106 protein-coding genes and 2 pseudogenes (2 of these 108 only partly in view) are annotated in these 112,506 nt (G+C 73.0%); 40 read left to right on the top strand and 68 right to left on the bottom strand.

The genetic code is table 11. The annotated features are described in order from the left end of the window. The 14 genes from efeO to AC0OLQ_RS06075 form a co-directional block, all read right to left on the bottom strand. Positions 1-718, bottom strand: the 5' portion of a protein-coding gene (efeO, locus tag AC0OLQ_RS06140; protein ID WP_484530536.1) for an iron uptake system protein EfeO. 413 nt of this gene lie to the left of the window's left edge; only the first 718 of its 1,131 coding nucleotides appear in the window; the start codon lies at positions 716-718; its stop codon lies off the left edge, out of view. Between the two features lie 30 nt (positions 719-748). Then, positions 749-1,675, bottom strand: a complete 927-nt coding sequence (gene efeU, locus AC0OLQ_RS06135; protein ID WP_484530535.1) for an iron uptake transporter permease EfeU — start codon at positions 1,673-1,675, stop codon at positions 749-751. A gap of 210 nt (positions 1,676-1,885) precedes the next feature. Then, the gene (gene ahcY, locus AC0OLQ_RS06130; RefSeq protein ID WP_484530534.1) at positions 1,886-3,385 is read right to left on the bottom strand and encodes an adenosylhomocysteinase; all 1,500 of its coding nucleotides are present in this window, start codon (positions 3,383-3,385) and stop codon (positions 1,886-1,888) included. A gap of 324 nt (positions 3,386-3,709) precedes the next feature. Beyond that, positions 3,710-4,861: a mannose-6-phosphate isomerase, class I gene (gene manA / locus AC0OLQ_RS06125; protein ID WP_484530533.1), complete on the bottom strand. Its 1,152-nt coding sequence runs from the start codon at positions 4,859-4,861 to the stop codon at positions 3,710-3,712. 2 nt (positions 4,862-4,863) lie between these two features. Beyond that, the gene (locus AC0OLQ_RS06120; protein ID WP_484530532.1) at positions 4,864-5,877 is read right to left on the bottom strand and encodes a cation diffusion facilitator family transporter; all 1,014 of its coding nucleotides are present in this window, start codon (positions 5,875-5,877) and stop codon (positions 4,864-4,866) included. A 108-nt stretch (positions 5,878-5,985) separates the two neighbouring features. Next, on the bottom strand, positions 5,986-7,182 hold the full coding sequence (locus AC0OLQ_RS06115) for an SIS domain-containing protein (protein WP_484530531.1): 1,197 nt from the start codon (positions 7,180-7,182) through the stop codon (positions 5,986-5,988). Continuing rightward, the gene (locus AC0OLQ_RS06110) at positions 7,179-7,391 is read right to left on the bottom strand and encodes a Trm112 family protein (RefSeq protein WP_151465048.1); all 213 of its coding nucleotides are present in this window, start codon (positions 7,389-7,391) and stop codon (positions 7,179-7,181) included. The genes AC0OLQ_RS06115 and AC0OLQ_RS06110 overlap by 4 nt, the downstream gene beginning before the upstream one ends. A gap of 183 nt (positions 7,392-7,574) precedes the next feature. Further along, on the bottom strand, positions 7,575-8,555 hold the full coding sequence (locus tag AC0OLQ_RS06105; RefSeq protein WP_484530530.1) for a hypothetical protein: 981 nt from the start codon (positions 8,553-8,555) through the stop codon (positions 7,575-7,577). Positions 8,556-8,878: 323 nt separating this feature from the next. Next, a complete protein-coding gene (nfi, locus tag AC0OLQ_RS06100; RefSeq protein ID WP_484530529.1) occupies positions 8,879-9,565 on the bottom strand; it encodes a deoxyribonuclease V in 687 nt (228 codons plus the stop codon). A 141-nt stretch (positions 9,566-9,706) separates the two neighbouring features. Next, positions 9,707-10,291 carry a DinB family protein gene (locus tag AC0OLQ_RS06095; protein ID WP_484530528.1) on the bottom strand — a complete coding sequence of 195 codons (585 nt, stop codon included), beginning with the start codon at positions 10,289-10,291 and terminating at the stop codon, positions 9,707-9,709. Between the two features lie 53 nt (positions 10,292-10,344). Continuing rightward, positions 10,345-10,791: a hypothetical protein gene (locus AC0OLQ_RS06090; protein WP_484530527.1), complete on the bottom strand. Its 447-nt coding sequence runs from the start codon at positions 10,789-10,791 to the stop codon at positions 10,345-10,347. After that, on the bottom strand, positions 10,788-15,095 hold the full coding sequence (locus AC0OLQ_RS06085) for a toxin glutamine deamidase domain-containing protein (protein WP_484530526.1): 4,308 nt from the start codon (positions 15,093-15,095) through the stop codon (positions 10,788-10,790). The genes AC0OLQ_RS06090 and AC0OLQ_RS06085 overlap by 4 nt, the downstream gene beginning before the upstream one ends. Positions 15,096-15,119: 24 nt before the next feature. Next, positions 15,120-15,479: a hypothetical protein gene (locus AC0OLQ_RS06080; RefSeq protein ID WP_484530525.1), complete on the bottom strand. Its 360-nt coding sequence runs from the start codon at positions 15,477-15,479 to the stop codon at positions 15,120-15,122. A gap of 2 nt (positions 15,480-15,481) precedes the next feature. Further along, positions 15,482-15,895: a YbaB/EbfC family nucleoid-associated protein gene (locus tag AC0OLQ_RS06075; protein WP_484530524.1), complete on the bottom strand. Its 414-nt coding sequence runs from the start codon at positions 15,893-15,895 to the stop codon at positions 15,482-15,484. Positions 15,896-15,976: 81 nt separating this feature from the next. Between AC0OLQ_RS06075 and AC0OLQ_RS06070 the strand changes: the two genes are divergently transcribed. Beyond that, complete coding sequence (locus AC0OLQ_RS06070; RefSeq protein ID WP_484530523.1) at positions 15,977-17,209, top strand: SUKH-3 domain-containing protein; 1,233 nt, start codon at positions 15,977-15,979, stop codon at positions 17,207-17,209. A 6-nt stretch (positions 17,210-17,215) separates the two neighbouring features. Here the strand turns inward: AC0OLQ_RS06070 and AC0OLQ_RS06065 are convergent, their stop codons facing one another. Further along, positions 17,216-18,655 carry an aldehyde dehydrogenase family protein gene (locus AC0OLQ_RS06065; protein ID WP_484530522.1) on the bottom strand — a complete coding sequence of 480 codons (1,440 nt, stop codon included), beginning with the start codon at positions 18,653-18,655 and terminating at the stop codon, positions 17,216-17,218. A gap of 142 nt (positions 18,656-18,797) precedes the next feature. Here AC0OLQ_RS06065 and AC0OLQ_RS06060 point away from each other — a divergent pair, with 142 nt between their 5' ends. From AC0OLQ_RS06060 to AC0OLQ_RS06040, 5 genes are all read left to right on the top strand, one after another. Then, positions 18,798-20,234 carry a gamma-aminobutyraldehyde dehydrogenase gene (locus tag AC0OLQ_RS06060; RefSeq protein WP_357337310.1) on the top strand — a complete coding sequence of 479 codons (1,437 nt, stop codon included), beginning with the start codon at positions 18,798-18,800 and terminating at the stop codon, positions 20,232-20,234. Between the two features lie 3 nt (positions 20,235-20,237). Further along, positions 20,238-21,506 carry a 4-aminobutyrate--2-oxoglutarate transaminase gene (gene gabT / locus AC0OLQ_RS06055; RefSeq protein ID WP_484530521.1) on the top strand — a complete coding sequence of 423 codons (1,269 nt, stop codon included), beginning with the start codon at positions 20,238-20,240 and terminating at the stop codon, positions 21,504-21,506. Between the two features lie 267 nt (positions 21,507-21,773). Further along, positions 21,774-22,178, top strand: coding sequence for a GntR family transcriptional regulator (locus AC0OLQ_RS06050; RefSeq protein ID WP_484530520.1), 405 nt, complete (start codon positions 21,774-21,776; stop codon positions 22,176-22,178). Between the two features lie 11 nt (positions 22,179-22,189). Beyond that, entirely contained in the window at positions 22,190-23,080 is an 891-nt protein-coding gene (locus tag AC0OLQ_RS06045; protein ID WP_484530519.1) for an ABC transporter ATP-binding protein, read from the top strand. Continuing rightward, positions 23,077-24,066, top strand: a complete 990-nt coding sequence (locus AC0OLQ_RS06040) for an ABC transporter permease (RefSeq protein WP_484530518.1) — start codon at positions 23,077-23,079, stop codon at positions 24,064-24,066. The genes AC0OLQ_RS06045 and AC0OLQ_RS06040 overlap by 4 nt, the downstream gene beginning before the upstream one ends. A 64-nt stretch (positions 24,067-24,130) precedes the next feature. Here AC0OLQ_RS06040 and AC0OLQ_RS06035 read toward each other — a convergent pair whose 3' ends face one another. The 6 genes from AC0OLQ_RS06035 to AC0OLQ_RS06010 all read right to left on the bottom strand — a co-directional run bounded on the left by AC0OLQ_RS06035 (position 24,131) and on the right by AC0OLQ_RS06010 (position 30,589). Next, positions 24,131-24,817: an RlpA-like double-psi beta-barrel domain-containing protein gene (locus AC0OLQ_RS06035; RefSeq protein WP_484530517.1), complete on the bottom strand. Its 687-nt coding sequence runs from the start codon at positions 24,815-24,817 to the stop codon at positions 24,131-24,133. Between the two features lie 81 nt (positions 24,818-24,898). Further along, complete coding sequence (locus tag AC0OLQ_RS06030) at positions 24,899-25,534, bottom strand: M15 family metallopeptidase (protein WP_484530516.1); 636 nt, start codon at positions 25,532-25,534, stop codon at positions 24,899-24,901. Further along, complete coding sequence (locus AC0OLQ_RS06025) at positions 25,531-26,652, bottom strand: D-alanine--D-alanine ligase family protein (RefSeq protein WP_484530515.1); 1,122 nt, start codon at positions 26,650-26,652, stop codon at positions 25,531-25,533. The genes AC0OLQ_RS06030 and AC0OLQ_RS06025 overlap by 4 nt, the downstream gene beginning before the upstream one ends. Next, the gene (locus tag AC0OLQ_RS06020; protein WP_484530514.1) at positions 26,649-28,772 is read right to left on the bottom strand and encodes a pyridoxal-phosphate dependent enzyme; all 2,124 of its coding nucleotides are present in this window, start codon (positions 28,770-28,772) and stop codon (positions 26,649-26,651) included. The genes AC0OLQ_RS06025 and AC0OLQ_RS06020 overlap by 4 nt, the downstream gene beginning before the upstream one ends. Positions 28,773-28,871: 99 nt before the next feature. Then, on the bottom strand, positions 28,872-29,927 hold the full coding sequence (locus AC0OLQ_RS06015) for a sensor histidine kinase (protein WP_484530513.1): 1,056 nt from the start codon (positions 29,925-29,927) through the stop codon (positions 28,872-28,874). Further along, positions 29,924-30,589, bottom strand: coding sequence for a response regulator transcription factor (locus AC0OLQ_RS06010; RefSeq protein ID WP_484530512.1), 666 nt, complete (start codon positions 30,587-30,589; stop codon positions 29,924-29,926). The genes AC0OLQ_RS06015 and AC0OLQ_RS06010 overlap by 4 nt, the downstream gene beginning before the upstream one ends. 172 nt (positions 30,590-30,761) lie before the next feature. Between AC0OLQ_RS06010 and AC0OLQ_RS06005 the strand changes: the two genes are divergently transcribed. From AC0OLQ_RS06005 to AC0OLQ_RS05985, 5 genes and pseudogenes are all read left to right on the top strand, one after another. Then, positions 30,762-30,920: a hypothetical protein gene (locus AC0OLQ_RS06005; RefSeq protein ID WP_484530511.1), complete on the top strand. Its 159-nt coding sequence runs from the start codon at positions 30,762-30,764 to the stop codon at positions 30,918-30,920. Further along, positions 30,913-32,195, top strand: a pseudogene (locus tag AC0OLQ_RS06000) (GAF domain-containing protein). Before AC0OLQ_RS06005 ends, AC0OLQ_RS06000 begins: the two are co-directional and overlap by 8 nt. Before the next feature lie 41 nt (positions 32,196-32,236). Next, positions 32,237-33,742 (top strand): aldehyde dehydrogenase, encoded by a 1,506-nt coding sequence (gene adh, locus AC0OLQ_RS05995; protein ID WP_484530510.1) that lies wholly within the window; start codon positions 32,237-32,239, stop codon positions 33,740-33,742. Beyond that, positions 33,742-34,089, top strand: a complete 348-nt coding sequence (locus AC0OLQ_RS05990; protein WP_357337223.1) for a DUF779 domain-containing protein — start codon at positions 33,742-33,744, stop codon at positions 34,087-34,089. Before adh ends, AC0OLQ_RS05990 begins: the two co-directional genes overlap by 1 nt. Positions 34,090-34,189: 100 nt before the next feature. Further along, a complete protein-coding gene (locus AC0OLQ_RS05985) occupies positions 34,190-34,633 on the top strand; it encodes a hypothetical protein (RefSeq protein ID WP_484530509.1) in 444 nt (147 codons plus the stop codon). Between the two features lie 69 nt (positions 34,634-34,702). On the opposite strand, the gene AC0OLQ_RS05980 is transcribed toward AC0OLQ_RS05985, so the two are convergent. The 9 genes from AC0OLQ_RS05980 to AC0OLQ_RS05940 all read right to left on the bottom strand — a co-directional run bounded on the left by AC0OLQ_RS05980 (position 34,703) and on the right by AC0OLQ_RS05940 (position 43,159). After that, positions 34,703-35,014, bottom strand: coding sequence for a helix-turn-helix domain-containing protein (locus AC0OLQ_RS05980; RefSeq protein WP_357337218.1), 312 nt, complete (start codon positions 35,012-35,014; stop codon positions 34,703-34,705). Next, positions 35,011-35,292 carry a type II toxin-antitoxin system RelE/ParE family toxin gene (locus tag AC0OLQ_RS05975; RefSeq protein ID WP_484530508.1) on the bottom strand — a complete coding sequence of 94 codons (282 nt, stop codon included), beginning with the start codon at positions 35,290-35,292 and terminating at the stop codon, positions 35,011-35,013. Before AC0OLQ_RS05975 ends, AC0OLQ_RS05980 begins: the two co-directional genes overlap by 4 nt. Before the next feature lie 148 nt (positions 35,293-35,440). After that, on the bottom strand, positions 35,441-36,454 hold the full coding sequence (gene speB / locus AC0OLQ_RS05970) for an agmatinase (protein ID WP_484530507.1): 1,014 nt from the start codon (positions 36,452-36,454) through the stop codon (positions 35,441-35,443). Continuing rightward, entirely contained in the window at positions 36,451-37,653 is a 1,203-nt protein-coding gene (locus AC0OLQ_RS05965) for a saccharopine dehydrogenase family protein (RefSeq protein WP_484530506.1), read from the bottom strand. The genes speB and AC0OLQ_RS05965 overlap by 4 nt, the downstream gene beginning before the upstream one ends. After that, positions 37,653-39,074 (bottom strand): NAD(P)/FAD-dependent oxidoreductase, encoded by a 1,422-nt coding sequence (locus AC0OLQ_RS05960; protein ID WP_484530505.1) that lies wholly within the window; start codon positions 39,072-39,074, stop codon positions 37,653-37,655. The genes AC0OLQ_RS05965 and AC0OLQ_RS05960 overlap by 1 nt, the downstream gene beginning before the upstream one ends. Next, on the bottom strand, positions 39,071-39,907 hold the full coding sequence (locus AC0OLQ_RS05955) for an ABC transporter permease (protein ID WP_357337183.1): 837 nt from the start codon (positions 39,905-39,907) through the stop codon (positions 39,071-39,073). Before AC0OLQ_RS05955 ends, AC0OLQ_RS05960 begins: the two co-directional genes overlap by 4 nt. Beyond that, entirely contained in the window at positions 39,907-40,818 is a 912-nt protein-coding gene (locus AC0OLQ_RS05950) for an ABC transporter permease (protein ID WP_484530504.1), read from the bottom strand. Before AC0OLQ_RS05950 ends, AC0OLQ_RS05955 begins: the two co-directional genes overlap by 1 nt. Then, positions 40,815-41,969: an ABC transporter ATP-binding protein gene (locus AC0OLQ_RS05945; RefSeq protein ID WP_484530503.1), complete on the bottom strand. Its 1,155-nt coding sequence runs from the start codon at positions 41,967-41,969 to the stop codon at positions 40,815-40,817. Before AC0OLQ_RS05945 ends, AC0OLQ_RS05950 begins: the two co-directional genes overlap by 4 nt. A gap of 5 nt (positions 41,970-41,974) precedes the next feature. Continuing rightward, positions 41,975-43,159 (bottom strand): polyamine ABC transporter substrate-binding protein, encoded by a 1,185-nt coding sequence (locus tag AC0OLQ_RS05940; RefSeq protein ID WP_262286613.1) that lies wholly within the window; start codon positions 43,157-43,159, stop codon positions 41,975-41,977. Between the two features lie 207 nt (positions 43,160-43,366). On the opposite strand from AC0OLQ_RS05940, the gene AC0OLQ_RS05935 reads away from it, so the two are divergent. The 4 genes from AC0OLQ_RS05935 (at position 43,367) to AC0OLQ_RS05920 (ending at position 47,444) form a co-directional block, all read left to right on the top strand. Next, positions 43,367-43,879, top strand: a complete 513-nt coding sequence (locus tag AC0OLQ_RS05935; protein ID WP_151464013.1) for an Lrp/AsnC family transcriptional regulator — start codon at positions 43,367-43,369, stop codon at positions 43,877-43,879. Between the two features lie 147 nt (positions 43,880-44,026). After that, positions 44,027-45,373 carry an aspartate aminotransferase family protein gene (locus tag AC0OLQ_RS05930; RefSeq protein ID WP_484530502.1) on the top strand — a complete coding sequence of 449 codons (1,347 nt, stop codon included), beginning with the start codon at positions 44,027-44,029 and terminating at the stop codon, positions 45,371-45,373. Beyond that, a complete protein-coding gene (locus AC0OLQ_RS05925; RefSeq protein WP_484530501.1) occupies positions 45,358-46,068 on the top strand; it encodes a pyridoxamine 5'-phosphate oxidase family protein in 711 nt (236 codons plus the stop codon). Before AC0OLQ_RS05930 ends, AC0OLQ_RS05925 begins: the two co-directional genes overlap by 16 nt. Continuing rightward, positions 46,068-47,444, top strand: coding sequence for an NAD(P)/FAD-dependent oxidoreductase (locus AC0OLQ_RS05920; protein WP_484530500.1), 1,377 nt, complete (start codon positions 46,068-46,070; stop codon positions 47,442-47,444). The genes AC0OLQ_RS05925 and AC0OLQ_RS05920 overlap by 1 nt, the downstream gene beginning before the upstream one ends. Before the next feature lie 377 nt (positions 47,445-47,821). Here AC0OLQ_RS05920 and AC0OLQ_RS05915 read toward each other — a convergent pair whose 3' ends face one another. Continuing rightward, positions 47,822-48,193, bottom strand: a complete 372-nt coding sequence (locus tag AC0OLQ_RS05915; protein WP_484530499.1) for a DUF3499 domain-containing protein — start codon at positions 48,191-48,193, stop codon at positions 47,822-47,824. 153 nt (positions 48,194-48,346) lie between these two features. On the opposite strand from AC0OLQ_RS05915, the gene AC0OLQ_RS05910 reads away from it, so the two are divergent. Then, complete coding sequence (locus AC0OLQ_RS05910) at positions 48,347-48,796, top strand: metallopeptidase family protein (RefSeq protein ID WP_091260118.1); 450 nt, start codon at positions 48,347-48,349, stop codon at positions 48,794-48,796. Between the two features lie 102 nt (positions 48,797-48,898). On the opposite strand, the gene AC0OLQ_RS05905 is transcribed toward AC0OLQ_RS05910, so the two are convergent. The 4 genes from AC0OLQ_RS05905 to AC0OLQ_RS05890 form a co-directional block, all read right to left on the bottom strand. After that, positions 48,899-49,159 (bottom strand): WhiB family transcriptional regulator, encoded by a 261-nt coding sequence (locus AC0OLQ_RS05905; protein WP_013284161.1) that lies wholly within the window; start codon positions 49,157-49,159, stop codon positions 48,899-48,901. 493 nt (positions 49,160-49,652) lie between these two features. Next, positions 49,653-49,988: a phospholipase gene (locus AC0OLQ_RS05900; protein ID WP_484530498.1), complete on the bottom strand. Its 336-nt coding sequence runs from the start codon at positions 49,986-49,988 to the stop codon at positions 49,653-49,655. Positions 49,989-50,001: 13 nt separating this feature from the next. Continuing rightward, positions 50,002-51,399: a DUF4331 domain-containing protein gene (locus AC0OLQ_RS05895; RefSeq protein WP_484530497.1), complete on the bottom strand. Its 1,398-nt coding sequence runs from the start codon at positions 51,397-51,399 to the stop codon at positions 50,002-50,004. A 93-nt stretch (positions 51,400-51,492) separates the two neighbouring features. Next, positions 51,493-51,774 (bottom strand): hypothetical protein, encoded by a 282-nt coding sequence (locus AC0OLQ_RS05890; protein ID WP_357337098.1) that lies wholly within the window; start codon positions 51,772-51,774, stop codon positions 51,493-51,495. Positions 51,775-51,994: 220 nt separating this feature from the next. On the opposite strand from AC0OLQ_RS05890, the gene AC0OLQ_RS05885 reads away from it, so the two are divergent. Next, positions 51,995-52,888, top strand: coding sequence for an IS982 family transposase (locus AC0OLQ_RS05885; RefSeq protein WP_484530496.1), 894 nt, complete (start codon positions 51,995-51,997; stop codon positions 52,886-52,888). Positions 52,889-52,909: 21 nt separating this feature from the next. Here AC0OLQ_RS05885 and AC0OLQ_RS05880 read toward each other — a convergent pair whose 3' ends face one another. Next, positions 52,910-55,417 (bottom strand): bifunctional FO biosynthesis protein CofGH, encoded by a 2,508-nt coding sequence (locus AC0OLQ_RS05880; RefSeq protein WP_484530495.1) that lies wholly within the window; start codon positions 55,415-55,417, stop codon positions 52,910-52,912. 72 nt (positions 55,418-55,489) lie between these two features. Further along, on the bottom strand, positions 55,490-56,410 hold the full coding sequence (locus tag AC0OLQ_RS05875; protein ID WP_484530494.1) for a hypothetical protein: 921 nt from the start codon (positions 56,408-56,410) through the stop codon (positions 55,490-55,492). Positions 56,411-56,509: 99 nt separating this feature from the next. On the opposite strand from AC0OLQ_RS05875, the gene cofD reads away from it, so the two are divergent. After that, a complete protein-coding gene (gene cofD, locus AC0OLQ_RS05870) occupies positions 56,510-57,511 on the top strand; it encodes a 2-phospho-L-lactate transferase (protein WP_484530493.1) in 1,002 nt (333 codons plus the stop codon). Continuing rightward, the gene (locus tag AC0OLQ_RS05865) at positions 57,508-58,593 is read left to right on the top strand and encodes a coenzyme F420-0:L-glutamate ligase (RefSeq protein WP_484530492.1); all 1,086 of its coding nucleotides are present in this window, start codon (positions 57,508-57,510) and stop codon (positions 58,591-58,593) included. Before cofD ends, AC0OLQ_RS05865 begins: the two co-directional genes overlap by 4 nt. Before the next feature lie 25 nt (positions 58,594-58,618). On the opposite strand, the gene AC0OLQ_RS05860 is transcribed toward AC0OLQ_RS05865, so the two are convergent. Beyond that, positions 58,619-59,623, bottom strand: a complete 1,005-nt coding sequence (locus tag AC0OLQ_RS05860) for an ArsR/SmtB family transcription factor (RefSeq protein ID WP_484530491.1) — start codon at positions 59,621-59,623, stop codon at positions 58,619-58,621. A gap of 253 nt (positions 59,624-59,876) precedes the next feature. Beyond that, positions 59,877-60,914 (bottom strand): hypothetical protein, encoded by a 1,038-nt coding sequence (locus AC0OLQ_RS05855; protein ID WP_484530490.1) that lies wholly within the window; start codon positions 60,912-60,914, stop codon positions 59,877-59,879. Positions 60,915-60,953: 39 nt separating this feature from the next. On the opposite strand from AC0OLQ_RS05855, the gene AC0OLQ_RS05850 reads away from it, so the two are divergent. Continuing rightward, positions 60,954-61,517: an NUDIX hydrolase gene (locus AC0OLQ_RS05850; RefSeq protein ID WP_484530489.1), complete on the top strand. Its 564-nt coding sequence runs from the start codon at positions 60,954-60,956 to the stop codon at positions 61,515-61,517. Between the two features lie 12 nt (positions 61,518-61,529). On the opposite strand, the gene AC0OLQ_RS05845 is transcribed toward AC0OLQ_RS05850, so the two are convergent. Further along, the gene (locus AC0OLQ_RS05845; RefSeq protein ID WP_484530488.1) at positions 61,530-62,621 is read right to left on the bottom strand and encodes a mannose-1-phosphate guanylyltransferase; all 1,092 of its coding nucleotides are present in this window, start codon (positions 62,619-62,621) and stop codon (positions 61,530-61,532) included. 63 nt (positions 62,622-62,684) lie between these two features. Beyond that, the gene (locus tag AC0OLQ_RS05840) at positions 62,685-63,830 is read right to left on the bottom strand and encodes a glycosyltransferase family 4 protein (RefSeq protein ID WP_484530487.1); all 1,146 of its coding nucleotides are present in this window, start codon (positions 63,828-63,830) and stop codon (positions 62,685-62,687) included. A gap of 151 nt (positions 63,831-63,981) precedes the next feature. On the opposite strand from AC0OLQ_RS05840, the gene AC0OLQ_RS05835 reads away from it, so the two are divergent. Next, positions 63,982-64,671: a TIGR03089 family protein gene (locus AC0OLQ_RS05835; protein WP_484530486.1), complete on the top strand. Its 690-nt coding sequence runs from the start codon at positions 63,982-63,984 to the stop codon at positions 64,669-64,671. A 120-nt stretch (positions 64,672-64,791) separates the two neighbouring features. Here the strand turns inward: AC0OLQ_RS05835 and AC0OLQ_RS05830 are convergent, their stop codons facing one another. Together AC0OLQ_RS05830 and AC0OLQ_RS05825 are read right to left on the bottom strand one after the other, a co-directional pair. After that, positions 64,792-66,780, bottom strand: coding sequence for an acetoacetate--CoA ligase (locus AC0OLQ_RS05830; RefSeq protein WP_484530485.1), 1,989 nt, complete (start codon positions 66,778-66,780; stop codon positions 64,792-64,794). A 154-nt stretch (positions 66,781-66,934) separates the two neighbouring features. After that, a complete protein-coding gene (locus tag AC0OLQ_RS05825; RefSeq protein ID WP_484530484.1) occupies positions 66,935-67,450 on the bottom strand; it encodes an acyl-CoA thioesterase in 516 nt (171 codons plus the stop codon). Positions 67,451-67,473: 23 nt separating this feature from the next. Here AC0OLQ_RS05825 and AC0OLQ_RS05820 point away from each other — a divergent pair, with 23 nt between their 5' ends. After that, positions 67,474-68,133: a hypothetical protein gene (locus AC0OLQ_RS05820; protein ID WP_357337018.1), complete on the top strand. Its 660-nt coding sequence runs from the start codon at positions 67,474-67,476 to the stop codon at positions 68,131-68,133. Positions 68,134-68,188: 55 nt separating this feature from the next. Here AC0OLQ_RS05820 and AC0OLQ_RS05815 read toward each other — a convergent pair whose 3' ends face one another. Further along, positions 68,189-69,352 carry an acyl-CoA dehydrogenase family protein gene (locus tag AC0OLQ_RS05815; protein ID WP_357335361.1) on the bottom strand — a complete coding sequence of 388 codons (1,164 nt, stop codon included), beginning with the start codon at positions 69,350-69,352 and terminating at the stop codon, positions 68,189-68,191. 243 nt (positions 69,353-69,595) lie between these two features. On the opposite strand from AC0OLQ_RS05815, the gene AC0OLQ_RS05810 reads away from it, so the two are divergent. Both AC0OLQ_RS05810 and AC0OLQ_RS05805 read left to right on the top strand, forming a co-directional pair. Then, the gene (locus AC0OLQ_RS05810; protein ID WP_484530483.1) at positions 69,596-71,023 is read left to right on the top strand and encodes a UDP-glucose dehydrogenase family protein; all 1,428 of its coding nucleotides are present in this window, start codon (positions 69,596-69,598) and stop codon (positions 71,021-71,023) included. 161 nt (positions 71,024-71,184) lie between these two features. Continuing rightward, positions 71,185-76,095: an SCO7613 C-terminal domain-containing membrane protein gene (locus AC0OLQ_RS05805; protein WP_484530482.1), complete on the top strand. Its 4,911-nt coding sequence runs from the start codon at positions 71,185-71,187 to the stop codon at positions 76,093-76,095. 7 nt (positions 76,096-76,102) lie between these two features. Here AC0OLQ_RS05805 and purE read toward each other — a convergent pair whose 3' ends face one another. Together purE and AC0OLQ_RS05795 are read right to left on the bottom strand one after the other, a co-directional pair. Next, positions 76,103-76,594: a 5-(carboxyamino)imidazole ribonucleotide mutase gene (purE, locus tag AC0OLQ_RS05800; RefSeq protein WP_484530481.1), complete on the bottom strand. Its 492-nt coding sequence runs from the start codon at positions 76,592-76,594 to the stop codon at positions 76,103-76,105. Positions 76,595-76,634: 40 nt separating this feature from the next. Then, positions 76,635-77,807: a 5-(carboxyamino)imidazole ribonucleotide synthase gene (locus AC0OLQ_RS05795; RefSeq protein WP_484530480.1), complete on the bottom strand. Its 1,173-nt coding sequence runs from the start codon at positions 77,805-77,807 to the stop codon at positions 76,635-76,637. A gap of 105 nt (positions 77,808-77,912) precedes the next feature. Here AC0OLQ_RS05795 and AC0OLQ_RS05790 point away from each other — a divergent pair, with 105 nt between their 5' ends. After that, positions 77,913-78,563, top strand: coding sequence for a pyridoxine/pyridoxamine 5'-phosphate oxidase (locus AC0OLQ_RS05790; protein ID WP_484530479.1), 651 nt, complete (start codon positions 77,913-77,915; stop codon positions 78,561-78,563). 127 nt (positions 78,564-78,690) lie between these two features. On the opposite strand, the gene AC0OLQ_RS05785 is transcribed toward AC0OLQ_RS05790, so the two are convergent. After that, positions 78,691-79,167 carry a hypothetical protein gene (locus tag AC0OLQ_RS05785; protein ID WP_357335347.1) on the bottom strand — a complete coding sequence of 159 codons (477 nt, stop codon included), beginning with the start codon at positions 79,165-79,167 and terminating at the stop codon, positions 78,691-78,693. Between the two features lie 101 nt (positions 79,168-79,268). Here AC0OLQ_RS05785 and AC0OLQ_RS05780 point away from each other — a divergent pair, with 101 nt between their 5' ends. Continuing rightward, positions 79,269-79,829 carry a PadR family transcriptional regulator gene (locus AC0OLQ_RS05780; RefSeq protein ID WP_484530478.1) on the top strand — a complete coding sequence of 187 codons (561 nt, stop codon included), beginning with the start codon at positions 79,269-79,271 and terminating at the stop codon, positions 79,827-79,829. On the opposite strand, the gene AC0OLQ_RS05775 is transcribed toward AC0OLQ_RS05780, so the two are convergent. Both AC0OLQ_RS05775 and AC0OLQ_RS05770 read right to left on the bottom strand, forming a co-directional pair. Continuing rightward, positions 79,822-81,858 (bottom strand): thioredoxin domain-containing protein, encoded by a 2,037-nt coding sequence (locus AC0OLQ_RS05775; RefSeq protein ID WP_484530477.1) that lies wholly within the window; start codon positions 81,856-81,858, stop codon positions 79,822-79,824. The two genes, AC0OLQ_RS05780 and AC0OLQ_RS05775, sit on opposite strands and share 8 nt — an antisense overlap. Further along, positions 81,855-82,142, bottom strand: a complete 288-nt coding sequence (locus AC0OLQ_RS05770; protein ID WP_484530476.1) for a hypothetical protein — start codon at positions 82,140-82,142, stop codon at positions 81,855-81,857. Before AC0OLQ_RS05770 ends, AC0OLQ_RS05775 begins: the two co-directional genes overlap by 4 nt. Positions 82,143-82,224: 82 nt before the next feature. Here AC0OLQ_RS05770 and AC0OLQ_RS05765 point away from each other — a divergent pair, with 82 nt between their 5' ends. Then, positions 82,225-83,247: a phosphatidylinositol-specific phospholipase C domain-containing protein gene (locus tag AC0OLQ_RS05765; protein ID WP_484530475.1), complete on the top strand. Its 1,023-nt coding sequence runs from the start codon at positions 82,225-82,227 to the stop codon at positions 83,245-83,247. 56 nt (positions 83,248-83,303) lie between these two features. Here the strand turns inward: AC0OLQ_RS05765 and AC0OLQ_RS05760 are convergent, their stop codons facing one another. The 3 genes from AC0OLQ_RS05760 to mca form a co-directional block, all read right to left on the bottom strand. After that, positions 83,304-85,802: a putative bifunctional diguanylate cyclase/phosphodiesterase gene (locus tag AC0OLQ_RS05760; protein WP_484532281.1), complete on the bottom strand. Its 2,499-nt coding sequence runs from the start codon at positions 85,800-85,802 to the stop codon at positions 83,304-83,306. A gap of 216 nt (positions 85,803-86,018) precedes the next feature. Beyond that, positions 86,019-86,312 (bottom strand): hypothetical protein, encoded by a 294-nt coding sequence (locus tag AC0OLQ_RS05755; RefSeq protein ID WP_484530474.1) that lies wholly within the window; start codon positions 86,310-86,312, stop codon positions 86,019-86,021. Positions 86,313-86,360: 48 nt separating this feature from the next. After that, entirely contained in the window at positions 86,361-87,242 is an 882-nt protein-coding gene (mca, locus tag AC0OLQ_RS05750) for a mycothiol conjugate amidase Mca (protein ID WP_357335335.1), read from the bottom strand. Positions 87,243-87,455: 213 nt separating this feature from the next. Between mca and AC0OLQ_RS05745 the strand changes: the two genes are divergently transcribed. Both AC0OLQ_RS05745 and greA read left to right on the top strand, forming a co-directional pair. Further along, the gene (locus tag AC0OLQ_RS05745; protein ID WP_484530473.1) at positions 87,456-87,890 is read left to right on the top strand and encodes a DUF4307 domain-containing protein; all 435 of its coding nucleotides are present in this window, start codon (positions 87,456-87,458) and stop codon (positions 87,888-87,890) included. A gap of 145 nt (positions 87,891-88,035) precedes the next feature. After that, positions 88,036-88,536: a transcription elongation factor GreA gene (gene greA, locus AC0OLQ_RS05740; RefSeq protein WP_484530472.1), complete on the top strand. Its 501-nt coding sequence runs from the start codon at positions 88,036-88,038 to the stop codon at positions 88,534-88,536. Between the two features lie 127 nt (positions 88,537-88,663). Here greA and ilvA read toward each other — a convergent pair whose 3' ends face one another. Genes ilvA through AC0OLQ_RS05720 form a run of 4 tightly spaced genes read right to left on the bottom strand, consistent with a single transcriptional unit; the run spans position 88,664 to position 93,414 of the window. Further along, positions 88,664-89,884, bottom strand: coding sequence for a threonine ammonia-lyase (ilvA, locus tag AC0OLQ_RS05735; protein ID WP_357335330.1), 1,221 nt, complete (start codon positions 89,882-89,884; stop codon positions 88,664-88,666). Then, positions 89,881-90,801: a DUF4328 domain-containing protein gene (locus AC0OLQ_RS05730; protein ID WP_484530471.1), complete on the bottom strand. Its 921-nt coding sequence runs from the start codon at positions 90,799-90,801 to the stop codon at positions 89,881-89,883. Before AC0OLQ_RS05730 ends, ilvA begins: the two co-directional genes overlap by 4 nt. 42 nt (positions 90,802-90,843) lie before the next feature. After that, positions 90,844-92,256, bottom strand: a complete 1,413-nt coding sequence (locus AC0OLQ_RS05725) for an amidase (protein WP_484530470.1) — start codon at positions 92,254-92,256, stop codon at positions 90,844-90,846. A gap of 15 nt (positions 92,257-92,271) precedes the next feature. After that, positions 92,272-93,414: a cystathionine gamma-synthase gene (locus AC0OLQ_RS05720; RefSeq protein ID WP_484530469.1), complete on the bottom strand. Its 1,143-nt coding sequence runs from the start codon at positions 93,412-93,414 to the stop codon at positions 92,272-92,274. A 217-nt stretch (positions 93,415-93,631) separates the two neighbouring features. Here AC0OLQ_RS05720 and AC0OLQ_RS05715 point away from each other — a divergent pair, with 217 nt between their 5' ends. The 3 genes from AC0OLQ_RS05715 (at position 93,632) to AC0OLQ_RS05705 (ending at position 95,850) form a co-directional block, all read left to right on the top strand. Beyond that, positions 93,632-94,045: an HIT family protein gene (locus tag AC0OLQ_RS05715; RefSeq protein ID WP_484530468.1), complete on the top strand. Its 414-nt coding sequence runs from the start codon at positions 93,632-93,634 to the stop codon at positions 94,043-94,045. A gap of 76 nt (positions 94,046-94,121) precedes the next feature. After that, positions 94,122-94,784: a peptide-methionine (S)-S-oxide reductase MsrA gene (msrA, locus tag AC0OLQ_RS05710; RefSeq protein WP_484530467.1), complete on the top strand. Its 663-nt coding sequence runs from the start codon at positions 94,122-94,124 to the stop codon at positions 94,782-94,784. Between the two features lie 403 nt (positions 94,785-95,187). After that, positions 95,188-95,850: an HIRAN domain-containing protein gene (locus AC0OLQ_RS05705; RefSeq protein WP_484530466.1), complete on the top strand. Its 663-nt coding sequence runs from the start codon at positions 95,188-95,190 to the stop codon at positions 95,848-95,850. A gap of 106 nt (positions 95,851-95,956) precedes the next feature. Here the strand turns inward: AC0OLQ_RS05705 and AC0OLQ_RS05700 are convergent, their stop codons facing one another. The 3 genes from AC0OLQ_RS05700 to AC0OLQ_RS05690 all read right to left on the bottom strand — a co-directional run bounded on the left by AC0OLQ_RS05700 (position 95,957) and on the right by AC0OLQ_RS05690 (position 97,685). Next, positions 95,957-96,829 (bottom strand): abortive infection family protein, encoded by an 873-nt coding sequence (locus AC0OLQ_RS05700; RefSeq protein ID WP_484530465.1) that lies wholly within the window; start codon positions 96,827-96,829, stop codon positions 95,957-95,959. 41 nt (positions 96,830-96,870) lie between these two features. Beyond that, positions 96,871-97,242: a hypothetical protein gene (locus tag AC0OLQ_RS05695; RefSeq protein ID WP_484530464.1), complete on the bottom strand. Its 372-nt coding sequence runs from the start codon at positions 97,240-97,242 to the stop codon at positions 96,871-96,873. Positions 97,243-97,343: 101 nt separating this feature from the next. Next, positions 97,344-97,685 carry a hypothetical protein gene (locus AC0OLQ_RS05690; RefSeq protein WP_484530463.1) on the bottom strand — a complete coding sequence of 114 codons (342 nt, stop codon included), beginning with the start codon at positions 97,683-97,685 and terminating at the stop codon, positions 97,344-97,346. Between the two features lie 112 nt (positions 97,686-97,797). Here AC0OLQ_RS05690 and AC0OLQ_RS05685 point away from each other — a divergent pair, with 112 nt between their 5' ends. After that, the gene (locus AC0OLQ_RS05685) at positions 97,798-98,421 is read left to right on the top strand and encodes a hypothetical protein (protein WP_484530462.1); all 624 of its coding nucleotides are present in this window, start codon (positions 97,798-97,800) and stop codon (positions 98,419-98,421) included. Positions 98,422-99,183: 762 nt separating this feature from the next. Here the strand turns inward: AC0OLQ_RS05685 and AC0OLQ_RS05680 are convergent. The 9 genes from AC0OLQ_RS05680 to AC0OLQ_RS05640 form a co-directional block, all read right to left on the bottom strand. After that, complete coding sequence (locus tag AC0OLQ_RS05680) at positions 99,184-99,381, bottom strand: hypothetical protein (protein ID WP_484530461.1); 198 nt, start codon at positions 99,379-99,381, stop codon at positions 99,184-99,186. A gap of 5 nt (positions 99,382-99,386) precedes the next feature. Further along, positions 99,387-99,770 (bottom strand): hypothetical protein, encoded by a 384-nt coding sequence (locus AC0OLQ_RS05675; protein ID WP_484530460.1) that lies wholly within the window; start codon positions 99,768-99,770, stop codon positions 99,387-99,389. Beyond that, positions 99,770-100,015 carry a hypothetical protein gene (locus tag AC0OLQ_RS05670; RefSeq protein ID WP_484530459.1) on the bottom strand — a complete coding sequence of 82 codons (246 nt, stop codon included), beginning with the start codon at positions 100,013-100,015 and terminating at the stop codon, positions 99,770-99,772. Before AC0OLQ_RS05670 ends, AC0OLQ_RS05675 begins: the two co-directional genes overlap by 1 nt. Continuing rightward, entirely contained in the window at positions 100,012-100,212 is a 201-nt protein-coding gene (locus AC0OLQ_RS05665; protein ID WP_484530458.1) for a hypothetical protein, read from the bottom strand. Before AC0OLQ_RS05665 ends, AC0OLQ_RS05670 begins: the two co-directional genes overlap by 4 nt. Positions 100,213-100,227: 15 nt before the next feature. Further along, positions 100,228-100,590 carry a hypothetical protein gene (locus tag AC0OLQ_RS05660; protein WP_484530457.1) on the bottom strand — a complete coding sequence of 121 codons (363 nt, stop codon included), beginning with the start codon at positions 100,588-100,590 and terminating at the stop codon, positions 100,228-100,230. Between the two features lie 197 nt (positions 100,591-100,787). Then, positions 100,788-100,985 carry a hypothetical protein gene (locus AC0OLQ_RS05655; protein WP_484530456.1) on the bottom strand — a complete coding sequence of 66 codons (198 nt, stop codon included), beginning with the start codon at positions 100,983-100,985 and terminating at the stop codon, positions 100,788-100,790. Positions 100,986-101,120: 135 nt separating this feature from the next. Beyond that, the gene (locus AC0OLQ_RS05650) at positions 101,121-101,654 is read right to left on the bottom strand and encodes a hypothetical protein (protein ID WP_484530455.1); all 534 of its coding nucleotides are present in this window, start codon (positions 101,652-101,654) and stop codon (positions 101,121-101,123) included. A gap of 553 nt (positions 101,655-102,207) precedes the next feature. After that, positions 102,208-102,435, bottom strand: a complete 228-nt coding sequence (locus AC0OLQ_RS05645; protein ID WP_484530454.1) for a hypothetical protein — start codon at positions 102,433-102,435, stop codon at positions 102,208-102,210. Between the two features lie 1,141 nt (positions 102,436-103,576). Continuing rightward, positions 103,577-105,217 carry a recombinase family protein gene (locus AC0OLQ_RS05640; protein ID WP_484530453.1) on the bottom strand — a complete coding sequence of 547 codons (1,641 nt, stop codon included), beginning with the start codon at positions 105,215-105,217 and terminating at the stop codon, positions 103,577-103,579. A 30-nt stretch (positions 105,218-105,247) separates the two neighbouring features. Here AC0OLQ_RS05640 and AC0OLQ_RS05635 point away from each other — a divergent pair. From AC0OLQ_RS05635 to AC0OLQ_RS05605, 7 genes and pseudogenes are all read left to right on the top strand, one after another. Further along, positions 105,248-105,325: pseudogene (locus tag AC0OLQ_RS05635) on the top strand (peptide-methionine (S)-S-oxide reductase MsrA); the annotation flags it as partial. A gap of 203 nt (positions 105,326-105,528) precedes the next feature. Further along, entirely contained in the window at positions 105,529-107,313 is a 1,785-nt protein-coding gene (locus AC0OLQ_RS05630; protein ID WP_484530452.1) for an N-acetylglutaminylglutamine amidotransferase, read from the top strand. Positions 107,314-107,315: 2 nt separating this feature from the next. Further along, the gene (gene ngg / locus AC0OLQ_RS05625; RefSeq protein WP_484530451.1) at positions 107,316-109,142 is read left to right on the top strand and encodes an N-acetylglutaminylglutamine synthetase; all 1,827 of its coding nucleotides are present in this window, start codon (positions 107,316-107,318) and stop codon (positions 109,140-109,142) included. Beyond that, on the top strand, positions 109,139-110,314 hold the full coding sequence (locus AC0OLQ_RS05620) for an osmoprotectant NAGGN system M42 family peptidase (RefSeq protein ID WP_484530450.1): 1,176 nt from the start codon (positions 109,139-109,141) through the stop codon (positions 110,312-110,314). Before ngg ends, AC0OLQ_RS05620 begins: the two co-directional genes overlap by 4 nt. A 359-nt stretch (positions 110,315-110,673) precedes the next feature. Beyond that, positions 110,674-111,603 carry a ribonuclease Z gene (locus AC0OLQ_RS05615; protein WP_484530449.1) on the top strand — a complete coding sequence of 310 codons (930 nt, stop codon included), beginning with the start codon at positions 110,674-110,676 and terminating at the stop codon, positions 111,601-111,603. Continuing rightward, positions 111,600-112,109, top strand: coding sequence for a GNAT family N-acetyltransferase (locus AC0OLQ_RS05610; protein WP_484530448.1), 510 nt, complete (start codon positions 111,600-111,602; stop codon positions 112,107-112,109). Before AC0OLQ_RS05615 ends, AC0OLQ_RS05610 begins: the two co-directional genes overlap by 4 nt. 44 nt (positions 112,110-112,153) lie before the next feature. Further along, positions 112,154-112,506, top strand: the 5' end (the start) of a protein-coding gene (locus AC0OLQ_RS05605; RefSeq protein WP_484530447.1) for a S1C family serine protease. 598 nt of this gene lie beyond the right edge of the window; only the first 353 of its 951 coding nucleotides appear in the window; its start codon is at positions 112,154-112,156; its stop codon lies off the right edge, out of view.

Here is a 112,506-nt window from a genome sequence, read left to right as displayed (position 1 = left end):
GGTCGGCGATGGCGCCGTCCTTGCTGACGTCGCCGGTGGTCCACAGGTCCTTCTCGATCCGGTGGAAGCCGGTGAACGGCATGCCCTCCTCGACGACCTCCTCGCGGCCGTCGATCTTCGGGTCGAGGTCGCCGAAGCTCTCCGCGACCGGCTCGATCCGCTCCCAGTAGGTGCGCGCCACCGGGTACAGCTCCTTGGCCTTGGCCACGTCGTTGGCCTTGACCGCGGCCACGAACTCCTCGGTCTTGGTGAGCAGCGCGTCGGTCTGGCTCTGCACGTAGCGCTGGTAGCTGGCGGTGGCCTGGCTGAGCGCGGCGTCGGGCGCGACGGTCGCGACGGTGCCGCTGACCTTCAGCGCGCCCCGGATGCCGCGGCCGCTCATGCCGGGCTTGCAGGCGGTCTCGTAGGTGCCGGCGGGCAGTTCGACGCGGAGTTCCCGGCTCAGCCCGGGGGCGATGTTCTCCACCTCGCCCATCACCCGGTCACCGGCGGCGTAGACGTAGAACTCGTTGACCTTGGACCCGGAGTTGGTCACCTTGAAGGTCACCTGCCCGGCCTCGATCTCGGTGCTGCCGACCTCGCAGGCGCTGTCGGTGGCCTTGACCGCGATCGGCCCGTCGGCCTTGGCGTCCTTGTCGTCGCCGCCCCCGCAGCCGGCCAGTCCGGCCACGGCGAGCATCCCGGCGGCGGCGGGCACGACGAATCGAGTGGTACGCATCGGTGGTGTGTCTCCTCGGGAACGGGCGGGTCAGGCGCGCTGGGGCGCGCTGCTGGTGGACGCGTCGGTGGCGGCCGGCTCGGCCGGCGTGGTCGCGGCGTCGGTGGCCGCGGCCGCCGGCGCGGCGGGTGCGGCGGGCTTGGCCGGGGCGGCCGGCTTGCGCAGGAAGAGGACGAGCACCGGGACCGCGTAGGCCACCCAGGCGATCGTCTCCAGCACCGTCGGGGCGGCGGTGATGTTGAACATGCCGGCGAGCAGCGCGCCGTACCAGGCGTTCGGGTCGAGCGTCGAGGAGATGTCGAAGGCCTGGTTGTTCAGGCCGGGCAGCACGCCGGCCTCCTGGAAGTCGTGCACGCCGTACTTGAGGATGCCGGCGGCGACCAGGATCAGCAGCGCGCCGGTCCAGGTGAAGAACTTGCTCAGGTTGATCTTCAGGGCGCTGCGGTAGAGCAGGAAACCGATCACCACGGCGGTGGCCACGCCGCCGGCCAGCGAGAGCAGCGCGCCCGCGCCGGTGCCGCCGGCCGCGCTCTGCGCGGCGGAGTAGAAGATCAGCGCGGTCTCCAGGCCCTCCCGGATCACCGCGAGGAAGGCCATGCCGGCGACCGCGAGGGAGCCGACGGCGAGCGCCTCGGTGAGCTTGCCGCGCAGTTCGCCGGCGATCGTCCGGGCGGCCGTGCGCATCCAGAAGATCATCCAGGTCACGAAGACCACGGCGGCCACCGAGGTGACGGCCTCGAACAGCTCGCGGTCCTCGGAGCGGGCCAGCAGCGAGGTCGAGGTGTACTCGATCAGCCAGCCGAAGACGACCGAGAGCACGACGGCCAGGCCGACGCCGGCCCAGACCTGCGGCAGGCGGTCACGCCGCTGCGACTTCACCAGGAAGGCGACCAGGATGCTGACCACCAGGGTCGCTTCCAGGCCCTCCCGCAGGCCGATCAGGTACGTGGCGAACATCGTTGCTCCGTGGTCGGTAAGGCACGCCTCAGTTAACTTAGGGCAGCCATACCTTCCTCCTGATCGGGCCGGTCGTCAAGTCGTTCATGGGCACGTCACCCGAACCGTCGGCAGCCCGACATGCGCAGATCACCGCGGCTTTCCCCCGCGTACGCGAAGGGGACCGGGACGGCCGCGCGGCGGCCGGCCCCGGTCCCCTCCGGGTGGAACTCAGTAGCGGTAGTGCTCCGGCTTGAACGGCCCCTCCTGGGACACGCCCAGGTAGGCGGCCTGCTCCTTGGTGAGGGTGGACAGCTTGGCGCCGAGCGCGTCCAGGTGCAGCCGGGCGACCTTCTCGTCCAGGTGCTTGGGGAGCACGTAGACGCCGACCGGGTATTCGTCGGTCTTCGTGTAGAGCTCGATCTGGGCGATGGTCTGGTTGCTGAACGAGTTCGACATCACGAAGCTCGGGTGGCCGGTGGCGTTGCCCAGGTTCAGCAGGCGGCCCTCGGAGAGCACGATGATGGCGTGGCCGTCCTCGAAGCGCCACACGTCGACCTGCGGCTTGATGTTCTCCCGGGTCACGTCGGAGCGCTTCGCCAGGCCGGCCATGTCGATCTCGTTGTCGAAGTGGCCGATGTTGCCGACGATGGCCTGGTGCTTCATCCGGGCCATGTGCTCGTGGGTGATGACGTTGAAGCAGCCGGTCGCCGTGATGAAGATGTCGGCCTGCTCGACCACGTCGTCCAGGGTGGCCACCTGGTAGCCGTCCATCGCCGCCTGGAGGGCGCAGATCGGGTCGACCTCGGTCACCACGACCCGGGCGCCCTGGCCGCGCAGCGACTCAGCGCAGCCCTTGCCCACGTCGCCGTAGCCCATGACGACGGCCATCTTGCCGCCGATCAGCACGTCGGTGGCGCGGTTGATGCCGTCGATCAGCGAGTGGCGGCAGCCGTACTTGTTGTCGAACTTGCTCTTGGTCACCGAGTCGTTGACGTTGATGGCCGGGAAGAGCAGGGTGCCGGCGCGGTGCATCTCGTAGAGCCGGTGCACGCCGGTGGTGGTCTCCTCGGTCACGCCCTTGATGCCGGCGGCGATCCGGGTCCAGCGCTGGCCGTCCTCGGCGAGCGAGCGGTGCAGGAGCTGGAGGATGACCGCGTACTCCTCGGAGTCGGCGGACTCGACCGGCGGCACGACGCCGGCCTTCTCGAACTCGGCGCCCTTGTGCACGAGCAGGGTGGCGTCGCCGCCGTCGTCGAGGATCATGTTCGGGCCCTGCCCGTCGGGCCAGGTGAGCACCTGCTCGGTGCACCACCAGTACTCCTCCAGGCTCTCGCCCTTCCAGGCGTAGACCGGGACGCCGGCCGGGGCCTCGGGAGTGCCCTCCGGGCCGACGACGATCGCGGCCGCGGCGTGGTCCTGGGTGGAGAAGATGTTGCAGGACGCCCAGCGGACCTGCGCGCCGAGCGCGACCAGGGTCTCGATCAGGACGGCGGTCTGGATGGTCATGTGCAGCGAGCCGGTGATGCGGGCGCCGGCGAGCGGCTGGGCCTCGGCGAACTCGCGCCGGATCGACATCAGGCCGGGCATCTCGTGCTCGGCGAGCCGGATCTCCTTACGCCCGAACGCGGCGAGCGACAGATCCGCCACCTTGTAGTCGCCCTCGGCGAGGGTGCTCGGCCGGGCTCCGGACGACGCGCCACTGGGGGCCGCCGGGAGGGTGCTGGTCATGGAAGCTCCTGTCGAACGAAGACTGCGCAGCCTTCCACCTTACGCGCGTGGATTTCTCCTCCCCTGCCCGGTTGGCCGACAGGAGGGTGGCCCGGTCGGCGGACAGCGCACGGGGCGGTCGGTCGTGAACGGACTTTCCGCTCACGGCCCGGCCGCCCCGTGCATCCCCCCGGTTTGGTTCCCCGCGCGTTACCGGACCTTCGTCGCGACAACGCTGCGTACCCATAGCGTCACACTAGGCCTACAGCCCGTCAAGCTATTTCGGGAAAGTCGGACTTGCGCATGTCGCAACGGCGGGCGCTGATCCGCCGCACAGCGCTTCGGTCAGCGCAGGCCGGAGGTGGCGACGAACGCCACGCCGTCCCCGCCGATCACCAGCGGGCCCCCGGCGGCCGTGCCGATCGCCGCCTGGCCGGCCGCCAGGGTGACCGTCCCCACCCCGTCCTCCACGGTGAGCGTGCCGGCGCGGCAGAGCACCACCCGCGGGCCGGGCAGCGCCAGCCGCGCCGGCGGACCCGCGGAGGTCACCTCGACCCGGTGCAGAGCGAAGTCGTCCACCGGCACCAGCCAGGTCACCACCCCGGGCGCCACCGGCTCCGGCCGGACCACCGGCTCGTCGAGCACCTCGAAGCGCAGCACTCGCAGCAACTCGTCGACGTCCACCCGCTTCGGAGTGAGCCCGCCGCGCAGCACGTTGTCGCTGGCCGCCATGATCTCGACGCCGGTGCCCCGCAGGTAGGCGTGCAGGTTGCCGGCCGGCATCCAGATCGCCTCGCCCGGCGCCAGCCGGACGTGGTGCAGCAGCAGCGCCACCACCACGCCCGGGTCGGCCGGGTAGTCGACCGCCAGGGCCCGCGCCAGCTCGGCGTCCGGCCCGGCCACCTGCGCGGCCAGCACGTCCGCCACCAGCCCGGCGCGCTCCGCCACCGGCCAGCTCAACAGCAGGCGTACGGCCTCCCGCAGCCCCGCCGGCCCGGTGCGCAGCGCCGCCACCACCGGCTCCAGCGCGGGTACGCCGAACGCCGCGATCGCCGTCGCCGACTCGGCCGGGTCCCGGAACCCGCAGAGCGCCTCGAACTCCGAGAGCGCGACCAGCAACTCCGGCTTGTGGTACGGGTCGACGTAGTTGACCCGGTCGGTGTCGGCGGCGTACCCGGCCCGGGCCTGCTCGGCGTCCGGGTGGGCCTGCAGGCTCAGCGGGGCGACCGCCGCCAGCACCTTCAACAGGAACGGCAGCCGGGTGCCGAACCGGCCGACCAGGCGCTCGCCCAGCCAGTGGGCCGGCTCGGCGACCAGCAGCTCGGTGAGGCTGACCGGGTTGCCGTCCCGGTCCACCGTGGCCGGGGCGCCCGGGTGGGCGCCCAGCCACAGCTCGGCCTCCGGCCCGGCGCTCGGCACCGGTCGCCCCTGCAACTCGGCGATCGCGGTGCGGGAGCCCCAGGCGTAGTCCCGGATCCGGCCCTGCAACAGCTCCACGGTCAGCTCCCGGGCCGTCCGGCGACCTCGTCGCTGCCGGCGTCGACGTCCGGCTGCGGCACGGCGGTGTGCGCCGCCTGCCCGGTGCCCGCCCGGTCCGCCGCCGCGCTGTAGATGTCGGGCTCCAGGTAGATGACCCGGGCGATCGGCACCGCGGCGCGGATCCGCGCCTCGACGGCGTTGATGCCCCGAGCCAGCTCCTCGGCGGTCTCGCAGGCCGCCACCCCGATCTTCGCGGCCACCATCAGCTCCTCCGGGCCCAGGTAGAGCGTCTTCATGTGGATGATCCGCTCGACCTCGGGCCCCTCGGTCACGGCCCGCTCGATCTTCGCCAGGTCGTGGCGCTCCGCGCCCTCACCGAGCAGCAGGCTCTTGGTTTCGATGGCCAGGGTGATCGCGATGATCACCAGCAGCACGCCGATCATCGCGGTGCCGGCCGCGTCCCACATGCCGTTTCCGGTGATCAGCGTCATCCCGACGCCGAACAGCGCGAAGACCAGACCGATCAGCGCGCCGAAGTCCTCCAGCAGCACCACCGGCAGCTCCGGCGCCTTGGCCCGGCGGATGAACCGCACCCAGGACTGGTTGCCGCGGATGTGGTTGGACTCCTGGATGGCGGTCCGGAACGAGAAGCTCTCCATGCCGATCGCGATCACCAGGACGGTCACCGGAACCCACTGCCACTCGGTGATCGGCTCCGGATGCTGCGCCTTGTGGTACGCCTCGTAGAGCGCGAAGAGGCCGCCGACGCTGAACAGCACGATCGCCACGATGAACGCGTAAATGTAGCGCTCCCGGCCGTAGCCGAACGGATGCTCGGGGGTGGCCTCGCGCTTGGCCCGTCGGCCGCCGAGCAGCAGCAGGCCCTGGTTGCCGGAGTCGGCCACCGAGTGGATCGACTCGGCCAGCATCGACGAGGAGCCGGTCAGCAGGAACGCGATGAACTTGGTGACGGCGATGCCGACGTTGGCCGCCAGGGCGGCCACGATCGCCCTCGTCCCGCCGTTGGCGCTCACGCCGCCGCCTCGCTTCGCTCCGCGGCGGCGCGAGGCGCCGCGCTGCTGAGCTCGATGGTTCGCTCGCTCCGCTCGCTCACGTTTCTCCCCGCCCGATGCCGCACGTGCTCACTGGTTCGCCAGCTCCTTCATCTCGGTGATGGCCGGCACGGCCATCGGGTCCAGTCCGTGTGCCAGGGCGAGGTAGACCGAGGCGAAGTCGGGGACCGCCATCAGCGAGGCGAGCCGCTCCAGCGCGGACCCGCCCTCGGCGGTGACCACGTCGCAGCGCACCCCGCGCCGCTCGGCGAGGGTCTGCACCGCGTCCGCGCGGCGCTCCTCCACCGCCAGCGGCTCGTCGGTGTCGTCCTCGGCGTTGAGGCCGCCGTCGCGCAGCAGCACCAGCCGCAGCCGGGTGGCGTCGCTGCCGGTCTCGTTCGGATCGGCGAAGATGTCCCGCTCCCCCTCGACCAGGCCGCCGAAGACGCCGTCGAGCAGGCCGACCCGGCCCCGGCCCGCCTCGCCCAGCGCCCCGGTGACCACCGGGTAGCGGGCGTTGGCGGAGAGCGTGTCACCGAACCGGCGGGCCGCCACGGTGGCGAGCGGCGACGAGCCCCAGACGATCGGGATCGACCCGGACAGTCCCAGAGCCAGCGACTTCGCCGGGTTGACGAAGGACTCGGCGGTGGGCCGGCAGCGGTCGGCGTCGGCGTCCAGCCGGGCCGCGGTCTCGGCCAGGTCCGCCTCGTTGACCTTCACCAGCCCGAGCGTACGGGCGGCGAGCAGGACCGGCACGGTGAGCGCCCAGAGGCTGGCCCGGGCCGGGGCGCGCCGGGGCACCGGGATGAACGGCGCGCGGGCCCGCTCGGCCACCGACTGGAGCTGCGAGTCCGGGGCGCCGACGGCGACCAGGCGGGCGCCCCGTCGGTGCGCGGCCTCGGCGGCGCCCAGCGCCTCGGGGCTGCGGCCGGAGGCGCTCACCGCGATGACCACGTCCGCCGCACCCACCCAGCCCGGCACGCCGGCGCTGCGGTGCGGGATCACCGGCACCGGGCAGCGCGGCCCGGCCACCGTGGCCAGCAGGTCCCCGGTCCGCCCGGCGGTGCCGATGCCCGCGATGACGACCGCGCGCGGGCGGCCATCGTCGGCGAGCACGGTCAGGTTCGCCTCGGCGGCCAGCGCCGCCGACTCCCGGACCTGGGCGCCGGCGGAGGCGGTGAACCGGAGCATGCCGCCCGGGTCCTGCTCGGCCAGTCGGTCCGGATTGTCCAGCAATGACTCGTCGGCGTGCCGGTGGCCGCTGACCCCGGCCGTACCCTCCATCATCGCGGCGACGCGGAGCCGCCGCGCGCGTCGTCCGCCGCGGGGCCGCCCCGCGCCTCGTCGAGCAGCAGCACCGGGACGTCGTCGCGGACCTCGAAGATCCGGCCGCACTCGGTGCAGGTCAGCGTCTGGGCCTGCGGGTCGTAGTCGAGCGGTGCGTGGTGCGTGTCCGGACAGGCGAGGATCTCGAGCAACTGCGGGTCCAGGGCCACGGCGCGGCTCCTTCCACGTATGCGGTCTCACCGGTCGGCGGTGCCGTCCGGCGCACGCGATCTTATCGGCGAACCGGTGCGGGCACCCTGCCACATCTCGCACCCGACGGCCGTGCGCGGCGACCCGGTCAGGTCGCCGTCACCCACCGTCACCGTAACCCCGGCGACCGGCCGGGGCTGGACTCAGCGGGGCACGCGGGGCAGCACGGTGGTGGCGTCGCCACCCGCGGGGGCCGGCGGCTCGCCGTCCGGCCCGTCCGCCGTGGCCGCGGAGGCGCCGTAGACGCTCCCGCTCGGGCGGGGCGTCGGGGCGGCGGCCTGCTGCCCGTACACCTGGCCGGCCGGCGCGCCCGAGCGGTAGGTCGTGCTGCTGCGCGGCAGCGGGAGCGGCGGCTGACCGACGCCCGGCTGACCGTCCGTCTTCTCCGCGCGGCTGCGGCGGACCAGCAGCACGATCAGCGCGACGCCGACGAGCACCAGTGCGATGCCGAACCACATGATCGGGGAACCTCCGGAGGACGAGTCGTCGGCCGCGGTGCCGGCGGCCGGGTCGAGCGCGGCGGCCACCGCGGTGGTGTCGGCCTCGGCCGGCGTGGTCGCGACGGCGCTCGGGGTGGGGGTCGGCGAGGGCTTGCGGGACGGCGTCGGGCTGGGGCTCGCGGTCCGCTGGGCACCCACCACCCGGGCCGCGGTGGCGGACCGGCCGAGCACCCGGCCGTTCGCGGCGCTCGCCTCGCCGGCCACGGCCAGCCGCCCGCCGGTCGTGCCGGCCAGGAAGGCCACCCGGTAGCGGACCGTGATCCCCTTGCCCTTGCACAGGGCGGCGTTGGCGGGCGAGGTCTGCGCCGTGGCGACCGCGCCGCCACCGCCGGACACCGGCACCGACACCCACCGGCCGCCGGTGGCCACCTGCACCCGAACCTGGTCCGCCCGCAGGCCGTCGAGGCGCAGCCCCAGCGCGGTGCGGAGCAGCACGCAGCCGTCGGTGCGCTTGCGCACCTCGACCGCCACCGTGCCCGCCGAGCCACCGGCCGTGAAGCTGCTCGCCGAGCGAACCTCCACCCGGTCGTCGGCGGCCAGCGCCGGGGACGCCGCGCCGGCCACCAGGCCGCCCAGCATCGCGCCGACCGTGGCCCACCGCGCCGCGTGCCGCCTCACCGACATCTCCACCTCACCGTTTCCGCCCCGGACGGGATCCGCCGGTCAGGGTACTACCGGGCCGGAGGGGCACCCGCCCATCGAGCACTCCACATGTGTGCCGCGACACCCCCGCGGCACCCGCTCCATCCTCGATGCGGCCGGGTCCGCTCGCATGATCATTTCCGACTCTTCGTGGCCCGGTCGCCGCGGGCGGCGCAACCTGGGCCGCGCGCCGGGCGGTCAGACGGAGGCGGCTGGTCAGGCGGGCTCGGCCGGCCGGTGGGGGTGGCCGGTCAGGCGGGCTCGGCCGGCCGGGTGGAGGCGGCCGGTCAGGTGGAGGCGGCCGGTCAGGTGGGGGCGGCCGCCAGGGCCCGGCGGGAGAGCCGGTCGGCCGTCCGGGTGGTCTCCGGCAGCCGGTACCGGGGCGTCAACGCCAGCACCCGGTCCACCGCGTTGTCCAGGCTCATCCGGTGCCCGACGCTGACGAAGACCGGTTTCACCCCGTCCCGGGTCCGTAGCACCCGGCCCACCACCTCACCGCCGTCGCGCAGCGGCGTCCAGGCGCCCCGCTGCGGCGCCGGCTCGTCCCAGACGCCGACCAGCGGCGTCTTCCCCACCCCGATCGCGGGCCGTCCGGTCACCAGCCCGAGATGGCAGGCCAGCCCGAACCGGCGGGGGTGCGCCAGCCCGTGCCCGTCGCAGACCAGCAGGTCGGGCCGGACGGTCAACCGCTCCAGGGCCGCCAGCAGCGCCGGCAGCTCACGGAAGGCGAACAGCCCCGGCACGTAGTCGAACGCCGACCCGCCCACGCTCACCGCCTCGTCCACCACGGCGAGGGTGGCCGCGTCCAGCACCGTGACGGCCGCCGCCAGCCGGTCACCGCTCTCCGCGTAGGCGACGTCCAGCCCGGCCACCGTCGCGGGCGCGGTCGGTCCCGGCCCGACCAGGTCGACCCGGGACCGCAACTCCTCCTGTACGCGCAGCGCCTCCGCCACGTCGGCCGGCGGCCGGTACGGCACTCCCTCGCCCGTCACTGGCGGCCAACGCCCCGGTGGTCGGCCGACCCCGCGTCCTGGCCGGGGCTCAGGCAGCCGGCCAGGGACCCCGCGGCCCGGGAGGCGGCCTGCCGTCGCGGGGAACCCGTCATCGCGTCACCGTAGCCGGGCCGGCCCGCGTCACTGGCCGACGCGGCCGTCGATCAGCTCGCGCAGCAGGTCGGCGTGCCCGTTGTGCCGGGCGTACTCCTCGATCATGTGCACCAGCAGTTCCCGCAGCGAAAGCTTCTCGTGGCCGTGCCGCGCCTGGACCTCCAGGTCCGGGGCGTCGGCGACGAACCGCTCCGCGTACGCGACCTCCTCCCGCCAGACCGCCCACGCCTCCTCGACGACGGCCGGGGCACCCACCGCGCCGTTGAAGTCGGCGTCCGGGTCCGCCTCGTTCCGCCAGATCCGCGGCGCGTCCTCGCCCGCCATGGTCCGGCGGAACCAGCCCCGCTCCACCTCCGCCAGATGCCGGACCAGCCCCAGCAGCGACATGGTCGACGGGGGCACGGACCGCCGGGCCATCTGCTCCGCGTCGAGGCCCGCGCACTTGAGTTCGAGGGTGAGGCGCTGATCCCGCAGGTAGTTGACCAGGACGCTCATCTCGTCGTCGAAGCCGCCCTCCGAACGCGGGTCGTCCTCCGGCTTGACGAACATGTTCGACCAGGCGAACTGAGGCGTGGGTCGATCGGTCTCGGTGCTGGTGCGCGCGTCAGACATGCCGGGACCTTCGCGGTTGGATCGGTGGTCGGCAAGGCATTTTGGGGCGGGAGTCAGCGGGCGGCGGTGGCGATGGTGGGGTCGGCGCCGGGGTCGCAGGCCTGCTGGAGCTGCTCCTCGAACATCACGAACGTCCGCCGACGGATCCCCGCAATCAGGGCAGCCTCCTCAGGCGTATACGGACGGCCCTCTGCGATAGCCACGTCGTCGATGGCCTTGACCGTTTCGTACAGAGCGAAGATCGGCCCTTCGCCCTTTAGGTAGCGCCCACGCTCGGCCTCCGTACGCTGCACAAACTGAGCCGGCGTGCGAACAAAAACTTCTCCACCTATGGCAGAGAGGATCTCATCGACGATGTCGTTCGCTGGCCGCCAGCCGCCCGTCCTCTTGTCCAAGCGCCAAGCAGTAAGCCCCCCATCTGGCGTGAGCACCATCTTCACGGGTGTCTTGTAGTAGTCGTAGTAGCCAGGAAGGTCGATTCCTTCGAGCGCGCTAGTCACTCGTGTCCTCCGTTGAGTGCCGATTCGAGGGCCGTCCAGAAGTACTCACGCTGACGATGGATGATGCCCTTGCGTATCGCCGACTCCATGTCCGAGAGGCTACGTCCCTGCTCCCTGGCCACCGAGCCGAGGTCACGCCGCACCTCATAGAGCGAATGCTCCCAAGTAGCCACCTCATCAAGGGCGGCCAACTGCAACCGGAACTCGGCGATGTGACCGGTAGACGTACGAACCATCATCTGCACGTCCCGGTAGCCACCCTTCTGTGGGGCCACAAAGCGATCCTCGAACTCTACGAGCTGTAATCGTTCGTCACCCCGTAGCGATGCCAACGCTTCATACAGGTCATCCAGGCACTCGTATGAGACGCGGCCGGCCGCCAGATCTGTCAGTTGCGACACGTCGCCGCCGTAGCCGTCGATCTTGTCTTCGGCTCGCCCTCGGTCCTTGGGTTTCGGCCTGGGGTAATACTCGCCTCCGCCGCCCGAGGCATCAGCTAATCTTCGTCCCAACCCATCAATTTCGGCCTGCGCAACAACTGCGCATGCGTACAACTGGTTCAGGTACTGCTGCCGGTAGGCAGCGTCGTCAAGGCGACCCAGGTCGAAGCCCGGTTGCACTGCGGGCGGGCCCTGAATGGCGAAGGCAGCGCTCACCTCCATTTGCTCGGAAGTAAGCGGGGTCGGTGCGACAGGTGGTGTAGGCGCTGCGGCAGCAACTGCCGCGCCCCGCTCGGCGATCTCGTCCAGGACTTCGCCCAGCACGTCGATCGCCTTCTGATGGCTGGCCAGGTGGTGGAGGGTGACCGGGCGGGCGATCAGGGAGTTGGCGAGCTCCGGAGTCGACAGGATCATGCGGACCAGGTCAGGGCGCTGGGCGAGCTGCCGTACCAGGGTCTCGGCGAGCAACTCCTCGCCTCGAGGCGGCGCTTCCCACGTCTGGTCGAGCATCTGCCTGACGCGTGGGTCGGCGAGCAGCTGCGTCAGGTCGCCGACCGCCGCCGCATCCAGCTCCGGTACCAGCCGTTGCAGCGTCGGCCCGTCGACGTGTTGCGCCAGCTCGACCGGCGTCACCCCGGCGGCGAAGACCTCGTCGAGGCTTTCGCTCGCGGCCAGCGCATCGCGGACGTACACCCCGGCGGCGATCCGGTCGGCGTGCGCGTCGCGGTGCGCGTTCCGCAGCTGGACCGCCTCCGACTCCGTGTCCGGGGCGCTGCCCGGGAACGGAGTGCCGCCCGGCCGGTGGAAGGTGGTGGATTCGCCGAGCAGGTGGACGCGGTTGAAGTCCGGTGTATCCCCGTCGTCGGGTGGCGGCGGCGGGTCGGGCGGTCGGGGTGGCGCCGGCGCTTCGACCGGGTCGGGCAGGACGCTGTAGTCACCCGGCGGCCGGCCGGCGAGCGGCATCGGCCGACCGTCGGGGCCGAGCACCAGCACGTCGAGGCCCACGACGTTGCCGGGACCCCGGACACCGCTGTGGGTGTAGAGCGGATGCTTGCTCATCCGGCCCATCTGCGGGTCGAGGTAGAGGACCGTGCCGTTCTGGTTCAGCGCCACCCAGGCGTGCGAGCCGCCGCCCTCCAGGCTGGTGATGAGGAAGGCGTAGCTGCCATGGCCCCCCGCCAGCAGCTGCGCGCTCAGGTCGCGGTAACCGTCCTCGATCACCTCACGCGTCTCGGTATCGGGGACGCCCGACAGGGCAGCCGGACAGAGGTTCTGGAACCGGCCGCCCGTGGTCTCCTCCACACGGCGAGGTCCGTCCGCCTCGCCCCCCACCGGCTGGCGGACGTCCCCCAGCAGGTAGCCGTCGAAGGTACGCGGCGCGGAGACCCGTGGCCGGCCGTGCATCCAGGTCTCGAACAGAGACAAGGTGCAGTCGAGGCAGTTGATGCCCCGGGTGGCGTCCGCGGCGGGTCCACCGTCGTTCGCCAGCCGGAACCAGCCGCCCTGCCGGGGGTCGGCGGTCCGCACCACACTGCCGTCGGGGTTGCGCGGCATCTGTCGCTCCAGGTCGGTCTGGTGCAGCGCCAGCGGCGGCCGGAGTCCGCCCCGTACGCCGTACCGGCGGGAGCGGTCGATCGGCGGTGGGTGGCCGTGGCCGGTGAGCGCCGAGTGGTCCGGCGTCTCCACGGCACCCAACGCGAGGTTGGCGATGTCGTCGTTGATCCGGTAGAAGTCGAGGTCGTCCTCGACCATCACGTCGGCCGGCAGCAGCTCGCCGGCGCGCACTGCCTCCGCTGCGTCGACGGCTCGGTAGTGGAGGCGCTCCCTCAGCCGGCCCTCGCGCACGTGCTGGCCGGCGAGGTGCTGCCGCCCCGCCTCGCGCAACTCGTGCGCCCTCTTGAGAAGCCAGCGCGCGGCCTCATAGTGCTGCTCGGCGACGTCGCGCAGCTCCCTTACCTGGGCTTGCCGTCGGTTCTCCTCGTACAGCTCTCGCTGCGACCGGAGATAGCCCTGGTAGCGGCGTCGGTCGAGGGCCTCACGGTCGGCCGCCAGTCGGGCAGCCCGTTCCTGGGCCGTCATCCCACGAGGCGGCAACGGAGCGAAGGGGCCGGGGAGCGTTGGCGTCGGGTCCGAGGCCGCGCGCTGCGGAGCCAGCGCTTCCAGCAGCGGAAACCGGGGATTCGAGCCAGGCCGGCCATCCGAGCCGCTGACGGGCACCCCGGCACCCGGGCCGGCGACCGGCACGGCGTGCGGATGCGCCGGCGGCCCGGCCTGCCCGGTCACAGTGCCCAACGGCGGGCGGTCCGGCGGCGCCGACACCGGCCCAGGCGGGTGTGGGGCAACGGTGGCAGGCGGACCCACCACGGTCGGTGCGGCCGCCGCGTGCACCGGCGTCATCTGGTTCGAGGTACCGGTGTCGGGCAGCACAGGCGCCCTGACCGCGCCGGATTTCGGATCTGCGGTGTCGGAAACGGCCGCGCCCGCAACGGGCGCCTCGACGGTCACGGACGAGAGCGTCGGGCTCTCCGTGGCGTCCGCCCACACTGCGCTTGTCGTCCCCTCCGCGCGCGGAGGGCTCGTCGTCACCTCGGCGTCCAGCAGGTGCGGTGGAGCGCCGACACTCGCCGCCGCATGCCCGACCTCCACGGACGGGAGGCGCGCCGGAGCCGGCCCGTCACCAACGAGCGATGACGGAAGGCTCGATGTCGAGCGGGAGTCCGCAGTGCCGGGGTGGAGCATCGGTCCGGGGTCGGGCTCCCCGACCAGCGCGGCCGGGTCCGGTATTCGCTGAGCTGGAATGAGGCCGGCCGCGTCGCCGGATGGTGGAAGCCCCAGGTCCATCGGCTGCGTGGGAAGACCGGCCAGCTTCTCGTCGAGCCGGTGGTGCAGAACGCTGTCGGCCTGCCCCGTGGCGGACCCGCTGGCGCCGGAGGCCGCGGCCCGGGCCAGGTCCTCCAGCGACAGGTCCTGACCGGTGGCGAGCCCCGCCGCGCTCTCGGCCAGGGTCTCGCCGGCCATCTCCCGCCCGAAGCGCTCACCAACCTGTGCGAACCGCCCATGTGCGTGCCGTCCGAGGCCGGCCAGCGGCGCCGCCGCCCCGCCGGCGAAGCCACCGAGCCCCGACATGCCCACGTCGGTCAGGTCCAGGCCGTCACGCCGGCCCGTGGAGTTCTGGTACGCCTGCGTCGCCAGGCTGGTGCCGGCCTCCTGCCCCGCCTCGACCAGTCCGGCGAGCACGGCCCGGCGGGCGAGCCCACGGGCGCCGCTCTTGACGACCTCCTTGGCGGCCCGTTCGCCGGCCTCCTTCAGCGCTTCCTTGACGGCCTTGCGGGCCAACTGGGCCACCAGCCGCTTGAAGATCTGCTGCACGGCGACCCGGCTGGCCGTGATCGCGGCACCGGCCGCCGGTGAGGCCGCGCCCATCGTTAGCACGGTGGCCACCGCGAGCGAGAGCAGTTCGACGACCAGGATGCCCAGCTCGATCCAGGCCTCCAGCTTGGCGCCCTCGATGTCGCAGCCGCACGAGTCGACCAGCTTGCCCAGCTCGCCGGTGGCCGCCACCAGGACGTGCAGCGGTGCGTCCTCGCCCTCGGCGACCTTGCCCCAGGCGACGTCGAACGCCTGCGCCACCAAGCCGACGCCGCCGTATCCGCTGCGGACCTCGCCGGCTGCGGTGGTGGCGTCGTTACGCGGGCCGCCCAGGACGTCGGCGACGCCGTACCACTGGTCGGCCAGTTCCCAGACGGCGCGCTCGTTGCCCTCCGGCCACTCGACGCCGACGACCCAGTCCAGCGCCTCGTAGATCCAGCCGGGCACGTCCCAGGGGCAGTAGTCGAGCGGGTGTGGGATCGGGCTGGGCAGCATGCTTACGCGCGGATCCTCCGGTGGTCAGCGCCAGGGCCGGTGCGGGTTGTGCTGCTGGTGCGGGATCTCGCCGAGCTGGCGGGCGTTGGTCAGGTCGGTCGCCACCGTGGCGACGGCGGACCGCACCACGTCTGTGCCCAGCCCTTCGAGCGAGCGGCCGAGGATCTCCCAGGCCCGCAGCAGGGTCTCCGCGTAGCCCTGGTAGTGCCTGTCGAAGGCGGCACCGATGTCGTCTCGACCCCAGGGCCGCTGCGCGCTGGCCGCCGCGATCGGATCCCCCGCCTCTCGCCGGGAGGTGGTAACCGCCTCCCCGGCCAGGGCCAGGTCGGCGCCGCCGCGCCGGGCCCGGTCCGGGTCCAGCCAGAGCTGTCCGTCGGCCACCACTGTCATTCCCCGCGGGACAGGACGGCGTCCGCCCGGCCCAGCAGGGCGCCGAAATCATGCGTACGCAGGAACTCCACCGACGGCGAGCCCGGCGGCAGGTAGGCGGCGACCAGCTCCCGGGTCGCGGTGACCGCGGCGCGAGATGCCCGCAGCACGGTGTCGGTGATCTTCCGGCTCAGGGCCCTGGCGTCCCGGTCGTAGAACACCGAGGGAGCCACCTCGACGCTGATCAGCTCGCCGCGGGCGCCGACGACCGCGGTCACCTGACCGTCGTCGGAGCGCTCGGTCACCCGCAGCTCGGCGAGCCTGGTCTGGAGTTCGTCCAAACCGGACCGAAGTCGCTGGTACTGGCCGTACACCTCGTCGAACCGCGCACGCAGCGCGCGGTTCGCGTCCCGGTCCGCGCTCTCGGCCACCGCCGCTCCCCTTCCGTCACCGTCGGTAGGGCCGACCATACCGGGCGCCACGGAATCCGTGGGGTCCGGTAACTTCACGCTGTGATCGAACGACAGCAGGCCGAGCAACTCGCCGCCGTCTGGGCCCGACGGGACTCCGAGCGCCTGGGATTCCCGTGCACTCCCGGGGTCGAGGAGTTCGAGCTGGGTTACCTGGTCACGTCCACTGTGTCCGTCGAGGCCCGGGCTCTCCCCGGCGACCTGCCGACCACGGTCATCGACAAGGAGACCGGCGAGGTGTCGACCTGGCCACGGGTGCCGGCGGCCGCCGTCGAGGAATTGTTCCGGCAGCGTCGACCAGCCGCGCCCCGCGCGCCGCGCACCGCCGACCCGGCCAGCCAACTGCTCCAGGAGCTCACCCGCCGGCCCGCCCCCGGCGCCATGGCGCACCTCACCCTCGACGGCCGTCTGCACATCGCGCAGGGGGCCAAGGGCGAGGTCGAGCTGCACCACCATCCGCTGATCCGGTCCTATCTGGACGGCCTGGCCCCCGGCCACCTGGTCCGGGGCGGCGAGCGGCACGCCGAGATGATCGTCATCTCCGACGTCCTGCACGATCAGGATCACCGGCGCGCCGCCGAGGGCCTTCCCCCGCTGACGCTCGAGGAGGCCCGAGCGCTCCTGGGCACCGGCCGGTTCGAGGTCTTCCGGGTCCGGGAACCAGGAGATCCCGCTGGTGGGCTGGCAGAGCTTCCCTGCGACTCGTGCATCAACTTCCTGGTGCGCTTCAACGCCCTCCCGTGGTCCGATCTGGCATACACGGAAGAGTGGCGCCCGGAGCCGCGGCACATCATCCAGCCCGGCCGGTTCCCCGATGTGGTCGCGCACGCGCTCATGGACGCGGGTTGGCAGATCAGCATGTTCAACGAGGCGCTCGCGATGGGCGCGATCGCCGAGACATGCGAGATCGTCGGACGGCGGCATCGGCACGAGACGTTCCCAGCCGCCGAGCAGGCACTTACCGGCTTCCCGGCGATCCTCAGCCGCAGACGGGGGCCGGGCCAGGACGTGTGGATCAGCCGATTCACCACGAATCCGCTACGCGGCGCTCACAGCGCCGACACCCTCGCCGGCTTCGGCGCCCTCCTGGGCGTACGGCTCTTCCCGCTCGGCAGCGAGCGCCAGGAGAGCATCATCGCCGTCGACGAGCACGGCCGGATCTTCGCGCTCGATCAGGCCGGCGAGTGGTTCCTCGGCCCCGACATCGACGCCGCCCTCACCACCCTGCTGCTCGGCCGCGCCCCGGCCAGGGTCCGCGACGACGGCACCTGGTGAGCAGCCCTACAGCTTCACCCCGGTCAGCACCATGACGCGCTGCTCGGTGTAGTCGTCCATGGCGCTGCGCAGCCCTTCCCGTCCGACACCCGAGCCCTTCACCCCGCCGTACGGCATCTGGTCGGCCCGGTACGACGGCACGTCGCCGATGATCACCCCGCCGACCTCCAGCGTCCGCGAGGCGAGGAAGGCGGTCTGCAGGTTGTGGGTGAACACGCCGGCCTGCAGCCCGTACGCGGAGTCGTTGACCGCGGCGAACGCGGCCTGGGCGTCGGTGACCGGGGCGACCACCAGCACCGGCCCAAACACCTCCTCGGTGCAGACCTTGGCCGACGACGGCACCCCGCTGAGCACGGTCGGCGGGTAGGTGGCGCCGTCGCGCCGCCCGCCGACCTCGATGGTGGCTCCGGCGGCGACTGCCTCGTCGACCCACGCCTCGACGCGTTCGGCCGCCTCGACGGACACCATCGGCCCCACGTCGGTCAGCTCGGAGGCCGGGTCGCCGGTGCGCAACTCGTCGACGGCCGCGACGAGGCGGGGCAGGAAGCCGTCGTAGAGCCATTCGTGCACGTAGACCCGCTGCACCGCGATGCACGACTGCCCGGCCTGGTAGTTGGAGAACGTGGCGATGCGGTGCGCGGCGAAGGTCAGGTCCCCGTCCGACGACCAGTCCTCGCAGATCACCGCCGCGGCGTTGCCGCCGAGTTCCAGGGTGACGTGCTTGTCGGGGGCGGCGCGGCGGATGGCCGCGCCGACCGGTCCGGAACCGGTGAACGACACCACCGGCAGCCGTGGGTCGGCGACGAGTTCGGCGGCGCGCTCGTTGGGCAGCGGCAGCACCGAGAACATCCCCTCGGGCAGTTCGGTCTCGGCCAGGATCTCGCCGAGCAGCAGCGCGGAGAGCGGGGTGGCCGGGGCCGGCTTGACCACGATGGGGGCGCCGACGGCGATGGCCGGGGCGACCTTGTGCGCGACCAGGTTCAGCGGGAAGTTGAACGGTGCGATCCCCAGGACGGGGCCGCGAGGCACCCGCCGGACCAGTGCGATGCGTCCGGTGGCCGCCGGGTCGGTGTCCAGGCGTTGCAGCTCACCGGAGAAGCGTCGGGCCTCCTCGGCGGCCCAGCGGAAGGTGGAGACCGCGCGGCCCACCTCGGCCTTCGCCCACTTCACCGGCTTGCCGTTCTCGGCGGTGATCAGGGCGGCGACCTCGTCGGCCCGTTCGGCCAGCCGGCGGGAGACGTGGTCGAGGGCCGCCGCGCGGGCGTGCGCGGGCAGGGCCGCGGCCGTCGCGGCCACTCCGGCTGCTGCCGCGACGGCGGCTTCGACCTGGTCGGGCGTGGCGAGGGTGGTACGCCCCACCGTCCGGCCGTCGTACGGGTGGGTGACGGTCAGCTCACCCTCGCCGTGGGCGGGGCGGCCGGCGACATAGAAGGCTCTCGGCTCCACGCTCGGCAGCGTAGACCACGCAGGCCCTAGCGGAAACAGTTGCCCAGACCCTTGTCTGCCTCGGATTCAGTAGCGAAGATGGCAGTCAGATTGCGATAACCTCCGCTGACCTTCCCCTCGGCCACCCCCTCGGAGACTTCTGATGAGCGATCAGCAGCAGCTGCGCAACTTCGTCAACGGCGAGTACGTCGACCCGGTGGACGGCGGGTACGCCGACCTGATCGACCCGTGCACCGGCGAGGTCTTCGCCCAGGCGCCGGTCTCCGGGGCGGCGGACGTGGACGCGGCGATGAAGGCGGCCGCCGCCGCGTTCGAGACCTGGCGGGACGCCACCCCGGGCGAGCGGCAGAAGGCGCTGCTCAAGCTCGCCGACGCGGTGGAGGCCCGGGCGGCCGAGCTGGTCGACGCCGAGGTCCGCAACACCGGCAAGCCGCGCCAGCTCACCGCGGACGAGGAGCTGCCGCCGGCGGTGGACCAGTTCCGGTTCTTCGCCGGGGCGGCCCGCCTGCTGGAGGGGCGCTCGGCCGGGGAGTACATGGCCGGGCACACCTCGTACGTGCGGCGCGAGCCGATCGGCGTCTGCGCCCAGGTGACGCCCTGGAACTACCCGCTCATGATGGCGGTCTGGAAGATCGCCCCGGCCCTGGCGGCCGGCAACACGGTGGTGCTGAAGCCGTCCGACACCACTCCGGTGTCGACGTTGCTGCTGGCCGAGATCGCCTCCGAGTTCCTCCCGCCGGGCGTGTTCAACGTGGTTTGCGGTGACCGGGACACCGGCCGGGCGCTGGTTTCCCACCCGACCCCGCAGTTCGTGTCGATCACCGGTTCGACCCGGGCCGGCATGGAGGTCGCCGCGGCGGCCGCGCCGGACCTCAAGCGGACCCACCTGGAGCTGGGCGGCAAGGCCCCGGTGGTGATCTTCGACGATGCGGACGTGGCGGCGGCGGCCGAGGCGATCGCGGTGGGCGGCTACTTCAACGCCGGCCAGGACTGCACCGCCGCGACCCGGGTGCTGGCCGGGCCGGGTATCCACGACGACTTCGTGGCCGCCCTCGCCGAGCAGGCGCGCAACACGAAGACCGGCGCGCCGGACGACGAGGACGTGCTCTACGGCCCGCTGAACAACGCCAACCAGCTCAGCCGGGTACGCGGCTTCGTGGACCGGCTGCCGGACCACGCGAACCTGGAGACCGGTGGCTCCCAGCTCGGCGAGCGCGGCTACTTCTACGCCCCGACCGTGGTCTCCGGGGTCCGCCAGGCCGACGAGATCATCCAGGACGAGGTGTTCGGCCCGGTCATCACCGTGCAGCGCTTCTCCGACGAGGACGAGGCGGTGCGCTGGGCCAACGGCGTCGACTACGGCCTCTCCGCCTCGGTGTGGACGAAGGACCACGGCCGGGCCATGCGGATGACCCGCCGGCTGGACTTCGGCTGCGTCTGGGTGAACACCCACATCCCGTTCGTCTCGGAGATGCCGCACGGCGGCTTCAAGCACTCCGGGCACGGCAAGGACCTCTCGGTCTACAGCCTGGAGGACTACACCCGGATCAAGCACGTCATGCACAACATCGAGGGCTGACCGATGTCGAGCGAGGAACTGCACAAGCGGCGCGGGGCGGCCGTCGCCCGGGGCGTCGGCAGCACGATCACCTCCTACGTCGACCGGGCGGGCGGCGGGACGATCACCGACGTCGACGGGCGGGAGTGGATCGACTTCGCGGCGGGCATCGCGGTCGCCAACGTGGGCAACGCCGCACCGAGGGTGGTCGAGGCGGTACGTGCGCAGGTCGAGCGCTTCACCCACACCTGCTTCATGGTCGCGCCCTACGAGTCGTACGTGGCGGTCTGCGAGCAGCTCAACGCGCTGACCCCGGGCGACTTCGAGAAGCGCTCCGCGCTGTTCAACTCCGGCGCGGAGGCGGTGGAGAACGCCGTGAAGATCGCCCGGCACGCCACCGGGCGGCCGGCCGTGGTGGCCTTCGACCACGCGTACCACGGCCGGACCAACCTGACCATGGCGCTGACCGCGAAGAACATGCCGTACAAGCACCGGTTCGGGCCGTTCGCCGGGGAGGTCTACCGGGTGCCGATGTCGTACCCGCTGCGCGACGGCGGCCTCGACGGGGCGACCGCCGCGGCGCGGGCCGTCGAGATGATCGAGAAGCAGGTGGGCGCCGAGAACGTGGCGGCGCTGCTGATCGAGCCGATCCAGGGCGAGGGCGGTTTCGTGGTGCCGGCCGAGGGGTTCCTGCCGGCGCTGCGCGAGTGGGCGACCGCCACCGGGGTGGTGTTCGTCGCCGACGAGATCCAGACCGGCTTCTGCCGGACCGGCGACTGGTTCGCCTGCCAGCACGAGGGCGTCGAGCCGGACCTGGTCACCCTGGCCAAGGGCATCGCGGGCGGGCTGCCCCTCGCCGCGGTCACCGGCCGGGCCGAGCTGATGGACGCGGTGCACGTCGGCGGCCTCGGCGGGACCTACGGCGGCAACCCGATCGCCTGCGCGGCCGCGCTGGCGGCCATCGAGACCATGCACGAGCTGGACCTGGCCGCCGCCGCCCGGCGGATCGGCGCGGTCATGGTCGAGCGGCTGCGCGCCATCGCCGCCCGCGACCCGCGCGTCGCCGAGGTGCGCGGCCGCGGCGCGATGCTCGCCGTGGAGATCGTCCAGCCCGGCACGCTGACCCCGGACCCGGCCGCCACGGCGGCGATCTCGGCGGCCTGCCACGCGGCCGGGCTGCTGACCCTCACCTGCGGCACCTACGGAAACGTGCTGCGCTTCCTGCCTCCGCTCGTCATCTCCGACGACGAGCTGGCCCGGGGCCTGGGCATCCTGGACGCGGCCGTCGGCTGACCGGCGGTCAGCCGGTGTACGTGGAACACCATGGGTCTCGATCCCCCCAGGAGCGACCCATGGTGTTCCACCCCAGCCGCCCATCCACTCCTCGACGGTCCGCCACACCGCGGCGACATCGTCGATTCGCTCGTCCTGCAGCGCCGCGACCTCGCTGACGAACGCCGGCACGGCGTCCCTCCGGCACGTCCAATCCTCCACAGGGGTCCCCACCACGACTGTCCTGTTCTATAGTCCTACTGTCGTAGGACAATAGAAGGGCGTCGCGTGATCGAGTTCGTACTGGACGGCCGGTCCAAGGTGAACACCTATGTGCAGCTGATCCAGCAGGTCAAACAGGCCCTGCGGGTGGGGCTGCTGACGCCTGGCGACCAGTTGCCGAAGGTCCGCGACGTCGCGCAGTCGCTGGCCATCAACCCGAACACGGTGCTGAAGGCGTACCGCGAGCTGGAGATCGAAGGCCTGGTCGAGGGACGCCCCGGCGTCGGCACCTTCGTCCGTCGGACCCTCGCCGGCTCGTCGCTGGCCGATCAGGCCGAGCTTCGTGCGGAGCTGGTGTCCTGGCTGCACCGCGCCCGCGCCGCCGGGCTCACCCCGGAAGACGTCACCGCCCTGGTCGAGACCACCATGCGGGCCGGCACGACGCGCGCCCAACCCGCCTCAGCAGGATGAAAGGACAGCCGATGGAGATCGCGCTGGAGGCCGAGCAGCTCGGCAAACGGTACGGAAGAACCTGGGCGCTGCGCGACTGCTCGCTGCGCCTGCCCGCCGGGCGGATCGCCGCCCTCGTCGGCCCCAACGGGGCCGGCAAGAGCACCCTGCTGCACCTCGCGGTCGGCCTGCTGCGGCCGGACGCCGGCACGGTGCGGATCTTCGGCGAGGCGCCGTACGCCAACCCGTCGGTGCTGCCGGAGATCGGCTTCGTCGCCCAGGACACCCCGCTCTACCGGGACTTCACCGCCGCCGAGCTGGTGGAGCTGGGCCGCCGGATGAACAAGCGCTGGGACGGGGCGCTCGCCCGCAACCGGCTGGCCCAGCTCGGCATCCCGCCGAAGCTGCCCGTCGGCAAGCTGTCCGGTGGCCAGCGGGCGCAGGTCGCGCTGGCGCTCGCACTCGCGAAGCGGCCCCGGCTGCTGCTCCTCGACGAACCGGTCGCCAGCCTCGATCCGCTGGCGCGCCGGGAGTTCCTGCAGTCGCTGATGGGCAGCGTCGCCGACTCCGAGACGACCGTGCTGCTCTCCTCGCACCTGCTGGCCGACTTGGAACGGGTCTGCGACTACCTGGTCGTGCTGCAGGCCGCCCGGGTGCACCTGGTGGGCGCGGTCGACGACCTGGTCGCCGCACACCGGCAGCTGGTCGGGCCCCGGCACGGCGGCGAACCGATCGAGGGGGTCGACGCCGTGGTCCGGGCGAGCCACACCGCCCGGCAGTCAACGCTGCTGGTCCGTACGAACGGCGGTGCCCTTTCTCCGGAGTGGACGGTGCACGACGTGACGCTGGAGGACCTCGTGCTGGCGCACCTCGCCGAGGGCGAGACCACCACGAGCCACACGGCCTGGGAGGTGCCGGCATGATCTGGCTGGCCTGGCGGCAGCACCGCAAGCAGTTGCTCTTCACCCTCCTCGGCTTCGCCGCGCTGGCGGCCCTGATGGTCCCGATCGGCCTGTCGATGCGGCACAGCTTCACCGAGCTCGGGCTGCCCGACTGCGTCAGTCAGCTGGCGCGTTCGGACGTCGACCAGGCCACCGCGCACGGCTGTGAGTCGGGGTTCCACCAGTTCACCAACCGGTACGCCAGCTTGAACCTGGTGGCGGTCCTGCTCGTCGTCCTGCCGGTGATCGTCGGCCTGTTCTGGGGCGCCCCGCTGGTCGCCCGGGAGGTGGAGCAGGGCACGCACCGGTTCGCCTGGACGCAGGGCGTCGGCCGGACGCGGTGGGCCCTGGTGAAGTTCGGCCTGGCTGTCGTGGTCACGGTGACCCTGGCAATCGGCTACGGACTGGGCATGGCCTGGTGGGTCAGCCCGCTGACCCAGGCCGCGCACGAGGGCCGCCTCGGCTTCATCGTCTTCGACCTGCAGGGCATCGCCCCGATCGGCTACACCCTCTTCGCGGTGGCGCTCGGAATCTTCGCCGGCACCCTGTGGCGCCGGATGCTGCCCGCCATGGGCGTCACCCTGGCCGCGTTCATCGGGGTCCGGGCGGCGGTGGCGATCCTGGCCAGACCGCACTACCAGCCCGCCCGCACCCTCACCTTCCCGATCGAGGGGGCCGATCCGCTGCAGGAGGACCGGGGCAACTGGGTCCTCTCCAGCGGTGTGCGCGACGCCGACGGGAAGATGCTGGCGGCCGACACCCGGATCATGTGCCCGCCGGGCGGCCAGGCACCGGACGGCGGCCGCTGCGGGGCTGATATCGGCGCCGGACCCGGCGCCTACAACTGGGAGCTCTACCAGCCGGCGGACCGGTTCTGGCTGTTCCAGTGGATCGAGACCGGCATCTTCGTCGCCCTCGCCGCCCTCCTGCTCTACCTCGCCGTACGCCGGATCCGCCGGATCGCCTGAGCGGCCCGGCCCTGCCCGGTGGAACGCCACGGCGCACCCGCCCTGGCGTTCCACCGGGCACCGGTCAGCGCAGCAGTTCGACGGTGTTGCGCCGGACCAGGTTCTTGCCGGGCTCCCGGATCAGGTCCATCGCCGCGGCGTTGAGCAGCACGCAACTGCCCGACGGGCCGGTCACCGTCACGGTCGCCGCCTTGCCGTTGTCCAGGTTGGTCACCCGCAGCCGGGTACCCACCGGAAACTGCCCGCTCGTGGCGGCCGGCGCCCCGCCCTCGGCCGAGAACGTGATCGCCCCGGCGCATGCGCTGCCGACGGGCGCGCCGCCGGGCTGGGCGTTGCCCGGCCGGGCCTCACCCGCCGGGGCGCCGCCACCCGGCCGGGCCGCGCCGGGCGCCGGGGCTCCGCCGTCCAGGCGTTCCACCACGTTGCGCCGGATCACGTTCTTGCCCGGCTCCCGAACCAGGTCCATCGCCGCGGCGTTGAGCAGCACGCAACTGCCCGACGGGCCGGTCACCGTCACCGTGGCGACCTTGCCGTTGTCGAGGTTGGTCACCCGCAGCCGGGTGCCCACCGGGAACCGGTCGCTGGTCGCCGCCGGCGCCCCGCCCTCCGCCGAGAAGGTCACCGACCCCGCACAGGCCGACTGCCCGGCGGGGGTGGTCTCCGCGAACCCCATCCCCGTGCCCACCGCGACGACCGCCGAGGCGGCCAGTGTCACGGTCGCCGCCAGCACGTGCTTGCGCTGCACCTTCACGTTGTCTCTCCCGTCGTCCGGTGGTCTCGTACGACGCCTGGTACGGACGGAAGGGCCGGACCGTTCAGCCGGGACGGCAGATCACAACGGACCGTAACGGGTGTGCGGCGCTCCGGTGAGCAGCGCCCAGTACCGGTCGCCGTAGGACCAGTGCCACCACTCGGTCGGATAGTTCACGAGCCCCGCCCCGCTCAGCGCGGCCACCAGGACCTGCCGGTTCCGCCAGGCGCTCACCGGGATGTGCCGGGCCGCGGTGAAGCAGGCGTCGGCGCTCTCCTCGGGGGTGGCGTCGAGGGCGGTGCCCATCTCCAACTCGACCCCATCGGTGTCACAGAGGGTGAGGTCGACCGCGCCGCCGGTGCTGTGCGGCGCCACCTCGACCGGCGAGACGAACTTGGTGGTCTCCCGGTGCAGCCGCTCCGCCGACCAGTCCGGGTAGCGCCGGCGCAGCTCGTCCCGGTAGCCGGTGAAGATGTCGAGCTGCGCCCGGTACGGCCGGTACCCCTCCACGACCAGCAGGCGCAGGCCGGCCGGCAGCGCGCGCTGCGCGGCCAGCAACCGGTCCGCGACCCCGCGCCGCACCCGGGCGTACGCCCCGGCGGGGTCGGCGGCCCGGCTGTCCAGCCGCAGCTCCGGCAGTTCCCGCAGGTCGACCAGCGGTTCGCCGTCGTCCCGGCTGGACACCGCCGCGACCCGGGGGTCGGAGAGCAGGATCACGCCGCACCGCCTCGGGGCCGGGCCGCGTGCCGGGTGAAGGCGAGCGCGACCAGCCGGTCCACCACCTCGGGGTAGTCGACGCCGGACTCGGCCCACACCTTCGGATACATCGAGTGCGCGGTGAAGCCGGGCAGGGTATTCAGCTCGTTGACGAACAGGTCGCCGGCCGTCTCGTCGTAGAGGAAGTCGACCCGGGCCAGCCCCCAGCCGCCGATCGCCGTGAAGGCCCGGACGGACAGCTCCCGGATCCGCTCGGTGACCTCGTCGGGCAGCGGCGCCGGGACGATCATCGGATCCGCGTCGCCGAAGTACTTCTGCCGGTAGTCGAACCAGCCGCCCGCGACCCGGACCTCGCCGACCGCCGACGCCTCCGGCCGCCAGCCGCCCAGCACGCCGCACTCCAGCTCCCGGCCGGTCACCCCCTGCTCGACCAGCACCACGTGGTCGTGCCGGAGCGCCTCCTCGACCGCCGCCGCCAGGTCGTCGCCCTCGGCCACGCGGGAGATGCCGATGGAGGAGCCCATCCGGGCCGGCTTGACGAACAGCGGCCGGCGCAGCCCGACGACCAGCTTCTCCGGGTCCTCCGCGGCCCGCCAGGCCGGCGCGTCGAACCAGACGTGCGGGGTGGTCGGGACCCCCTCGGCCCGCAGCGCCCGCTTCATCGCCACCTTGTCCATCCCGACGGCGGAGGCGAGGATGCCGCACCCGACGTACGGCACCCCGAGCGATTCGAGCAGCCCCTGCACCACGCCGTCCTCGCCGTACGGGCCGTGCAGCACTGGGAAGACCACATCCAGCTCGGCGTGCACCGCCCCGGGCGCGTCGGCCGCGGTGACCGCGACGGTGCCGGCGCGCGCCCCGGCCCGCAGCTCCACGGCCGGGCCAGTCACCGGCAGCCGGTCGTCGATGGCCCGCCCGGCACCCACGCTCCCGCAGCGCTCGGCCAGCACCGACTCCGGCACCAGCCGCATCCCGCCGGTCCGGGTGATCCCGAGCGCCACCACCTGGTGGCCCCGCTGGACCAGGGCCCGGGCGACGCCGAGCCCGGAGGCGCAGGAGACCTCGTGCTCCGCCGACGGGCCACCGAACAGGACTCCGATCCGAACCGCAGCGCTCACGCCGCCACCCCTTCCATCCGTGCCGGGTCGGCGACGGGTCCGGTCGCCAACCGGGCGACCAGTTCCGCCTCGACATTGCCGCCGGTCAGCACCACGCCGACCGTCCGGTACCGCCCCCGCTCCCCGCCGTCGGGGTCGCCCGGGTGGGCCGCCAGCCGCAGCGCGCCGGCCAGCCCGGCCGCCCCGGACGGCTCGACGAGCACCTTCAGCTCCAGCAGGAGCAGCCGGAACGCCTCGGCGATCGCCTCGTCGTCGACCCGGACGACGCCCCGGACGGCGTCCCGCGCCACCGCGAACGGCAGGTCGCCGACGCAGCCCGGGCGGAGCCCGTCGGCGATGGTGGGCGCCGGGACGACCGGCGTCGGCCGGCCGGCGGCGAGACTGCGGGCCAGCGAGTCGCAGCCGACCGGCTCGACCCCGTACACCGCGATCGGGGTGCCGTCGGCGGCCAGGCAGGCGCCCGCCACGCCGCCGCCCCCGCCCACGGGCACCACCAGCGCGTCCAGCGGGGTGCCGGCGCGCTCCGCCTCCTCGATCAGCTCCAGACTGGCGCTGCCCTGCCCGGCCACCACGTCCGGGTGGTCGTACGCGTCGACCAAGGGGTGACCGTCGGCGGCGGCGAACTGCCGGGCGGCGGCCAGCCGCTCCTCGACGGTGCTGCCGGCGAGGACCACCCGCGCCCCCGCCGCCCGGGCCCGGGCCACCTTGACCGGCGCGGCGTCGACCGGCAGCACCACGGTCGCGGCCAACCCGTGCCGGCGGGCCGCCAGCGCCACCGCCACCGCGTGGTTGCCGGTGCTCTGCGCGACCACCCCGGTGTGGCCGGCCGCGGCGAGCCGGCCCACCGCCAGCATCGCGCCGCGCATCTTGTACGAACCGCCGGTCTGGAGGTTCTCCGCCTTCAGCAGGATCCGGGCGCCGGCCAGCCGGTCGATCGCCGGGCTGTTCAGCACCGGGGTACGCACCACCCGGCCGGACAACCACCGGGCGGCCTCCTCGACGCTGGCCCGGTCCGGCAGGGCCGGGGCGTGGCTGGGGGACATGGTCTCTCCCTCTCGGTTGTGGTCGGTGCCGGCGCGGCGCGGCAGGTCGAACAGCCAACGCGCGCCGGCCGCCGTGAGCCCGCGGTGGACGGCCAGGCTGAGCGCCAGCACCACCGCGGTGAGCAGGACCGGGTAGGCGGCCATCAGCAACGCCCGCCCCGGTCGGTTCAGGTCGGCGACCGGGCCGGCCAGGAAGCCGTGCAGCAGCGCCAGCACCGGCATGTGGATCACGTAGATCGGCAGCGTCCGCCGGCCGAGCCGGGCGAGCGCCCCGCCGACCGCCCCGAGCCGGGCCATCCGGGCCGCGGCGGTGACCCCGAACGCCACCGCGACGACCGACACCAGCAGCCGGACGCCGGGCCAGCCTTCGGCCCCGGCCGTCGCCATGGCGGCCAACGCGACGGCGTACGCCGTCCCGGTCGCGGCCAGTCGGCGGGTGGTCGCGCCCTCCGCCCAGCGCTGGAGGTACGGCCGCAGGTGCACGCCGGCCAGGAAGAACACCAGGTTCTGGTAGACCTGCCCCCGGTTGCCCGGGCTGTCCAGCAGGCCCGTGGCCGCCACGGCGGAGAGCGCGCCCGACGCCGCGAGCAGCACCGCCGGGTGGACCCGGCGCAGCGCCTTGGCCAGCGCGAAGTAGAGCGCCAGCGCGTACAGGTACCAGAGGTTGGAGGGCGTGACGGTGAGCTGGGCCAGCAGGCCGCCGAGGCTGGTGGCCCGGTCGGTCGGGAAGTCCGGCACGAGGGCCAGCAGGGCGGTGTGGATCAGCAGCCAGGTCGCGTAGAGGTAGAGGTTCCGCGCGATCCGCGGACGGCCGGCCACCCGCCAGGGCCGGGCGACGGCGTTCGCCGCGAAGATCCCGGAGAGGGTGAAGAAGAGCGGCATCCGCAGCGGGAGCAGTTGCTCGCCGAGCAGCCCCCAGGCGCCCGGCACGGGCAGGTCGATCCGCCAGTCGATCCGCAGGTAGTGCTTGACGATCACGTGCCAGAGCACCACGAGGATGATGCAGGCACCCTTGGCCACGTCGGCCCAGACCGCCCGGCCGGCCGGCGGCGCGGCCTGATCGGTACGGGTCGGCACGGGGTCTCCTCTCCGGCGGCGCACGCCGTCGGTCGCTTTCGGGCAGGTGGTATCGCGGGATGCCGCGAGGGCGGCTCCCGAAGGTCTGCGAAGGGTGGGTCAGCGCAGGGCGGGTAGCTGGACGTCGACCCGCAGGCCGCCGTCCTCGCCGGGGCGGGCGGCGATGATGCCGTCGTGCGCCTGGGTGATCGAGCGGGCGATGGCCAGGCCGAGTCCGGCCCCGCCGCCCTGGTTGGTCCGGTCGCGGGCCAGGCGCCGGAAGGGTTCGAAGAGACCGGCGACCGCCTCGCCCGGGACGGTCTGGCCGGTGTTGGTGACGGTCAGCGCCGGGTCCCCGCCGACGGTGACGGTGAGCCGGCCGCCCGGCCGGTTGTACTTGATTCCGTTCTCCACCAGGTTGCCGATCAGGCGTTCCAGCAGCACCCGCTCGCCGGGCACGATCCGGGGCACGAGCCGGCTCTCCACCGTCACGCCGGCCTCGGCCGCCCGGTCCCCGTACGCGGCCAACACGGTGGTGACGATCTCGTCGAGGCGCTGCGGGGTGGAGGAGCGCAACCCCTGGTCGCTCTCGCTGAGCGCGAGCAGGCCCTCGATGAGCCGCTCGTTGCGCTCGTTGGTGGCCAGCAGCTGGGCGGTGAGTAGGTCGAGCTGCTCGCCGGTGAGCGACTGGGCCATGCCGACCTCGATCAGCGTCCGCTGCACCGCCAGCGGCGTACGCAGCTCGTGCGAGGCGTTGGCGGCGAACCGCCGCTGCCCCTCGTAGCCGGCCGTGACCCGGTCCATCATGTCGTCGATGGCGCGGGCGAGCCGGGCCAGCTCGTCGCGGCTGCCCCGGCGGATCCGGTGACCCAGGTTCTGCGGCCCGAGGTCGGCGATCGGGTCGGCCAGGTCGCGCACCGGGCGCAGGCACCAGCGGGCCGCGCCCCAGAGCGCGAGCACACCGACCAGGAGGAGCAGGAGTTCGGCCAGCTGGGGAAACACGGGGATGAGCGGGCGAGCCGGCTCGCAGATCACCACGCCGACCGCCCGCAGGTCGCAGAACTCCTCGGCCCGCCACCACAGCTGGCCGAGCAGCCCCTTGCCGAGGCCGGACGAGACGTAACCGCCGAGCAGGGCCAGCACCCCGACCAGCAGGACGCGGCGGCGGGGGCTCACGCCGGCTCGCCGATCCGGTAACCGGCCTTCGGCACGGTGTGGATGATGGACGGCTGGCCGAGCTTCTTGCGCAGCGTCATCACGGTGACCCGGACCGCGTTGGTGAACGGGTCGGCGAACTCGTCCCAGGCCTGTTCCAGCAGTTCCTCGGCGCTGACCACGCCGCCCCCGGCGCGCATGAGCACGTGCAGGACGGCGAACTCCTTGGGGCTCAGGCCGAGCTGCCGCCCGTCCCGGGTGACCGTGTGCCGGGCCACGTCCAGCACCACCCCGTGCCACTGCAGCACCGGGGGCACCGCCGGTACGGACCGTCGGCCCAGCGCCTGCACCCGGGCCACCAACTCGGCGAAGGCGAACGGCTTGGTCAGGTAGTCGTCGGCGCCCAGCCCGAGGCCGGCCACCCGGTCTCGGATCCCGGCGGCGGCGGTGAGCAGCAGCACCCGGGTGCCGGCGTCGGACCCGGCGAGGCTGCGGCACACCTCGTCGCCGGTGGCGCCGGGCATGTCCCGGTCCAGCACGGCCACGTCGTACCGGTTGACGCCGATCCGCTCCAACGCACCGTCGCCGTCGTAGCAGACGTCGACCGCCATCGAGAACCGACGCAGCCCCTGGGCGACCGTGTCCGCCAGCAACCGCTCGTCGTCCGCCACCAACACCCGCACCGCTACCCGCTCCCCGTGCTTTCCTCATCCGTCCCGCATACGGTCCCAGGCAGGAGTTAAGGGTTCCGTAAGCGCCGCCGGAGCAATCCTCCACGTCGGCGGGCAGGCACAGATCCCGGTGGTGCCGTCTGGGCCTTTCGTCCCGTCCGGAGCGGCCGACGGCGGTCGAGGAGTGAGCCGGATCACCCGCGGCCAGTTCGTCGGTCCGCCGCTCCACCTCGTCGCGGCACCGGTGGCCGCCCTCGAACTTGTCATTGACAAATTTGAAGGTGGCTTGGCGTTCGGCGGTGACCTGGGTCACCATGGGCGCGAGGAGGTCGCCGATGGCTGACCCGTGGCTCGCCCTGGAATTCGGTGCCGATCCGGCGGAGCGGATCGCGCAGGTCGGCGCCGCCCACGAAGCGTTCCTCACCGCCGGCGCCACCACCGGCCGGGTCCGCGACGTGGTCCGCCGGTCGTGGGAGCGGTCCGCGCTGCTCGACCCGGAGGCCACCGCCCCGGTCGACCTCACCGACGACGCGCTGGCGAGCTACCGGGCCGCCCACCCGCTGGCCCGTGTGCTCCCCCTCTTCCGCGACCTGCTCGGCGGGATCGCGCAGGACGGTGCGCACCTGATGGCCGTCTGCGACGCGGACGGGCGGCTGCTCTGGGTGGAGGGACATCCGGGGGTGCTCCGGCACGCCGAGCGGATGAACTTCGTGCCCGGCGCCCGCTGGGACGAGGCCCACGCCGGCACCAACGCGCCCGGCACCGCGCTGGCCGTCGACCACAGCGTGCAGATCTTCGCCACCGAGCACTTCGTCCGGCCGGTGCAGCGCTGGACCTGCGCCGCCGCCCCGATCCACGACCCGGTCACCGGCCGGCTGCTCGGCGCCGTCGACATCACCGGCGGGGACCATTTGGCCACCCCGCAGAGCCTGGCCCTGGTCCGGGCCACCGCCCGGGCCGCCGAGGCGTTCCTGGCCGGCGCCGCCCCCGCCGAACCCGGCGTGCTGCACGTCGCCGCCCTCGGCCGGGACGAGGCGGAGCTGCGCGTCGGCGGCCGGCGGATCCGGCTCGGCCGGCGGCACAGCGAGCTGCTGGTGCTGCTCCTCGATCACCCCGAGGGGCGCACCGGGGAACAGCTCGGCCTCGACCTCTACGGCGACGACCGGCTGCACCCGGTCACCCTGCGCGCCGAACTGTCCCGGCTGCGCCGGGCGCTCGGCGAGGAACTGCTCGACTCGCGCCCGTACCGGCTGCGGCCGACCGTCCGCGCGGACTTCCGTACCGTCACCGAACTGCTGGAACACGGCGATCCGGCCGGGGCGCTGCGGGCGTACCCGGGCCCCTGCTGCCCGGGTCGGACGCGCCGGGAGTGGCGCGACTGCGCCGGCTGGTCGACGGCCAGCTCCGCGCGGCCGTGCTGGCCGCCGCGGACCCGGCGCTGCTCACGGCCTGGACCGCGACGCCAGCCGGGGCCGACGACCTCACCGCCTGGCAGGCCCTGGCGCGGGCGTTGCCGGCGGGCGCGCCGCGCCGGCCGCTCGCCCTCGCCCGGGCCCGCCAGCTCGCTGAGGAGTACGACCTGCCGCGCGCAACGTTGCTGCAACGTCGCGGAAACTAACGTCCTCCGCCATCCACCCCTGACGGACGGCGGAGGTACCCATGACGCGCTACAACGCCCCCACCCACTGGCAGTCCCGCTACGACCACTTCATCGGCGGCGAGTACGTGAAGCCGCACGGCGGCCGGTACTTCGAGAACCCCACCCCGGTGACCGGGCAGACCTTCTGCGAGGTGGCCCGGGGCACCGCCGAGGACGTGGAGCGGGCGCTCGACGCCGCGCACGGCGCCGCCGACGCCTGGGGCCGCACCTCGGTGGCCGAGCGGTCGCTCATCCTCAACAAGATCGCCGACCGGATGCAGGACAACCTGGAATCCCTCGCCATCGCCGAAACCTGGGAGAACGGCAAACCGGTACGCGAGACGCTGACCGCCGACATCCCGCTCGCCATCGACCACTTCCGCTACTTCGCCGGAGCGGTCCGGGCCCAGGAAGGCTCGCTCGGCGAGATCGACGACGACACCGTGGCGTACCACTTCCACGAGCCGCTCGGCGTGGTCGGGCAGATCATTCCGTGGAACTTCCCGATCCTCATGGCGGTCTGGAAGCTCGCCCCGGCGCTCGCCGCCGGCAACGCCGTGGTGCTCAAGCCGGCCGAGCAGACCCCGGCCTCGATCCACTACCTGCTCTCGCTGGTCGCCGACCTGCTCCCGCCCGGCGTGGTCAACGTGGTCAACGGCTTCGGCGTCGAGGCGGGCAAGCCGCTCGCCTCCTCGCCGCGGGTGGCGAAGGTGGCGTTCACCGGCGAGACCACCACCGGGCGGCTGATCATGCAGTACGCCAGCGAGAACATCAAACCCGTCACCCTCGAGCTGGGCGGCAAGAGCCCGAACATCTTCTTCGACGACGTCAGCGCTGCTTCCGACGACTTCCGGGACAAGGCCCTCGAAGGCTTCACGATGTTCGCCCTCAACCAGGGCGAGGTCTGCACCTGCCCGTCCCGGGCGCTGATCCAGCAGGGCCACTACTCCGACTTCCTGGCCGCCGCAGTCTCGCGGACGCAGCAGGTCAAGCAGGGGCACCCGCTGGACACCGACACGATGATCGGGGCGCAGGCCTCCAACGACCAGCTGGAGAAGATCCTCTCCTACCTGGACATCGGCCGGCAGGAGGGCGCTCGCGTCCTCACCGGCGGCTCACGGGCGGACCTCGGCGGCGAGTTGTCCGGCGGCTACTACGTCGAGCCGACGATCTTCGAGGGTGACAACTCGATGCGGATCTTCCAGGAGGAGATCTTCGGTCCGGTGGTCTCGGTGACCTCCTTCGCCGACCTGGACGACGCCGTGAAGATCGCCAACGACACCCTGTACGGCCTCGGCGCCGGTGTCTGGACCCGGGACATCAACACCGCGTACCGGGCCGGGCGGGCGATCCAGGCCGGCCGGGTCTGGACCAACTGCTACCACGCCTACCCGGCGCACGCCGCGTTCGGCGGCTACAAGCAGTCGGGCATCGGCCGGGAGAACCACAAGATGATGCTGGAGCACTACCAGCAGACCAAGAACCTGCTGGTCAGCTACTCCCCCAAGAAGCTGGGCTTCTTCTGATGGGTGACCCGGTCACCCTGACGCCCGCGGCGGCCGGCCTTATCCGGTCGCTGCGGGCGGCCCACGGCCCGATCATGTTCCACCAGTCCGGCGGCTGCTGCGACGGCAGCGCCCCGATGTGCTACCCGGCCGGCGAGTTCCGCACCGGCGGCTCCGACGTGCTGCTCGCCTCGCTGGAGGTCGAGGGCGTGCCCGAGCCGGTCGAGTTCTGGATGTCCACAGCCCAGTGGGAGCTGTGGAAACACACCCGGCTCACGGTCGACGTGGTGCCCGGCCGGGGCAGCGGCTTCTCCCTGGAGGCCCCCGAGGGCGTCCGCTTCCTCATCCGCTCCCACCTCGCCCGCTGACTGTCCGAGATCTTCCAGCTCGCCGGCACCGCACGGGTGGGATGCTGACGCCGGTCCACATCGGAGCAGCATCCCACCACCGCCAGAAAGGAGTCCGCGCATGCGCCCGGTCAGACACCCCGTGCTCGGCGGTGGCCTCGCCACGCTCGCCACCGCCGCCACGCTCGGCCTCGCGCCGGGCGCCGCCGTCGCCGCCCCGGCCCCGAGGATCTCCGTCAGCTGGTTCGGATCCGCCGACGTCCGCGCGCACACCGCCACGATCGGCGGCCGGTACGACTGCGGCGCCGAGCGGGGGCTGGCATACATCGAGGTGCACCTCGGTCAGCGGGTCCGACGCGCCTCGGTCACCGGCTTCGGTTTCGGCATGATCGGCGCGTGCACCGACGACCGCACCGCCGGGACCTGGACGGCCACCATCCCGGCCGACACGGGCGCCTTCCGCGCCGGCCCGTCCACCGCCACCGCCCGCCTCGTCGTTGAGCCGAACTCGCTCACCGAGACCACCGAACCGCTCCGCCTCGTCACCCGCTGCGCCCGGCGGTAGCGGTCAGCGGGCGACAGGCCGAGAGGGGAAGCCTCCCCGACCCGGGAGGCTCTGTCGGGCCGCCCTCGCTCAGGCGATCTGACGAAGGTCGTCGCCGTAGTCGAAGATGATGCGCAGCCTCGCGCCGAGTGCGTTCGCGTAGCGGCTCAAGGTCGCCACCTCGTTCACATCGAGGTCACCGTTCTCGATCTGGCTGACCCGGCCCGGCGTGACCCCCATGAGCTCGGCGACCTGCCGCTGGGTGAGCCCCAACCGCTTGCGCTCCTCGGCCAGGTGGAAGGCGCTCACCCACGCCTCGGTCCGGGCCCGCTCCGCCTCGTAGGCCGCGTCGTCGCCGCCCAGTTCGGCACGGACCTCGTCCCAGTCGTAGAACTCCGTCACGACTCCCCCCTTCGCTCGCGCTCATTGTCGAGCCAAGCCTTGTATGCAACCTCCGCCACCGGGATGTTCTGCTGATACCACCGGCTCCAGTTGCACGCCTTGTTACCCGCGATGAGGAGCACCGCCTGCGACCACGGGTCGAAGACGAACAACACGCGGATCGCCACCTCGCGGCCGGATCGGGGGCGAAGCTCCTTGAGGTTGCTGATGCTGCTGCCGCGCAGCGTGTCCACGAGAGGCCGGCCCAGGCCGGGGCCGACCTCGGCCAGCCGGTCCACGGCGACCCGGACGCTCTCCTACGAGGCGGGATCACTCCGCCGCAGGTCACGCAGCCACCGGCGGACCTCGCCGGTCACCCGGACCGCCCACCGTCCCCCATCAGCGCCCATGACTCAACTATAGCCTGAGCTAAACATGAGGGAAGGGTCAGCGGGCGTCGAGGAGGGGTTGGGTCGGGTTCCAGGGGGTGCCGCCGGCGGCGTCGCGGCGGCGGCGGGCGATCGCCGACAGCGCCTCCAGCACCACCCGGTTGCCGAGGTACGCGGTTATGTCGGCGTGGTCGTAGGGCGGGGCGACCTCGACCACGTCCACCCCGACCACCGGCAGTTCGTAGCAGACCCGGCGGACCGCGTCGAGGAGTTGCCGGGAGGTGAAGCCGCCCGGCTCGGGGGTGCCGGTGCCGGGGGCCATGCCGGGATCGACCACGTCCACGTCGACCGAGAGGAACACCCCCTCGCACTCGTCGGTGGCGATCCCGAACGCCTCGGTGAGGCACTCGTCGAGCCCGCGCGCCACCACCTCGGTCATCTCGTACGAGCGCATCCGCTGCTCGGCCATCCACGTCAGGGTTTCCGGCCCCGGCCAGTAGCCGCGCAGGCCGATCTGGAGGAAGCGGTCGCCGCGTACCGCACCGGACTCGATGAGCCGGCGCATCGGCTGGCCGTGCCCGTGCAGCGAGCCGAACTCGATGTCCCCGGTGTCGGCGTGCGCGTCGAAGTGCACCAGGGACACCCGGCCCAGCCCGTGGTGCCGGGCCACTCCGGTGGCGTCCGGCAGGGCGATCGAGTGGTCGCCGCCGAGCACGATCGGGATCGCCCCGGCGGCGGCGACCGCGTGCACGGCGGTCTCCAGCGAGGCCAGCGAGCGCTCGATGTCGCCGGAGAACATCTCGACGTCGCCCGCGTCGTAGACGCAGAGGTCCTGCAACGCGTCCACCCGCAGGGCCAGGGAGGGGCGGGAACCGTCGTGCGGCAGGTAGCAGGCCTGGCGGATGGCGGACGGGCCGAACCGGGTGCCCGGCCGGTGCGAGGTGCCGCCGTCGAAGGGGGCGCCAACGATCACCACGTCGGCGTCGGCGTACGTCACCGGCTCCTCGATCGTGCACGGCGGCACGCCGAGGAACGTCACGTCGGGGCCGAACATCGGGCCGTAGCGGGTCACCGCTCCTCCATTCCCCAGGGCGAGCCGTAGCCGGTGAGCAGGTCGAGGAAGGGTACCGGGGGAAGCGCCTCCGGGCCGAGCACGCCGGTGCCGGACCAGGCGCCGCCGGCCAGCAACTCCAGGGCGACGACCGGGTTGACGGCGGTCTGCCAGACCACCGCCTGGTGGCCGTACTCGGCCATCGACCACTCGTTGTCGACCACGTGGTAGAGGTAGACCCTGCGCGGCCGGCCGTCCACCCCGGTGCCGGTCACGTACGTGCCCGCGCAGGTCTTGCCGCGCATCCGCTCACCCAGGGTGGCCGGGTCGGGGAGGCAGGCGGCCACGACGTCGCGCGGCGACACCTCGACGTCGCGGACGCGAACCGGAGAAACAGCGTCGAGGCCGAGCTTGTGCAGGGTCTTCAGCACCTCGATGAACTCGTCGCCGAGGCCGTACTTGAAGGTGACCCGCTTCGCCTTGAGCCAGCGCGGGATGAGCAGCACCTCCTCGTGCTCCACGTTGACGCACTCGACCGGGCCGATCCCGTCGGGGAACTCGAACACCTCGGGCTCGGAGAACGGCGGGGTGGTGAACCACCCACGGTCGGCCTCCCAGACCACGGGCGGGTTCAGGCACTCCTCGATGGTGGTCCAGATGGAGAACGAGGGGGCGAAGTCGTAGCCGTCGACGGTGAGGTTCGCGCCGTCGCGTACCCCGATCTCGTCGATCTCGGTGAACAGTTCGTCGGCGGCGTAGCGGGCGAAGACGTCGGAGAGGCCGGGTTCGACGCCGATGCCGCAGAGCGCCAGCCGGCCGGCCTCGGCCCAGGCGGAGGCCGCCGCGAACTGCTCGTCGCCGAGCTTCACCCCGGTCTCGGCGTGCGGCGCGTCCGGGTGCGGCCGGGACAATGACATCGCCATGTCCAGGTAGTGGGCCCCGGCGGCGAACGCGCCGTCGAAGATCGGCATGACGAAGCGGGGGTCGACGGCGTTCAAGACGTGGGTGATCCGGTGTTCCCGGCAGAGCGCGGCGACCGCCTCGGCGGAGGAGGCGTCGACCGTCGCGGCGACGAACCGGTCGCCGTGGCCGGCCACCGCCCGGGCGGCGCGGGCGGGGTCGTGGTCGGCGACCACCATGGTCTCGAAGAAGGAACGGCGGGCGGCGATGGATACGGCGGCGGAACCGACGCCCCCCGCGCCGACGAGGAGGATACGCATCAGGAGTCGAACCCCAGTCCAAGACGATCGAGAGTACGGAGCCAGAGGTTGCGCCGCCCCTCCCGCGCGTCCGCGCGGGCGAGCGACCAGCGGGTGAGGTTGATGCCGGTGGCCCGGATCGGCTCGGGCGGGAACGGCAGCGGCTTGCGGCGGACCAGGTCGAGCCGGGTCAGCGGGGTGTCCTCCCCGCCGAGCAGGTCGAGCATCACCCGGGCGCCGAACCGGGTCGCCCCGACGCCGAGCCCGGTGTAACCGGCCGCGTACGCCAGCCGCCCCTCGTAGGCGGTGCCGAAGAAGGCGCAGAACCGGGTGCAGGTGTCGATGACGCCACCCCAGCGGTGGCTGAACCTCAGGCCCTCCAACTGCGGGAAGGTGATGAAGAAGTGGGACGCCAGGGCGGTGAAGGTGGCCTCGCGCTGCTCAAGCTCGGGGGCCATCCGGTTGCCGTAGTGGTAGATCGCGTCGTAACCGCCGAACAGGATCCGGCCGTCGGCGGTGATCCGGTAGTAGTGGAACTGGTTGCCGGTGTCGGCCAGCCCCTGCCGGTTGCGCCAGCCGATGGCGTCCCGCTGCGCGGGCGTGAGCGGCTCGGTCATCAGCGCGTAGTCGTAGACCGGCACCAGCCAGGCGCGCAGCCGGCGCAGCAGCGGCGGGAACGCGTTGGTGGCGAGCACCACCTGCCCAGCCCGGACCGCGCCGGGCGCGGCGTCCGGGCCGCCGGCCGTGACCGCGCGCAGCGCGCCGCCGTCCCGGGCCAGCCCGGTGACCCGGGTGTGCTCGTGGATCCGGACGCCCAGGTCGAGCGCGGCGCGGCGCAGCCCCCAGGCCAACCGCGCCGGGTCGAGCAGGGCCACCCGGTCCCGGTCCCACATCCCGCCCAGGTACGTCGGCGAGGCCACCTCGGCGCGCACCTCGTCCCGGTCCAGCAGCCGCACGTCGTGGCCGTGGCGGCGGGCCAGCTCGGCGTCGTCCGCGAGCCCATCGAGCTGGTACGGCTCGACGGCCACCGCCAGTTCCCCGGTGCGCTCGAAGTCGCAGTCGATGCCGTGCTTCGCCACGGTGGCGGCGATGGCGTCCAGGTTCTCCCGGCCGAGCCGTTCCAGCTCGTCGATCTCGTCGGGCCACCGCTCGGCGCCGTTGGCGGGGCCGTGGGTGAGCGAGGCGGCGCAGAACCCGCCGTTGCGCCCGGACGCCGCCCAGCCGCAGGTGCCCGCCTCGACCAGGAGCACGTCCCGGTCCGGGTCGGCCTCCTTGGCCAGCAGCGCGGTCCAGAGGCCGGAGTATCCGCCGCCGACCACCAGCAGGTCGGCGTCGTGGGCGCCGGTCAGCGGCGGCAGCGGGTCCGGGCGGTCCGGGCGGTCGAGCCAGTACGGCACGGGCGCGGCGTCGGCCAGCGCCCGGCCGGTATGCGGGAGTTTCATGACGCGCTCTTGGGTGCCCCGACGGCGGCGACGGGAGCCGCGAGAGCGGCACGGCGGGCGCGGCGGCCGCGCAGCGAGCCGGCCCCGACCAGCAGCAGCGCGATCGCGAACATCGCCGTGCCGATGACGTTGACCTGCGGCGGGATGCCCCGCTGGGCGGCGCCCCAGACGTACATCGGGAAGGTGACCGTGGTGCCGGCGTTGAAGTTCGTGATGATGAAGTCGTCGAAGCTGAGCGAGAAGGCCAGCAGCGCGGCGGCCACGATGCCGGGCAGCACCAGGGGCAGGGTGATTCGCCGGAAGGTCTGCCACTCGCTGGCGTAGAGATCCATGGCGGCCTCCTCCAGCCGCCGGTCCATGCCGGCGAGCCGGGCCTTCACGGTGACCACCACGAACGACACGCAGAACATGACGTGCGCGATGACGATGGTCCAGAAGCCCTGCGGCACCCCGGCGGCGACGAAGAGGGCGAGCAGCGAGGTGCCCATCACCAGCTCCGGAGTGGCCATCGGCAGGAAGATCAGGCCGTTGATCCCGGACCGCCCGCGGAAGCCGTGCCGGACCAGGGCGAACGCCATCAGCGTGCCGAGGATGGTGGACACCACCGTGGCGATCAGGCCGATCTCCATGCTGCGCACCACCGCGTCGCACATGTCGGAGGTGGCGCAGGGGTGGGTCCAGTTGTCCAGGGTGAACTCGTTGAAGTCGTAGGACAGCCGGCTTGAGGGCCGGTTGAAGGAGAGCCCGGCGACCACCAGGATCGGCAGCGAGAGGTAACCGAGGACGAGCAGCGCCGCGCCCATCACCCAGCGGTCGGCGATCCAGCGCCGCATCAGAGCACCTCCTCCGTGCCGGCCTTCCGCAGGTAGCTGAAGACGATCACGAGGATCGCCGCCATCAGCAGGAACGACAGCGCCGCGCCCTGCGGGTAGTCCAGCCGGACCAGGAAGGCCGAGTCGATGACGTTGCCGATCATGTATTCGTTCGGGGTGCCGAGCAGCTCGGCGTTGATGTAGTCGCCGGTGGCCGGGATGAAGAAGAGCAGCGTGCCGGCGATCAGCCCGGGCATGGACAGCGGCAGGGTGACCTTGCGGAAGGCGCGCAGGGGGCTCGCGTACAGGTCGCTCGCCGCCTCCAGCAGCCGCGGGTCGAGCCGCTCCAGGCTCGCGTACAGCGGCAGCACCAGGAAGGGCAGGAAGTTGTACGTCAGGCCGAGCACCACCGCGAACGGGGTGGCCAGCAGCCGGCCGTCCGCCCCGAGCAGGTGCACGTCACGCAGCAGCCCGACCACCCAGCCGTTGTCGGACAGGATGGTCTTCCAGGCCAGGGTGCGGACCAGGAAGCTGGTGAACATCGGCGCGACCACGGCCACCAGCAGCAGGTTCTTCCACCGGCCGGCCTTCTGCGCGATCGCGTACGCCAGCGGGTAGCCCATCAGCAGGGCCAGCACCAGCGCGATGGCCGAATAGACGAAGGACCGGGCGAACTGCGGCCAGTACGCCTGCAACGCGTCCCAGTAGTTGCCGACCTCCCCGGTCATCGCGTAGCCGGTGGAGAGCGATCCGCTCGGGTCGTAGAGGCTGGCCGCGGCGAGCTGGAGCAGCGGCAGGACGAAGAAGACCAGCAGCCAGGCGGCGCCCGGCAGCAGCAGCAGGTACGGCAGGAACCTGCCCCGTCCCCGCCGGGGCCCCGGCGGCGCCGCCGGCTGCCCCGCCGAGGTCGGTACGTGGGCCAGCGCGCTCATGACAGCGCACCCACCGGCGGCTCGTCGAGCAGCGGGCTGGTCTGGTCGTCCTCGCCGGCGGCCCGGGGCAGCAGGAAGGCGTGCCGCGGGTCCCAGTGCGCGGTCACCGGGGTGCCGACGGGCAACCGCCCGCCCACCCCGCTGTTCGCGGCGAACGCGGACAGCTCACTGCCCCACGCCGTGCGCACCAGGTACTGGGTGCTCACCCCGACGTACGAGGCGTCGGTGACCACCCCACCGAGGTGCTGGTGGCCGGCGGGCACCTCGTCGGGGCCGCTGACCAGGTGCAACTTCTCGGGACGTACCCCGAGGAAGACCGTCCCGTGGTCGGCCCGGGCCCGGTCGGCGGGCACCGAGAAGCGCGCGCCGTGCGCGGTGACCAGCACCTCGTCGCCGCTGCGGCCGGCGGCCTCGCCGGCCAGGAGGTTGGACTGACCGAGGAAGTTCGCCACGAACGCGGTGGCCGGGTACTCGTAGAGGTCGGCGGGGGCGCCGAGCTGCTCGATCCGGCCGGCGTTCATCACCGCGACCGTGTCGGCCATCGTCATGGCCTCCTCCTGGTCGTGGGTGACGTGCACGAAGGTGATGCCGACCTCGGTCTGGATCCGCTTCAGCTCGATCTGCATCTGCCGGCGCAGCTTCAGGTCGAGCGCGCCGAGCGGCTCGTCCAGCAGCAGCACCTGCGGGTGGTTGATGAGCGCCCGGGCCAGCGCCACGCGCTGCTGCTGGCCGCCGGAGAGCTGGGCCGGCCTGCGCCGGCCGTAGCCTTCGAGCTGCACCAGCGCCAGCATCCGCTCGACCTGGTCGGTCACCTTGCGGATGCCGCGCCGGCGCAGCCCGAAGGCCACGTTCTCGTGAATGTCGAGGTGCGGGAAGAGCGCGTAACTCTGGAACACGGTGTTCACCGGCCGCTTGTACGGCCGCAGCCCGGCGATGTCCCGGTCGCCCAGCAGCACCTGCCCGCCGGTCGGTTCCTCCAACCCGGCGATCATCCGCAGGGTGGTGGTCTTGCCGCAGCCGGAGGCCCCGAGCAGGGCGAAGAACGAACCCTGCGGGATGGTGAGGCTGAGGTCGTCCACCGCGGTGAAGACGCCGAACCGCTTGGTCAGGTTGGCCAGCCGCAGATCGCCGGCCGGTGTCTCGTGTCCCATTGTCCTCACGCCCCGATGACCTGCTGGAACTTGGTCTCGTACTCCTTCTCCCGCTTCTCGTCCAGGGCCATGAAGACCTTGGACTTCGACAGCATCGCGTCGTCCGGGAAGATGAGGGTGTTGCTGGCCAGATCCGGGTCGATCTTCTCCATCTCGGCCTGTGCGCCCTTGACCGGGCAGATGTAGTTGACGTAGGCGGCGAGCTGCGCGGCGACCGCCGGGTCGTAGTAGTAGTTGATCAGCTCTTCGGCGTTCGCCTTGTGGGTGGCCTTGTTCGGCACCAGCATGTTGTCCGACCAGAGCATCACGCCCGACTCCGGCACCACGAACTTGATCTTCTCGTCCTCGAAGCCGAGCTGGATCACGTCGCCGGACCAGCCGATGCACGCGGCGATGTCGCCCTTGGCCAGGTCGGGGGCGTAGTCGTTGCCGGTGAACTTGCGGATCTGCTTGGAGTCCACGGCCTTCTTCAGCTTGTTCAACGCGTCGTCGAACTGCGCCGTGGTGAAGTTCGCCGGGTCGTGCCCGTTGGACTGGAGCAGCAGACCCATGGTGTCCCGCATCTCCGACAGCGCGGTCACCTTGCCCTTCAGGTCGGGGCGGGTGAGCAGCTCGTCGACGGTCCGGATCTCCTTGGCCACCTTGGCGTTGTACGCCAGCCCGGCCAGGCCGGACTGCCAGGGGATGGCGAGCTGGTTGTCGCTGTCGAAGGAGCGGTTACGCAGCGAGGGCAGCAGGTTCGCCTCGACGTTGGGCAGCTTCGCCTTGTCCAGCTTCTGGATCCAACCGAGCCGGATCATCCGGGCCGCCATCCAGTCGGTGAGGACCATGATGTCCCGCCCGGTGGTCTGGCAGCCGGCCAGCTGGTTCTGCACCTTGCCGAAGAACTCGTTGTTGTCGTTGACGTCCTCGGTGTACGTCACCTGGATCCCGGACTTCTTGACGAACGCGTCCAGGCTGGGTCGCTTGGACTCGTCCTTCTCGTCCACGTCCATGTACTGCGGCCAGTTCGAGAAGGCCAGCTTCTTTTCGGTGGCGGAGAGGTCGTCGCTCTTGCAACCGGCCTCGGTCTGCTGTGCGCCCTTGGTGCCGCAGCCGGCCAGCGTGCCCGCCGTGGCGAGCAAAGTGGCCGAGCCGAGGGTCCCGGTGAGCAGACCACGCCGGGTGAGGTGCCGGTGGGGACTACGCATGTGACGACTCCTAGGGGGGTCATCGTCGGCGGCGGGACGGGGGTGGCTCGCCGGCGGGAGGGTCAATGGCCATGGACGACTGATCCTGACATGGGGTGACCTTCCTTACAAGGGATTCCGTTGCGGGAATAGCGATCGACCACGAAATACGCCAGACTGCGCCGGGGCACTACGCTCGGCACGAGGATTCGGACATGGGAGCGGATGATGGCCAACCGGCAACTGGAGAACGGCAACGGCAGCCGTCGGGTGACCGTGCGCGAAGGCGCCAGTCACGCTCTGCTCGATGACGTGGCCAAGCAGATCATCGAGCAGCTCCAGGAGGACGGACGGCGGCCGTACGCGACCATCGGCAAGGCGGTCGGCCTCTCCGAGGCGGCGGTGCGGCAGCGGGTGCAGCGCCTGCTCGACGCCGGGGTCATGCAGATCGTGGCGGTTACCGATCCGCTCCAGCTCGGCTTCCCCCGCCAGGCCATGATCGGCCTGCGCACCGACGGCGACCTGGAGAGCGTGGCCGACCGGCTCGCCGAGTTCGAGGAGATCGACTACGTGGTGATCACCGCCGGGTCGTTCGACCTGCTGGCCGAGGTGGTCTGCCGCAACGACGAGCACCTGCTGGAGATCCTCCAGAAGCTGCGCGGGGTGCCGGGCGTGGTCTCGACCGAGGCGTTCGTCTACCTCAAGCTGCGCAAGCAGACCTACAGCTGGGGCACGGCCTGATACGGATTCCGTTGCGGCGGCAAACGACGCACGCTGAATCCGTTGCCATTCACCCCGGACACTTGCGTTATCAGCATCGCTTGTGCGATAACCGTGGGCAGAGCGGCCGGTGTCACCCCTGACCGGCCCGAGACCGATGGGGCTGACATGGCCAACGCCACCGACCACCTCTGGATGCACTTCACCCGGATGGCCAGCTACTCCGCCGGCGAGGTACCGACGATCGTGCGCGGCGAGGGCGCGTACGTCTGGGACTCGCAGGGCCGCCGCTACCTGGACGGACTCGCCGGGCTCTTCGTCGTCAACGCCGGCCACGGCCGCACCGAACTCGCCGAGGCGGCCGCCAAGCAGGCCGGCGAGCTGGCCTACTTCCCATTGTGGTCGTACGCCCACCCCAAGGCCGTCGAGCTGGCCGAAAAGGTCGCCTCGCTCGCCCCAGGCGACCTGAACCGGGTCTTCTTCACCACCGGCGGCTCCGAGGCCGTCGAGGCGGCGTGGAAGCTGGCCCGGGCCTACTTCAAGCGCACCGGTCAGCCGAACAAGTACAAGGTGGTCAGCCGCTACATCGCCTACCACGGCACCTCGATGGGCGCGCTGTCGATCACCGGCCTGCCCGGCATCAAGAGCGACTTCGAGCCGCTGGTGCCCGGCGGCATCAAGGTGCCGAACACCAACTTCTACCGGGCCCCCGAGCACGGCGACGACCCCGAGGCGTTCGGCCGCTGGGCCGCCGAGGAGATCGGCCGGGCCATCGAGCGGGAGGGGCCGGACACCGTCGCCGCGGTCTTCCTGGAGCCGGTGCAGAACTCCGGCGGCTGCTTCCCGCCGCCGCCCGGCTACTTCGAGCGGGTCCGGGAGATCTGCGACGCGTACGACGTGCTGCTGGTCAGCGACGAGGTGATCTGCTCCTGGGGTCGGCTCGGCGAATACTTCGGCGCCACCCGCTACGGCTACCAGCCGGACATCATCACCACGGCCAAGGGCATCACCTCCGGCTACGCCCCGCTCGGCGCCATGATCGCCAGCGAGCGGCTGATGGAGCCGTTCCTCACCGAGACCGGCATGTTCGCCCACGGGGTGACCTTCGGCGGCCACCCGGTCTCCTGCGCGGTGGCCCTGGCCAACCTGGAGGTCTTCGCCCGCGAGGACCTGATCGGCCACGTCCGGGCCAACGAGGGGGCCTTCCGGTCCACCCTGGAGAAGCTCAACGACCTTCCGATCGTCGGCGACGTCCGGGGCGACGGCTACTTCTACGGCATCGAACTGGTCAAGGACAAGGCCACCCGGGAGACCTTCGACGAGGCCGAGTCCGAGCGGCTGCTCCGCGGCTTCCTCTCCACCGCCCTCTTCCAGGCCGGCCTCTACTGCCGCGCCGACGACCGGGGCGACCCCGTCGTGCAGCTCGCCCCGCCGCTGATCGCCCAGCAGCAGCAGTTCGACGAGATCGAGCAGATCCTGCGCGCCGTGCTGACCGAGGCATGGTCGCGCCTCTGACCGGCGGCCCGGACGGGGCCGGTTCCCGGGACACCGGGGGCCGGCCCCGCGCCGTCGGGCCGGGTGCCGCCGCCGTCGGGGGCACCGACCGGACCCGGGTACGCCGGCTGCCCGACCTGGCCGTCCACGACCGGGCGACGCTGCACGCCGTGCTCGACGCCGGCCGGGTCGCCCACCTGGCCGTCGCCGACGGCGACCAGCCGTACGCGCTGCCGGTGGCGTACGCCCGGGACGGGGAGCGGGTGCTGGTGCACGGCTCCACCGGCAGCCGGCTGTTCCGGCACCTCGCCGCCGGCGCGCCGGCCTGCCTCACCGTCACCCTGCTCGACGGCCTGGTGCTGGCCCGCAGCGCCTTCGAGTCCTCGATGAACTACCGCTGCGCCATGGTGCTCGGCATCCTCACCGCGCTGGCGGGCGAGGAGAAGCTGGCGGCGTTGCACCGGCTCTCCGAGCATCTGTTCCCCGGCCGCTGGGCGGAGATCCGGCCGCCCTCGGCGAAGGAGTTGGCGGCCACGCTGGTGCTCGCCCTGCCGCTGGACGAGTGCTCGGTGAAGGTGAGCGCCGGCCCGCCCGACGATCCGGACGACGACCTCGGCCGGCCGGTCTGGGCCGGGGTGGTGCCGGTCGTCGAGACGTACGGGATTCCGCAGCCCGACCCGCGGCTGCGCCACGACCTGCCCCCACCGGAGTGGTGATGCGCTACCAGGACCTGTCGTACTGGCTGTCCAGCCTGGACCAGCCGCTGACCCCGCGCCCCGGCCTGCCCGGCGACACCGACGCCGACGTGGTGATCGTGGGCGCCGGCTACACCGGGCTGTGGACCGCCTACTACCTGGCCGCGGCCGACCCGACCCTGCGGATCGTCGTGCTCGAGAAGGAGATCGCCGGGTACGGCGCCTCCGGCCGCAACGGCGGCTGGTGCTCCGCGCTCTTCCCCACCTCCCTGCCGGCGCTGGCCCGCCGGCACGGCCGGGACCGGGCGCTCGCCATGCAGCGGGCCATGCAGGAGACCGTCCGCGAGGTCGGCCGGGTGGTCGCCGCCGAGGGCATCGACTGCGACTGGCGGGCCGGTGGCACGGTGGTGCTGGCCCGCACCGAGGTGCAGCTCGGCCGGGCCCGGGCCGCCGTCGCCGAGGCCCGCGAGCACGGGCTCGCCGACGCCGACCTGGTGCTGCTCGACGCCGACGAGGCCGCCGCCCGCTGCCACGCCGAGGGGGTACGCGGCGGCACGTACACCCCGCACTGCGCCGCCGTGCACCCGGCGAAGCTGGTCCGCGGCCTGGCCGCGGCGGTGGAGCGCCGGGGCGTACGCGTCTTCGAGCGGACCCCGGTGACCGCACTGCGGCCCGGGGCGGCGGTGACCCCGGCCGGAGTGGTCCGCGCCCCGGTGGTGGTCCGGGCGACCGAAGGCTTCACTCCCGCGCTGCCCGGCCAGCGGCGGGCCGTGGCGCCGGTCTACTCGCTGATGGTGGCCACCGAACCGCTGCCCGAGGCGACCTGGGCGGAGATCGGGCTGGCCGAACGGGAGACCTTCTCCGACTACCGGCACGTCATCATCTACGGCCAGCGCACCGCCGACGGCCGGCTCGCCTTCGGCGGGCGGGGCGCCCCCTACCACTACGGCTCGCGGGTCCGCCCCGACTTCGACCGGGAGCCCCGGGTCTTCGCGGCGCTGCGCCGGGTGCTCGGCGAACTGTTCCCGGTGCTCGGGCCCGAGGTGCCGGTGACGCACACCTGGGGCGGGCCGCTCGGCGTGGCCCGGGACTGGGCGGCCTCGGTGGGGCTGGACCGGTCGACCGGCCTGGCCTGGGCCGGCGGCTACGTCGGCGACGGCGTCGGCACCAGCAACCTGGCCGGCCGTACCCTGGCCGACCTGATCCGCGGCGAGCGGACCGACCTGACCGCGCTCCCCTGGGTCAACCACCGCTCGCCGCGATGGGAGCCTGAGCCCCTACGCTGGCTCGCCGTCAACGCCGGCCTCAAGGTCATGTTCTCCGCCGACGAGGCCGAATCCCGCACCGGCCGCCCCTCCCGCCGCGCCGCCGCCTTCTCCCACCTCCTGGGCCACTGACCCCCGTCCCGCCGGCCCGCACCCACCCACACCGCGTTGATCATGAGGTTGAAGGCATTCAGGGAGATCATGACCGCCGCTAACTTCATGATCATCGGCGGCAGAGACGGGATCCGCCCGAGGCCGCCCCGGCCTGGACCGCGTTGATCAAGAAGTTATGGTCAGCCGGAGGCCGGATCCTGATGGAAACCTCTTGATCAACCGGGGTGGGGCTGGTCAGGGGTTCGAGGCCGGGTGGTCGGTGCTTGTTTGACTCCGGCTCGGCGAGGTGGTGTCCGGGCCAACGGCGGGTTGACGGGCGCCCTGGACCTCGCGGAGGCCGGCAACCCTGGATGCCGCCGGTTGGCGAGCTGGAGTCGAGGCCGGGGCCCGGTGGGTCAGTGGTTGGGGGGGATTACGCGGAGGTGGCCGCGGCGGCCCTGTTGGGGGGTGTGCGGGGCGGAGTGGTCGTCGTCCGCCGGGGGGCGCGGCGGTGCGGGGCGGGCGGCCTCGCGGACGGCTTCGGCCAGGGCGACCAGGTCGTCGGTCGTGGGCGGCGGCGGCTCGAACTCGCCCTCGTGGCGCACCACGTCCCAGCCGCGCGGGGCGGTCAGGCTGCGGGCGTGCGGCTCGCACAGGTCGTACGTGTGCGGTTCGGCGAACGCGGCCAGGGGGCCCACCACGGCTGTGGACTCGTTGTAGACATAGGTCAATGTGGCGACCGCTTGCCGGGGGCAGCCGTTACGGGAGCAGCGCCGTGGTGACCTCACGGCGGCAGGGTATCCCCATTACCGGGTGCGGCGCACCGCTTCGCGTTGCGACACGCCCGTCATGGTGATCACATTCGTCCGATCGGCGGCTCGGCGCGCCGGGCCGGCGGCACGACGGCGGGCAGCCCGGGCGCGGGGGATACCCTGTGCGTCATGACGAGCCCGGAAAACCGCCGCCCCGGCTCCGGCCGGCGCACCCACCGCGACCGCCACGGGCGGGGGCTGCGGGGGCGGCTGGTGCCGGCCACCGTGCCGCTGGCCCGGACCAAGGCGGAGGTCTTCGACGACCTGGTGCTGGACACGGTGGAGACGCTCGAACGCCGGTTCGCCAAGGAGTTGGCCGGGGTCGAGTTCGCCGTCGAGGACGTCCCGCCGGACTTGAACGTCTACGACTCGGACGTGCTGGAGGACGGCGAGGTGCCGCTCGCCCGGCTGCTGCCGGGGCGCCCGGGCCGGCAGGAGGTGCCGCCGCGGATCGTGCTCTACCGGCGGCCGCTGGAGTTCCGTGCCATGGATCGCGAGGACCTCGCGGACCTAGTGCACGACGTGATCATCGAGCAGGTGGCGAACCTGCTCGGGGTCGACCCCGACGAACTGGCCTGAGCCGCCGTCGGACGACCGCCGCGTCCCGGCCGGCCCCCGCCGGCCGGGTCGCCGGCCCCGGACCCCGGGTGGCCCCCACCACCTCCCGGTCCGGTACGCGCGTCAGGCGGCGACCCGCCGCTTGAGCTTGCGCCGCTCCCGCTCGGAGAGCCCACCCCAGATCCCGAACCGCTCGTCGTGGCCGAGCGCGTATTCGAGACACTCCGTCTTCACTTCACACCGCGAGCAGATGCGCTTCGCCTCGCGGGTCGAGCCGCCCTTCTCGGGAAAGAACGCCTCCGGGTCGGTCTGCGAGCAGAGCGCCCGCTCCTGCCACTCCGGCGCGTTTCCGAGCAGGTCGGCCACCTCGAGCTGGCCGTCCATCCATTGCCTCCTTGTCGCGCACCGGCGTCATCGCCGCTGCAACCCCCCACGCGAAAGGCGTGCTTGTTCGTCCGGTCACAATTTGTTGCGTTCCGCGCGAACAACCCCATTCAAATTACACGCGTGTAATGCGTGCGCCGTCAAGCCGAACTTGATAATGGAGTCGCCCTCCCGACACGTTCCGGACGACCGTCGCAGCCGCCCAACCCTCGCAACCTGCCCTATCGATTCAGACCCCGGACGAGTAACGCCCTCCCCGGCGAGTTGCCCGAAGTTTTCTGCCGTGGCGCACCCGGTGTGGACACCGCCGGCGGCCCCCGGTGGAGGCTCCGGCGGGCCACCCCCGAGCGGCCGTGTTGACACCGTCCAAGATCAGCATTGGTGGGGCCCCAGGTTAACCCGGCCCGAGCGGTACCGCCCCTCGAGGCGGCAGACGCCGACCGCGCCCCGCCCAACATGTGGACGAGGCGCGACGGTGCTGGAGCCTGTGCGGTCAGCCCGCCCCCGGCGGTGAGCTGGCCGGCCAGACGAATTCGGCGATCGCCCCGCCGGTGACGGAAATCGCTCCGGCGGGGGCGCGGTCGTCCCACCAGACGGTATAGAGGCCCGCGGGCAGGTCCGGGTAGACGGCACTGTGGAAGACCCCGTCGCGGACGTGCCGCTCGCGTACGGCTGAGTGGGTGCGGGGCCCGTCCCGGTCGGCGCGGCTGATCTCGATCTCCCGACCGTGCAGGTCCCGTCCGGTATGGATGATCAGCGCGCCGCAGTCGCCACCGAGGTCGAGCACGACACTGCCGCTCTCCGAGGGGCCGAGCGTGTGCTGGTGCACGTGGCCTCCCCGCTCAGGACTTCGCCGCCGGCGGGTTGCCGAACCCGTCGTACGGAGTGCCGAGGAACGGGAAGTCGCCGAGGAAGGGCCCCGTCACGTCGGCGGCGCTCAGCCCCGGGGTGACCGCGGCCGCCGCGGCGTCCGGCTTGAACGTCTTGTCCACCAGCGGCACGGTCACCCCGGCGATCGCCCGCAGCGCGATGCTCACCACGTCGTCGCCGACCCGCCGGCCGTTCGGGAAGCCCGCCAGGTCACCGCCGAGCACCCCGAAGGGGTCCGGCTTCCGGCTGGGCCGGATCGCCGTGTTCAGCCGCAGCATGTCGGCCTGCACGTCGCCGGTCGTGGTGGCGAAGCCGTCGATCAGTCCGGCCGGCACCCCGGTGAGCAGGATCGCCACCAGGTCGGCCCGCGGCTTCTTCGACTTGTTCAACGCATCCAGGCTGGGGAACACGCCCGGGTAGAGCGCCGGCAGCAGCGCGGCCAGCTCGGGATGCTCGACGAACTGGGCGAAGCGTTTGTCCTCGGCGGGCGGCAGGGTGTTCCACAGGTCCTTCTTGGACATCGGCACGACGACCTCGTTGAACAGCGGATTGCCCAGCCGGGAGACCTGGGTGAAGGGACCGGCGGCGGTGTCCGCGGCCACCCGGTCGCCGAGCACCCGGACCTGCTGTCGGGACGCGGTCGTCCAGACGCCGATGGTCGAGGCGCGGTCGGCGTAGCCGTACCGACCGGCCCGGCGGCGGACCTTGTCGAGCGGCACCTGCACGGCGAGGCTGTGCACGTTCAACCGGTCCAGCGCGTTGACCGGCTCGCCCTCGGTCTTGAACAGCTTCTTGCCGGCCACGTGCAACTGCTGGAAGGGGCGCAGCGTGCCGAGGTCGAACACGGCGCCCAGGTCGACGAAGAAGCCGTCGGCCCGCTGGCCGGCGAAGACCTTCTCCCCGGTCGACAGCCGGAACGTCGCCTGCCGCACCAGGTCGGCGTACTTGGGGGTGGACAGCGGTCCCACGTTGCACGGCGGGCAGGGCAGCTTGTGGGCCAGCACGTGCTCCCGGCCGTCGGCCACCCGGGTCAGCCGGTAGAACTGCCGCCGGTTCCAGTTCTTGCTGTCCAGCGACTCGATCGGGCCGGTGTTGTAAAGAAAACTGTTCGGATTGGTGATCTCGGTGGTGAATTCGAAGCGATAGGTGACGTCGGGATAACCGTCTCCATCGTTGTCAACGTGAATCTCGTACCGGACGTCGTCGCCGAACTCGAAGAAGTTGGGGCCGCCGGAGGGGAGCTGCACCGGCACGTAGTTGGCGATCAACGTGACCGTGTCGGGCTGGCTCGGGCTGACGAACGCGTACAGGTCGGAGCTGTCGGCGACCGGATCCTTGGCGATCTCCGGGGCCTCGCGGTGAGAGGACATGGCGGACCACACCTTCGTCGGGGGGAGCGGAAGTCGGGACCGGCGCCGAGAGCCCGCGCCGGAAGGGGTCGCGCCGGTGCGGCGCGAGGAGGGTCAGCGCCGGCCGGCGGCGCGGACCAGGCGCTCGGCCAGGCCGCGGTCGCGTACCTGGATCCGGGTCGTGCCGACGAAGACGTCCAGCGCGCCGGAGGCCGCGTCGCGGAGGTGGACCACGATCGGCTCGTCGCGCCGGCCCGCGGAGGGGGCGTTCTGCGCGGCGGACAGGCCCGGCACGGTGAGTGCGGCGGCGCCCAGGGTGGCGCTGGCGGCGGCGGTCAACGTCTGCCGGCGGGTCAGTCGCGGCCAGGGCCGCCGCTTCGGCTCATCAGTGGTCATGGGCAACCTTTCCGGGCCGGCGCCGCAGCGCCCACGGTGGACCGGGACCCGGACGCCGCCGGGTGCCCCGGGCTGGGGGCGCCGGCGGCGGTCCTCGCCGCGACCGCCGCCGGCATCCACTGGTACGGCCGCAGGCGCAGAAAGGTTCGACGCTAGACGAGTAGTTCCGAAGTCAGGGGTCGATGTCTGGGCATGAGGAGAGGGCATCCAGGATCATGTTGTGACGCAAGACCTGGATACCCTCTTGACCGCACTGTACGTGAAGATCGACGACAGCATCCGCACGCCCCGGTGGCGTGGCAGGCCGCCGCTGTTGACCGACTCCGAGCTGGTGTGCCTGGCCGTGGCGCAGGTCCTGCTCGGCGCCCGGTCGGAAGCGCACTGGATCCGCTACGCCGGCATCCACCTGCGCGCCTGGTTTCCGTACCTGCCGCAGCGGCCGGGCTACAACAAGCGGCTCCGCGCCGCACTGCCGCTGGTCAAGAAGGCGATCCGGGACCTGGCCCGCGATAGTGACTTCTGGTTCGACAACCACTGGATCGTCGACTCCACCCCGATCCCGTGCGGCATGTCCCGCCCCACCACCCAGCGATCGGACCTGGCCGGGTGGGCCGGGTATGGCTATTGCGCCTCGCACTCCCGGTTCTTCTGGGGACTACGCCTGTACCTGGTGTACACCCCGACCGGGATGCCGATCCTGTGGGCCCTGGCGAACCCGAAGATCGGCGAACGGGAAGTCCTCGCCGCGATGGTGGACGTCGAGGCGGACGTGGTGGCCGAGCACGACGGGATCCTGCTGATCAGCGACAAGGGATTCGCCTCCAAGCCGTTCGAACGGCAGTTGGCCGAGCAGGGCATCGAACTGCTCCGCCCGTCACGCAAGAAGGAGAAGGCCCGCTACGGCGAACCGATGCTCAAGAAGGTCCGACAGCTCATCGAGTCGGTCAACGACACCCTCAAAGACCAACCCGACCTGGAACAACACGGCGGACGGACCTTCGCCGGCGTCGCCGTACGCGTCGCCCAACGCCTCCTGGCCATGACCGCCGCGATCTGGCACAACAACAACACCGGCGCACCCGTCACCCGGTCACTGATCGCCTACGACCACTGACCGAACTTCGGAACAACTCATCTAGGCGCCGGCGTGACCGTACGCGGTCGTGCGCTTGCGGACCGGTCGGCCCGCCGCCGCCGCGATCCCCCGGAGCTGCTCCTCGGTCCGGGCCGAGCCGTTGCCGGAGCCGGCCATCCGGGAGATGGTCTCCTCCATCAGGGTGCCGCCCAGGTCGTTGCAGCCGCCCTGGAGCATCGCCACCGTGCCGGCGTCACCGAGCTTCACCCAGGAGCACTGGATGTTGGGGATCCGGCCGTGCAGCAGCAGCCGCGCCATCGCGTGCACGACCCGGTTCTCGCGCCAGGTCGGGCCGGGCCGGGCGATGCCGGCCAGGTAGATCGGCGCGTTGGTGTGCACGAAGGGCAGCGCCACGAACTCGGTGAACCCGCCCGTGCGGTCCTGCACGCCGGCCAGCACCCGGAAGTGGGCGAGCCACTGGCCCGGGTGGTCGACGTGGCCGTACATCATCGTGGAGCTGGACCGGATGCCCAGCTCGTGGGCCGCGCTGACCACCTCGACCCAGGCGGCGGCCGGCAGCTTGCCCTTGGTGAGCACCCAGCGCACGTCGTCGTCGAGGATCTCCGCGGCGGTGCCCGGAATGGTGTCCAGGCCGGCCTCCCGGAGCTGGAGCAGCCACTCCTTCACCGGCACGCCCGCCTTCGCCGCGGCCGTGACGATCTCCATCGGGGAGAAGGCGTGGACGTGCATCCCCGGCACCCGGGCCTTGATCGCCCGGACGATGTCGGCGTAGCCGGTGACCGGCAGCTTCGGGTCGATGCCGCCCTGGAGGCAGACCTCGGTGGCGCCGGCCGCCCACGCCTCCTCGGCCCGGTCGGCGACCTGGTCCAGGGAGAGCCGGAACGCGTCGGCGTCGCTCTCGCGCTGCGCGAAGGCGCAGAACCGGCAGCCCACGTAGCAGACGTTGGTGAAGTTGATGTTGCGGTTGACGACGTACGTGACGTCGTCGCCGACCGCGTCCCGGCGGACGTCGTCGGCGATCCGGCAGAGCTCGTCCAGGGCCGGGCCGTCCGCGCCGAACAGCGCCAGCGCCTTCGCCTCGTGCCCCGGTTCGAGCAGCGCGGCCGGATCGTCGGCGGCCAGCCGCAGGCCGGCACGCAGGTCGGGGTCGCTCACCACGGCGGTCGGTACGGTGACCTTCGCGGCCACCTCGGACCAGTCGCCGTAGACGTCGTCGAAGTCGCCCCGCCGGTCCCCGGTCCGCCCGGTGGTGTCGATGGTGACGTGCAGGTCGGTCCGCCCGCCGAACACCTCCTCCGGCTCCTGCCACGGCCGGCCCACCGGGCGGGCCGCCTCGACGGCGAGCCCGGTCTCCGGGTCGGCCAGGGCCGTGACGTGCGGCTGCAGGCGCGGGTCCAGCCACGGGTCGCCGGCCCGGACGTACTCCGGGTAGACGGTCAGCCGCTCGCGCAGGGTGAAGCCGGCCTGCCCGGTATGCCGTGCCAGCTCGTCCAGGTGTGGCCAGGGCCGCTCCGGGTTGACGTGGTCCGGGGTGACCGGCGAGACGCCGCCCCAGTCGTCGATGCCGGCGCGCAGCAGCAGGTCGTACTCGCCCTCGATGAGGTTCGGCGGGGCCTGGACGCGCGCCTTCGGGCCGAGCAGCACCCGGGCCACCGCCACGGTGGCGGCCAGGTCGTGCAGCTCCGCGTCCGGCATGCCGCGCATCGCGGTGTCCGGCTTGGCGCGGAAGTTCTGCACGATCACCTCCTGGAGGTGGCCGTACTCCCGGTGCGCCCGGCGGATCGCGAAGAGGGCGTCGACCCGCTCGGCCAGGGTCTCCCCGATGCCGATCAGCAGGCCGGTGGTGAACGGCACGCCGACCCGGCCGGCGTCGTCGAGCACCCGCAGCCGCACCGCCGGCTCCTTGTCCGGCGAGCCGTAGTGCGGGCCGCCCGGCTCGGACCAGAGCCGGGTCGCGGTGGTCTCCAGCATCATGCCCATGCTCGGCGCGACCGGCTTGAGGCGTTGCAGCTCCGACCAGGACAGCACGCCCGGGTTGAGGTGCGGCAGCAGGCCGGTCTCCTCCAGCACCGCCACGGCACAGGCGCGCAGGTAGTCGAGGGTGGAGTCGTAGCCCCGCTCGTCCAGCCACCGCCGGGCCGCCGGCCAGCGCTCCTCTGGGCGGTCGCCGAGGGTGAACAGCGCCTCCTTGCAGCCCTGCGCGGCGCCCTCCCGGGCGATGGCGAGCACCTCGTCCTTCTCCAGGTACGCGGCGGGCAGCCGGTGCGGCACCGTGGCGAAGGTGCAGTAGTGGCAGCGGTCCCGGCAGAGCCGGGTCAGCGGGATGAACACCTTCTTGGAGAAGGTGACGACGCCCGGGCGGCCGGCCTCCCGAAGCCCGGCGTCGCGGATCTCGCCGGCGATCCGGAGCAGCTCGTCCAGCGCCGTGCCGCGCGCGGCGAGCAGCGCGCTCGCCTCGGCCACGTCCAGCGCCCGGCCGGTGGCGGCCCGGCCCAGGGCCCGCCGGACGCTCGCCTCGGTCGGGGCGGGATCGCTGCGATCAACCATCCGCCCAGCCTATGCGCTGCCCGGCGCCGGGCCGCCCGCCCCCGGTCAAGGAGGCGGGCAGCGCCCGGCGGTTCAGCGCGGGTGGTTCGGGTCCTCCCGGTCGAAGCGCTGCGTGCGATCGCCGTCCGGCGGGGCGGGCTGGCCGGGGTCGACCGGCTGGCGCGGGATGGCCTGGGTCGGGTCGACCGACGGCGGCTGGCCGAACGGCGGCGCCGGGTGCGGCGCACCGCCGTACGGGGGCGCGGACTGCGGGCCGCCGAACGGCGGGCCCGACTGCGGGCCACCGAACGGCGGGCTCGACTGCGGGGCGTGCGGCGGGGCGGTGTTGAACGGCGGCGCGGACTGCGGGCCGTACGGGCCGGACTGCGGGTAGCCGCCCGGCTGCTGCGGCACGCCGGCCTGCGGGTAGCCGCCCGCCGCGGGGTAACCGCCGGGCTGACCGGGGCCGGGCTGCTGTGGCCAGCCGGGCTGTGCCTGGCCGTAGACACCGGGCTGCGGCTTGGGCTTCGGGACGTAGTAGAGGGTGCGCCAGATCTTGAAGACCACGAACGCGGCGACCCCGAAGACGGCCAGCCAGGCCACCCGCGTGAGCAGGCCGAGGAAGGCGTCCAGCACCTCGCCGTCGGCGAGCCGGCCGACCAGCCAGATCAGGAGGGTCAGCGTGCCGAACGCGGCGCCGACGGCGTACTCGACCAGCGCCACCTGGGTGATCAGCTTCGCCTTCGACAGCACCGGGCGGACGTGGCTGGCGAGCAGCACGGCCAGCACCGGCAGGACGGTCGACTCCAGGCCCACGAAGGAGAAGAAGCTGCTCCCGGCCCGGCCGCTGAACGTGCTGTAGTCGTCGACGGGGACCAGCAGCCGCAGCAGGCCGACGAAGAGGAGCACGGCGTTCGCGCCGAGCAGGACGAGCGCGGCCAGGTCGCGCAACGGCTTGGTCAACTGGCTGGCCTGCGTGGTGTCGCCGGACGCGGGCTCGGCGGGGCTGGTCACGGACTCCCCCTGGGGACGAAAACGGACAGTTGCCGACGTGAGCGTAGTCTCTCCGGCCACCGGGCGATCGACGGCCGCGCGTGCGGAAGGATGGACGCCATGCGCATCGTGGTTCTGACCGGCGGCATCGGGGGCGCCCGGTTCCTGCTCGGCGTCCGGGCGTACGCCCGGGAGGTGGGAGCCGAGGTGACCGCCGTGGTCAACGTCGGCGACGATCTGCTGCTGCACGGGCTGAAGGTCTGCCCCGACCTGGACAGCGTGATGTACACGCTGGGCGGCGGCGCCGATCCGGAGCGGGGCTGGGGCCGGGTGGGCGAGACCTGGACGGTCAAGTCCGAGCTGGCCGCGTACGGCGCCGAGCCGGCCTGGTTCGGGCTGGGCGACAAGGACCTCGCCACCCACCTGGTACGCACCACCATGCTCAACGCCGGGTATCCGCTGTCCCAGGTCACCGAGGCGCTGGCCACCCGCTGGCAGCCCGGCGTACGCCTGCTGCCGGCCACCGACGACCGGCTCGAGACGCATGTCGTGGTGAGCGCGAGGAGTGAGCTTGCGAGCCCCGCAGTCGCGAACGGTGCCGGCACAGCCGAGGTGGACGGCGGCCAGCGGGCGATCCATTTCCAGGAGTGGTGGGTGCGTTACCGGGCCGACCTCCCGACGCACCGGTTCGTCTTCGTCGGCGCGGAGACGGCCAAGCCGGCACCCGGGGTGCTGGAGGCGATCCGCGCCGCGGACGTGGTGCTGGTCGCGCCGAGCAACCCGGTGGTGAGCATCGCCCCGATCCTGGCCGTGCCGGGCCTGCGCGACGCGGTCGCCGACGGGCCGGCCCCGGTCGTCGGGGTGTCCCCGATCATCGGCGGCGCCCCGGTCCGCGGCATGGCCGACCGCTGCCTGTCCGTGCTCGGCGTCGAGTGCAGCGCGGCCGGGGTGGGCGGCCTCTACGGCGCCCGGTCGACCGGCGGCCTGCTCGACGCCTGGCTGGTCGCGCCCGAGGACGAGGGCACCGAAGTGCCGGACGTGACCGTGCGTCCGGCGCCGCTGCGGATGACCGACGAGGCGGCGACGGTGGCGATGGTCCGGGCCGCGTTGGAGCTGATGTGAGGCTGGAGATCCTGCCGGTGCTGGGCATCGGCGACGTGACCGAGGGCGACGACCTGGCGGCGATGATCGCCACCGCCGCGCCCTGGCTGCGCGACGGCGACGTGCTGGTGGTGACCAGCAAGATCGTGTCCAAGGCGGAGGGCCGGCTGGTCGACGTGCCGGCCGACGGGCCCGAGCGGCTCGCCGCCCGGGACGAGGTGCTGGCCGGGGAGACCGCCCGGGTGGTGGCCACCCGCGGCGCGACCCGGATCGTGCAGACCCACCACGGGTTCGTGATGGCCTCCGCCGGCATCGACGCGTCCAACGTGGACAAGACCCGGCTGGTGCTGCTGCCCGAGGATCCGGACGGCTCCGCCCGCGCGCTCCGCGCCACGCTGCGCGAACGGTACGACCTCGACGTCGCGGTCATCGTCAGCGACACCATGGGCCGGCCGTGGCGCAACGGGCTCACCGACGTGGCGCTCGGGGTGGCCGGCATGCCGGCGATCCGCGACCACCGAGGCGAGATCGACCCCTACGGCAACGAGCTCCAGCTCACCGAGATGGCCGTGGTGGACGAGCTGGCCGGTGCCGGCGAGCTGATCAAGGGCAAGTGCGACCAGGTGCCGGTCGCGGTGATCCGCGGCTACCTGGGCGAGACCCGGGACGACGACGAGGGTGCCCGGACGCTGGTCCGGGACGCCGCACTGGACCTCTTCTCCCTGGGCACCGCCGAGGCGCGCGCCGCCGGCCTGCGGGAGGCGGCCACCCTGGCGGACGGTCCCGGCCCGACCCCGGCCGATCCGGCCGCCGTCGACCGGGCCATCGCCGCCGTCGCCCAAGTGGTCGCGTCCGGCACCGTCTTCACCCACGTCACCGACGAGGCGGTACGCGCCGGACTGGTCGCCACCGTGCCCGGCTGGCCGGCGCAGGCCACCGGCCTGGTCCTCGGCGCGCCACCGGCGCCGCTCGACCCGGCGGACCTGGTCCGGTTCGGCGCCGACCTGCAACGGCTGCGCATCGCGCTGGCTGCCGAGGGCGTCTCGTCGGCCCTGCTCCCCCCGCCGCCCGGCAGCACCGCCAGCGCCAGCCTCGCCCTCTGACCTCTGGCGGTGGGCCGGCCGGAGGTCAGGCGTCGAGGACGGCGCGGCCGAGGGGGGTCAGGGTGTGCAGGACGGTGTTGCGGTCGCGGTGGCTGACCAGCAGCCCGGCGTTGCGCAGCACGGTGGTGTGCTGGCTGGCCGCGGCGGCGGAGATGCGCAGCCGGCGGGCCACCTCGCCGGTGGTGCAGCCCTCGTCGGCGGCCTCCAGCACGGCCGCCCGGGTCCGGCCGAGCAGGGCGGCCAGCGCCTCCCGCTGCGCGGCGTCGGCGTCCCCGCGGGCGCCGCTGCCCGGCTCCGGCATGAGGCCGCCGAGCCGGTCGACGGGATAGACCAGCACCGGCGGCAGGTTGGGGTCGAGGAGCGCGACCGGGGTGCGCGCGCAGAAGAACGAGGGGACCAGCAGCAGCCCCCGACCGTCGAGGTGCAGTTCCCGGCTGTCCGGGTAGTCGAGGACCTCCAGCACCCCGTCGGCCCAGCGCATGCTCGGCCGGAGGCTGGCCAGCAGCCCTTCGGCGCCGCCGTCGAGCATGGCCCGGGCGCGGCGGGCCCGGTCCGCCTCCACGGCGGCCTGGATCCGCGACCAGTACGGGGTGACCGCCAGCGACTGGTACCGGACCATCGAGTCGGTCAGGTGGCGCAGCACCTCGGGCTCCCCGCGGGCCAGCGCGGTCGCCGACGAGGGCAGCAGGTTCTCCTCGCCGAGCAGGGTCAGGTCCCGGCGGAGCAGGTCGACCGGCGTGCCCCGGACCGCCTCCAGCCCTGCCTCTAGGCCGTCCTTGCTGGCGTACGGGGTGAGGAAGTCGGGGAAGTAGCCGCGGGGCGGGTTGAGCGCCAGCAGCAGGCGGTAGCGTTCGGCGGCGCTGTCCGTCCGCAGCCCGTCGGCCACGGTGCGTCGCCACCCGGTCAACAGCGGGTCACGCCCGCGGCCTTGGAGCAGGTGCAGGCTGAGGACCAGTTCCCAGACGGGATCCGCGGCAGGGGCCACCCTGGTCCGCAGGATGTCCTCGCGGGAGAAAATGACCTTCAGCATGGAGCTCTCCCGGGCGGACAGAGGGAGTGCCCGCCACCTTGAGCACTGTACCCGCCGGCACTTATCTCCATCTTTAAGCGTGGAATGAAAAACCTCGACGGTGCCCGACCGGATTGGGCACACTTCCCTTGCCCGCCGATGCCGGAGCACGGCGGCCGACGACCAGCTCGTCGGTCAGCGGGCACACCGGTCGGCCGGGCGGCACCACGAGGGTCTGCGGCTGTTCTCCGTGGAGGTGTCGTCCGGCGACCGCTCAATCGAGCCAGAGCGCCACCCGATGGTCCTCGTCGGTGACGTAGTAGCAGCGCCCGTCCAGCTCGGCCAGCCCTTCCACGTGGTGGAACGGCGCCAGCTCGGCCACCAGCTTCCCCGCCACCCGGGCGTCCGGGCCGACGTCGTGCCGGAACCGGACGTGCCGCGACGTCACCGCGCCGCCGTGCGGATGGTCGTCCAGCAGCACCGAGCCCTTGCCGACCGCGTCGATCGAGCCGATCACCGCCGCGTAGCCGCCGCCCGGCGTCGGCGTGACGGCCCGGAAGCCGGTCAGCGCGCCCGCCGGGGTCACCCCGGTCAGGGCGTACGCCCCGACGGCCCGCGGCCAGCCCGGCGGCTCGCCGAACATGTCCGCCACCCCGGCCAGCTCGACCAGGATCGGCTCGCCCTCGGCGGTCACCGGGAAGCGCAGCCCGAGCAGCACCGTCCCGGCCGGAGTGAAGGCCGCCGCCTCGACGTTGAGCGGCAGGTCGTCCTCGGCCAGCCGGCTCACCCAACTCTTGGCCCGGGCGGTGCCCCGGGCCAGGGTCTCCACGATGAACCGCTGCCGGACCCGGTCCCCCGGCGGCAGCGGCGTCAGCGGCGCGGCGGCGAGCGCGTCGTTGATCGCCCGGTGCAGCCGGAACCGGTTGCGCACCACGTGCAGCGGCAGCGTCCCGCGCGCGGCGTCGTCCTCCCGGAACCGGGCCGCGAACGCCCGGCGGGGGCGCAGCGGGCCGGCCTTGGAGCCGAAGTGCGAGCCGAAGACGTACACCCAGCCGTCGTGGTGGGCGAGCGCCTCGCCGTCCTCGGTGCGGCCGTTCTCCGGGCCGGCGTCGGCGGCCACGTGGTGCGCCACCCACGCGCCGTCCGCCCGCTCCAGCAGCAGGGCCAGGCACTGTTCCACCGGGCCCTCGTCGAGGACGGTCCAGAACCCGCGCCGGGCGCCGTGGGCGCGCAGCAGGGCCGGGGAGCGTACCGGCAGCAGGTCGCTGGCCTCGTTGCCGGCCACGACGAACTCCACGAGTCGCAGGGTCACCCGGCCAGGGTACGGAGGGCGCGCCCGTACAGTGGCGGGGTGCCGGACACCGAGACGTACGCCGACCTGCACGCCGACGCCACCGCGGTGCTGCGCCACTGGACGGCGACCAGCGCGGCGGCCGCCGCGAACCGCGACCGCACCCTGGCGCTGCTGGCCGCCGGGCCGGTGGCGATGAGCCGGGCGCACCGGTCCGGGCACGTCACCGCGAGCGCGCTGGTGCTCGACCCGACCGGCGCCCGGGTGCTGCTCTGCCTGCACGGCAAGTTCCGCAAGTGGGTGCAGCTCGGCGGGCACTGCGAGCCCGGCGACCGGACCCTGGCGGCCGCCGCGCTGCGCGAGGCCACCGAGGAGTCCGGCATCGCCGGCCTGGTGGTCGACCCGGTGCCGATCGACGTGGACGTCCACCCGGTGGCCTGCCAGGGCGGCTCCCTGCACTACGACGTCCGGTTCGCCGTGCTCGCCCCGGCCGGGGCGACCGAGCGGGTCAGCGCCGAGTCCGAGGCGCTGGGCTGGTTCCCGCCGGACCGGCTGCCCGCGCCGCTGGCCGACGGGACCGTCCAGCTGGTGGCGCCGGCGCTGGCCCGGCTTGCCGCCCGTTGACCCGGGACCCGGTCAGACCAGTCCCTCCTCGCCGCGCTCCTTGAGCTCGTCGACCACCTTCTTCACGTCCTGCGCCCGGTCGCGCGGGCAGACCAGCAGGGCGTCCGGGGTGTCCACCACGATCAGGTCGTGGACCCCGATCGCGGCCACCAGCCGGCCGGACTGCGGCACCACCACCACGCCGGTGCTGTCTCGCAGCAGCACACCCGGCTTGGCGTCGCCGCCCAGCACCACGTTGCCGGCGGCGTCGGCGGGGAGCACCTCGCCGAGGGTGTGGAAGTCGCCGACGTCGTTCCACCCGAAGTCGCCCGGGACGGTCGCCACCCGGCCGGCGGTCGCCGCGCCCTCCATCACCGCGTAGTCGACGGAGATCTTCGGCAGGGTCGGCCAGACCGTGCCGAGGACGTCGTCCTGCTCGGGGGTGCCCCAGGCCGCCGCGATCGCGGCGATCCCCGCGTGCAGGGCCGGCTGCTGCCGGGCGAGCTCGGCCAGGAAGACATCCACCCGCCAGACGAACATGCTGGCGTTCCAGAGGTGCCGGCCGGAGCGCACGTAGCCCTCCGCCACGTCGGCGGCCGGCTTCTCCTTGAACTCGATCACGGGGCGCAGCGGGCCGTCACCCACCGGCTCACCCGTCTCCAGGTAGCCGTAGCCGGTCTCGGCCCGGGTCGGGGTGATGCCCACGGTCATCAGCGAACCCTGCTCGGCGCCGCGGATCGCCTGCCGGACCACCTCGGCCCAGCGCGCCGGGTCACCGATCAGGTGGTCGGCGGCGAAGGAGCCCATCACCGCCTCCGGCTCGCGTTCGGCGATCACCGCCGCGGCCAGCGCGATCGCCGCGCAGGAGTCCCGCGGCGAGGGCTCGACCAGGATGTTCTCCTCCGGCACGCCCGCCAGTTGCCGGGCCACCGCCGCGACGTGCGCGGCCCCGGTGACCACCAGCGTGCGTTCGGGCGCGGTCAACGGCGACAGTCGGTCCACCGTGGCCTGGAGCAGCGAGGCCGGGGTGCCGGTCAGCGGGTGGAGGAACTTGGGGTGGCCGGCACGGGACAGCGGCCACAACCTCGTGCCACTGCCACCCGCCGGGATGACGGCGTAGAACATCAGCACATCATGCCCGAACCGTCCCACTACGGGCCGGGGGTCGGACGTACCCGCAGGTGACACTCAGGCACGCGCCCGGCTCCACGCAGCGATGTGCACCTCCGCGCTGGACTCCCAGGTGAACTCCTTGGCCCGGTCGAAACCGGCCTTGGCCAGGGAGAGGCGACGCTGCTCGTCGTCGAGCAGCGCGGTCAGGTCGGTGGCGATCTGTTCCGGGTCCTCGCTGGTGTACGCCACGGCGTCGCCGCCCACCTCGGGCAGGGAGAGCCGCGGGGTGGTGAGCACCGGCGCCGCGCACGCCATCGCCTCCAGGATGGGCAGGCCGAAGCCCTCGCCGTAGGACGGGTAGGCGGCGACCAGCGCGCCACCGAGGAAGCCGGGCAGGTCGGCGTAGCGCAGGTAGCCGGGGCGGAGCAGCCGCAGGTGCGACGGCACCTCGGCCACCGCGCGGTCGATGTCGTCGTCGTGCCCCTGACCGCCGGCGATGACCAGCGCGGGCGGGTTCTCCCGGTCGGCCACCGCGCGGACCCAGCCGCGGATCAGATTGGGTACGTTCTTGCGCGGCTCCTTGGCCCCGAGGAACGCGACGTAGCTGCTGCTGCCGAGCCCGAGGCGGGCGCGGACCCGTGCCTTCTCCTCCTCGCTCGGGGCGTGGAAGGCGGCCTGGTCGACCCCGTGGTAGGCCACGTCGATCCGGGTCGGATCGGCGTCCAGCAGGCGGATCAGCTCGTCCCGGGTGGCCTTGCTCGGCACGATCACCCGGTTGGCGCGGCGCAGCGAGGTCTTGATCGCGCTGCGGAAGAAGGTGCGGCGCGACTTGTCGTAGTGCTCCGGCTCGGTGAAGAAGGTCGCGTCGTGCACGGTGACCGTGACCGGGCAGCCGGCCCGCAGCGGGCAGGTGTAGAAGGGCGAGTGCAGCACCTCGGCGCCCACCTGCTGGGCCAGCAGCGGCAGGCCGGTCTGCTCCCAGGCGAGCCGGGCGGGGCGGTGCGCGACGGCCGCCGGGGCGGGGATCACCTCGGCGCCGGGCAGCATCCGGGTGTAGCGCTCCAGGTCGGTGCGGAGGCTCACCACGGCCAGGTCGACGCCGGAGCCGCAGACCCGGCCGAGGGCACCGAGCAGGCCGTCGACGTATCTACCGACGCCGCCGCGATCGGCGGGGACACTCGTGGCGTCGATGAGCACGCGGGGCGGGCGACCGGCGGTCACGGGGCGACTCCTCAGGCTGGCGCGTCTGTGGGGAACAACACTGTCGGCAAGCCTACGCCGGGCCGGGTGCCCGACGCTGACTGCGACCCGACGGTACGCCGACTTGTCGTTGTCATCGAGTACGCGTCCCGGGCGCGTATCGTTCGCGCCGATGGCCGACAACATTGCCCGGGTGTTCGCCGACGCGATCGCGACCGACCCCGCCCGCCCGCTGCTGACCTGGTACGACGACGCCACCGGCGAGCGCACCGAACTTTCCGGCGCGACGCTGGCGAACTGGGTGGCCAAGACGGCCAACCTACTGGTCGACGAGGTCGCCCTCGCCCCCGGCGACTCGGCCGCCGTGCTGCTGCCGCCGCACTGGCAGACCGCCGCCGTGCTGCTCGGCTGCTGGTCGGCGAAGCTGACCGTGGCCGAGACACCGGGCGACGTGGACGTGCTCTTCGCCGCCGCCGGCGGGGTCGACGAGGCGGGCGCCTGGTCGGCGGGCGAGCGCTACGCGCTGGCCCTCGACCCGTTCGCGATGCCGATGCGGGAGGTGCCGGCCGGCTTCGCCGACTTCGTGTCGGCGGTACGCGGCCACGGCGACCACTTCAGCCCGTACCCGGGGGGCGGCGCCGGGGACGAAGCTCTGCTGGCCCGCGCGGAGGCCCGGGCCACGGAGCTCTGCCTCACTCCCGGCGACCGGCTGCTGATCGACGTGACCCGGCACCCCGACCCGGTCGACTGGCTGCTGGCCCCGCTCACGGCCGGCGCCACCCTGGTCGCCTGCGCCAACCTGGACCCGACCCGCCTCGACGCCCGCACGGCAACGGAAAAGGTCACCCGCGCCCTGACCTGAGCCGAGCCCTCACCCCTCCCCCTCGCGATCTTGCAGTTGCGGCCCCCGGTCCGGGGGATTCACCCCTTTCGTCGGGGCCGAGAGTGCAAGATCGCCGAGGCGGGGAGGGCAGGGGGAGGGTCAGGCGCGGGTGGGGTGGTCGGACTCGGCGCGGCGCTGGGCGAAGGCGGCGAAGGCGGTCAGCGACTCCGGGTTGGCCAGGGCGCCCCTGGCCGCGGCGTTGTCCACCGGGGTGCCGGTGAGGATCTTCTTGACCGGCACCTCCAGCTTCTTGGCGGAGAGGGTGCGCGGGACGGCCCGGACCTGGTGGATCTCGTCGGGGACGTGCCGCGGCGACAGCGCGGTACGCAGCTCCCGGCAGATCTTCTTCCGCAGCTCGTCGTCCAACTCCAGGCCCTCGGCCAGCACCACGAAGAGCAGCAGCTCGCCGGCCCCGCCCTCGTCGTCCTCGAGGTGCACCACGACCGAGTCGACCACCTCGTCCAGCCCCTCGACCACCGAGTAGAACTCGGCCGTGCCGAGCCGGACGCCGCCCCGGTTGAGGGTGGCGTCGGAGCGGCCGGTGATCACGCAGCCGCCGCGCTCGTTGACGGTGATCCAGTCGCCGTGCCGCCAGACCCCGGGGTAGAGCTCGAAGTACGCCTCCCGGTAGCGGGAGCCGTCGGTGTCGTTCCAGAAGCCGACCGGCATGCTCGGCATCGGCTCGGTGATCACCAACTCGCCGAGCTGGCCGATCACCGGCGTGCCGTCGGCCGAGCGGGCCTCCACCTTCGCGCCGAGCGCCCGGCAGGTGATCTCGCCGGCGTGCACCGGCAGCAGCGGCACGCCGCCGACGAAGCCGGTGCAGACGTCCGTGCCGCCGGAGAGCGACTGGAGCTGGAGGTGGTCGCCGACGTTCTCGTAGACCCAGGTGAAGCCCTCGGCCGGCAGCGGGGCGCCGGTCGAGCCGACCCCGCGCAGCGCGGACAGGTCGGTGATCTCCTTCGGGACCAGCCCGGCCTTGCGGCAGGCCAGCAGGAACGGCGCCGAGGTGCCGAAGTAGGTGGTGCCGGTCTCCGCCGCCAGCCGCCAGAGCGCGCCCAAGTCGGGGTGGCCCGGGTTGCCGTCGAAGAGCACGATCGCCGCGCCCACCGCCGGCCCGGAGACCAGGAAGTTCCACATCATCCAGCCGGTGGTGGTGAACCAGAAGAACCGGTCGGCCGGGCCCAGGTCGTGGTGCAGGGCCAGCATCTTCAGGTGCTCCAGCAGGATGCCGCCGTGGCCGTGCACGATCGGCTTGGGCAGCCCCGTGGTGCCGGAGGAGTAGAGCACGTAGAGCGGGTGGTCGACGGGCACCGGCGTGAAGGACAGCGCCTCGTCGGTCTGCGCCGCCAACTCCGCCCAGGAGAGCGCGCCCTCCGGCGGCGCCCCGGCCGGATCGAGGTAGGCGATGCCGACGGTGTGCCGCAGGGACGGCAGGGCGGCCCGGATGGCGGCCACCTCGGCGCGCCGGTCGACCGGCTTGTCGCCGTAGCGGTAGCCGTCGACCGCCACGAGCACCGTGGGCTCGATCTGCTGCCAGCGGTCGGTGACGCTGCGGGTGCCGAACTCGGGCGCGCAGGAGGAGAAGATCGCGCCGAGGCTGGCGGTGGCGAGCAGCAGGACGTAGGTCTCCGGGATGTTCGGCGCGTACGCCCCCACCCGGTCGCCCTGCCCCACACCGAGCCGGCGCAGGCCGGCCGCCACCCGGCGGACCCGGTCGCGCAACTGCGCGGCGGTCAGCGTCTCCGGTGCGCGGGTCTGCCCGTGCGCGATCACCACCGGGTCGTCGTCGCCCCGGCCGGGCATCCGCAGCACGTTCTCGGCGTAGTTGAGCGTGGCGCCGGGGAACCAGCGTGTGCCCGGCATGGTCCGATCGGTGAGCGTGGCGGTCGGCGGGGTGTGCGCGACCACCTCGAAGTAGTCCCAGATCGACTGCCAGAAGCCGGCCAGGTCGGTGACTGACCACTGCCACAGCGCGTCGTAGTCGGCGAACTCCAGCCCCCGGTGCTCGGTCAGCCAGCGCAGGTAGTCGCCGATCCGGGACCGCTCACGCACGTCGGCCGGCGGCGTCCACAGCACGTCACCCACTGTTCCACCCTCCCTGAGGCCCCCTCACGACACTGTGCATGGGCCGTGGCGCCATCTTGCCCTACCTCGCCAGGCCATTCTCCGCACCGGGTGCCGGTGACGGGGCGTGGCCGGCCCACACGCCCGGCCCGCAGGGTGTGTGGGCCGGCCGCCGTCAGCCGGCCCGGTGGGCCTGGATCGCCCGGCGGCGGGCCAGCCGGTGGGCCCGGCGGATCTCCGCCTCCCGGTAGCGCCGCTCGTCCTCCGGGGTCTCCGGCAGCACCGGCCGGACCGTGCGCGGCGCGCCGCCCACGTCCACCCCCACGAAGACCAGGTACGCCGTGGCGACCCGGACCGGCTCGTCCTCTGCCGAGTCCCAGCGCTCGGCGACCACCTTCACCCCGATCTCCATCGAGGTGTTGCCGGTCCAGTTGACCTGGGCGTGCGCGTGCACCAGGTCGCCCACCCGGACCGGCTCGGAGAAGACGATCTCGTCGATCGAGGCGGTGACCGCGGTGCCCCCGCTGTGCCGGGCCGCCGCCGCCCCGGCGACGTCGTCGACGAACTTCATCAGTACCCCACCGTGCACGGTCCCGTACAGATTGACATCGACAGCGGTCATGATGCGACTCAGCGTGACCCGCGAGTACGAGGTCGGCTTGCCCTGCGGGGCGGAGGGGTGATCTGTCATGCCGAAAACGGTACGGTGCGCGGATGCGACATCTCTGGAGCTTCCTCGCCGGGTTGGTGGTGGCGCCCGTCACCTGGGTGCTCGTCACGCTCGGTCAGGACGGATCTGGGCGCACCGTGCACCGATGGGTGGAGATCGGTACGTACAGCACGCCCAACCTGATCGAGCCGGCCGTCTACCTGGGCGTCGCCGGCATCCTGCTCGGCCTGCTCGGCACGCTGCGCTTCTCACCACTCGGTCCGGCCGTGGCCGGGCTGCTGCTCGTGGTCCCCTACCTCGGGCTGTTCGTCGCGCCCTTCACCGTCCGGAACCGGATCCCCGAGGACTGGAAGATGCTCGGGGACCCGCTGCCGCTGCGCCAGCCATTGGAGAACGGCACGCTGTTCCTGGTCGGCGTGCTGCTGCTGATGGCCGTGTTCAGCGGCCAGCGCTGGCGGCAGCGGGCGGTCGGGCCGCCGGCCGAGGCGGAGCTGACCTCGGCCGACAAGCCGGTCGAGCACAACCCCTCGCTCGGCGACTGGCCACCGGCCGACCCGAAGAAGGACGGCGATCCGGCCCCGCTCACGCTGGCCTATCCCGACAACCCCACCGAACCCCTGCCCCGCCGCACCGGCGGCGAGTCGCCGTGGTCCGCGCCCCCGCGCGCGACCACCCGGCCGGAGGGCACCACCGAGATCCGTTGACGACCGCGGGCGGGCCGGTCACCCGGCCCGCCCGCCCGATCGTCGCCCCGGAGGGTCAGCCCTTGAGCAGCTGGCGCGCCATGACGATGCGCTGCACCTGGTTGGTGCCCTCGTAGATCTGGGTGATCTTGGCGTCGCGCATCATCCGCTCGACCGGGTAGTCCCGGGTGTAGCCGTAGCCGCCGAGCAGCTGCACCGCGTCGGTGGTGATCTCCATGGCGGCGTCCGAGGCGAAGCACTTGGCCGCCGCGCCGAAGTAGGTCAGGTCGGCGTCGCCCCGCTCGGACTTGCCGGCGGCGGTGTAGGTGAGCTGGCGGGCCGCCTCCAGCTTCATGCCCATGTCGGCCACCATGAACTGGATGCCCTGGAAGTCGGCGACCGGCTTGCCGAACTGCTTGCGCTCCTGGATGTAGCCCTTGGCGTAGTCCAGCGCGCCCTGCGCGATGCCGACCGCCTGCGCGGCGATGGTGACCCGGGTGTGGTCCAGGGTCCGCATCGCCGTGGCGAAGCCGGTGCCCTCGGCGCCGATCATCCGGTCGGCCGGGATCCGGACGTTGTCGAAGTAGACCTCGCGGGTCGGCGAACCCTTGATGCCGAGCTTCTTCTCCGGCGCGCCGAAGCTCACCCCGGCGTCGGACTTCTCCACCACGAAGGCGGAGATACCCCGGGACCGGGCTGTGGGATCGGTCACAGCGAAGACCGTGTAGTACTCCGACACGCCCGCGTTGGTGATCCACCGCTTCACGCCGTTGAGCACCCAGTGGTCGCCGTCGCGGACCGCCTTGGTGGTCATCGAGGCGGCGTCGCTGCCCGCCTCCGGCTCGGAGAGGCAGTAGGAGAACATCGCGTCGCCGGCCGCCACCGGGGTCAGGTACTTCCGCTTCAGCTCCTCGGAGCCGGCCAGGATCAGCGGCATGGTGCCCAGCTTGTTCACCGCCGGGATCAGCGAGGACGAGGCGCAGGCGCGGGCCACCTCCTCGATCACGATGGCCGTGGCCAGCGCGTCCGCACCGGCGCCGCCGTACTCGACGGGGATGTGCGGGGCGTGGAAGTCGGCGGCCCGCAGCGCGTCGTAGGACGCCTTCGGGAACTCGCCCGTCTCATCCGCTTCAGCGGCGTGCGGGGCGACCTTCGCCGCACAGACCTCCCGGACCGCCTCCCGGATCGCGTCGTGCTCCTCCGGCAACCGGTAGACGTCGAACGACTGCTCTGCGGGCATGTCAGCCCTCCCCTTTCACCGCTATCATGCGCAGACTGTGGCGCCCGAAGGCTGCCGACTGCCGCAGACTGAAGGATAGCCACCAGGGTTCAGCCGGACCTTACCGGCGGGTAGGCTCGCGCACGAGCGGGGGCGACAGGCCACAACTACCCTCACACTCAGAGTTCCCCTCGGTGCCGGCCCTGGCGCCCCAGCAGAACGCGACGCAAGGAAGCGCCGCCAGTGCGAGCGGAGAAGACAGGCGTGACGATCCCGTACCCGAACACCCAGCCGATGCCCGCCATCGCCGCGGTGACGCCGCCCTCGGGCGCAGCCCGACCCCGGGTGACCTTCCTGGGCACCGGCTACCTCGGCGCGACGTACGCCATCTGCTACGCCGAGCTGGGCTACGAGGTGCTCGGCTTCGACGTGGACGCGGACAAGATCGCGAAGCTGAACGCCGGCGAGGTGCCGATCCACGAGCCTGGCCTCGACGAGCTGCTCCGGCGCAACCTGGCCACCGGCCGGCTCCGGTTCAGCACCGACATCCAGGAGACCGCCGACTTCGGCGACGTGCACTTCATCTGCGTCGGCACCCCGCAGCGGGCCGACGGGATGGGCGCCGACCTGTCCTACGTCGAGGCGTCGGTGACCAACCTCGCCCAGCACCTGAGCCGCAAGGCCCTGATCGTCGGCAAGTCCACCGTGCCGGTGGGCACCGCCGAGTGGGTGGAGCAGCTGGTCGGCAAGCACACCCCGGCCGACCTGGGCGTCGAGGTGGCCTGGAGCCCCGAGTTCCTCCAGGAGGGCTTCGCCGTCGACGACGTGCTGCGGCCCAACCGGATCGTGGTCGGGGTCAAGAGCGAGTGGGCCAACGGCATGCTCTACGCCGCCCACAAGGGCGTCTTCGACCTGGCTGCCACCGAGGACCGCGAGGTGCCGCTGGTGGTCACCGACTTCGCCACCGCGGAGCTGGTCAAGGTCGCGGCGAACGCCTTCCTGGCCACCAAGATCTCCTTCATCAACGCGATGGCCGAGGTCTGCGAGGCCGCCGGCGGCGACGTCACCCAGCTCGCCCGCTCGATCGGCTACGACCCGCGGATCGGCAACCGCTTCCTCCAGGCCGGCCTCGGCTTCGGCGGCGCCTGCCTGCCCAAGGACATCCGGGCCTTCCAGGCCCGCGCCCAGGAGCTCGGCGCCGGCGAGGCGCTGCGCTTCCTGCACGAGGTGGACCTGATCAACCTGCGCCGGCGGACCCGGGTGATCCAGCTCGCCGCCGACCTGCTCGGCCGCCGCTCCGGCCCGGCCGGCCCGGACCTCTCCGGCACCCGGATCGCCGTGCTCGGCGCCACCTTCAAGCCGAACACCGACGACGTCCGGGACGCCCCGGCGCTGGCGGTCGCCGCCCTGCTCGGCAAGGCCGGCGCCGACGTGCACGTGTTCGACCCGCAGGGCGTGGAGAACGCCCGCCGCGCGGTGCCGGAGCTGACCTACGAGGCGACCATGAACGACGCCGTCCGCGGCGCCGACCTGGTCTGCGTCCTCACCGAGTGGGCCGAGTTCCGCAACGCCGACCCGGTCGCCCTGGGCGAGCTGGTCAACGGCCGCAAGGTGGTCGACGGCCGCAACTGCCTGGACTCCACACTGTGGACACAGGCCGGGTGGGAGTACCGCGGCATGGGCCGCCCCTGACCCCGTGAACCGTCGGCCGGCCGGCCGGGGACCCGTTCCCCGGCCGGCCGGTCCTTTTTGTTGTCCGGAACGCGCCCGCAACTGTCGAAATCCCGGCCCGGTCAAGGCATGCTGCGACAGGGAGGCCCACCGCGCGGGGGCCGACCGGACGGGAGAGAGTCGTGCAGACCTTCAGGTGCGCCTCGTGCGGGCGGGAGATCAAGCCCGCCGTCGTCTGCCCGCACTGCGGCGCCGACCAGCCACAGTGGGCCGAGCACCTGGCCGAGATCGAGCGCTCGATCGCCGAGATGAAGGCCCGCGACGCCGAGATCGCCCGCGAGCAGCGGCAGATCGCCGCCAAGATGCAGGCGGCCCTCTTCCAGCGGGACATCCTGGCGCACGCCGGTGAGGAACGGATCAAGCAGGCCACCCGGCCCCGCCGCGTGCTGCGCCGCCGGCCCGGCCGCCGCCCACCGACCGCCACCACGGGCGCGCCGCCCCGGGTGCCCCGCCAGGGCACCCCGCCGACCGGTCCGGACGACCTCCCCCCTCCGCCGCCCCGCAGCCGCCCGCAGTGGCTCGACGCGGACGACCCGGAGCACCCGCCGGAGGCGTCCTCGCGGGAGGTGCAGAACATCCCCCTCGGGCTCGGCGCGCTGCTGCTCGGCGTCGCGGCGGTGGTCTTCGCCGCGGTGGCCACCAGCTCGATGGACGCGCTGGCCCGGCTCGGCGTGCTGCTGCTGGCCACGGTGCTGATGCTGCTCGCCCCGCCGGTGCTGGCCCGGCGCGGGCTCACCTCGACCGCCGAGACGATCGCCGCGGTGGGCCTGCTGCTGGTGCCGCTGGCCGGCTACGCGCTCTGGGCCGTCGACCGGGTCGGCGGCGGCACCTCCGGCGCCGCCTTCTCCGGGTCCATCTTCCTGGTCACCACCGTGGTCGCCTTCGGGTACGCGTACGGGACCGGGCTGCGGGCGCCCCGCTTCGCCACCGTGCTGGCCGCCCAGCCGGTGCTGCCCCTGCTCGCGTACGAGCGGATCACCGCGCCGGCCGGCTGGGCGCTGGTGCTCACCGTGGTGGCCGTGGTCGACCTGGCGCTGGCCCGGTCGGCGGTGGTGCTCGAACGCCCGGTCCGGCGGGACCTGCCGATCCCGCCGCCGGAGCCCGCCCCGCCCCGGCAGCGCGCCGCCGACGACCGGCCCGAGTCGGCCCCGGAGGAGGCCGCCGAGGTGCTCGGCGGGGAGCCGCCCCCCGGCGCGGAGCCGGTCCCGCCGGCGCGCCCGGTGCCGTGGCTGCGCGAGCTGACCTGGCTGCTGCACGGGGCGGCGGTCGCCGTCGCCCTGGCGTACGCGGTCACCGCCCTGCTGCGCGCCACCACCGTGCCGGCCGCCGCCGGGTCGGGCGCCGTCCTGCTGCTCGCCGCGCTGGTCGGGCTGGCCGGGACGCTGGTGCTGCGCCGGCCGCCGCTGCCGGACGTGGGTGCCGGCATCGTCACCCTCGCGGTGATCGGCGCGCTGGGCCGGGTCGCCTCGGTCGCCTACCCGGGCCGGTCGCTGCTGCTCATCGCCGCGGTCATCGCGCTCACCGGGTTCGCCGTCCGGGGCGTACCGGAGGCGGCCCGGCGGGGTCCGCAGCTCGCCTCGGCGGTGGCGCTCACGGTCAGCGGCCTGGTGGTGGCCGGCGGCGCGCTGCGCGCCGGGCTGGCCCCGGTCCGCGCGGCGCTGCCCGCCTGGTCGGCGGAGCTCAGCGGGTGGCACGCCGAGCTGGCGGCGGGGGTCGGCCGGACCGGCTGGCAGCTCGCCGCCAGTGCCCTGCTGCTCACCATCGCCGCGGTGGTCGCCCTGCCGGCGGACATTCGGCGCGAGTTCGCGGTGGTCGGGGCGGCGCTGACCGCGCTCGCCGTGCCCGCCTCGCTCGGGCTGGGCTGGGCGACCGCCTGCTGGCCGATGCTGCTGACCGCGGTGGCCATCGGCGTGCTCGGGCTCACCGCCGGCACCGAGCGCGCCGCGCTGGCCCACTCGGTTACCGCCGCCGGGCTGGGACTGATCGGGGCCGGGGCCGCGCTCGCCCGGCCCGCGCTCACCGCCGCCGCGCTGACCCTTCTCTTCCTGGCCGGCGCGCTGGTGTCGCTGGCGCCCCGGGTCCGGATCGCCGCCGCCGCCGCGGACACCGTCTGCGCCTGGGCGGCCGGCGGGGCGGCGTTCGCGTTCCCCGGTGCGGTGGCCGCGTTCGTCGCCGCCACGGTGCCGACCGCGCCGGCCGCCACCTCCGCGAACCTGCGCGAGGTCACCGTCCCGATCCTCGCGGCGAGCTTCCTCGGCGTCTGCGTCACGCTCGGCTATGCCGCCCTCGTCCAGGTCGCGCAGCGGCGCCTCAGCGTGCCGCACGCGCTCGGCACCGTGCTGGGTGCGGTGGCGGTCGCGGCGGCCGCGTTCGGGGCGCCCGGCGCCACCACCGCCGACGCCTGGGTGGGCGGGCTGCTGCTGGTCGCCGCCGCGCTGCTGGCGCTGGCCCCCCGGATCGACGCGGGCCGCCGCGCCGACCTGTCCCTCGACGGGTCCGACCTGGCCCTCGCCGCCGCCACGGTGGCACTCATCGCCACCCTGGTCCGGATCGCCGCCGTGCTGGCCCCCGGTGGCCAGCTCGTGGTGGCCGCCGCGCTGGTGTCCGTGGTCGCGGTCGCCGCCCGGGCGATGCCCGAGGAGTGGCGGCGCGGGCCGGTCCTCGGCATCGCGGCCGGCGGCACGCTGATCGGCCTGATCGCGGCCTGGAGTGCGCTGCGCGGCGGGGTCGGCGTGCTGGCCACGCCGGGCCCGATCTGGGCCGGCGACCTGAGCGGCTGGCCGGCCGCCCCGACCGGCGGGTCGACCTGGCAGGCACCGGTCGCGCTGGTGCTGCTGGCCGTGGCCGCCGCCATCCTGCTGCCGCCGCCCTGGAGGTACGACGTCTCCGGCGCGGCCGCCGTGCTCGCGACCATCGGCGCCCCGGCCGCGTTCGACCTGCCCTGGTGGTCGCCGGTGCTGGTGGGCGCCATGGTCGCCACCGTCTTCGGGATGGCGGCGGTGGCCGCGGCCGACCCGCGGGCCGCGCTGTCCCGGGCCACGGTGGCCGGGGTGGTCGCCCTGCACGCGGCCGGCGCCGGGCTGGTCCGCCCGTGGACCACCGCGCTGGCGCTGGGCAGCATCGCGCTGATCGGGGTGACGGTGGCCGCCCTGGCCCGGGGGCTCGCACCGACGATGACGGAGGACGTCCGCACCGAGGGGATGCCGGCGCACCTGGTGCAGATCGGCGGCGCCGCGGCCGGCGCCGCCCTGCTCGCCCTGCCCGGGGCGGTGGCCGCCCTGGCCGCCGAGTTCGGCCGGCCCCCGCAGGTGGTGCTCACCGCCGCGCTGGCCGCGTCCAGCATCGGCCTGGCCGCGGTGGCGGCCGTCCGCCGGCAGGTCCCGCAGTACCTCCCGTACGCGAGCGTGGCCGTGGTGGGCGGCGCGACGGTCAGCGCGGCCGCCGCCGTGATCACCCACCTGCCCGCCGGGGTGTACGCCGCCGCGGCGGCGCTGCTCGGCGTGCTCGCCGAGCTGATCCGGGCCGCCACCGTCCCGCCGGCCGGCTCGGCCCAGCCGGTCCGCCGCTGGTCGGTGCTGCTCAACGGGGCGCTGCGCCGAGGGCCGGACGATCCGGCCGAGCTGCGCTGGCGGGTCAGCCCGGCAGCCGGGGCGCTCGCCGCGGCGGCGCTGCCCACCGCCCTGGCCCTGGCCACCCTGGCGCCGGCGCTGGTGGTGGCGCTGGTCGAGCCGCTCCGGGTGCTGTCCCGGGTCTGGCAGGGGCCGCCGCCGGAACTGCTCACCCCGCCAGCCGAGGCGGTGAATGCCACCCACGTGCTCACCGCGCTGCTGCTCACCGCGACGGCGGCGCTCGCCGCCACCGGGTTCAGCGGCGGGCGACGGTCCCGGGCGGTGCCGGTGATCCTGCCCGGGGCGGCGCTCACGCTGCTGATCACCCCGGTGGCGCTGGGCCGCGGCTGGCCGGTGACCGCGCTGGCCGGACTGGCCGTCTTCACCGTTTCGATGCTGGGGCTGGCGCTCACCCCGCCGCCGGCCGTGGCCGAACCGGCCCGCTCGATCCGGGTCGCCCGGGTCCTGGTGTTCGCCATCGGGCTGGCCGCCGGGAACGCCGGGCTCGCCGGCAGCCTCGCCACCCGGGAGCTGACCCTGTTCACGCTGGGCGGCGCGGTCGGCGTGGGCACGGTCGCCGCGCTCTTCGGCACCACCCAGCGGGCCCGCATCCTCGGCTGGCTCTTCGCCTCGCTGATGGCCCAGCTCTTCGTGCTCACCCTCGGCCTGGTGGCCGGGCTCGCCGCGGTCTGGTCCGCGTTCGGGGTGCTGGCCGTCGGGGCGGCGCTCCAGGTCTTCGCCGCCGCCCTCCCCCGGCTGCGCCGGCCGGAGGCGTACCGGGAGGCGGCCACCGTCGAGTGGAGCGGCCACGCCGCGGCGCTCATCGCGCTGGCCCTGGCGTACGACTCGCCCCGGCACATCGCCGCGCTGCTGGCCGCCTGGGGCGCCGTCCTCGGGATGGCGGCCAGCCGCCCGGGCCGCCGGCCGGTGGAGCGGAGCCTGTTGATCTGGGGCGTGGTGATCTGCGAGATCAGCGCCTGGTGGATCCTCATGCGGACGGCCGACGTGGCGCTGCCCGAGGCCTACACCCTGCCGTTCGCGGTGCTCGCCCTGCTGGTCGGGATGCTGCAACTGCGCCAGCGGCCCGACCTGTCGAGCTGGGTGGCGTACGGGCCGGCGCTGGTCGCCGCGTTCGTGCCGACGCTGGCGATCGTGCTGGCCACCGAGTCCAGCATGCTGCGTCAGGTGCTGCTGCTGCTCGGCGCCGTGGCGGTGCTGATCTTCGGCTCGACGAGCCGGCAGCAGGCGCCCGTGATCGTGGGCGCCTCGGTCACCGCGATCGCCGCGGTGCACGCGCTGGTCAGCCTCGGCCCGTGGCTGGTGCTGATCCCGGTCGGCTTCGTCCTGCTGGTGCTCGGCGCGAGCAACGAGCGCCGCCGCCGCGCCCAGGAACGCCTCCAGACGGCCCTCCGCGGGATGAGGTGAACCCGGTTCAGCTGAGCGAGGCGCGCAGGTTCGCTTCCTTCTCGGCGACCAGGTCCTCGAGGCCTGCCTGGTAGTCGGCCATCCGGTCGCGCAGCGCCGGGTCGGAGGCGCCGAGGATGCGTACGGCGAGCAGCCCCGCGTTGCGGGCGTTGCCGATCGACACCGTGGCCACCGGCACGCCGGCCGGCATCTGCACGATGGAGAGCAGCGAGTCCATCCCGTCGAGGTACTTCAGCGGCACCGGCACGCCGATCACCGGCAGCGGGGTGACCGAGGCGACCATGCCGGGCAGGTGGGCCGCCCCGCCCGCCCCGGCGATGATCACCTTGATGCCGCGGTCGGCGGCGGCCCGGCCGTACTCGATCATCTTGACCGGGGTGCGGTGGGCCGACACCACGCCGACCTCGTACGGCACGCCGAACTCGTCCAGCGCCTCGGCGGCGGCCTTCATGACCGGCCAGTCCGAGTCACTGCCCATGATCAGCCCGACGGTGCTCATGCTGTTCTGCCTTCCGTTCGCGACTGCGGGGCTCGCAAGCTCACTCCTCGCGCTCACTGGCGCCTTCGCGCAGCCAGCGGGCGGCACGCGCGGCCCGGGCCCGTACGTCGTCCAGGTCGGTGCCGAGCACGGTGACGTGCCCGATCTTGCGGCCCGGGCGCACCTGCTTGCCGTACAGGTGGACCTTGGCCCCGGGTTCGGCGGCGAAGAGGTGGTGCAGCCGCTCGTCGATGGACATGCCGCCCGGCTCGCCGCCGAGCACGTTCGCCATCACCACGACCGGCGCGGTGAGCGAGGTGTCCCCCATCGGGTAGTCGAGCACGGCCCGCAGGTGTTGCTCGAACTGGGAGGTCCGGGCCCCCTCGATGGTCCAGTGCCCGGAGTTGTGCGGCCGCATGGCCAGCTCGTTCACCACCAGCCCGGTGGGCGTCTCGAACAGCTCCACTGCGAGCAGGCCGACCACGCCGAGCGCGGTGGCCAGGTCGATGGCGAGCTGCTGCGCGGCGACCGCCCGCTCCTCCGGCAGGTCGGGCGCCGGGGCGAGCACCTCGACGCAGATTCCGTCCCGCTGCACCGTCTCCACCACCGGGTACGCCGCGACCTGCCCGAACGGCGAGCGGGCCACCTGCACGGCCAGTTCCCGGCGCAGCGCCACCCGCTCCTCGACGATCAGCGGGGTGCCCCCGGCCAGCAGGGTGGTGGCCAGCTCGGCGGCCGCGGTGGCGTCGTCCACCATCCAGACGCCCCGGCCGTCGTAGCCGCCCCGGGCGGCCTTGAGCACCACCGGCCAGCCGATCTCGGTGCCGAACGCGACCAGGTCGGCCGGCGCCTCCACGGGACGCCAGGCCGGGTTCGGCGCGCCCAGCTCGGCGAGCCGCTCCCGCATCACCCGCTTGTCCTGCGCGTGCACCAGTGCCTCGGCCGGCGGGAAGAGCTTGACGCCCTCCTCGGTCAGGGCGCGGATGTGCGCGTTGGGCACGTGCTCGTGGTCGAAGGTGACCACGTCGCACGCCTTCGCGAAGGTGCGCAGGGCGGCGAGGTCGGTGTGGTCGCCGTACTGGACGTCGGCGGCGACCAGGGCCGCGCCGTCGTCCGGGGCGAGCGCCAGCACGCGCAGTGACTGGCCGAGGGCGATGGCGGCCTGGTGGGTCATCCGGGCGAGCTGTCCGCCGCCCACCATGCCGACGACAGGCAGTCCGGTACGGGAATCCATAGCGCCGCCAGCCTATCGGGGCCGGCACCGGCCTCCCGCCCGAGGGCCGGGACTCGTCCCCGGGGGGTCGATCCGGGCGTGACCACGGTTGACAGGATCACCCCCATGACGACCCGCGACACGCTGCGCGCCCTGCCGGTGCTGGCTCACGACATGCCGTCCTTCGACCCGACCGACGTTCCGGCGGAGCCCACCGCGCTCTTCGCCGACTGGCTCGCCGAGGCGGTCGCCGCGGGCGTGGACGAGCCGCACGCGATGACCGTCTCGACCGTCGACGCCGACGGCGCACCCGACGCGCGGGTACTGATCCTCAAGGACCTCGACGCCGCCGGCTGGCACTTCGCCACCACCTCGACCAGCGCCAAGGGGCGTCAGCTCGCCGGCAACCCGCGGATCGCGCTCAGCTTCCACTGGCGGGAGCAGGGCCGACAGGTCCGGGTACGCGGTACCGCCCGGCCTGCCGCCCCCGACGTCTCCCGGCGGGACTTCCTGGCCCGGCTCGAGGGCTCCCGGATCGCGACCCTGGCCGGCCGCCAGAGCGCCGTCCTGGCCGACCGCGCCGAGCTGGACCGGGAACTGGCCGCGGTGCGGGTCCGGTTGGCCGCCGATCCCGGGCTGGTCGCCGAGGGGCACACGGTCTACTCGGTGACCCCGGCAACCGTCGAGTTCTGGCAGGCCGACCGGAAGCGCCGGCACGTCCGGCTGCGGTATCGGCGGGTGGCCGAGGGGTGGACCCGCGAACTGCTCTGGCCGTGACCGTCAGCCGCGTCGGGCGATCAGATCCTTGGCCGAGGTGATCGGGCGATCGCAGGGGCCGTCCGCCTCTCGGGGTGGTGGCCGCCCCGCCGGCCTGCCGCCGGTCCCGGCCGTCGGGAGGGGTGGGTCAGCTCGCCGTGGAGATCGCGGTCCGGCGCGGGGCGCGGGCGACCTCGCGGGCAGTGGTCCGGGCGATCAGCAGCGAACCGAGCACCGTCGGGGCGAGCCAGGCGACCAGGTGCCCGCCGGTCATCTGCACGGCGAACCCGGTGACGAACGCGATCACCGTGCTGCCCATCAGGTTGAGGTGCCAGATCCGCCAGCCCCGGCCACCGAGCCCGCGGGGCCGACGCCGGGCGAACCAGAGCCCGCCGACCAGCCAGCCGAGGGTGAGCGCGCCGAGCACGGCCAACCCCCACAGGCGCGCCGGGTCGTACGCGAAGAGCCCGAAGGCGCTGAGGCTGAGGCTGACGGCGGCGCCCGCGTAGATCCGGCCGAGCAGGGTGTGCCGGCCGCGCCGCTTCGGCGCGAGCAGCACGGGCAGCGCCAGCAGCAGCCCGGCGGTGCCGCTGGCGGCGTGGAGCACGACGAGAACGGTGTGCACGGGTCCCCCTCCCGCGACATCCCAATGTGGGAGGTCGATGAGTTCAGCATCGGACCTGACACAATGGGATGTCAAGGAGATTCGCGAAGGAGAACCGACCGATGCCGGACCGGCCGTTGAACGCCACCGCCGCCTCGCTGCTGGGCTTCCTGCACGACGGCCCGATGACCGGCTGGGACCTGGTCACCGTCGCCCAGCAACGGATCGGGGCGTTCTGGTCGCTGACCCAGAGCCAGGTCTACCGGGAGCTGACCGCGATGGCCGCCGCCGGACTGGTCCGGGCCGGCGAGCGGGGCCGCCGCGACCGGCAGCCGTACGAGATCACCGAGGCGGGACGTCGGGCGTTCACCGAGTGGGCGGCCCGTCCCCCGGCGGACGAGACGATCCGCTTCCCCCTGCTGCTGACCGTGCTCTTCGGCCGGCACCTGCCGGCGGAGCGGCTCGCCGGCTACCTCGGCACCCACCGGGCCACCCACGCCGCACGGCTCGCCGACTACCAGGCCGCCGCGGCGGCGCTCCCCCCGGAGGCGGACGAGATCGAACCGTACGCGGTGGCCACGCTGCGCTTCGGGCTGGCGTACGAGCGGGCGGTGCTGGAGTGGTTCGACGCGCTGCCCGAGCCGCTGCGCCCGGCGGCTGGGGGCAAGGAGCCGGTCAGCTGAGCTGGGCGACCAGATCCTCGACCGTGGTGACCGGCCGGTCGCAGACGAACCCCCGGCAGACGTACGCGGTGGGCCGCCCGCCCAGCGCCGGCCGGTCGGCCAGCAGCGGCACGCCGGGCTGGTCGGCGCGGCCCGCCACCACCACGGCCCCGGGCGGGGCGTGCCGGAGGGCGGCGGCCACCAGCGGGTCACCCACCGGGTCGTCGGTCACCACCGCGATCTCGTACGGCCCGGAGAGCAGCGCCTCGCCGACCATGGCCGCGTAGCCGGTGAACCGGGCGTGCCGGGCGACGATCGGCGCAACCGTCGACAGGGCCGCGTCGGCCGCCTCCCGGTACCGGGTCTCCCCCGTCAACGCCGCGTACGCGACGAGCGCCGCGACGATCGCCGAACGGCCGGCGGGCGTGGCGTTGTCGGTCGGGTCCGCCGGCCGGGTGACCAGGCGCTCCGCGTCGTCGGCGGTGTCGTAGAAGCCGCCGTCCGGTGCGGCGAACCGGGCCAGCGCCACGTCGAGCAACTGCCCGGCCAGGACGAGCCAGCGCCCCTCGCCGGTCAGCTGGTGCATGGCGCAGAACGCCTCGGCCACGCAGCCGTAGTCCTCCAGCACGCCGGCCGGCTCGCCGACCGTCCCGTCCCGGGACACCCGGCGCAGCCGGCCGTCCACCACGTGCACGGCCGCCAGGTGCTCGGCGGCGTCCCGCATCGCGCCGTCGGCCACGATCGTGACGCCCTCCATGAGGTTGGCGTCCTCGTCCTCGGGGGACGCGTAGAGCGCGGCGACCTGCTGGAACTCGGCGATCGCGGTGATCGTCAGCCCGTTCCAGGCGGCCACCACCTTGTCGTCGCGGGCCGGCTGGGGGCGGGTGTCGCGGGCGGCGAGCAGCCGGCCGACCACCTCCTGCCAACGCCGGCGCACCGACGGGTCGGCGTCGTCCACGTCCCGGGCCAGCCGGAGCACGCTGCTGCCGTGTTCGAAGGTGCCCTGCTCGGTCACCTCGAACAGGTCGGCGGCGAAGCGGCCGTCCTCCTCCCCCAGCACCTCGACGAGCTGCGCCGGGGTCCAGACGTAGGTGAGGCCCTCGACGCCCTCGGTGTCGGCGTCCAGCGCCGAGACGAAACCCTCGCCGGCCCGGTGCATCTCGTCGGCGAGGAACCGGGCCGTGTCGCGGGCCACCCGCCGGGCCAGCCGGTCCCCGGTGAGCCGCCAGAGCTGGGTGTAGACCCGCAGCAGCAGCGCGTTGTCGTAGAGCATCTTCTCGAAGTGCGGCACCGTCCAGTGCCCGTCCACCGAGTAGCGGGCGAAGCCGCCGGCGAGCTGGTCGTGCAGGCCACCGCGGGCCATCGCCTCGCAGGTGTGCCGGACGATCTCCAGGCTCCGGGGCGAGCCGGTGCGCTGGTGGTGCCGGAGCAGGAAGAGCAGGTTCATGTGCGGCGGGAACTTCGGCGCGCCGCCGAAGCCGCCGTTCGTCTCGTCGTACTCCGTGGCGAGCTGGTCGGCGGCGGCGTCCAGCACCTCGGCGGTCAACGGGGCGGTCAGGCCGCCCACGGCCTGCGCGCCGCCGATCGCCTCGACCACGGCGGCGCCCTGCCGGAGCACCGCCTCCCGCTGGTCGCGCCAGGCGGTGGCGACCGAGCCGAGCAGCCGGACGAAGTTGGCGCGCGGGAAGTAGGTGCCGCAGAAGAACGGGGTGCCGTCCGGGGTGGCGAAGACCGTCATCGGCCAGCCGCCCTGGCCGGTCATCGCCTGGGTGGCGGTCATGTAGACCGCGTCGACGTCGGGCCGTTCCTCCCGGTCGACCTTCACGCAGACGAAGTCGTCGTTCATGAGCTGGGCGACGCCCTCGTTCTCGAACGACTCGTGGGCCATGACGTGACACCAGTGGCAGGCCGCGTAGCCGACCGAGATGAGCACCGGCACGTCGCGCCGCTTCGCCTCGGCGAACGCCTCGTCACACCACGGCCACCAGTCGACCGGGTTGTCGGCGTGCTGGAGCAGGTAGGGCGAGGTGGCATCGGCGAGTCGGTTCACCCGACGACCATAACCACCTCCGGCGTTCGCCGCCGCCGGTCACCCGTCCCCGGCGCGGGTCGTGCGACCCGGGCCGGGGACCGGATCAGGCGTACGGTCGTCGGGCCGACGTCGACCTGGACGAACTCGTCGTAGAGGGGTCCGGCCCTCGGCCCGCGCCGCGTCCCCTGCACGGTGGCCGCACCGTCCCTCAACGTGATGGTGCCGGTGTCCGCCACGGTGGCCCGGGGGTCCAGCAGCGGCGGGGCGGGTGGGTTGGTGAGGTGAACGCGACCCCGGGACACGATCCGTCCTTCCGATATTCATCTTTGTTGATTTGAATCAGCGCATGCCCGGCGCCGCCGGGCCGTCCGAAGGAGACGGTTCATGCGCAGATTCCCCGCCCTGCTCGCCCTCGCCGCCCTCGCCGGATCCGTGCTGGTCCCCGGCGCCGCGTCCGCCGCAGTGCCGGCGGACACCCGGTACTCCGCCACGACCGGCGTCGGCGTCCACAACGCGTACGAGCGCGGCACCTACCCCTACCTGGCCCAGGCGCTCGACGCCCGGCCCGGGCTCATCGAGCTGGACGTCTGGCCGGACGTGCTGACCCGGCAGTGGCGGGTCAGCCACTCCAACCCGCTCGGCAACGACAACAACTGCGTGGCCGCCACCAGCGCCGCCCAGCTCTACACCGGCACCCGGAACCGCAACCTGGAGCACTGCCTGGACGACATCCGGCTCTGGCTGGGCGCACACCCCGATGCCGGCCCGCTGGTCCTCAAGCTGGAGCTGAAGACAGGCTTCAGCGGGCGTACCGGGCAGGGGCCGGCCCAGCTCGACGCGGTGCTCGCCGCACGGCTCGGCGACCGGGTGTTCCGCCCGGCCGACCTGCGCGGCGGTCACCCGAGCCTGGACGCCGCCGCCCGCGCCGATGCCTGGCCCAGCCGGGCGCAGCTCACCGGCAAGGTGATCGTCGAGCTGATCCCCGGCACGGTCGAGGAGGGCAACCCGACCGACACCCTGTGGACCGACGTCGAATACGCCCGCCACCTGGCCGCCCTGGCGGCGGCCGGCACGCTGGGCACCGCCCGCGCCTTTCCGGCCGTGCACCGGGCCCAGGCGGGCGACCCGCGCGGCCGGTACGCCGACGCGGACCTGCGGCCCTGGTTCGTGCTCTTCGACGGCGACGCCACCGCGTACGTCACCAGCGGCATCGACACCGCCTGGTACGACGCCAACCACTACCTGCTGGTGATGACCGACGCGCAGAACGTCCCGCCGGCCGTCGGAACCGGCGACGCCGAGGCGGCGGCGCGGGTGGCCGAGCTGGCCCGGGCCCACGCCAGCATCGCCTCCGCGGACTGGGCGGCCCTGCCCGGCGTCCTCGACGACGTGCTGCCCCGGGGCTGACCCGCGCCCGGCCGATCCGCGCCGTCGGGGCGAGCGGTCCCGGCTGCGCGGGACGGTCAGGAGGCGCCGTCGGCGCGGAGCGGGAAGACGTTGTTGCCGCGCGCGGTGTCCACCAGCGACCCGAGCACCGCCCCGATCTTGTCCGCCGGCATCGGCTTGAAGAAGTGGTAGCCCTGCGCGGCCGTACAACCCAGCTCGGCCAGGGCGGTCCGCTGCTCGGCGGTCTCCACGCCCTCGGCCACCACCCGCAGCCCCAGTTCGTGGGCGAGCCCGACGGTGGTCCGCACGATCGCGGCCGCCTCCGGCGAGTCGGCCATCCGGATCACGAAGGAACGGTCCACCTTCAACTCGTCGACCGCGATCCGGGTCAGAAAGGTCAGCGAGGAGAAGCCGGTGCCGAAGTCGTCGACGGCGAGCTGCACACCCATCGAGCGGAGAGTGGCCAGCACCTCGTCGATGACCTCCAGCTCGCTCATCACCACCGTCTCGGTGATCTCCAGGACCAGCCGGCGCGGCGGGACCTGGTGCCGGCGCAGCGCCTCGCCGATCTCGGCCGGCAGCCGCGGGTCGAGCAGGCTGCGCGCCGACAGGTTCACCGAGATCGGGATGTCCAGCCCTTCGCGCGCCCAGTCCGCCGCCACCGCCAGGGCCTTGTCCAGCACGTAGCGGGTGAAGCTGCCGAGCTGCTCGCTGTTCTCCACCGGCCGGATGAAGTCGGCCGGGCTGAGCCAGCCCCGGCGCGGGTGCCGCCAGCGGATCAGCGCCTCGACCCCGGTCGGAGCGCCGGTGGCCAGGTCCACGGCCGGCTGCAACGCCAGCACGAGCTGGTCGTCGGCCTCCAGGGCCTCCCGCAGCTCCGCGAGCAGCGCCAGGTGGTCGGTGCTCGCCGCGTCGCGCGAGCTGTCGTACGCGGCGACGCTGCCGCCGCCCTCCTTCGCCTGGTACATGGCGATGTCGGCCCGGCGCAGCAGCTCGGTCAGGTCGGCGGTGCCCGCGTCGGCGACCACCACGCCGACCGCCACCTCGACCGACATGCGCACCCCGGCCACCTCGGTCGGCGCGGCCAGCCGCTCGGCGATCTCCCGGGCCTGGCGCAGCGCGTACGCCAGCGGGGCGGCCCGGTCGTCGACCACCGGGACCGTGGTGAGCAGCAGGGCGAACTCGTCGCCGCCGAGCCGCCCGAGCAGGTCGCCCGGACGGGCCATGGTGGTCAGCCGGCTCGCGGCCAACCGCAGCAGCTGGTCGCCGGCCGCGTGCCCGAGCGTGTCGTTGACCTCTTTGAACTGGTTGATGTCGAGCAGCAGCAGCGCCACCGGGTGGTCGTGGGCGCGCTGCCGCAACGCCTGGTCGCCCTTGGTGAGCAGGGCGGCCCGGTTGAGCAGCCCGGTGAGCTGGTCGTGCACCGCCTCGTACGACGAGCGGGCGGTGACCAGCCGCAGCTCGCGGTGGGTCGCGGCGTCGTGCAGGGCGGCGGCCAGCGCGTCGCCGAACGCGGCGACCCCGTCCCGCTCGCGGGCGGTGGGCGGGGCGGACCGGGGGAACCGGACCCGCAGCCGGCCGACCTCGGCGCTGCCCACGGCGAGCCGCCGGACCAGCTCGTGCTCGCCGGACCCGGTGGCCGACGGGGGCTCCACGTCGCGGTCGCGCACCTGGGCTCCGGTGTCCGTCCGGTAGCGGCGCCAGCGCCCGTCGCCCCGGGCCACGTCCACCTCCACCAGCTCGGCGCCGAACAGGGTGAGCGCCCCGGTCACCGCGGCGGTCGCCACGCCCCGCTCGTCGAGCTGGTTGAGCGCGGCGGTGGCCTCGGCGAAGGCCCGCCAAGTCCGCCGCTCCTGGTCGGCCCGGAGCCGGTGCCGGTAGGTCTGCTGGAGCAGCCAGAGCGGCGGCGGCAGGAGCAGCAGCCAGCGCGGATCGAGCTGCACCAAGCTGACCACCACCAGGCCGACCGCCACGTTGCCGACGAACATGAGCAGCTTGCCGCGGAGCGCGGCGAGCAGCGGCGGCCCGATCGGAATGCCGTGCTGCAGGGCGATGCCGGCACCGCTCAGCCAGGCGGTGGTGAGCAGGTAGACCACCGCGCCGGCGGTCAGCGCGAGGGCCAGCTCGGGGGTGAGCGCGGCGAGCAGTGGCCGGCCCGGGGCGCTGGCGACCGCGGCGGCGAGGGCGGTGGCGGCGCTGAGCGAACCGGTGATCCGGACCAGCTCCAGCGCGGGCCGGCGGTCGGTGACCAGGGACATCGTGGTCCACGCGGTCCCGGCGCCGAGCAGGGCCGCGGCCGGCAGCCAGCCGGCCGGTACGAGGTAGAGGCAGACGACCAGGGCGGCCTCGCCCCAGGCGATGCTGACCATGCCGGAGGCGGTGCGGAAGCGCAGCCGGGCGAGCTGGGCCACGGCGAAGACGACGACGGCGACGCCGAACCGGACGAACCCGGGCAGTGGGTCGTCGGGCGGCAGGTGCGCGGGGACGGCGAGGCCGACCACGGCGGCCGCCGCGGCGGTGACCGCGACACCGAAGGTCAGCAGGAGGACTCCGACCGGCGCGCCGCGCACGCCCAGCCGATCGGGGGGATCCCCGGCCCGGCCGGAGGTCACGGCCCCACCCCGTCGGACGGCGGCCCGAGGGCACGCTCGGGGGCGATTGCTGCCATCGACATCGGCGCCCCCCTTCCGCGCACGGCTCGGGGCCTGTCGGTCCCCCCGGCGGAAGGCTAAGCCAAAGCCGGTGGTCGCAACAGGGGTCGACGACCGACTTCGGCGTGATTCACGCGCTGTTCAGCTGTTCCGGTGCTGCTGGGAGCCGTTGGGGGCGTTCGTCGGCGATTCCTGCACGGTGGTCCCGTCTGTCGGATCGGCGACTGTCGCGTCGGTCCGACCCGCCTCGGCCGGGCCGGCCTGCTGCGGGAACCGATCGGGCAGCCGGCGCAGCCGGGCGTTCATGTTGCGGATCAGCAGGACGGTGGCGGTGGCCAGCAGCACGATGAGGAAGAGGCCCATCGGGCCGGCCAGACCACCCGTACGGGTGTCACCGAAGTTGTTCTCCGCGAGCACCTGGGCGGTGGTCAGCATGGTGTTCCTCCGATGTGCGGCTGACGACCAGCGTAGCCCGCCGGGAAATCAGCGGGCATGGCACGTCTCGCGCACCCCGGCGAAGAGGTCGGACTCGGGCAGCGGGCTGTCGACCAGCGAGCGGGCGAGCTGGAAGTCCTCGGTCGGCCAGGCGCGCTGCTGCAGGTCCATCGGCACCTGGAACCAGAAGCCGTCCGGGTCGATCTGGGTGGCGTGGGCGCGCAGCGCGTCGTCGCGGACCGGGAAGTATTCGGCACAGTCGACCCGGGTGGTGATCCGCTCGCCCTTGTCGGGGCGATCCTCCCAGCGCTTCATCCACTCCCCGTACGGCGACTCCAGGCCGGCGGCGAGCATCGCCTCGTGCAGCGCCAGGATCTTGGCCCGGGAGAAGCCCACGTCGTAGTAGAGCTTGAGCGGCTGCCACGGCTCGCCGAGCTCCGGGTGGCGGTCCGGGTCGCCGGCGGCCTCGAAGGCGGCCACGGTCACCTTGTGGGTCATGATGTGGTCGGGGTGCGGGTAGCCGCCCTCCTCGTCGTACGTGGTGACGACGTGCGGGCGGAACTGGCGCATCAGCCGCACCAGCGGGGCGGCCGCGACCTCGACGTCCTCCCGGGCGAAACAGCCTCCCGGCAGCGGCGGCAGCGGGTCGCCCTCGGGCAGGCCGGAGTCGACGAAACCGAGCCAGGCCTGCTCGATGCCGAGGATGGCCCGGGCCGCGTCCATCTCGGCGCGGCGGATGTCGCCGATGTTGGCCCACACGTCGGGCCGGTCCATCTTGGGGTTCAGCACGCTGCCCCGCTCGCCACCCGTGCAGGTGACGACCAGGACATCCACCCCCTCGGCGACGTATTTCGCCATGGTGGCGGCGCCCTTGCTCGACTCGTCGTCGGGATGGGCGTGCACCGCCATGAGCCGCAGCTGCTCTGCCACCTTGGGCGCTCCTCGTCTCTGCCCACCGGGCCCGGCCCGCCCGGGCCCGCCCGGCTGAACTGCCGGAATCTTCCCCCGTGCCCGCGCAAGCCCCCGTGCTGGCCGGTCGGCGGCGGGGCCGACCTGCCATCCTTGACTCAGCGCCGGGCTGGGAAGATGGACTCTGCCATTCTTGCCGATGCCGCCGACAACAACGCCAGGAGATACCCGCCGGTGAGCGAGACGCACGCCACAACCGCAACGGGTGCACCGGTCTTCCCGCCCGGCCGCTACGGCCGCCGCCGGGAGCCGGGGCGCCGCCGTCCGCTCCTGCTCGTGCTGGTGGGGGCCGTCCTGCTCGCCCTCCTCGGGCTGCTCAGCGTCAAGCTCTACGGCCAGTACGGCGACCCCGACTACCGGGCCGAGGTGATCACCTACACCGGGATCACCGACTCCCGGGTGGTGGTCGACTTCCGGGTGACCGTCCCGGCCGGCGGCTCGGCGACCTGCCTGCTGCGGGCGCGCTCCCACGACGGCGCCGAGGTGGGCCACGCCGAGGCCACGGTGACCGCCCCGCCCGGCGAACGGCACGCCCGGGTCCGGCAGGAGGTGCCGACCACGGCCCGCCCCTTCATCGGCGAGGTGCTGCGCTGCCGACCAGCCGGCTGAGCCGGGAGCCGGCGCGCCGCCGGCACACACGCACCCCGGGTCTCACCGCCGGCACCCGGGGTGATCGGCGACACCCTGACGTGCCCGGCACTGGTAACTTGGTAGTTCACCTGTCAGCCAGTCCGCACCAACGAGGAGATCGCCTGTGTCCACCAATGACAACGAGGCGCCCGCCACCTGGCTGTCCCAGGACGCATACGACCGCCTGAAGGCCGAGCTCGACGAGCACATCGCCAACCGGCCGGTCATCGCCGCCGAGATCAACGCCCGGCGCGAGGAGGGCGACCTGCGGGAGAACGGTGGCTACCACGCTGCCCGCGAGGAGCAGGGCAAGGCGGAGGGTCGCATCCTCTACCTGAAGGAGCTGCTCCGCACGGCCAAGGTCGGCGAGGCCCCGACCGCCGACGCGGTGTCGCCCGGCATGGTCGTGACGATCTACTTCGACGACGACACCGACGACACCGAGACCTTCCTGCTCGGCTCCCGCGAGATCGCCTCCACGACCGACCTCACCGTCTACAGCCCCGAGTCCGCGCTCGGCAAGGCGATCCTGGGCGGCAAGGCGGGCCAGACCTGCACCTACACGGCCCCCAGCGGGGCCGACATCAAGGTGACGGTCGTCAAGTTCGAGCCGTTCTCCGGCTAGCCGCCATCCGGACCCGCGCCGGACGGCTCGGGTCCGACCCGACCGAGGCTGACAGGCTCCTCGGACCCGAGCCACACCCCGACCGCCCCGACCGGCACCGTCCGGCCGGGGCGGTCGCGTACCCGGCTCATCCCTCGCCGGCGAAGACCACCTGGTAACCGCTGGCCCGCAGGGCGCTGATCAGGGTGTCCGAGTGCTCGACGCCGCGGGTCTCCACCGAGAGGCCCACCTCCACCTCGCCGAGCCGCAGGTGCGGGTTCGCCCGCTGGTGCACCACGTCGACCACGTTGGCCCGGTGCTCGGCGATCTCGCCCAGCAGCGAGGCGAGCTGGCCCGGCCGGTCGGTGCAGCGGACGGTGACCCGCAGGTAGCGGCCGGCCGCCGCCAGCCCGTGCTCGATCACCCGCAGCATCAGCAGCGGGTCGATGTTGCCGCCGGAGAGCACCGCCACCACCGGCGCCTGCGCCTCCACCGCCCCGGCCAGCAGCGCCGCCACGCCGACCGCGCCGGCCGGCTCCACCACCTGCTTGCCGCGCTCCAGCAGCATCAGCAGCGCCCGAGAGATGTCCTCCTCGGAGACCGTGACGATCTCGTCGACCAGCTTGCGGACGTGGGCGAAGGTCAGCTCGCCGGGGCGGCCGACCGCGATGCCGTCGGCGATCGTCGAGAAGAAGGGCAGCCGGACCGGCTCGCCGGCCTTGAGCGAGGGCGGGAACGCGGCGGCGCTGGCCGCCTGCACCCCGATCACGCGTACGTCGGGGCGCAGCGCCTTGGCGACCACCGCCAGGCCGGAGATCAGCCCGCCGCCGCCCACCCCCGTCACGATGGTCTTCACGTCCGGGCACTGTTCGAGGATCTCCAGCGCCACCGTGCCCTGCCCGGCGATGACGTCCCGGTGGTCGAACGGGTGGATGAACACCGCGCCGGTCCGCTCGGCGAAGGTCTGCGCCGCGACCAGCGACTCGTCCACCGTGTTGCCGACCAGCTCGACCTGGGCGCCGTACCCCTTGGTGGCGGCCACCTTCGGCAGCGGCGCGTTGACCGGCATGAAGACCGTGGCGTGCGCGCCGACCAGGCCCGCGGCGAGCGCCACCCCCTGGGCGTGGTTGCCGGCGCTCGCCGCCACCACGCCGCGTTCCCGCTCCTCGGCGGAGAGCCGGGAGATCCGCACATACGCGCCGCGCACCTTGTACGACCCGGCGCGCTGCACGTTCTCGCACTTCAGCCACGCCGGCCCGCCGAGCGCGGCGCTGAGCGGCCGGGAGGGCTCCATCGGGGTGGTGCGGGTGACGCCGGCGAGCAGTTCCCGCGCGGCCTGTACGTCGGCGAGACCGACCAGTTCCGTCATGCCCCGATCGTGCCACCCGCCCCCGGCGGAACCTCCGGCGACGCCACGGTCGGCTCAGCCGCCGCCCGCGGCGGGGACCCGGCGTACGGCTGCGTCGGGCCGAAGTAGCCGAACGGCGCGCCGGGCGCCGGCCAGCCGGCGTAGCCGGGCCAGGCCGGCCTGCCGAGCGCGATGCGCTGCTCCTGGGCGACGGAGATCCGCCGGATCAGCACGATCAGCGACACCGCGGCGACCAGGCAGGCGGCCAGCGGAATCAGGTGCCACCCGAGCGCCTCCCGGTAGAAGTCGGCGTACCACCGGAACTCGGTGTCGAACCTGGGCTGCTCGGGCAGCCGGGCGTACGCCCGGTCGTCGCGTCGGCTGACCAGGCGCTCCCCGACGCTGAAGGCCAGCCACGCCGCCCACCAGACCGAGACCAGGCCCGGGGTGAACCGCTTCCACAGACTGTCCCGGGCGAGGTTCGCGACCACCCGGGCGGGCATCACGAAGTTGGCGAACGGCACCAGCCAACCGGCGATCGCCCAGCCGGCCCCGAGGTGGGGCAGCGCACCCGGGAAGGCGTCCAGGTTCTTCCGGGCCCGCCAGGTCCAGATGATCACCAGCACGGCGGCGGTCAGGTAGGCCAGCAGGAACGGCAGCGAGAGCACCACCTCGACCAGCACGGCCCCGAGCAGCACGTCGGGATCCTGGCTCTCCCTCGCCCGCCCGGCCAGCACGACGCCGACCAGCGGAAAGAGCGCCACCACCCCGTAGAGCAGCGCAGTCGCGCCGACCGCGACGGAGGCAGCGGTGCCGATCCCGCGCACCGGGTAGGTCGGCTGGCCGGGGGTGAGGGCCGGCTGACCGTGCGGCGTGTAGCAGTTCTGGCACTCGTTGTCGGCCGGGGACGTCTCGTCCCCGCAGGTGTGGCAACGCATGAATGACCGTCCCGGGATGCGTGGTGCGCACACGCTAGACGATCATGCGTGGGCCGGCGACCCCGTCCCGACCCGGGGGTAGCCGGGGGCGTGCCGCTGCCACGGCGCCTGCATCTCGAACTGGCCGGCGACGCCGAGCAGCAGCAGCTCCGAGCCGGGCGGACCGACGAACTGCACGGCGACCGGCAGGCCGTCCGGGCGGCGGCCGACCGGCACCACGATCGCCGGCAACCCGGCGATGTTCCAGGGCGCGGCGTACGGGGCGTACCGGATGTTGGCCTTCATGTTCGCCAGCCAGGAGCGGCCGGACCAGCCGGCGGCCTCCGGCGGCGGGCCGGCCAGCGCCGGGGTGAGCAGCAGGTCGACCGAGTGGTCGGCGAAGAAGTTCACCGACCGCTCGCGCCAGGCGGCCCGGTCGGCCTCGCGCACGTACCCCCGGCGCTGCGCCCACTCGCCGAGCGTGACGTGCCGGCGGCTGCGCCGCTGGAGGCCGCGCCGCTCCACCCCCGCGGCCTGCACCTCGCTGGCGGCCGCGGCGAACCAGGTGGCGATGCCCTGCAGGCCGAGCCGGGTCGGGTAGACCGGGTCGGCGGGAACGGTGTCGTGACCGGCGGCGGCGAGCAGCCGGCCGGCGGCGGCGACCGCGTCCCGGTTCGGCGCGTCCGGCGAGACGCCGCGCACCGGGGAGCGCAGCGAGACGCCGACCCGCAGCCGCGGCGGCGGGACCAGCTTGTCCGGGCGGCGCCCGGCCAGCACCGAGAAGCCGACCGCCGCGTCCGCCACCGTGCCGGTCAGCACGCCGTGCTCGGTCAGGCCGAACCAGTCGTCCGCGCCGAGCTGGCAGGGCACCACGCCCCGGCCGGGCTTGAGCCCGACCAGCCCGCAGCAGGCCGCCGGGATGCGGATCGAGCCGAGGCCGTCGTTGGCGTGCGCCATCGGCACCAGCCCGGCGGCCACCGCGGCGGCCGCGCCGCCGGAGGAGCCGCCGGGGGTCCGCGTCAGGTCCCAGGGGTTGCGGGTCACCCCGGTCTCGTCGTCGGTGAGGGCCCACAGGCCCAGCTCCGGCATCCGGGTCACCCCGAGGATCACCGCGCCCGCGCCGCGCAGCCGGCGGACCACCTCGTGGTCGGCCTCCGCCACCGGGGTACGCACCGCGGCCGACCCGTTCCACGTCGGCAGGCCGGCGACCGGGGTGTTCTCCTTGACCGCCACCGGCACGCCGGCCAGGGGGAGGTTGGCCAGGTCCTCCTGCTCGTCGACCTTCTCCGCCTCGGTGATCGCCTCGCCGCCGCGTACCGCGCGGAACGCGGCCAGCTCGGCGTCGGCCCGGGCGATGTGGTCCAGGTGGTCGGCCACGACCTGGGTGGCGGAGACGTCACCCCGGCGTACGCCGCGGGCGATCTGCTTCGCGGTCGCCCCCACCCAGGTCGTCGGCATGATGTCCTGCACGGCCATCCTCCCCAGCCAGCGTCAGCCCAGCGCCTGCTCCAGATCGGCGAGCAGGTCGTCGACCGTCTCGATGCCGACAGACAGTCGCACGAGATCGCCGGGAACTTCAAGCGGCGAGCCGGCAGCGCTCGCGTGTGTCATCCGCCCCGGGTGCTCGATGAGCGATTCGACCCCGCCGAGCGACTCGGCGAGCACGAAGAGCTTCGCCCGGTTGCAGATCTCCACGGCGTGCTCCTCGCCGCCCGCCGCGCGGAAGGAGATCATCCCGCCGAACCGGCGCATCTGCTTGGCGGCCACCTCGTGACCCGGGTGCGCCGGCAGGCCCGGGTAGATGACCTGCGCGACCTTGGCGTGACCGTCCAGGTAGGCGGCGATCCGCTCGGCGTTGTCGCAGTGCCGGTCCATCCGTACCCCGAGGGTCTTGATGCCGCGCAGGGTGAGCCAGGCGTCGAACGGGCCGTTGACGGCGCCCATCGCGTTCTGGTGGTAGCGCAGTTCCTCGCCGAGCGCCCGGTCGGCGGCGACGAGGGCGCCACCGACCACGTCGGAGTGTCCGCCGATGTACTTGGTGGTCGAGTGGACCACCACGTCCGCGCCGAACGCGATCGGCTGCTGGAGGTACGGCGAGGCGAAGGTGTTGTCGACCACCAGCAGCGCGTCGGCCTCGTGCGCGACGGCGGCCAGCGCGGCGATGTCGGCGATGCCGAGCAGCGGGTTGGTCGGGGTCTCCACCCAGACGATCCGCGTGGCGCCGGGACGGATCGCGGCCCGGACCGCGTCGGGGTCGGAGACCCGGGCCGGGGTGTAGTCCAGCCCCCAACGCTCGGCCACCTTGGCGAAGAGCCGGTAGGTGCCGCCGTAGGCGTCGTCCGGGATCACCACGTGGTCGCCCGGCTTGCAGACGGTCCGCAGCAGGGTGTCCTCGGCGGCCAGGCCGCTGGCGAAGGCGAGCCCCACGGGCCCGCCCTCCAGCGCGGCCAGGCACTCCTGAAGCGCGTCCCGGGTGGGATTGCCGGAGCGGCTGTACTCGTAGCCCTCCCGGGGCGCGCCGACGGCGTCCTGGGCGTAGGTGCTGGTCTGATAGATCGGCGGGATCACCGCGCCGGTGCGGGCCTCGGGGTCCTGACCGGCGTGGATGGCGAGCGTCTCGAAGCCGTGACTCATTCCCGAGACGTTAGTCCGCCCGCCCGTCCCACCGCGTGGAACCCGCCCGCGGGTCACAACCAGGAGGTTGTCCGACCGGTCGGCCATACCGGCTCGGAGACCTCGACCGAAGCGCCGAGGTATGGATCTTGGCGAGTTGCCGCTTCAGGTGAACGTCAGGTCGGCAAGATCGGCGCGGGGACCGGCAGGATCGTGGGGCAGCCCCTAGCCTGGGCGGGTGGCTGGGTGCGTGTTCTGCGGGATCGTGGCGGGCGAGGTGCCGGCGTTCCGGGTCGCCGACGAGGCGGACGGGGTGGCCTTTCTGGACACCCGGCCGGTGTTCAAGGGCCACGTGCTGGTGGTGCCGCGCACGCACCTGGTCACCCTGGCCGACCTGCCGGCCGACGCGCTGCCCGGCTACTTCCGGCTGGTGCAGCGGCTCGCCGTGGCGGTGGAGGCCGGCCTGGGGGCCGGCGGGACGTTCGTGGCGATGAACAACAAGGTGTCGCAGTCGGTCCCGCACCTGCACACCCACGTGGTGCCGCGGACCAAGGGCGACGGGTTGCGCGGCTTCTTCTGGCCGCGCACCCGCTACGCCGACGACGCCGAGGCCGAGGACTTCGCCGCCCGGGTCGCCGCCGCGCTGGCCTGAGCGCGGGACCGTCGGGTAAGGAACCGGGGACCGGCGCTGTTGAACCCGCTGGGAAAGCCATGAGAGGAGTCCCATCGTGTTCCTTCGCCGCATCAAGGCCGAGATGATCTCTCCCGACCAGGCTCTGCCGGGCCGCCCGATCGCGATGCCGATCGCCGACCGGCACGAGGTGCTGCCGTCCTCGCTGAAGGGTCCCTTCCCCGAGGGCGCGCAGGTCGCCGTCTTCGGGATGGGCTGTTTCTGGGGCGCCGAGCGGCTGTTCTGGACCCTCCCGGGGGTGATCACCACGTCGGCCGGCTACGCGGGTGGCTACACCACGAACCCGACGTACGAGGAGGTCTGCTCGGGGATGACCGGGCACGCCGAGGTGGTCCAGGTGGTCTACGACCCGTCGAAGATCAGCTACGAGGACCTGCTCAAGGTCTTCTGGGAGAACCACGACCCGACCCAGGGCATGCGCCAGGGCAACGACGTCGGCACCCAGTACCGGTCGGCGATCTACGCCACCACCGACGAGCAGCTGGCCACGGCGCAGGCTTCGCGGGACGCGTTCGCGCCGATCGTGGCGCGGGCCGGCAAGGGTGAGATCACCACGGAGATCGCCCGGCTCGGCGACTACTACTTCGCCGAGGACTACCACCAGCAGTACCTGGCACCGACCAAGAACCCTAACGGATGGTGTGGTATTGGCCCGAACGGCATGTCGTGCCCGGTAGGGGTCGCCCGCACCGGCAACTGAGCGGCGCAACCGTCCCCGGCCGCCGCTGCGGGGAGCGGCCGGCCGGGGACTATTCGGCCACGTAGACGCCGGACCCTGCGATCGGTGGCACCGGGTTGCAAGGTGGAGTCGTGATCTGCGGTAGCCGTGCCGGCGGCGCGGGTGGCTGCACGCATCGAGGTGCCGGCGGGCCGCATACGACGACCCCCGGTGCCCATGTGGGCCGCCGGGGGTTCGTGTGTCTGCGGCTACGGGGCCTCCTCAATAATCCCCGTCAACAACGCACATGGCTCGCCTGCCGTCCACGCGCGTCGTCCAGGGCGTCGCCCGCCACCCCGGGCGCGGCCGGATTCGGCTGTCCGGTATCCGACGCGCAGAGACGCCAGGGGTAGAGGGCCAACGCATCGGCTGAGAGGGTGTGCCGATGGGATTCATGGATAGGCTGCTCGGGCGCGCAAGCCAGTCGGACGAGGCGAGCGAGGAAGCCGCGCAGCGGCCGATGCCAGGCCCAGCCGTACCGGAGCCAGCCGGAGAGTCTGACAGCCTCGCGGATAGGTGGTACGCGCCGCAGGACGGCAACCTCGATCGGTTCATCGGTCCGGACGGCCTCCCGGCGCTGCGCCTGATCCCCTACCGCGACACGGGCGGCGAATACGTCCTGCGGCTCTGCGAGGACGCCACGGGCCTCCTCGTCGGACCGACGGATCGCCGGCTGTCTCGCGCGGGCGTCTACGTTTCCCAGCTACGCGGCGAAGCTCACCACCAGGCCGAGTGCCGGGCAGGCAACTTCCACCCTGGCGAGCCGGTGCGGCTCGTCCGCGAGCCGGACAACCCGTACGACGCAAACGCCGTGGCGGTGTACGACGCGACCGGGCAGCACATGGCCGCGTACGTCAACAAACAGAAGGCCCGGACGCTGGCGAAGCTGATCGACTCCGGCGCCGAGATAGAGGCGATCTCGATCCGCGGTACTCGCGCAGGCCTCGGATGCGATCAAGTCGCCATCCTGGCGGCCCGCCCCGATGTGCTGCGCCAATTGCTCAGCCCGCGTCCAGCGGGGGCGCCGAGGCCGGCGCACGAGCGGTAAGTCGTCGGAAGCGGAGCCACAGGAACGGAGGCGCCCGTCGGGAACGTCACGGGGCGGCGTCCAGCGGGCTCCCGGTCGGTGCTGCGCGCCGGCCAGCTCGGCCGCGTCAAGTCGTCGCCGTCGCGGGTAGGCCGCTGGTCGCCTGCTTGCGCCATGGCGCCGCCGGGTCGGCCAGAGTGTCGAGGACGAGTTGGCACCAGGTATGGGCCGCACCGACTGCAAGGTGGGCGTGACGGGGACGCAGGCCGACGCGCGGCGCTGCTGGAGCGTGCCCGGTTCCCCAGCCCTCGTTTCGCAGTTCGCCGAGCCCGGTGGCAATGCTGATCAAGCCGCCGAGGATGCGCTTAACCGCGTTGCTTCCGTCCGGTCCCGGCACCCGCGTTTGCGGGTGCAGCAGCAGCGCACGCTGTGCGAGGTCGATCAATGCTGGCAACTTCGCCGTCTTGTCGTCGAACGGCACGCCCAGCTCAATCAGGACGGTCTTCGCGGTCGCCTCGATCAGCTCCTTCGCGGAGCCGATTGCCTGCGCCGGGTCTGTCGGTAGCGCGCGGTCGATCCTGTCGAACGAGTCCAGGATCATGGTCGGGTCGCGTAGTGCGTTCAAGGATCTGGGCAGCTTCGCGGCGGCGGCCGCGAAGCTGTCTGGCTTCGGCTTGATCCTGCCGTCCGCGTCAAGGTCGAACCCTTGGCGGTCCAGGAACTTGCGCGCCGCGTCGATCGTGCCGTCGTCCAGCCCGTCGAGCAGCGTCTCGTACACCCTGAGCACCCTCGCCACGTGAGCGGGGTCGGTCCAGTCGACGTTGTCCTCGTACTCGTGCCACAGCGTGCGCCGGTCGCCTGCTTCGTTGTTTGGGTCACCGGAGGGGACGAAGCCTTGGTCCTCCCACATGCCCGCGATCAACCGCAGCGATGAGGTCTTCGCAGCGAGGTCACGGAAGTGCCGTCGCACGGGCAGCGGGACGAGCTGGCGAGTGGTCACGGCCGCCAAGCGTATCCATCGACGGGGCTAACGGTCACTTCTTATTTGAGGACCACTCCGGCAATCCCGGAGAAGATGCCGACAAGCAGGCCCAGGGTCGCCAGGCCTTGGCGGGGGGACGTCCAGAGGTCGCGGTTCATTCGTGCCCAGCCCTGGGGAACAAACCTCATCTTCAGTTTCTGGAACTTGTGCTGCCGGTGCCTGCATCCGAGGAGGAGGCCGGATGAGTTGTTGCGGCACAGAGTCCCGTCCCGGTTGATCGCCGCACACCAAAGCGGCGCCAGCAACAGAAAGTAGAACGCGACCGCGCCTGAAAGCAGGATCAGGGCGGCCGGTCCCATGCTGCGCGTCCACCAGCCTGATAGGAGAAGGATGAAAGCCAGATATCCCCAGTAGCGACCAATACCCTTCATGGGTACGGAGTGTATGGCCGCGACCACTGCTCGAAGTTAATCTATCTCGAAGATGACATTGGCTAGCGGCCGCCGTCGATGCGTGGTAGAGATCGCAGGAGCTACTCGTCGGCCAGCGGGTGCCGGAAGCCGTCCAGCGGGCCGGTCACGGGCCGGTCGTGCTGGGTCATGTTGAGGACCTCGGCCAGGGCGTCGACCATCGGGCGGCCGTCGCGGGCGAACTGGCGAAGGATGTCCTCGACGACCTCGCGCACGATCCCGGCCTCTTCGCTGAGGCCCGGCCGGGGAAGCCAGCCAATCGACTGCCAGTCCTTCCGGGTGAGGTGGCCGACGACCTCACCGGCGCAGCGGATCGTGAAGATTTCGCCCTCGCCCGTGTAGTCGTGCGACGGGTAGGCGGGCGGGGCGTAGGCGAGGTGCGCGGGTGATGCGCGGAACGACATGGAGATTCCTCGGGGGTGGGGCGGGGCGGGGCGGCGACGGGACATATATACCGGTGGCGAAGCCCCAGGACGCAACGGAGAATGTAAGCGCTGATCGATCGAAGGGGCCAGTGTGGCAGAGCACGAGACGGGGTTGCACGACCAAGAGTCGGCTTGGCCGTCAAAGGCCAGCGACCTTCACGCCATGGGGGACAACTGGCAGCATCACGCCCTAATTGGCTGGCAGAGTGGAAACCCATATGGGCCAATGGCTGGCTATCGCCGCGCGGCTGAGGTCCTGGCGAAGCACATTGCCAGCTACCGTTTTGACAACGACCTTCTCATCTACCCCTTCGCTAACTGTTGGCGTCACCACATAGAGCTGCACCTCAAAAGCCTGCTAAACGATCTCCGACATCTCCAAGGGCAGCCGTCGGTTAACCGGTCACACCACAAGATCGACGCACTTTGGGGCGAGGTCCGCCCGCTGATTGTCGCGGCCCACGGTCAGCACAAGGAGCTTGGACATGTCACCCGCGTCCTAGCCCAGCTCGCGAAACTCGACGCCGACGGCCAAGAATTCAGATACAGCGTCCGAACGGATGGGCAGCCAGCGTTGCTGGGTGTCGACCGGCTCGACCTCGGCGAGTTCCATAAGGCGCTACTCGGCGTCTCGGACTACCTGGCCGCCGTGGATGCGGCAACTGACAATGAACAGAGGGCCAAGGACGAGATCGACGAATACTACAGCGGGTAACTCCGCCTCGGGGCGGGCCGGGCCGATCTCGTGAGCGGGATCGTCCGGGCGGCTCATGCGGCGCCGTCCCGGCGGCGCATCGCCTGGCGCACGCGGGCGTGTAGCCGGCGGTTTTCAATGCGGCACGGCCGGCACAGCCGGCGGTATCCGTCCGCCGTGCGGCGGTCGCGGCCGAACGACGAGAGTTGCCGCTCGGTGTTGCACTGCGGGCAGAACTTCATCGCGTGCGCCTGGTGTTGCGCTCGCGGCACTCGCCGCAGCAGTAGTCGCGGCCGTCGTTGACCTGGGAGGTCGACAGCCAGCGCGAGCAGCCGTCACACGAGCGGCTGCCCATGTCCACACCGGACGGCGCGCGGCAAGAATGGTCGTGCATTGGGGGACTCCTTAATTGGTAACAATACGGGATTATGGGAATCCGCGGTTTTCTGGGAATTCAGCCTTTACTGGGCTGACAGAGAATTGCCATGCCTACCGGGAGGGCTTTGGTGGGTGCCAGGGGAGGCCCTGCCCAGGGGGTGCGTGACCCTGCGAACGGCGGCGCGAACGCACGCGCGCAATTCCATAAAGGAACGACGCAATACGTTCGCTCGCACATTCTCCATTCAGCTAATCGCATTCATTAGCTCAACTACAATGCATGCAAACAGGCAGCGCACATTGCCTCGTCTGCAAGAATGGTTCTGCGTCGACAACGTGGGCAAAGGCGTGTCGATGTGGTTGCCTTGCCGATAGGCAACAAGGCAACCACACCAACCACATCACTCACGCATTCTCGTCGTCGCTGCCCTGCTCAATAGCGGGCAGGCCGGCGAGCCGACGCGCCAATTCATCAGGCGTTCCTGCCGCTACCTCGGCACGGAAGAACTCCTCATCGGTCATGCCGGCCCGACGGATAGTGCGGGACCGGCCGGACGTCTCCACGGCATAGAAGAAATTGGCCATAGCGTGATCCAGGTTCATCGGATTCACCTCCCCAGGGGGGTCGAAAGCGCGAGGGGCGGGGTGTTGCGCGCGGCGGCCTTCCGGCAGGCAACCGAGCAGTAAGCCCTGCTGCGCCCCGTCTTGCACAGGCTCATAGCCCGTCCGCAGTGAGCGCACGTGGCGTCCTGCGGGGCTGGCTGCGGCGCGGGCACCGGCGCGGCCTGGGCGACCTCGGCGGCGCGGGCACGGGCACGGATGGCGGACTCTTCGGCCCACTGCCCGGCCAGCTCGGCGGCCTCGGCGCGGGCGAACAGGACAGCCGCACGGGCAGCCTTGGCGGCCCGGCGGCGCGCAGCGGCCCGCCCGGCGGTCGGCGCACCCTCGCGATGGGCCTTTTTCCAACCGATGTCGTGGCGTTGCTGAGCCATCAGAAGGGGCCTCGAATCCGCTTGGCGATGTCTCGAATGTGTTCGGTCGCGCTGTCGGCCTCGTAACCCTTGATCTGGCGGGCCATCCGGCGGATCTCGTCGGCGGACCGGGCCGGCGCGGGCGGCTGCTCGGCGGCCTCCTGCTCGGCCCGGACGGCGGCGAATCTCGCGTCCACCTCGGCATCCCAGGCGGCGGCCTGGGCGGCGGTCATAGGCTCGCCGTTGGCGTCGTATCGCTGCGTCATCGCGCACTACCGGCGGCAATCACGCGCAGCGCGCGCAGGATGTTCGCCACGTTGCCCAGCGGCAAAAAGCCGTCCGCAACGGTGCTGTGTTGGTCGTACGGGGTCGAGCGGCCAATCAGCACGGCCAGCCGGTCGGCCATGTGGCGGATCTCGTCCCGGTCGCGCTCCTTGCGCTCCTCGACGTACGGGGTAACCACCTCGACCAGCGCAAACTACGCGTTCACAGCCGGCGGCATCAGGGCGCGGTGCGCGGCGATGATCTCATCGCGGCGGGCCTCCCAGAACACATCCGGCTTGGGCTGCCTCACCTTGCCGGCCAGCGCGGCGGCCTTCACCTCGGCCTTGTCGTCGGCGTACTCGTCCGCCAGATCGTCCATCTTGTCGGCGGACGCCTCCAGGGCCTCAACGGCTGCGGTCAGCTTGTCGAGCGCGGCGGCCACCTCGGGCACCTCGGCGGCGATCTCGTCAACGAACGGCGGCAGGTGCGGCGCGCGGCGGCCCGGCTTGGCGAGGTGTTCGGTGCCATGGCTGGTCTGCGTGACGGCGGTGTCGAGGTTGGGGAAATCGATGGACACGGGGTGTCCCTTTCATTGCTCGCGGATCACTCCGTTGGCAGCGCGAGCGGGGGCGCCGGTATCCGACCGGCGGCGGGGTATGTGGGGGCGGCGCTGCGCCCCCGGTCGCATTCAGGAGTTGCGACCGGGGGGCGCGCCATGTCCGCGCGCTACCTTCCTCAAGAGCGCGCGGCGGTCTACCAGCGGCGGCCGGGGTGCTAGCCGGCCACGCCGAGCGGCGCGCGGGGCGGGGTGGCGCAGACTCCGCACGCGGTGCCGATCTCACCGGTCGACAGGATCGCTACGTACCCGGCCCGGTGGCCGCATCCGTCGGCCTCACAGCGAAAGTCGGACGCCATCAGCAGCTCGTGCCGGCGCTCGGGCGAGACGTGAATGGCGGTCAGCGGGTGAGGCATCGGGGAGACTCCAAGCGGGTGTAGAGCGGCGCTCATCGGGGGCCGTCCACGTCTGCGGCGTCGAGCGGCCGAGCGGCGACGGTGCCAGGCACGCGGCGGCGAGCCGGGCGAGCGTGTGGAGGATTCGCGCGGCCATCAGCGGTCCCACATCGGAACGTCGGACGGTCGGATTAGCGAGCGATCCCGCACGGTGATGGTCGAGCGGCCATCGGGCGCGTAGATCGGCTGACCACGCCACGAGCCGACGCCGAACCACCCTCGCGTGCGGTGCGTGGTCGACCCCATGAGGTACAGCCGGGCAACGGCGATGAACTCACGCGGACCAGCGGTGTACGTCCGGCCAGCGGTCGGGCCACGCTGCGGCGTCACGCGGCCGGCGTACCGGTGTCGGTCGTCGGTGCGGTGGCCGGGGAACTCGGTCACGAACTCGGTGGTCGAGGACAGGTTCAGCACGGACAAGGTGCGGCGGTAGGCGTGGAACAGGTCGTCACGGCTGATGAACCGGCCGGCGAGGTGGCGCAGCGTCGATTCGTCGCACAACCACGCCTCGATGACGTAGGCGGCGGAACGCTCGGCGGGGGTCAGGGCGTCGGCCCACACGCCGGTTTCGGCGTAGCGTTCTTCGCGCTGCTCGCGAGGGGTCAGGCGGTAGTCGTCGTCGGGGTACACGGTAGGCACCTCTTTCGGGGGTGGGTACGAAAAAGCGCCCGTGGGCTACGGCCGGTCGCAGTCGGCCATAGCGCACGGGCGCTGGTCTTTCGGGTGGTGCGGGGTGGGGCCGCTCCGACGCCTCTGCGACAAGGCACGGTGCGGGGTTTCCGGTCAGGACCGGGGCGGGGAGGGTCAGCGGCGACCGGCGGCACGCAGCTCGGCGTCCAGCTTGTGAACCAGGCTGGTGAACGTGCGGGTGGCGTCGTCAGTCAGTGGGCGCGGGCGGGCGGTCGCGGTAGCGGTCGGCATCGGCTGTTCCTCTCCCTCGGTGGTGCGTCTGGGTCTGTGCTCGCCGGGGACGGCGAAACCGCCCGGACATGGGCGGACCGATCTACAGGCGGCAGCCAAGATCGGTCCACTCATGACCGGGCGGGGTCGAGGGGCGCGCGACGGGCTGCCGTTCGTCGCGGTGCGCGGGGGTCCGCCCGTCTCGGGCGGTCGTGCGGCGGGGTCTGTCTTCCCTCTACCTATGTTCTGAGCGTTACACGCTCCGGGTGTGGGGAAACGTCACTCACCGTGACAGGGTGTTGATGGAGTATCCGCCGTTGCCGCCCACATCGGTCAGACCGAACTCAGCGCGCGCAGAGCGGCTGGCTTCCTCGGTCTCGGCCGGGGTGCGGTAGCCGAGCCCATAGGCGCTGCGGGCGGGCACGGTGCCGTTGGGCATACGCACCTGCTCGGGCCTTCCGCCGTTCGGCTGCTCGTGCGCCGGGGCGTCACCCTTGAACAGCGGGCACATGCCGCCACATGGGGACCAGCGGGCGAAGACGCGGCCGGCGCGGCGCTCGGGGGTGGCATGCACCGGACGGCGGCCGGCGGTCTGCGGGGTGCCGGCGGCGATGCGGGCGGCGCTGCGGGCGCGGTAGCGGCGGACACGCTCGCGGGTCAGGCGACGCTTGCGGAGGGGATTCGCTTGTGGTGTCCATGGTGGGCGGTCCTTCGGGGGTAGGTGGCGGGGCCTGCGGGGGCCGACCGTTATTGCTTCCGTTGCGTATGTCCCGCAGAGGTGGCAGCCGAGAACCGGACAACGGCGCTCAGGCGGCCACCGGCCGGGCAGGGGGGCTCAATGTCGTTACCTGACCGTTACGGAGGTACCGGGGCGGGCGGGGCGCGAGCGCGACTGCTCTCGTTGGTTACGTCCTACAGACGGGAAGCCGAGAACCGGACAACGGCACTCAGGCGGGCACCGGCCGGGCAGGCGCGCTCAATGTCGTTACCTGACCGTTACCAAAGTGCTCTACAGGCTGCCGGCGGGGCGGATCTGATCCGGGGAGCGGCGCAGCGGGGGCGCAACCTATAAGTCCGAACCGGCGTAAGGGCGGCGGCGGGCGCGGCCCGGCTGCCGGCGGCCGGTGGGTTGCGGGGGTCGGGTGCCGGCGCAGCGGGGGGCGGCCCAACTACCCGGTGGCCTGACGGAAACCCCCGGTTACCTGTGCCGTGCCGCGGCTAGACGGGGGTTTCGGGTGCCGGCGTCTGCACCCCGCCGCAGCTAGACGGGGGTTTTCGGAGGGCGCAGGCGCAGCGGACGGTGCCCGAAGTTACTTTCAGTGACTATAGTGGCCTATAGTAGTTACAAAGGGTAATAAGAGAAGGGGTAGAGGGGGGTAAAGGGGACAGAGTAGACAGCAAGGAAAGCGAGGCGCGAGGCCCGTTGAGCGAAACCCCGGCATAGCTGCGGCACTACGCAGATAAACCGGGGTTTCCGGGGCCGGGGGCGCTGCCGACCAGCGGCCGGGGGTTGCGGCGGGATGGCATCGGGAACGGGCTGTGCGGGTCGCTGCCGGCTGTGGGTGCCGTCCGGGTGGACGGGGAGGGCAGACAGACGGCGGCCCGCTCAGGCGGTCTGAGCGGGCCACTTGTTGACGGGCGGGGCGGGCGGCCTATGCCGTGCCGGCCCAGTCCAGTCCTACGCGGGCGTTGACGGTGCCCCACGGGTCGGCCTTGGTGGGGCGGCCACCCTTGGATGCCGCGCGGCGGACCGTGATCCGGTCAACGAACAGGGTCACGAAGTCTCGCCGCTCCCCCACCGTGGCGGCATCCCACCACGTCTGTTCGTCGCCGTAGGCGCTGGAGGTCCAGAGGTCCAGCGGCAGCTTGGCGGTGGCCTGCTCGTCCAGCTCGGCCAGGCGGGCGGACAGGGCATCGACGCGGGCACCGGTCGCCGTGACGGCGCGGGTAAGCGCTGCGGCGGCGGCACCGGTGGCGGTCCCCAGGGCCTCGGACTGCTGATCGAGGGCGGCGGATGCGTCGGCCAGCTCGGCGGCCACGGCGGCGCGCTGCACGGCCGTCTCCGGCGTCGCGGTCGCTGCGCCGTAGCGGCGGGTCGCCTCGGCCAGGATCAAGGCGGTGGTCTGGTCCTCGTCGGCCGGATCGATCGAGCTGAGCAGGCGGTCGATACGCATGCGGACCCAGCCATCGAGGGCGGTCAGGCTGATCGTGTTGGAGTGCCGGCCCGCCGGGGCGGTGCACATGTAGGCGTCTCGATTCGCCAGGCTGGCGTTTGCGACGAACCGACGCGCCTTCATCCGGTACCCGCACTCACACCACAGGATGCCCAGACCCGAGAGTAGGGCCGGCTCGTCGGCCGGCTGGCGCGGCGGCCGGGTGCGGCCGGTGAGGATGGCTTGCAGACGCCAGAACTCATCGGTGGTGATGATCGGCTCGGCCGGCGGCGGGAGTACGCGGGCGTCTTCCATGTCGTACGCGGTGCGGTAGCCGACCGTGTTGCCCCGGTCATCGAGCACGGCGACGGCCGGCAGGCCAGCGATGCGGGGGTCTCGCAGGCGTTGGTTTAGGTTCCGGTCCGACCAGGCACCCGACGCGCGGGAGCGGCCCACCTTCGCGCCGCGCGTGCGGATGCCCCGCCGGTCGAAGTAGCGGGCCACGGCATGCACGGCGTGACCGAGCAGCACGGCGCGGACGGCCACCCGCAGCGCGCGGGCCTCGGTCGGCTCGATGACCAGGGCGCGGATGGCCACGGGGTCACCGGCGGGGGTCCGGGCCATCCGCTCGACGGTGGTGAATCCAAACGGGGGGTTGCCGACGTGTCCCCCGGCAGCGTGCGCGAGGGCCTTTGCGGCTTTCACGGCGGCCGACTTGTTCTTGGATTCGTTGTGCGCCGCATCCATTCGCAAAAGAAGGTGGATCAGATCCATGGTGTTATCTGGGCCGAATGTGCCTTCGGTGATGCTGACAATGGTCAGGCCACCGGCCAGCAGCGGCAGCCACTCCGCAAGCGCGATGCGCGGATCTTGGCGCGTCAGGCGGGAGACGTAGAAGACATACAAGTGCGTGATTTCGCCGGCCTTGATCGCCGCTACCATCTGGTCGTACGCCTCACGCACTACGCCGGCTTGGAAGCCGGATCGGTCGATGTCCTCGAACATGCGGACGCTTGCGCCGGGGTGGTCGTGGTTGGCGCGCTCGGTGGTCGCGGTGCGTTGGGTTGCCGGGGATGCCTCGGACTTGTTCGCGCGTGCGGTCGACTGACGTACGTAGGCGGCGGGGCGAGCGGTGATCATGGGTCGACAGTAGTGCACCGTCCGTCAGGAACCAAGAACCCGAACGGGTACTGCAACCACGGCCCCAACGGGCTGAGCTGCCCGGTCGGCGTGGCGCGTACCGCCTGAGCGACCGGAACGTCCGATCCCGGGCCTGCGGTGTTCCTCACAACGCGGGCCCGGCACATTTCCGGCATCGGTCGCCTGCGGGCCAGTAATCGCCGGTCCGAGGCGGTGGCTACCGTCGGTAGCGGCGCATGATAGCGAACGGTCACACGACTGTCATCGTCTCAACAGGCAAACCGCAACAACCTCTGGCAGCATGGGCCCGCATGTGCGGACTAGCGGGAGAGTTCCGCCGTGACGGTTCACGGGCCGACGTGTCGGCCGTGGAGCGGATGGCGGCCACGATGAGTGACCGAGGGCCCGACGACAGTGGCGTCTGGTCCCAGGGACGGACAGCGCTCGGACACCGACGCCTGAAGATCATCGACCTCTCGGCCGCCAGCGGCCAGCCCCTGGTCGACCCGGCCGCCGGACTCACCGGCGTCTTCAACGGCTGCATCTACAACTACCGCGAGCTGCGTGAGGAGTTGCAGGCCAGGGGGCACCGCTTCTTCTCGGCGGGCGACAGCGAGGTCGTGGTCAAGGCGTACGCCGAGTGGGGGCTCGACTTCGTCGACCACCTGGTCGGCATGTTCGCGGTAGCGATCAGCGAGCGGGACACCGGCCGCCTGATCCTGGCCCGGGACCGGCTCGGCATCAAGCCGCTCTACCTGGCCGAGACCCCCGGCGTGGTGCGCTTCGCCTCGACCCTGCCGGCGCTGCTCGCGGCCGGTGGCGTCGACACGGGCATCGACCCCGTGGCGCTCGCCCACTACCTGAGCTTCCACAGCATCGTGCCGCCGCCGCGGACCATCCTGCGCGGCGTCGCCAAGCTCCCCCCGGCCACGGTCCGGGTGTACGAGCCGGACGGCTCCACCCACGACCGGGTCTACTGGGACCCGTCCTTCACCCGCGCCGCCGAGCGCTCCGGCTGGTCCGAACGGGACTGGCAGGACGCGCTGCTGGAGTCGCTGACCACCGCCGTCCGCCGCCGCATGGTGGCCGACGTGCCGGTGGGCGTGCTGCTCTCCGGCGGGCTCGACTCCAGCCTGGTCGTCGCGCTGCTGGCCGGCGAGGGACAGTCCGGGCTGGCCACCTTCTCCATCGGCTTCGACGCGGTCGGCGGCCGGGAGGGCGACGAGTTCGTCTACTCCGACCTGGTGGCGAAGACCTTCGGCACCGACCACCACCAGATCCGGGTGCCCACCGGCGACCTGCTGCCGCCGCTGGAGGCCGCCGTCGTCGCGATGAGCGAGCCCATGGTCAGCCACGACTGCGTGGCGTTCTGGCTGCTCAGCCAGGAGGTCGCCCGGCACGTCAAGGTGGTGCAGTCCGGCCAGGGCGCGGACGAGATCCTGGGCGGCTACCACTGGTACCCGCCGCTGGCCGGGGTGGACCGGGAGCGGGCGCTCGAGACGTACGCGAAGGCGTTCTTCGACCGCGACGCGGCCGGCCTGGCCCGGGTGCTCAACCCGGCGTGGCTGGCCGACGGCGACCCGGCGCGGGAGTTCGTGGCCGTCCACATGGCCCGGCCCGGCGCGGCGACCGCGGTGGACGCGGGCCTGCGCATCGACACGCAGGTCATGCTCACCGACGACCCGGTCAAGCGGGTCGACAACATGACCATGGCGCACGGGCTGGAGGCCCGGGTGCCGTTCCTCGACCACGAGTTCGTCGAGCTGGCCGCGAGCTGCCCGCCGGAGCTGAAGCTGGCCCAGGGCGGCAAGGGCGTGCTCAAGGAGATCGGCCGCCGGGTCCTGCCGCACGAGGTCATCGACCGGCCGAAGGGCTACTTCCCCGTTCCGGGCCTCACCCACCTGGAGGACAAGCTCCTCGACCGGGTACGCGACGCGCTCACCGCGCCCGAGGCGCGCCGCCGCGACCTGTTCCGCGCCGACTACGTCGACGCGCTGCTCGCCGACCCGAACGCCGAACTGACCCCGTTGAACGGAAACAAGCTGTGGCAGCTGGGACTCCTGGAAATGTGGCTCCAGAGCCACGGAATCGACTGACCGTGACCGACACCCTCGCCACCGGCGCGGCGCGTGCCGACCGGGAACGGGTGCTGGGCCGGCGCCGGGAACGGGTCGGCCCGGGCGGCGACCCGGTGGCGCCCGGCACCCCCGAGCCGCGCCGGCAGCCCGCCGACGGGTCCGGTGTGGTGCTGGACTGCGGCTGGGGCCGGCTGGTCTTCGGGCAGACCTTCGCCGAGCAGATCGAGGTCGCCGACGTGCTGCGCTCCGAGGCGGTCGGCGCCCGGGACATCTGCATCTACCTGCGGGACCCGCACGTGCTGGTCTCCCGCCTCCCCGACGAGCTGTTCATCGACCCGTCGCTGACCTACCGGCTGCCGCTGGGCGAGCACCGGCCGGCCGCCACGGAGGGCGGCGAGATCCCCGGGCTGAGCATCCGGCCGCTGCGGGACGCCGACGACGCGGAGGCGGTGAACCGGATCTATGCCCGCAACGGCATGGTCACGGCGCCGGTCGAGGTGCTGGTCGACAATGCCGGCACCGACCGGTTCCTGCACCTGGTGGCCGAGGACGCCACCGGCGAGGTGGTCGGCACCATCACCGGGGTGGACCACGTCGCGGTCTTCGGCGACCCGGAGAACGGCGCGAGTCTCTGGTGCCTGACCGTGGACTTCAACACCGCGCCGCCCGGCACCGGCCAGGCGCTGCTCACCGCGCTGGCCGACCGGCTCGACGCGCGCGGCCGGGCGTACGTGGACCTGTCGGTGCTGGCGGAGAACTCGGGGGCGATCCGGCTCTACGAGCGGCTCGGCTTCCACCGCACCGGGACGCTCTGCGTGAAGCGGAAGAACCCGATCAACGAGCGGCTGTTCCTGCCCGCCATGCCGGCGGGGTACGACGAGCTGAACCCGTACGCGAAGATCGTCGCGGACGAGGCGATGCGGCGCGGCATCCGGGTGGAGGTGACCGATCCGCGCTGGGGCGAGCTGCGGCTGAGCATCGGCGGCCGGACCGTGCACACCCGGGAGTCGCTCTCCGAGCTGACCTCGGCGGTGGCGATGAGCCGCTGCGACGACAAGCGGGTCACCCGGCGCATCCTCGTCGAGGCCGGGCTGTCGGTGCCAGGCGGCCGGACCGCCACCGGCGACGTCGACGACCTGGCGTTCCTGGCCGACGTGGGCCCGGTGGTGGTCAAGCCGGCCCGGGGCGAGCAGGGCAACGGCATCACGGTCGGGGTGCGCACGCCGGAGGCGCTGACCGCGGCGGTCGAGCTGGCCCGCCGGTTCTGCCCCGATGTGCTGATCGAGGAGCTGCGGGAGGGCGAGGACCTCCGGGTGGTCGTCATCGACCACGAGGTGGTGGCCGCGGCGGTCCGCCGGCCCGCCCAGATCACCGGGGACGGGGTGCACGACGTCACCGAGCTGATCGAGCGGCAGAGCCGCCGCCGGGCGGCCGCCACCGGCGGCGAGTCCCGGATCCCGATCGACGACATGACCCGCGAGGTGGTGGCCGAGGCGGGCTACCGGATGCACGACGTGCTCCCCGAGGGGCAGGTGCTGGCGGTACGCCGCACGGCGAACCTGCACACCGGCGGCACCATCCACGACGTGACCGCCGAGCTCCACCCGGCGATCGCCGAGGCGTGCGTGACGGCCAGCCGGGCGCTGGACATCCCGGTGACCGGGCTCGACCTGCTGGTCCCCGCCCCGGACCGGCCGGAGCACGTGTTCATCGAGGCGAACGAGCGGCCCGGCCTGGCCAACCACGAGCCGCAGCCGACCGCCGAGCGCTTCGTCGACCTGCTCTTCCCCGGCACGCGGGCCCCGCAGCGGCTGTGGTCGCCGGCCGGCACGGGAGGTGCGGCGTGAGCCCGAAGCCGCTGGAACTCGACCTCGACTACCTGCGCCAGGTGCTGGTGGAGCTGCTGGAGATCCCCAGCCCGTCGGGGCGTACCGACCACGTCCAGCAGTACGTGGGCGAACGGCTCTCCGCGCTCGGCATCGGCTCGACGCTGACCCGGCGCGGGGCGCTCAGCGCCTCCCTGCCCGGTCCGCGGCCGACCGGCGCCGACCGGGCCATCGTGGTGCACACCGACACCATCGGCGGGATGGTGAAGCGGCTCAAGGAGAACGGCCGGCTGGAGGTGAAGCCGATCGGCACGCACAGCGCCCGCTTCGCCGAGGGCGCCCACGTGCGGATCTTCACCGACGACCTGGACCGGGTGGTGACCGGCCAGGTGCTGCCCCTGAAGGCCAGCGGGCACCGCTACAACGAGGGCGTCGACCTCCAGGGCGTCGGCTGGGAACTGGTCGAGGTCCGGGTCGACGAGCCGGTCACCGACGAGGCCGGGCTCCGGGCGCTCGGCGTCGACGCCGGCGACTTCGTCGCGCTGCTCGCCACCCCGACGATCACCCCGACCGGGTACGTCAAGTCCCGGCACCTGGACGACAAGGCCGGGGTGGCCGCGGTGCTGACCGTGTTCAAGGCGATCGTCGACGCGGGCGTCACCCCGGCGGTCACCGCGCACCTGCTGGTCACGGTCACCGAGGAGATCGGGCACGGGGCCAGTCACGGCCTCGACCCCGACGTCGCGGAGATCGTCTCGGTGGACGCCGCGGTGGTCGCCCCCGGCCAGCAGTCGCGGGAGGACGCCGCCACCCTGGCCATGGGCGACGGGGTGGGACCGTTCGACTACCACCTCACCCGGCACCTGGCAGCGATCGCCCGGGAGCACGACGTCCACCTGGTCCGGGACGTCTTCGACTACTACCGTTCCGACGTGGCGGCGGCGGTCGAGGCGGGGGCGCACGCCCGGGTGGCGCTGCTCGGCTTCGGCGTGGACGCCACCCACGGGCACGAGCGCACCCATCTCGACGGGCTGCGCCACCTCGCCCAGCTGCTCTGCCTCTATCTCCAGAAGCCGCTGGTCTTTCCCGAGTGGGACGCCGAGCCCGAGGGCGACCTGGCCGACTTCCCGTCGCTGGCGGTCCAGCCGGCCTCCGAGGAGGGCCCGCGCGAGGGCCCGATCGGCCTGGAGTGACACGGCCGCGGCGATTCCCGCTCGGACCTGTGATCCAAATCCGTTGCCGGGCTCGGCGGGAAGTCGATAGCGTGGCGGTACACGGGAAAGGAGGTGGTCCAGACTTGTATAGCAATCGGACTCGTGAGGTGGCTGTCCGCTAGCCGCTGTCCTCGACAGTGAAATCCCGTCCGCCGCGAGGCGGGCACCAGGCACCATCGTCGAGACCGTGTGGCAGCGGTGCGGCGAAACCACGACAGCCACCCGACCCCCGGGGTGCCGGCCCAGTCCAGCCGGCCCGCGCGCGAGCGCGGAAGCCCCGGGGGTCGCTTCATGTCCGGCGGAGCCGGGCCGGTCAGCCCAGCTGGGAGGAGGCCGCTTTGTCAATGCGCGAGCTGGTGATCCTCGGTACGGCGAGCCAGGCCCCCACCCGGCACCGCAACCACAACGGCTACCTGCTGCGCTGGGACGACGAGGTGCTCCTGTTCGACCCGGGCGAGGGCAGCCAGCGGCAGATGCTGCACACCGGGATCTCCGCCACCGACCTGACCCGGATCTGCGTCACCCACTTCCACGGCGACCACTGCCTGGGCCTGCCCGGCATGATCCAGCGGCTCTCCCTGGACCGGGTCCCGCACCCGGTGGCCGTGCACTTCCCCGCCGGGGGCGCCGAATACTTCGCCCGGCTGCGCCACGCGTCGAGCTTCCACGAGACCGCCGAGCTGGCCGTCGAGCCGATCGAGGCCGACGGGCAGCGGATCACGCTGGGCATCGGCACGCTGGAGGCCCGCCGGCTGCGGCACCCGATCGAGACGTACGGTTACCGGCTCGTCGAGCCGGACGGCTGCCGGATGCTGCCGGAGAAGCTGTCCGCGTACGGCATCGTCGGGCCGGCGGTCGGCCGGCTGCTCCGCGACGGCCACCTGGACGTGGACGGGCGCCGCGTCACCCGCGACGAGGTGAGCGTGACCCGACCGGGGCAGCGGTTCGCCTTCGTCATGGACACCGGGCTCTGCGACGGCGTGTGGGCCCTGGCCGAGCACGCCGACCTGCTGGTCATCGAGTCGACCTTCCTGGAGCCGGAGGCCGCCCTCGCCGCCGAGGTCGGCCACCTCACCGCCGGCCAGGCCGCGCGGGTGGCGGCCGAGTCGGGGGTACGCACGCTCGTGCTCACCCATTTCTCCCAGCGGTACGCGGACCCGCGCCGCTTCGCCGACGAGGCCCGCGCCCACTTCACCGGGGAGCTGGTGATCGCCGAGGACCTGATGACGGTGCCGGTGCCGCCCCGCCGGGTAGCCTCGGCCGGGTGACGATCTCCCTACGCCCCGCCACCGGGGCCGACCTGATGGCGGTCGGCGCCCTGCACCAGCGGTCCCGGGTCGCGGCGTACTCGTCCTTCCTGCCGGCCGAGGCGCTGGCGGACCCGACCCCGGAGGCAATGGGCCGGTACTGGACCGAACGGGTGACCTGGGAGGGCGCGGACCACCGGATGACCGTGGCCGAGCGGGACGGCCGGGTGGTCGGCTTCAGCTACCTGGGGCCGGACGACGCCGGCGACCCGGCCACCGGCCTGCTCAACGCCATCCACCTGGAGCCGGCCGAGCGGGGCCGGGGCACCGGACGGACGCTGATGGTCGACGCCCTCGACGCGATGCGGGCCCGCGGCTGGTCCCGGGCGGCGCTCTGGGTGCTCCGGGAGAACGCGGCCGCCCGCCGGTTCTACGAGCGCGGCGGCTGGACCGCCACCGGCGAGCAGCGGGACGATCACATCGGGCCCGTGCTGGTGCCGCAGCTCCGCTACGCCCGTTCGCTCTGAGCGGATCGGGGCATGGGCGTCGATGCCGGCGCGTTGGCACCGGCATGGACACCGAGCACACCGAGCGGGCGGAGGACGCCGCGCTCGACGCGTACTCCCGGGTCGTGACCGGCGTGGCCGCCCGGGTGCTGCCCAGCGTGGCCGCCCTGTCGGTGCGGACTCCGCGCGGCGCCGGCGCCGGCTCGGCCGTGGTGATCGGCCCCGACGGGCTGCTGCTCACCAGCGCCCACGTGGTGCAGGGCGCCCAGGACGGGTCCGCCGCCTTCGGCGACGGCACCGAGACCGGGTTCCAGGTGGTCGGCGCCGACCCGCTCTCCGACCTGGCGGTGCTGCGGGCGGAGCGGGTGACCGTCCCGCCCGTGGAGCTGGGCGACGCGGACCGGCTGCGCATCGGCCA

Source organism: Micromonospora sp. Utrum1 (genome assembly GCF_057197805.1).
The sequence above is the reverse complement of the archived record's forward strand: the minus strand, read 5'-3'. Positions and strand labels throughout refer to the sequence as shown.

Bases quoted from the DNA above. Each gene is read 5' to 3' on its own strand.
- efeU (WP_484530535.1), bottom strand. From the start codon at position 1,675: ATGTTCGCCACGTACCTGATCGGCCTGCGGGAGGGCCTGGAAGCGACC.
- ahcY (WP_484530534.1), bottom strand. From the start codon at position 3,385: ATGACCAGCACCCTCCCGGCGGCCCCCAGTGGCGCGTCGTCCGGAGCC.
- AC0OLQ_RS06115 (WP_484530531.1), bottom strand. From the start codon at position 7,182: ATGATGGAGGGTACGGCCGGGGTCAGCGGCCACCGGCACGCCGACGAG.
- AC0OLQ_RS06105 (WP_484530530.1), bottom strand. From the start codon at position 8,555: ATGTCGGTGAGGCGGCACGCGGCGCGGTGGGCCACGGTCGGCGCGATG.
- AC0OLQ_RS06095 (WP_484530528.1), bottom strand. From the start codon at position 10,291: ATGTCTGACGCGCGCACCAGCACCGAGACCGATCGACCCACGCCTCAG.
- AC0OLQ_RS06085 (WP_484530526.1), bottom strand. From the start codon at position 15,095: ATGCTGCCCAGCCCGATCCCACACCCGCTCGACTACTGCCCCTGGGAC.
- AC0OLQ_RS06060 (WP_357337310.1), top strand. From the start codon at position 18,798: ATGAGCGATCAGCAGCAGCTGCGCAACTTCGTCAACGGCGAGTACGTC.
- gabT (WP_484530521.1), top strand. From the start codon at position 20,238: ATGTCGAGCGAGGAACTGCACAAGCGGCGCGGGGCGGCCGTCGCCCGG.
- AC0OLQ_RS06045 (WP_484530519.1), top strand. From the start codon at position 22,190: ATGGAGATCGCGCTGGAGGCCGAGCAGCTCGGCAAACGGTACGGAAGA.
- AC0OLQ_RS06040 (WP_484530518.1), top strand. From the start codon at position 23,077: ATGATCTGGCTGGCCTGGCGGCAGCACCGCAAGCAGTTGCTCTTCACC.
- adh (WP_484530510.1), top strand. From the start codon at position 32,237: ATGACGCGCTACAACGCCCCCACCCACTGGCAGTCCCGCTACGACCAC.
- AC0OLQ_RS05990 (WP_357337223.1), top strand. From the start codon at position 33,742: ATGGGTGACCCGGTCACCCTGACGCCCGCGGCGGCCGGCCTTATCCGG.
- AC0OLQ_RS05985 (WP_484530509.1), top strand. From the start codon at position 34,190: ATGCGCCCGGTCAGACACCCCGTGCTCGGCGGTGGCCTCGCCACGCTC.
- AC0OLQ_RS05965 (WP_484530506.1), bottom strand. From the start codon at position 37,653: ATGCGTATCCTCCTCGTCGGCGCGGGGGGCGTCGGTTCCGCCGCCGTA.
- AC0OLQ_RS05960 (WP_484530505.1), bottom strand. From the start codon at position 39,074: ATGAAACTCCCGCATACCGGCCGGGCGCTGGCCGACGCCGCGCCCGTG.
- AC0OLQ_RS05955 (WP_357337183.1), bottom strand. From the start codon at position 39,907: ATGCGGCGCTGGATCGCCGACCGCTGGGTGATGGGCGCGGCGCTGCTC.
- AC0OLQ_RS05950 (WP_484530504.1), bottom strand. From the start codon at position 40,818: ATGAGCGCGCTGGCCCACGTACCGACCTCGGCGGGGCAGCCGGCGGCG.
- AC0OLQ_RS05945 (WP_484530503.1), bottom strand. From the start codon at position 41,969: ATGGGACACGAGACACCGGCCGGCGATCTGCGGCTGGCCAACCTGACC.
- AC0OLQ_RS05940 (WP_262286613.1), bottom strand. From the start codon at position 43,159: ATGCGTAGTCCCCACCGGCACCTCACCCGGCGTGGTCTGCTCACCGGG.
- AC0OLQ_RS05935 (WP_151464013.1), top strand. From the start codon at position 43,367: ATGGCCAACCGGCAACTGGAGAACGGCAACGGCAGCCGTCGGGTGACC.
- AC0OLQ_RS05930 (WP_484530502.1), top strand. From the start codon at position 44,027: ATGGCCAACGCCACCGACCACCTCTGGATGCACTTCACCCGGATGGCC.
- AC0OLQ_RS05925 (WP_484530501.1), top strand. From the start codon at position 45,358: ATGGTCGCGCCTCTGACCGGCGGCCCGGACGGGGCCGGTTCCCGGGAC.
- AC0OLQ_RS05920 (WP_484530500.1), top strand. From the start codon at position 46,068: ATGCGCTACCAGGACCTGTCGTACTGGCTGTCCAGCCTGGACCAGCCG.
- AC0OLQ_RS05910 (WP_091260118.1), top strand. From the start codon at position 48,347: ATGACGAGCCCGGAAAACCGCCGCCCCGGCTCCGGCCGGCGCACCCAC.
- AC0OLQ_RS05905 (WP_013284161.1), bottom strand. From the start codon at position 49,159: ATGGACGGCCAGCTCGAGGTGGCCGACCTGCTCGGAAACGCGCCGGAG.
- AC0OLQ_RS05895 (WP_484530497.1), bottom strand. From the start codon at position 51,399: ATGTCCTCTCACCGCGAGGCCCCGGAGATCGCCAAGGATCCGGTCGCC.
- AC0OLQ_RS05890 (WP_357337098.1), bottom strand. From the start codon at position 51,774: ATGACCACTGATGAGCCGAAGCGGCGGCCCTGGCCGCGACTGACCCGC.
- AC0OLQ_RS05880 (WP_484530495.1), bottom strand. From the start codon at position 55,417: ATGGTTGATCGCAGCGATCCCGCCCCGACCGAGGCGAGCGTCCGGCGG.
- cofD (WP_484530493.1), top strand. From the start codon at position 56,510: ATGCGCATCGTGGTTCTGACCGGCGGCATCGGGGGCGCCCGGTTCCTG.
- AC0OLQ_RS05860 (WP_484530491.1), bottom strand. From the start codon at position 59,623: ATGCTGAAGGTCATTTTCTCCCGCGAGGACATCCTGCGGACCAGGGTG.
- AC0OLQ_RS05845 (WP_484530488.1), bottom strand. From the start codon at position 62,621: ATGTTCTACGCCGTCATCCCGGCGGGTGGCAGTGGCACGAGGTTGTGG.
- AC0OLQ_RS05835 (WP_484530486.1), top strand. From the start codon at position 63,982: ATGGCCGACAACATTGCCCGGGTGTTCGCCGACGCGATCGCGACCGAC.
- AC0OLQ_RS05825 (WP_484530484.1), bottom strand. From the start codon at position 67,450: ATGACAGATCACCCCTCCGCCCCGCAGGGCAAGCCGACCTCGTACTCG.
- AC0OLQ_RS05820 (WP_357337018.1), top strand. From the start codon at position 67,474: ATGCGACATCTCTGGAGCTTCCTCGCCGGGTTGGTGGTGGCGCCCGTC.
- AC0OLQ_RS05815 (WP_357335361.1), bottom strand. From the start codon at position 69,352: ATGCCCGCAGAGCAGTCGTTCGACGTCTACCGGTTGCCGGAGGAGCAC.
- purE (WP_484530481.1), bottom strand. From the start codon at position 76,594: ATGAGCACCGTCGGGCTGATCATGGGCAGTGACTCGGACTGGCCGGTC.
- AC0OLQ_RS05795 (WP_484530480.1), bottom strand. From the start codon at position 77,807: ATGGATTCCCGTACCGGACTGCCTGTCGTCGGCATGGTGGGCGGCGGA.
- AC0OLQ_RS05790 (WP_484530479.1), top strand. From the start codon at position 77,913: ATGACGACCCGCGACACGCTGCGCGCCCTGCCGGTGCTGGCTCACGAC.
- AC0OLQ_RS05780 (WP_484530478.1), top strand. From the start codon at position 79,269: ATGCCGGACCGGCCGTTGAACGCCACCGCCGCCTCGCTGCTGGGCTTC.
- AC0OLQ_RS05765 (WP_484530475.1), top strand. From the start codon at position 82,225: ATGCGCAGATTCCCCGCCCTGCTCGCCCTCGCCGCCCTCGCCGGATCC.
- AC0OLQ_RS05755 (WP_484530474.1), bottom strand. From the start codon at position 86,312: ATGCTGACCACCGCCCAGGTGCTCGCGGAGAACAACTTCGGTGACACC.
- ilvA (WP_357335330.1), bottom strand. From the start codon at position 89,884: ATGACGGAACTGGTCGGTCTCGCCGACGTACAGGCCGCGCGGGAACTG.
- AC0OLQ_RS05730 (WP_484530471.1), bottom strand. From the start codon at position 90,801: ATGCGTTGCCACACCTGCGGGGACGAGACGTCCCCGGCCGACAACGAG.
- AC0OLQ_RS05725 (WP_484530470.1), bottom strand. From the start codon at position 92,256: ATGGCCGTGCAGGACATCATGCCGACGACCTGGGTGGGGGCGACCGCG.
- AC0OLQ_RS05720 (WP_484530469.1), bottom strand. From the start codon at position 93,414: ATGAGTCACGGCTTCGAGACGCTCGCCATCCACGCCGGTCAGGACCCC.
- AC0OLQ_RS05705 (WP_484530466.1), top strand. From the start codon at position 95,188: ATGGGATTCATGGATAGGCTGCTCGGGCGCGCAAGCCAGTCGGACGAG.
- AC0OLQ_RS05695 (WP_484530464.1), bottom strand. From the start codon at position 97,242: ATGAAGGGTATTGGTCGCTACTGGGGATATCTGGCTTTCATCCTTCTC.
- AC0OLQ_RS05690 (WP_484530463.1), bottom strand. From the start codon at position 97,685: ATGTCGTTCCGCGCATCACCCGCGCACCTCGCCTACGCCCCGCCCGCC.
- AC0OLQ_RS05680 (WP_484530461.1), bottom strand. From the start codon at position 99,381: ATGAACCTGGATCACGCTATGGCCAATTTCTTCTATGCCGTGGAGACG.
- AC0OLQ_RS05675 (WP_484530460.1), bottom strand. From the start codon at position 99,770: ATGGCTCAGCAACGCCACGACATCGGTTGGAAAAAGGCCCATCGCGAG.
- AC0OLQ_RS05670 (WP_484530459.1), bottom strand. From the start codon at position 100,015: ATGACGCAGCGATACGACGCCAACGGCGAGCCTATGACCGCCGCCCAG.
- AC0OLQ_RS05655 (WP_484530456.1), bottom strand. From the start codon at position 100,985: ATGCCTCACCCGCTGACCGCCATTCACGTCTCGCCCGAGCGCCGGCAC.
- AC0OLQ_RS05645 (WP_484530454.1), bottom strand. From the start codon at position 102,435: ATGTGCCCGCTGTTCAAGGGTGACGCCCCGGCGCACGAGCAGCCGAAC.
- AC0OLQ_RS05640 (WP_484530453.1), bottom strand. From the start codon at position 105,217: ATGATCACCGCTCGCCCCGCCGCCTACGTACGTCAGTCGACCGCACGC.
- AC0OLQ_RS05630 (WP_484530452.1), top strand. From the start codon at position 105,529: ATGTGCGGACTAGCGGGAGAGTTCCGCCGTGACGGTTCACGGGCCGAC.